The sequence below is a fragment of the Novosphingobium sp. BF6 genome (assembly GCF_058273105.1).
In genome coordinates this window covers 1040343-1155036 of the sequence record NZ_CM177776.1, presented here as the reverse complement: position 1 = coordinate 1155036, position 114694 = coordinate 1040343, and the positions used below count along the sequence as shown (strand labels likewise).

Annotated in this window: 96 protein-coding genes and 1 pseudogene (2 of these 97 only partly in view); 47 read left to right on the top strand and 50 right to left on the bottom strand. The window is 63.6% G+C overall.

Going from position 1 to position 114694, the window contains the following annotated elements:
• The 3 genes from AC4D6D_RS20480 to AC4D6D_RS20470 form a co-directional block, all read left to right on the top strand.
• Positions 1-272 carry the 3' end of an MFS transporter gene (locus AC4D6D_RS20480; RefSeq protein WP_491327373.1) on the top strand. Its footprint begins 1141 nt before the window's first position, so the window shows 272 of its 1413 coding nt (coding positions 1142-1413); its start codon lies beyond the left edge, outside the window; the stop codon is at positions 270-272.
• A gap of 43 nt (positions 273-315) precedes the next feature.
• Positions 316-1080: a nuclear transport factor 2 family protein gene (locus AC4D6D_RS20475; RefSeq protein ID WP_491327372.1), complete on the top strand. Its 765-nt coding sequence runs from the start codon at positions 316-318 to the stop codon at positions 1078-1080.
• 188 nt (positions 1081-1268) lie between these two features.
• A complete protein-coding gene (locus tag AC4D6D_RS20470) occupies positions 1269-2894 on the top strand; it encodes an MFS transporter (RefSeq protein WP_491327371.1) in 1626 nt (541 codons plus the stop codon).
• A 77-nt stretch (positions 2895-2971) separates the two neighbouring features.
• Here the strand turns inward: AC4D6D_RS20470 and AC4D6D_RS20465 are convergent, their stop codons facing one another.
• Entirely contained in the window at positions 2972-4441 is a 1470-nt protein-coding gene (locus AC4D6D_RS20465) for a lignostilbene-alpha,beta-dioxygenase (RefSeq protein WP_491327370.1), read from the bottom strand.
• Positions 4442-4546: 105 nt separating this feature from the next.
• Between AC4D6D_RS20465 and AC4D6D_RS20460 the strand changes: the two genes are divergently transcribed.
• Positions 4547-5014, top strand: coding sequence for a MarR family winged helix-turn-helix transcriptional regulator (locus AC4D6D_RS20460; RefSeq protein ID WP_491327369.1), 468 nt, complete (start codon positions 4547-4549; stop codon positions 5012-5014).
• A gap of 45 nt (positions 5015-5059) precedes the next feature.
• Here the strand turns inward: AC4D6D_RS20460 and AC4D6D_RS20455 are convergent, their stop codons facing one another.
• From AC4D6D_RS20455 to AC4D6D_RS20430, 6 genes are all read right to left on the bottom strand, one after another.
• On the bottom strand, positions 5060-6367 hold the full coding sequence (locus tag AC4D6D_RS20455) for an MFS transporter (RefSeq protein WP_491327368.1): 1308 nt from the start codon (positions 6365-6367) through the stop codon (positions 5060-5062).
• A 60-nt stretch (positions 6368-6427) separates the two neighbouring features.
• Positions 6428-7153: a nuclear transport factor 2 family protein gene (locus tag AC4D6D_RS20450; protein WP_491327367.1), complete on the bottom strand. Its 726-nt coding sequence runs from the start codon at positions 7151-7153 to the stop codon at positions 6428-6430.
• 70 nt (positions 7154-7223) lie between these two features.
• Positions 7224-8660, bottom strand: a complete 1437-nt coding sequence (locus AC4D6D_RS20445; protein ID WP_491327366.1) for an aldehyde dehydrogenase family protein — start codon at positions 8658-8660, stop codon at positions 7224-7226.
• A gap of 39 nt (positions 8661-8699) precedes the next feature.
• Complete coding sequence (locus tag AC4D6D_RS20440) at positions 8700-9521, bottom strand: glutathione S-transferase family protein (RefSeq protein ID WP_491327365.1); 822 nt, start codon at positions 9519-9521, stop codon at positions 8700-8702.
• Positions 9522-9535: 14 nt separating this feature from the next.
• On the bottom strand, positions 9536-10357 hold the full coding sequence (locus tag AC4D6D_RS20435; RefSeq protein WP_491327364.1) for a beta-etherase: 822 nt from the start codon (positions 10355-10357) through the stop codon (positions 9536-9538).
• A gap of 14 nt (positions 10358-10371) precedes the next feature.
• Complete coding sequence (locus tag AC4D6D_RS20430; RefSeq protein WP_491327363.1) at positions 10372-11124, bottom strand: glutathione S-transferase family protein; 753 nt, start codon at positions 11122-11124, stop codon at positions 10372-10374.
• Positions 11125-11356: 232 nt separating this feature from the next.
• On the opposite strand from AC4D6D_RS20430, the gene AC4D6D_RS20425 reads away from it, so the two are divergent.
• From AC4D6D_RS20425 to AC4D6D_RS20410, 4 genes are read left to right on the top strand one after another with little or no spacing between them, the layout of a single operon-like run.
• The gene (locus AC4D6D_RS20425) at positions 11357-12037 is read left to right on the top strand and encodes a glutathione S-transferase family protein (protein ID WP_491327362.1); all 681 of its coding nucleotides are present in this window, start codon (positions 11357-11359) and stop codon (positions 12035-12037) included.
• 3 nt (positions 12038-12040) lie between these two features.
• Complete coding sequence (locus tag AC4D6D_RS20420) at positions 12041-12463, top strand: acyl-CoA thioesterase (protein ID WP_491327361.1); 423 nt, start codon at positions 12041-12043, stop codon at positions 12461-12463.
• Between the two features lie 54 nt (positions 12464-12517).
• Complete coding sequence (locus AC4D6D_RS20415) at positions 12518-13387, top strand: CmcJ/NvfI family oxidoreductase (RefSeq protein ID WP_491327360.1); 870 nt, start codon at positions 12518-12520, stop codon at positions 13385-13387.
• On the top strand, positions 13384-14808 hold the full coding sequence (locus AC4D6D_RS20410; RefSeq protein WP_491327359.1) for an MFS transporter: 1425 nt from the start codon (positions 13384-13386) through the stop codon (positions 14806-14808). The genes AC4D6D_RS20415 and AC4D6D_RS20410 overlap by 4 nt, the downstream gene beginning before the upstream one ends.
• On the opposite strand, the gene AC4D6D_RS20405 is transcribed toward AC4D6D_RS20410, so the two are convergent.
• On the bottom strand, positions 14768-15565 hold the full coding sequence (locus AC4D6D_RS20405) for a helix-turn-helix transcriptional regulator (RefSeq protein WP_491327358.1): 798 nt from the start codon (positions 15563-15565) through the stop codon (positions 14768-14770). The two genes, AC4D6D_RS20410 and AC4D6D_RS20405, sit on opposite strands and share 41 nt — an antisense overlap.
• Positions 15566-15754: 189 nt before the next feature.
• Here AC4D6D_RS20405 and AC4D6D_RS20400 point away from each other — a divergent pair, with 189 nt between their 5' ends.
• Genes AC4D6D_RS20400 through AC4D6D_RS20390 form a run of 3 tightly spaced genes read left to right on the top strand, consistent with a single transcriptional unit; the run spans position 15755 to position 18001 of the window.
• On the top strand, positions 15755-16642 hold the full coding sequence (locus tag AC4D6D_RS20400; RefSeq protein ID WP_491327357.1) for a beta-keto acid cleavage family enzyme: 888 nt from the start codon (positions 15755-15757) through the stop codon (positions 16640-16642).
• 34 nt (positions 16643-16676) lie between these two features.
• Positions 16677-17567: an SDR family NAD(P)-dependent oxidoreductase gene (locus tag AC4D6D_RS20395; RefSeq protein WP_491327356.1), complete on the top strand. Its 891-nt coding sequence runs from the start codon at positions 16677-16679 to the stop codon at positions 17565-17567.
• Positions 17564-18001 (top strand): VOC family protein, encoded by a 438-nt coding sequence (locus AC4D6D_RS20390; protein ID WP_491327355.1) that lies wholly within the window; start codon positions 17564-17566, stop codon positions 17999-18001. The genes AC4D6D_RS20395 and AC4D6D_RS20390 overlap by 4 nt, the downstream gene beginning before the upstream one ends.
• Before the next feature lie 42 nt (positions 18002-18043).
• Here the strand turns inward: AC4D6D_RS20390 and AC4D6D_RS20385 are convergent, their stop codons facing one another.
• The 6 genes from AC4D6D_RS20385 to AC4D6D_RS20360 form a co-directional block, all read right to left on the bottom strand.
• A complete protein-coding gene (locus AC4D6D_RS20385; RefSeq protein WP_491327354.1) occupies positions 18044-18790 on the bottom strand; it encodes an SDR family NAD(P)-dependent oxidoreductase in 747 nt (248 codons plus the stop codon).
• Positions 18791-18801: 11 nt separating this feature from the next.
• The gene (locus tag AC4D6D_RS20380) at positions 18802-19674 is read right to left on the bottom strand and encodes an amidohydrolase family protein (RefSeq protein WP_491327353.1); all 873 of its coding nucleotides are present in this window, start codon (positions 19672-19674) and stop codon (positions 18802-18804) included.
• Complete coding sequence (locus AC4D6D_RS20375; protein WP_491328782.1) at positions 19671-21818, bottom strand: PQQ-dependent dehydrogenase, methanol/ethanol family; 2148 nt, start codon at positions 21816-21818, stop codon at positions 19671-19673. Before AC4D6D_RS20375 ends, AC4D6D_RS20380 begins: the two co-directional genes overlap by 4 nt.
• An 80-nt stretch (positions 21819-21898) precedes the next feature.
• Positions 21899-22681: a glutathione S-transferase family protein gene (locus AC4D6D_RS20370; RefSeq protein WP_491327352.1), complete on the bottom strand. Its 783-nt coding sequence runs from the start codon at positions 22679-22681 to the stop codon at positions 21899-21901.
• Entirely contained in the window at positions 22681-23448 is a 768-nt protein-coding gene (locus tag AC4D6D_RS20365) for a glutathione S-transferase family protein (protein WP_491327351.1), read from the bottom strand. Before AC4D6D_RS20365 ends, AC4D6D_RS20370 begins: the two co-directional genes overlap by 1 nt.
• A gap of 76 nt (positions 23449-23524) precedes the next feature.
• Positions 23525-25912 carry a TonB-dependent receptor gene (locus tag AC4D6D_RS20360; RefSeq protein WP_491327350.1) on the bottom strand — a complete coding sequence of 796 codons (2388 nt, stop codon included), beginning with the start codon at positions 25910-25912 and terminating at the stop codon, positions 23525-23527.
• An 80-nt stretch (positions 25913-25992) separates the two neighbouring features.
• On the opposite strand from AC4D6D_RS20360, the gene AC4D6D_RS20355 reads away from it, so the two are divergent.
• From AC4D6D_RS20355 to AC4D6D_RS20340, 4 genes are all read left to right on the top strand, one after another.
• Positions 25993-26940 (top strand): CmcJ/NvfI family oxidoreductase, encoded by a 948-nt coding sequence (locus AC4D6D_RS20355; RefSeq protein WP_491327349.1) that lies wholly within the window; start codon positions 25993-25995, stop codon positions 26938-26940.
• A gap of 271 nt (positions 26941-27211) precedes the next feature.
• Positions 27212-28339, top strand: a complete 1128-nt coding sequence (locus tag AC4D6D_RS20350; RefSeq protein WP_491327348.1) for a cobalamin-independent methionine synthase II family protein — start codon at positions 27212-27214, stop codon at positions 28337-28339.
• A complete protein-coding gene (locus AC4D6D_RS20345; RefSeq protein ID WP_491327347.1) occupies positions 28336-28737 on the top strand; it encodes a nuclear transport factor 2 family protein in 402 nt (133 codons plus the stop codon). Before AC4D6D_RS20350 ends, AC4D6D_RS20345 begins: the two co-directional genes overlap by 4 nt.
• Before the next feature lie 73 nt (positions 28738-28810).
• Positions 28811-29512: an IclR family transcriptional regulator gene (locus tag AC4D6D_RS20340; protein ID WP_491327346.1), complete on the top strand. Its 702-nt coding sequence runs from the start codon at positions 28811-28813 to the stop codon at positions 29510-29512.
• A 157-nt stretch (positions 29513-29669) separates the two neighbouring features.
• On the opposite strand, the gene AC4D6D_RS20335 is transcribed toward AC4D6D_RS20340, so the two are convergent.
• Entirely contained in the window at positions 29670-30404 is a 735-nt protein-coding gene (locus tag AC4D6D_RS20335; RefSeq protein WP_491327345.1) for an alpha/beta fold hydrolase, read from the bottom strand.
• A gap of 298 nt (positions 30405-30702) precedes the next feature.
• Between AC4D6D_RS20335 and ligA the strand changes: the two genes are divergently transcribed.
• From ligA to fdhA, 9 genes are all read left to right on the top strand, one after another.
• A complete protein-coding gene (gene ligA / locus AC4D6D_RS20330; RefSeq protein WP_491327344.1) occupies positions 30703-31113 on the top strand; it encodes a protocatechuate 4,5-dioxygenase subunit alpha in 411 nt (136 codons plus the stop codon).
• Positions 31113-31307, top strand: a complete 195-nt coding sequence (locus tag AC4D6D_RS20325; RefSeq protein ID WP_491327343.1) for a DODA-type extradiol aromatic ring-opening family dioxygenase — start codon at positions 31113-31115, stop codon at positions 31305-31307. Before ligA ends, AC4D6D_RS20325 begins: the two co-directional genes overlap by 1 nt.
• A gap of 304 nt (positions 31308-31611) precedes the next feature.
• Complete coding sequence (locus AC4D6D_RS20320) at positions 31612-34023, top strand: TonB-dependent receptor (protein WP_491327342.1); 2412 nt, start codon at positions 31612-31614, stop codon at positions 34021-34023.
• 68 nt (positions 34024-34091) lie between these two features.
• Complete coding sequence (locus AC4D6D_RS20315; protein WP_491327341.1) at positions 34092-34613, top strand: DUF3237 domain-containing protein; 522 nt, start codon at positions 34092-34094, stop codon at positions 34611-34613.
• A gap of 45 nt (positions 34614-34658) precedes the next feature.
• Positions 34659-35048: a nuclear transport factor 2 family protein gene (locus tag AC4D6D_RS20310; protein ID WP_491327340.1), complete on the top strand. Its 390-nt coding sequence runs from the start codon at positions 34659-34661 to the stop codon at positions 35046-35048.
• 14 nt (positions 35049-35062) lie between these two features.
• Positions 35063-35812: an SDR family oxidoreductase gene (locus AC4D6D_RS20305; RefSeq protein WP_491327339.1), complete on the top strand. Its 750-nt coding sequence runs from the start codon at positions 35063-35065 to the stop codon at positions 35810-35812.
• 51 nt (positions 35813-35863) lie between these two features.
• Positions 35864-36262 (top strand): nuclear transport factor 2 family protein, encoded by a 399-nt coding sequence (locus AC4D6D_RS20300; RefSeq protein ID WP_491327338.1) that lies wholly within the window; start codon positions 35864-35866, stop codon positions 36260-36262.
• A 56-nt stretch (positions 36263-36318) separates the two neighbouring features.
• On the top strand, positions 36319-38439 hold the full coding sequence (locus AC4D6D_RS20295; protein ID WP_491327337.1) for an acetate--CoA ligase family protein: 2121 nt from the start codon (positions 36319-36321) through the stop codon (positions 38437-38439).
• A gap of 155 nt (positions 38440-38594) precedes the next feature.
• Entirely contained in the window at positions 38595-39779 is a 1185-nt protein-coding gene (fdhA, locus tag AC4D6D_RS20290; protein ID WP_491327336.1) for a formaldehyde dehydrogenase, glutathione-independent, read from the top strand.
• Between the two features lie 161 nt (positions 39780-39940).
• On the opposite strand, the gene AC4D6D_RS20285 is transcribed toward fdhA, so the two are convergent.
• The 3 genes from AC4D6D_RS20285 to AC4D6D_RS20275 form a co-directional block, all read right to left on the bottom strand.
• Positions 39941-40201, bottom strand: coding sequence for a hypothetical protein (locus AC4D6D_RS20285; RefSeq protein WP_491327335.1), 261 nt, complete (start codon positions 40199-40201; stop codon positions 39941-39943).
• Positions 40202-40363: 162 nt separating this feature from the next.
• Complete coding sequence (locus AC4D6D_RS20280) at positions 40364-41197, bottom strand: p-hydroxycinnamoyl CoA hydratase/lyase (protein WP_491327334.1); 834 nt, start codon at positions 41195-41197, stop codon at positions 40364-40366.
• A gap of 90 nt (positions 41198-41287) precedes the next feature.
• Entirely contained in the window at positions 41288-42706 is a 1419-nt protein-coding gene (locus tag AC4D6D_RS20275) for an aldehyde dehydrogenase family protein (protein ID WP_491327333.1), read from the bottom strand.
• Positions 42707-42850: 144 nt separating this feature from the next.
• Here AC4D6D_RS20275 and AC4D6D_RS20270 point away from each other — a divergent pair, with 144 nt between their 5' ends.
• A complete protein-coding gene (locus tag AC4D6D_RS20270; protein ID WP_491327332.1) occupies positions 42851-43294 on the top strand; it encodes a MarR family winged helix-turn-helix transcriptional regulator in 444 nt (147 codons plus the stop codon).
• 117 nt (positions 43295-43411) lie between these two features.
• Here the strand turns inward: AC4D6D_RS20270 and AC4D6D_RS20265 are convergent, their stop codons facing one another.
• Positions 43412-44668 carry an IS701 family transposase gene (locus tag AC4D6D_RS20265; protein WP_491327331.1) on the bottom strand — a complete coding sequence of 419 codons (1257 nt, stop codon included), beginning with the start codon at positions 44666-44668 and terminating at the stop codon, positions 43412-43414.
• A 594-nt stretch (positions 44669-45262) separates the two neighbouring features.
• On the opposite strand from AC4D6D_RS20265, the gene AC4D6D_RS20260 reads away from it, so the two are divergent.
• On the top strand, positions 45263-46174 hold the full coding sequence (locus AC4D6D_RS20260; RefSeq protein WP_491327330.1) for an NAD(P)H-binding protein: 912 nt from the start codon (positions 45263-45265) through the stop codon (positions 46172-46174).
• Between the two features lie 152 nt (positions 46175-46326).
• Here AC4D6D_RS20260 and AC4D6D_RS20255 read toward each other — a convergent pair.
• Positions 46327-46422 (bottom strand): annotated as a pseudogene (locus AC4D6D_RS20255) (IS5/IS1182 family transposase); the annotation flags it as partial.
• Between the two features lie 277 nt (positions 46423-46699).
• Here AC4D6D_RS20255 and AC4D6D_RS20250 point away from each other — a divergent pair.
• Together AC4D6D_RS20250 and AC4D6D_RS20245 are read left to right on the top strand one after the other, a co-directional pair.
• A complete protein-coding gene (locus tag AC4D6D_RS20250) occupies positions 46700-47260 on the top strand; it encodes a TetR/AcrR family transcriptional regulator (RefSeq protein ID WP_491327329.1) in 561 nt (186 codons plus the stop codon).
• 190 nt (positions 47261-47450) lie between these two features.
• Positions 47451-48395, top strand: coding sequence for an alpha/beta hydrolase (locus AC4D6D_RS20245; RefSeq protein ID WP_491327328.1), 945 nt, complete (start codon positions 47451-47453; stop codon positions 48393-48395).
• 127 nt (positions 48396-48522) lie between these two features.
• Here AC4D6D_RS20245 and AC4D6D_RS20240 read toward each other — a convergent pair whose 3' ends face one another.
• Positions 48523-51327: a DUF5695 domain-containing protein gene (locus AC4D6D_RS20240; RefSeq protein ID WP_491327327.1), complete on the bottom strand. Its 2805-nt coding sequence runs from the start codon at positions 51325-51327 to the stop codon at positions 48523-48525.
• A gap of 221 nt (positions 51328-51548) precedes the next feature.
• Between AC4D6D_RS20240 and AC4D6D_RS20235 the strand changes: the two genes are divergently transcribed.
• Both AC4D6D_RS20235 and AC4D6D_RS20230 read left to right on the top strand, forming a co-directional pair.
• Positions 51549-54482, top strand: a complete 2934-nt coding sequence (locus AC4D6D_RS20235; protein ID WP_491327326.1) for a TonB-dependent receptor plug domain-containing protein — start codon at positions 51549-51551, stop codon at positions 54480-54482.
• A 62-nt stretch (positions 54483-54544) separates the two neighbouring features.
• Complete coding sequence (locus AC4D6D_RS20230) at positions 54545-55456, top strand: glycoside hydrolase (RefSeq protein ID WP_491327325.1); 912 nt, start codon at positions 54545-54547, stop codon at positions 55454-55456.
• Positions 55457-55789: 333 nt separating this feature from the next.
• On the opposite strand, the gene AC4D6D_RS20225 is transcribed toward AC4D6D_RS20230, so the two are convergent.
• The 3 genes from AC4D6D_RS20225 to AC4D6D_RS20215 all read right to left on the bottom strand — a co-directional run bounded on the left by AC4D6D_RS20225 (position 55790) and on the right by AC4D6D_RS20215 (position 58161).
• Entirely contained in the window at positions 55790-56524 is a 735-nt protein-coding gene (locus tag AC4D6D_RS20225; protein WP_491327324.1) for an SDR family oxidoreductase, read from the bottom strand.
• Positions 56525-56561: 37 nt separating this feature from the next.
• Positions 56562-57533 carry a quinone oxidoreductase family protein gene (locus AC4D6D_RS20220; RefSeq protein ID WP_491327323.1) on the bottom strand — a complete coding sequence of 324 codons (972 nt, stop codon included), beginning with the start codon at positions 57531-57533 and terminating at the stop codon, positions 56562-56564.
• Positions 57534-57594: 61 nt separating this feature from the next.
• Positions 57595-58161, bottom strand: a complete 567-nt coding sequence (locus AC4D6D_RS20215; RefSeq protein WP_491327322.1) for a TetR/AcrR family transcriptional regulator — start codon at positions 58159-58161, stop codon at positions 57595-57597.
• A gap of 361 nt (positions 58162-58522) precedes the next feature.
• On the opposite strand from AC4D6D_RS20215, the gene AC4D6D_RS20210 reads away from it, so the two are divergent.
• Positions 58523-61165 carry a TonB-dependent receptor plug domain-containing protein gene (locus tag AC4D6D_RS20210; RefSeq protein ID WP_491327321.1) on the top strand — a complete coding sequence of 881 codons (2643 nt, stop codon included), beginning with the start codon at positions 58523-58525 and terminating at the stop codon, positions 61163-61165.
• Positions 61166-61305: 140 nt separating this feature from the next.
• Here AC4D6D_RS20210 and AC4D6D_RS20205 read toward each other — a convergent pair whose 3' ends face one another.
• The 5 genes from AC4D6D_RS20205 to AC4D6D_RS20185 form a co-directional block, all read right to left on the bottom strand.
• On the bottom strand, positions 61306-62955 hold the full coding sequence (locus tag AC4D6D_RS20205) for an N-acyl-D-amino-acid deacylase family protein (RefSeq protein ID WP_491327320.1): 1650 nt from the start codon (positions 62953-62955) through the stop codon (positions 61306-61308).
• 11 nt (positions 62956-62966) lie between these two features.
• Positions 62967-64043 carry an alpha/beta fold hydrolase gene (locus AC4D6D_RS20200; RefSeq protein ID WP_491327319.1) on the bottom strand — a complete coding sequence of 359 codons (1077 nt, stop codon included), beginning with the start codon at positions 64041-64043 and terminating at the stop codon, positions 62967-62969.
• A gap of 23 nt (positions 64044-64066) precedes the next feature.
• The gene (locus AC4D6D_RS20195; protein WP_491328781.1) at positions 64067-65107 is read right to left on the bottom strand and encodes an N-acetyltransferase DgcN family protein; all 1041 of its coding nucleotides are present in this window, start codon (positions 65105-65107) and stop codon (positions 64067-64069) included.
• Positions 65108-65260: 153 nt separating this feature from the next.
• Entirely contained in the window at positions 65261-67216 is a 1956-nt protein-coding gene (locus tag AC4D6D_RS20190; RefSeq protein WP_491327318.1) for a serine hydrolase domain-containing protein, read from the bottom strand.
• Positions 67217-67358: 142 nt separating this feature from the next.
• A complete protein-coding gene (locus AC4D6D_RS20185) occupies positions 67359-68051 on the bottom strand; it encodes a helix-turn-helix domain-containing protein (RefSeq protein ID WP_491327317.1) in 693 nt (230 codons plus the stop codon).
• Between the two features lie 185 nt (positions 68052-68236).
• Between AC4D6D_RS20185 and AC4D6D_RS20180 the strand changes: the two genes are divergently transcribed.
• Entirely contained in the window at positions 68237-68899 is a 663-nt protein-coding gene (locus AC4D6D_RS20180) for a helix-turn-helix domain-containing protein (protein ID WP_491327316.1), read from the top strand.
• Positions 68900-68905: 6 nt separating this feature from the next.
• Here AC4D6D_RS20180 and AC4D6D_RS20175 read toward each other — a convergent pair whose 3' ends face one another.
• The 8 genes from AC4D6D_RS20175 to AC4D6D_RS20140 form a co-directional block, all read right to left on the bottom strand.
• A complete protein-coding gene (locus tag AC4D6D_RS20175; protein WP_491327315.1) occupies positions 68906-70465 on the bottom strand; it encodes a serine hydrolase in 1560 nt (519 codons plus the stop codon).
• Positions 70462-71619: a YkvI family membrane protein gene (locus AC4D6D_RS20170; protein WP_491327314.1), complete on the bottom strand. Its 1158-nt coding sequence runs from the start codon at positions 71617-71619 to the stop codon at positions 70462-70464. Before AC4D6D_RS20170 ends, AC4D6D_RS20175 begins: the two co-directional genes overlap by 4 nt.
• Positions 71616-72629, bottom strand: a complete 1014-nt coding sequence (locus AC4D6D_RS20165; protein ID WP_491327313.1) for a dipeptide epimerase — start codon at positions 72627-72629, stop codon at positions 71616-71618. The genes AC4D6D_RS20170 and AC4D6D_RS20165 overlap by 4 nt, the downstream gene beginning before the upstream one ends.
• A 57-nt stretch (positions 72630-72686) precedes the next feature.
• Positions 72687-74636 carry a serine hydrolase domain-containing protein gene (locus tag AC4D6D_RS20160; RefSeq protein WP_491327312.1) on the bottom strand — a complete coding sequence of 650 codons (1950 nt, stop codon included), beginning with the start codon at positions 74634-74636 and terminating at the stop codon, positions 72687-72689.
• A gap of 117 nt (positions 74637-74753) precedes the next feature.
• Positions 74754-77189 (bottom strand): M20/M25/M40 family metallo-hydrolase, encoded by a 2436-nt coding sequence (locus AC4D6D_RS20155; RefSeq protein ID WP_491328780.1) that lies wholly within the window; start codon positions 77187-77189, stop codon positions 74754-74756.
• Between the two features lie 103 nt (positions 77190-77292).
• Positions 77293-78675 carry a dihydrolipoamide acetyltransferase family protein gene (locus AC4D6D_RS20150; RefSeq protein ID WP_491327311.1) on the bottom strand — a complete coding sequence of 461 codons (1383 nt, stop codon included), beginning with the start codon at positions 78673-78675 and terminating at the stop codon, positions 77293-77295.
• A complete protein-coding gene (locus tag AC4D6D_RS20145; RefSeq protein ID WP_491327310.1) occupies positions 78675-79691 on the bottom strand; it encodes an alpha-ketoacid dehydrogenase subunit beta in 1017 nt (338 codons plus the stop codon). Before AC4D6D_RS20145 ends, AC4D6D_RS20150 begins: the two co-directional genes overlap by 1 nt.
• Before the next feature lie 3 nt (positions 79692-79694).
• Positions 79695-80924, bottom strand: a complete 1230-nt coding sequence (locus AC4D6D_RS20140; RefSeq protein ID WP_491327309.1) for a thiamine pyrophosphate-dependent enzyme — start codon at positions 80922-80924, stop codon at positions 79695-79697.
• Positions 80925-81088: 164 nt separating this feature from the next.
• Here AC4D6D_RS20140 and AC4D6D_RS20135 point away from each other — a divergent pair, with 164 nt between their 5' ends.
• The 6 genes from AC4D6D_RS20135 to msrQ all read left to right on the top strand — a co-directional run bounded on the left by AC4D6D_RS20135 (position 81089) and on the right by msrQ (position 87288).
• The gene (locus tag AC4D6D_RS20135; RefSeq protein WP_491327308.1) at positions 81089-81541 is read left to right on the top strand and encodes an Lrp/AsnC family transcriptional regulator; all 453 of its coding nucleotides are present in this window, start codon (positions 81089-81091) and stop codon (positions 81539-81541) included.
• A gap of 244 nt (positions 81542-81785) precedes the next feature.
• A complete protein-coding gene (locus AC4D6D_RS20130; RefSeq protein WP_491327307.1) occupies positions 81786-82781 on the top strand; it encodes a dipeptide epimerase in 996 nt (331 codons plus the stop codon).
• A gap of 28 nt (positions 82782-82809) precedes the next feature.
• On the top strand, positions 82810-84102 hold the full coding sequence (locus tag AC4D6D_RS20125; RefSeq protein ID WP_491327306.1) for a peptide MFS transporter: 1293 nt from the start codon (positions 82810-82812) through the stop codon (positions 84100-84102).
• Between the two features lie 219 nt (positions 84103-84321).
• Positions 84322-85584: a chloride channel protein gene (locus AC4D6D_RS20120; RefSeq protein ID WP_491327305.1), complete on the top strand. Its 1263-nt coding sequence runs from the start codon at positions 84322-84324 to the stop codon at positions 85582-85584.
• Between the two features lie 145 nt (positions 85585-85729).
• Complete coding sequence (gene msrP, locus AC4D6D_RS20115) at positions 85730-86659, top strand: protein-methionine-sulfoxide reductase catalytic subunit MsrP (RefSeq protein WP_491327304.1); 930 nt, start codon at positions 85730-85732, stop codon at positions 86657-86659.
• Positions 86660-86691: 32 nt separating this feature from the next.
• Positions 86692-87288, top strand: a complete 597-nt coding sequence (gene msrQ, locus AC4D6D_RS20110) for a protein-methionine-sulfoxide reductase heme-binding subunit MsrQ (RefSeq protein ID WP_491327303.1) — start codon at positions 86692-86694, stop codon at positions 87286-87288.
• Positions 87289-87475: 187 nt separating this feature from the next.
• Here msrQ and AC4D6D_RS20105 read toward each other — a convergent pair whose 3' ends face one another.
• The 3 genes from AC4D6D_RS20105 to AC4D6D_RS20095 form a co-directional block, all read right to left on the bottom strand.
• Entirely contained in the window at positions 87476-89596 is a 2121-nt protein-coding gene (locus AC4D6D_RS20105) for a phosphocholine-specific phospholipase C (RefSeq protein ID WP_491327302.1), read from the bottom strand.
• 80 nt (positions 89597-89676) lie between these two features.
• The gene (gene phoA, locus AC4D6D_RS20100) at positions 89677-91092 is read right to left on the bottom strand and encodes an alkaline phosphatase (protein ID WP_491327301.1); all 1416 of its coding nucleotides are present in this window, start codon (positions 91090-91092) and stop codon (positions 89677-89679) included.
• Positions 91093-91177: 85 nt separating this feature from the next.
• On the bottom strand, positions 91178-93907 hold the full coding sequence (locus tag AC4D6D_RS20095; RefSeq protein ID WP_491327300.1) for a TonB-dependent receptor: 2730 nt from the start codon (positions 93905-93907) through the stop codon (positions 91178-91180).
• A gap of 299 nt (positions 93908-94206) precedes the next feature.
• On the opposite strand from AC4D6D_RS20095, the gene AC4D6D_RS20090 reads away from it, so the two are divergent.
• From AC4D6D_RS20090 to AC4D6D_RS20075, 4 genes are all read left to right on the top strand, one after another.
• Positions 94207-94803 (top strand): RNA polymerase sigma factor, encoded by a 597-nt coding sequence (locus AC4D6D_RS20090; RefSeq protein ID WP_491327299.1) that lies wholly within the window; start codon positions 94207-94209, stop codon positions 94801-94803.
• The gene (locus AC4D6D_RS20085) at positions 94800-95771 is read left to right on the top strand and encodes a FecR family protein (protein ID WP_491327298.1); all 972 of its coding nucleotides are present in this window, start codon (positions 94800-94802) and stop codon (positions 95769-95771) included. The genes AC4D6D_RS20090 and AC4D6D_RS20085 overlap by 4 nt, the downstream gene beginning before the upstream one ends.
• 29 nt (positions 95772-95800) lie before the next feature.
• Positions 95801-98815: a TonB-dependent receptor gene (locus tag AC4D6D_RS20080; protein WP_491327297.1), complete on the top strand. Its 3015-nt coding sequence runs from the start codon at positions 95801-95803 to the stop codon at positions 98813-98815.
• 121 nt (positions 98816-98936) lie between these two features.
• Entirely contained in the window at positions 98937-99968 is a 1032-nt protein-coding gene (locus AC4D6D_RS20075; protein ID WP_491327296.1) for a hypothetical protein, read from the top strand.
• On the opposite strand, the gene AC4D6D_RS20070 is transcribed toward AC4D6D_RS20075, so the two are convergent.
• From AC4D6D_RS20070 to AC4D6D_RS20060, 3 genes are all read right to left on the bottom strand, one after another.
• Positions 99959-101251: a hypothetical protein gene (locus AC4D6D_RS20070; protein WP_491327295.1), complete on the bottom strand. Its 1293-nt coding sequence runs from the start codon at positions 101249-101251 to the stop codon at positions 99959-99961. The two genes, AC4D6D_RS20075 and AC4D6D_RS20070, sit on opposite strands and share 10 nt — an antisense overlap.
• 100 nt (positions 101252-101351) lie before the next feature.
• The gene (gene ribB / locus AC4D6D_RS20065; RefSeq protein ID WP_491327294.1) at positions 101352-102488 is read right to left on the bottom strand and encodes a 3,4-dihydroxy-2-butanone-4-phosphate synthase; all 1137 of its coding nucleotides are present in this window, start codon (positions 102486-102488) and stop codon (positions 101352-101354) included.
• Positions 102489-102511: 23 nt separating this feature from the next.
• On the bottom strand, positions 102512-103909 hold the full coding sequence (locus AC4D6D_RS20060; RefSeq protein WP_491327293.1) for a purine-cytosine permease family protein: 1398 nt from the start codon (positions 103907-103909) through the stop codon (positions 102512-102514).
• 123 nt (positions 103910-104032) lie between these two features.
• On the opposite strand from AC4D6D_RS20060, the gene AC4D6D_RS20055 reads away from it, so the two are divergent.
• Genes AC4D6D_RS20055 through AC4D6D_RS20045 form a run of 3 tightly spaced genes read left to right on the top strand, consistent with a single transcriptional unit; the run spans position 104033 to position 105765 of the window.
• Entirely contained in the window at positions 104033-105070 is a 1038-nt protein-coding gene (locus AC4D6D_RS20055) for an LLM class flavin-dependent oxidoreductase (protein WP_491327292.1), read from the top strand.
• A gap of 6 nt (positions 105071-105076) precedes the next feature.
• Entirely contained in the window at positions 105077-105370 is a 294-nt protein-coding gene (locus AC4D6D_RS20050) for a DUF1330 domain-containing protein (protein ID WP_491327291.1), read from the top strand.
• Positions 105370-105765 carry a carboxymuconolactone decarboxylase family protein gene (locus tag AC4D6D_RS20045; protein ID WP_491327290.1) on the top strand — a complete coding sequence of 132 codons (396 nt, stop codon included), beginning with the start codon at positions 105370-105372 and terminating at the stop codon, positions 105763-105765. Before AC4D6D_RS20050 ends, AC4D6D_RS20045 begins: the two co-directional genes overlap by 1 nt.
• Positions 105766-105856: 91 nt before the next feature.
• On the opposite strand, the gene AC4D6D_RS20040 is transcribed toward AC4D6D_RS20045, so the two are convergent.
• The 5 genes from AC4D6D_RS20040 to AC4D6D_RS20020 are packed head-to-tail and all read right to left on the bottom strand — an operon-like array spanning position 105857 to position 110724.
• The gene (locus tag AC4D6D_RS20040) at positions 105857-107296 is read right to left on the bottom strand and encodes an NAD-dependent succinate-semialdehyde dehydrogenase (RefSeq protein ID WP_491327289.1); all 1440 of its coding nucleotides are present in this window, start codon (positions 107294-107296) and stop codon (positions 105857-105859) included.
• Positions 107293-107814, bottom strand: a complete 522-nt coding sequence (locus tag AC4D6D_RS20035; RefSeq protein ID WP_491327288.1) for a flavin reductase family protein — start codon at positions 107812-107814, stop codon at positions 107293-107295. Before AC4D6D_RS20035 ends, AC4D6D_RS20040 begins: the two co-directional genes overlap by 4 nt.
• Positions 107815-107828: 14 nt before the next feature.
• Positions 107829-109307 (bottom strand): aldehyde dehydrogenase, encoded by a 1479-nt coding sequence (locus tag AC4D6D_RS20030; RefSeq protein ID WP_491327287.1) that lies wholly within the window; start codon positions 109305-109307, stop codon positions 107829-107831.
• Positions 109304-110122, bottom strand: coding sequence for an alpha/beta fold hydrolase (locus AC4D6D_RS20025; RefSeq protein WP_491327286.1), 819 nt, complete (start codon positions 110120-110122; stop codon positions 109304-109306). Before AC4D6D_RS20025 ends, AC4D6D_RS20030 begins: the two co-directional genes overlap by 4 nt.
• 2 nt (positions 110123-110124) lie before the next feature.
• The gene (locus AC4D6D_RS20020) at positions 110125-110724 is read right to left on the bottom strand and encodes an amino acid synthesis family protein (protein WP_491327285.1); all 600 of its coding nucleotides are present in this window, start codon (positions 110722-110724) and stop codon (positions 110125-110127) included.
• A gap of 57 nt (positions 110725-110781) precedes the next feature.
• On the opposite strand from AC4D6D_RS20020, the gene AC4D6D_RS20015 reads away from it, so the two are divergent.
• Together AC4D6D_RS20015 and AC4D6D_RS20010 are read left to right on the top strand one after the other, a co-directional pair.
• Positions 110782-111492, top strand: a complete 711-nt coding sequence (locus AC4D6D_RS20015; RefSeq protein WP_491327284.1) for a GntR family transcriptional regulator — start codon at positions 110782-110784, stop codon at positions 111490-111492.
• A gap of 468 nt (positions 111493-111960) precedes the next feature.
• Positions 111961-114141, top strand: a complete 2181-nt coding sequence (locus AC4D6D_RS20010) for a methyl-accepting chemotaxis protein (protein WP_491327283.1) — start codon at positions 111961-111963, stop codon at positions 114139-114141.
• A 75-nt stretch (positions 114142-114216) separates the two neighbouring features.
• On the opposite strand, the gene AC4D6D_RS20005 is transcribed toward AC4D6D_RS20010, so the two are convergent.
• Both AC4D6D_RS20005 and AC4D6D_RS20000 read right to left on the bottom strand, forming a co-directional pair.
• A complete protein-coding gene (locus AC4D6D_RS20005) occupies positions 114217-114399 on the bottom strand; it encodes a hypothetical protein (RefSeq protein ID WP_491327282.1) in 183 nt (60 codons plus the stop codon).
• A gap of 79 nt (positions 114400-114478) precedes the next feature.
• Positions 114479-114694: the 3' portion of a winged helix-turn-helix transcriptional regulator gene (locus tag AC4D6D_RS20000; protein ID WP_491327281.1), read on the bottom strand. Its footprint extends 90 nt past the window's final position; only the last 216 of its 306 coding nucleotides appear in the window; the start codon falls outside the window, past its right edge; its stop codon occupies positions 114479-114481.

The following is a 114694-nucleotide window of genomic DNA, read 5'->3' as shown; positions in this document are numbered from 1 at the left end:
TGCCGCAGAACGCCGCGATCCAGCGGGTCGCGCCCCATGCCATGCGCGGGCAGGTGACGGCGATCTACCTGTTCATGTTCACGTTCTTCGGCGCCATGGGCAGCTTCGTTATCGGCCTGGTCGCGCAATATGTCGTGGTCGACCCGGCGAAGCTCTGGCTGGCGCTGGAGATTACCGCTGCGGTCCTGCTGCCGCTGGCGACGCTCTGCATCTACCGCGCCATCCGCCCCTATCGCGAAGAGATCGAGCGGCTCGAAGCGCTTGGCATGTAACCGCCCCGAATGCACGACCAACGTAAACCAGGAGAGAACCGAAATGGCTGAAACAGACCGGATTGCCGCGCTCGAAGCGCAAGTGGCGGACCTCGCGCGCCGGCTCACCGTGCGCGAGGATGAACTGGACGTGCGCAAGCTCCAGCACCTCTACGGCTACCTGATCGACAAGTGCATGTACAACGAGGTGATCGACCTCTTCACCGACGACGGCGAAGTGCGCTTCTTCGGCGGCCTGTGGAAGGGCAAGGAAGGCGTGCGCCGGCTCTATGTCGAACGCTTCCAGAAGCGCTTCACCCACGGCAACAACGGCCCGATCGACGGCTTCCTGCTCGACCATCCGCAGTTGCAGGACATCGTCACCATCGAGGCCGACGGCGTAACCGCCCATGCCCGCGCCCGCTCGATGATGCAGGCGGGCCGCCACCGCGACTATACCGATCCCTCCAACCCGCTCACCGCCCAGGCGCGCCAGTGGTGGGAAGGCGGCATTTACGAGAACACCTACAAGAAGGTGGACGGCGTCTGGCGCATCCATGTGCTCAACTACTTCCCGCACTGGCACGCCGATTTCGACAAGGGCTGGGCTTTCACCGAAGCCGAATACGTGCCTTTCCCCAAGACGCTCCATCCCGAAGATCCCAGCGGTCCCGATGCCCTGATCGAGGATCACTGGCTCTGGCCGACGCACAAGCTGCTGCCGTTCCACCTGCCGCACCCCGTCACCGGCAAGGCCATGGTGGCGGAACGCTGGCAGGGCGACATCGACCGCGAGAATGCGCGCAAGGCCGCCGTTCCCGCCGAGTAAGGACGCGCGCCGCGTGTCTGCCGGTCCCAACCGGGGTTCGCTCCCCGGCGGGACCGGCTTCCCCTTCTCCATTCCAGGTGAGGCATGATCCAGCACCCCGCGCTTTCCATGATTATCGACGGCGAACGCCTGTCCGGCGGTGAGCGCCGCCCCCACGCCATGCTCACCCCCGAACACTGGTTCGGCCTGTGAAGGCGGACGTCAGGCACCCGGTGCTATCGGCACCGGCCCGCCACGTCGCACGCGGCGGATGGTATGCGCTGGCCCTGATCGCGCTGACCAATGCCATGAGCCTGCTGGACCGGCAGATTCTCGCGATTCTGGCCCCTGCGATCAAGCAGGACCTCGCCATCGGCGATGCCGAGATGGGGCTGCTGTTCGGCACCGTCTTCGCCCTGTTCTACGCGCTGTTCTCGCTGCCGGTCGGGCGGCTTGCGGACGGCTGGCTGCGCGGAAGGCTGCTCTCGCTCAGCATTCTGTTCTGGTCCGCCGCGACCGCGATGGCCGGAATGACATCGAGCTTCGCCATGCTCGCCACGTCCCGTCTCTGCGTCGGCATCGGCGAGGCCGCGACGCAGCCCGCCGGAACCTCGCTGATCTACGACTACTGGCCGCGCCATCGCCGCGGCTTCGTTATGGCGGTCATGGCCTCGGCCATCGCGCTGGGCCTCGGCGGATCGCTGGTGCTGGGCGGCCTCGCGGCCCAGATGTGGAGCGACGCCTTCGCCCCCGGCACTGCACCGTTCGGTCTCAAGGGCTGGCAGTTCGCCTTCCTCGTCGCCGCCGCACCGGGCTTCGTGCTCTCGATCTTCCTCTGGCGGCTACGCGAACCGGAGCGCGGCACGATGGACGGCATCGCTACCCCGCCCGACCCGCACCCGTTCCGCGCCAGCCTCTCGCTGCTCGGCGCGGTGACGCCGGGCGCGCATTGGGCTGCGATGGCCCTGCGCCGGACGAGCGGGCGCAGCTTGGCACTTAATCTGGGCGCGCTGGCCGCCATTGCCGCCCTGATGACGCTTCTCGCCCGCGTCGGAATGCGCCATTCGCCACGCCCGCCGCTCGGCTTCGGCGCTTTCACGATCGACCCACACGTCCTGCAATGGCTGGTGATCGGCGTCGGCCTGCTGGTGGTGGTCAACCTGCTGCAAGGCGTGAAAGCGCGCGACGGGCAGGCTTTCCGCGTCATCGCCGGATCGCCCACGCTGATCATGGCCATTGCCGTCGGCACGCTGCAATCGACGATCAACTACGGGATGATGGCCTTCAATCCCAGCTTCCTGATCCGCACCTACCACCTCTCGCTGGCTGACACCGCCTTGCAGTTCGGCCTGCTCTCCGCCGCGACCGGCATCGTCGGTCCGCTGCTCTGGGGGCCGCTGTCCGACCGCCTGCACTTGCGCTTTCCCAGCGGCGGCCGCGCGGGGATCGCGCTGCTGTCGATGGGCCTGTCGCCGCTGCTGTCGTTCTGGGTCTACTGGGCGCCCTCCCCCGGCGACTTCTACGCCCGCTTCGTGGTATACAGCCTGTTGCTGACCGGCTGGATGCCGCCGCTCTATGCGATCCTCTACGATCAGGTCCTGCCGCGCATGCGGGGGCTGACCGCCAGCCTTTACCTGCTGGTCATGACCATCCTCGGCATGGGCGTGGGACCCTACGTCGTCGGCCTGATCTCCGATGCGACCGGAGACTTACGCACCGCGATGCTGAGCATCAACGTCGTGGCCCTGCCGATCGTGGTGCTGCTGCTGCTCATTTCCCGCCGGGTCGCTCGCGACGAGGCCGGTCTCACGATCCGCGCCGGCATCGCGGACTGAATTTCGCGATCCCGCCCGGCTTCCGGCCGGAACAGGGGAGAAGCCGATCGCTCCGGCATCGGCTTCTCCTCTTTTCTTCAGGCGGCGAGTCCGATCGCACCCGCGTCGGCCCAATTGCCATGAAGCCCGAAACGCAGCCGGATCGGCACGTGGATCGTCGCGATCGGCCCTTTCTCGATATCGAGCGCCTCGAAGATCAGCAGGTCGCTGCAATGGTCTTCCAGCCGGTTGCAGACCTGCAGGATCCAGCCGTCTCCTTCCGGCGCGTCGGGCGCGCGGGGCACGAAGCACGGCTCCTGCAAGCTGGAGACCGGCCCGCACCACCAGTGCTGCTCGCGCCCGGTCTCCAGGTCCTTGAGGAACAGGCAGTTCATCAGCAAGCCGCCCGCGCTGCCGCCGCGCAGCTCGACGGGGCGGCGCATGTCCATCTCCAGCATCCAGCCATAGCGCGTCTTGCGCCCCGTAAAGCGATCGTCGATGCGCGGGAATTCGGCGGCGGTATCGGACAGGCGGGTGACGGCATCAAAAGCTTCCCCATTGGCGGCCATGTCCACCGTCCAGTCGGTCAGGTAGCTCATCGCCTCCATGCCGTTGAACGGCGCTCCGTGGACGTCAGGGAAGAACGGGAACATGTTGTTCTTCGCCTCGGCGGTGAGGAAGTGGACTTTCGATCCCTCCTGCCACGCATTGAGGACATGGCTGGCAAAGCAGTTGTCGCGGCGGAACCAGCGGATTTCCTCGCCCGTCACCCCTTCCCGGCGCGGCAATATGCCGAGATAGACCGGCAGGCCGGTATCGAAGCCGAAATGCGGCATGCCCTGCTCCAGCCGCTCCCAGCTGCCGATCGAAGGCACGATATGGATCGCGAGGTAGTCCTCGGTGATCGCGAAGTCATGCATCATGCAATAGTAGGGCGCCTTGAACCACACCTCGCGCAGCAGTTCGCCCGCCGGGCTCACTTCGTAATAGGCAACGTCGTCGGTGCAGAGGCCCGAGGCGGCGTAGCCGATCGCCACCATATTGCCGGTTGCGGGGTCGACCTTGGGATGCGCGGTGAAGGTCTGCCCGCGCATGGCGCCGCCGAAGGTCTCGAAACCGATCGTCTCCATGGTCGCCGGGTCCATCAGCAGGGCCGGACTGTCCTCCTTCATCGCCCAGAGCTTGCCCGCATAGATCCAGGCGTTGGTATTGGCAGTGGAGCGGAAGCGGCCCGCTACGACCGGATCGTCGGTAAGCGGATTGCGATAGGCGCCGAACAGCGCCTCGCCCGCCTCATGCTCCAGCTTCCACTTATCGGTATGCGCCCAGCGCTGGCGCAAGTCGCACCGGCCGTCATGGATGTGGAACCGGGTGATCATGCCGTCGCCATTGAAAGCGATATCGTCGCCGAGCCGCGGCGGGAACTGCGGGTCCGGCTGAACGCGGAAGAACGCGCCGTCCAGTTCGGGCGGGATCGCTCCTTCATGCGCAAGATCGGCGATATCCGTCTCGATCCGCGACGGGGTGTTGAACCCGGTGAAACTCGGGGTTTGCGGAAAATGGGCCATGACCTCTCCAGTCGCTTATCGTTGTAGCAATATTGTATGCTATACTAACATTTATTTTCCAAGCCATCGCTTGACGATTCCCGCAAACCCTCGCAACAGGGTAAAATGAAAGACCCCGAAACATTCGCTGGACTGACAGCCGGTCGTACGCTAGATCACGTCCTCGACTTGCATCTGCGACTGGCCCAAAGCGCCACGCAGCGCCGTTTTTCGGAGATTTTCAGCGATCTCGGCATCACCCAGACGCAGCTTACCGCGATGCTGCTGATCGCCGAGAACCCCGGCACCTCGCAGGCCGACATCGGCCGTACGCTCCAGATGGACCGCGCCACGGTGATGGGCATCATCAATCGTCTGGAAGGGCGCAGCCTTATCGTCCGCGGTCAGTCCACCGAGGACCGCCGCCGCCAGACGCTGGAGATCACCGAACAGGGCGTCGCCATGCTCTCCGCTGCGCATGAACGCAGCGGCGAACTCGGCCAATGGCTGCGCGAACGGTTTTCCGATGCCGAGTTCCACATGCTCGCCGCCCTGCTGAAGCGCATTCACGAGGTCGATATCGGCGGGCTTTGACGTTCTCGCCAGCAAGGCGGGAATACCCTCCAGTCGCTGGGCGCCTCAGCCGCGCGCGCGCAGCTTCAGAAAGAACAGGGCGAACGCGGCGAGCAACGAACCGCTGGCGATCAGTGCCGAAACCATGGCCAGCGGCAGGCCCGCCTCGAACAGCATGCCCGCCACGATGGGTGAAAGCGCCGCCCCGCCGCGCCCCACGCCGATCGCGAAGCCCGTGCCGGTCGCCCGCACATGGGTCGGAAAGGCGCGGGCAAAGATCGTGTAGAGCCCCGAAACCGCGCTATTGGTGAAGAGGCCTGATAAGAAAGCCAGCGCCGATAGCCCGAACAGCGTGGTCGCCCCGAAGACGCCGAACAGGGCGATCATGATCCACGAACCCATCAGGGCGGTCACCGTCGTGCCTTGCAGCGGCAGGCGCTGGACGATGAAGCCGAACGCCCCGCCCCCGATAGCGCCGCCGAGGTTCGCCCAAACGAGAACTCCGGCCGCTTCCGGCGGCGGAAAGCCGATATCGACTACGATCTTCGGCACCCATTTCAGGATGAAATAGAAACTGACGATATGCGCGAAGTAGGCGAAAGTAACGAGCAGCGTCGTCGCCAGCAGACCAGGCCGCAGGATATCCACCAGCGACGTGCCCGCCTCTTCGCGGGTCGGAGGCGGCAGGTCTGCAACGGGCGGATGGCCGCAGTGCGCGAGCAGCCGGTTGACCCGTTCGAGCGTGTCCGTCCTGCGCCGCACCAGCAGGAACGGCACCGGCTCCGGCACGAAAAACCACACGAGCGGAAGGAAGGCCGCCGTCGCCAGGCAGCCGAACCAGAAGATCGCGTGCCAGTCGAACAAGGTCAGCAGCCAGGCGGAGACAAGTCCGCCCGTCACAGCGCCCAGCGGATAGCCGATCACCATGATCGCCAGCGCCACGTTGCGATAGCGCGCATTGGCGAACTCCGCCGTCACCGCATTGATCGCGGCCAGCATGCCGCCGATCCCAAGCCCGGTAAGCACGCGCCAGCACGATAGCGTCAGCACGTCCTGCGCCTGCGTCGCCATGGCCATGCCAAGCACCATGATACAGAGGCAACCGAGGATCGTATGACGGCGCCCGATCCGGTCCGCGACGCCGCCCAGGACGACCGAGCCGATGGCCATGCCGATCAGTTCCATCGACAGGACCACCCCCAGAGCCACCCGGTCGATCCCCCAGTCGGCGGCAATGCCGGGGGAAGCGAAACTGATCGAGAGCACGTCGAACCCGTCGAGCGCATTAAGTCCGACCATGATCGCCACGGCCGCGACTTGCGCCTTCGACATGGGTGAGCGCTCGATGATCTCGCGCGGATCTGCTGTCGGCACGCTTCCCCCCCTCTTTTGCGATTGTCCGGCCGCAGCGCACGCTTCGGCCGCTTGCGCCGTTCAGACTGCTTCCTGCCCCGCCAGCACGTTGCCAAACCGCGGATGCGCGAAATGCATCGGCACGTCATGACGATAGGGCCAGGTCGGCCGGTGGACGCTGCACGGCAGCAGGCGGTCGGGACCGATCGGATCTTCGGGGAAAGTCTGCGTGGCGGGCTGGAGATGCGAGGTGGTGTGCGCCCAGCCGTCCTCGTAATTGCCCTGCCACTGCATCATGTAATCAAGCCGCTTGATCTTCCAGACACCGTTCTCGCGCACATAGTCGTTCTCATAGATCCCCGCCTCCATGAATTGCTGCGGCATGACCTCCTCGCGCGTGTCCTGGAAATCGTCGTGCCAGCCGCCGAACAGCATGCCGCGAAAACGGCCTTTCGCGGTCTGCCGGTCGGGCGCGACGGTAATCACGTCCTGCATCTGGAAGTGATCGAGCAGAAGCCCGTTGACCGGCCCCGGCCTGCCGCCGGTGAAGCGCTGCTGAATCCAGTCCCCGTAGAGCCGCCGGACACCGGCTTGCCCCACGTATTCGCCGGAAAGGAAGACGACGACGCCGTCCTCGGCGAAAAGCTCGGCCACCTGATCGGGCAGGTTGAAGTCGATGTAATAGCCGTAGGCCCAGTGCAGACGCCGGATCGCGTTCACATCCTCCAGTTCCCCGACGCGGTGTTCCAGCGCATCGAGACGCCGCTCGACATCCACAGGCAACGCATTTGAACCGCGTTCTGGCATCGCGCCCTCTCCTCGTTTTTCCCCCGGCAGCCTTACACCCGCCGGGGGACGTGCCTCCATTATGCCGCGCTCATGCCTCTACCGGCTGGTACTGGCCGATCACCGACTTCACCTCGAGGAATTCCTCGATGCCGAACTTGCCGAACTCGCGGCCGTTGCCGGACTGCTTGTAGCCCCCGAACGGCATGTCGAAGGCAAGGCCGCCCGCATTCACGAAGACCGCGCCTGCGCGCAGCTTGCCCACCAGCTTGCCCGCCCGCGCCGGATCGCCCGCGATATAGGCACCGAGGCCATAAGGGGTGTCATTGGCAATGCGCACGGCCTCGGCTTCATCCTCGTAAGGCATGATGACCAGGACCGGCCCGAAGATCTCCTCCTGCGCAATCGCCATGTCCGGCGTGACATCGGCGAACACGGTCGGCTTGACGTAATAGCCCTTGTCCAGACCGTCGGGCCGTCCGAGCCCTCCCGTCACCAGCCTCGCGCCTTCGTCGATGCCCTTCTGGATCAGGCCCTGGATCTTCTCGTACTGCGCCTTGTTCACGACCGGGCCGATGTGCGGCCCTTCGCTGAGCGGATCGCCCACCGGCTTGGCCGCGAACATCTCGCCCACCTTCTCCGCCGCCGCGTCATGCTGCGAGCGATGGACGAGCATGCGCGTCGGCGCGACGCAGCTCTGGCCGGAATTGAGCAGCACCCCGCCCACGCCGCCCGGCAGCGCCACATCGAGCGGCGTGCCTTCGAGGATGATGTTCGGCGACTTGCCGCCCAGTTCCTGCGACACGCGCTTCACGGTATCGGCGGCGTTCTTTGCCACCATGATCCCGGCGCGGGTCGATCCGGTGAAGCTGATCATGTCGATGTCCGGATGACGCGCGAGCGCGGTGCCCACTTCGGCGCCGTCCCCCTGCACAAGGTTGAACACCCCCGCCGGCACGCCCGCCGCCGCCATCACTTCGGCGAAGATCGCGGCAGAAGTGGGCGCTTCCTCGCTGGGCTTCAGGATCATCGTGCATCCGGCGGCAAGGCAGGGGCCGACCTTGGCGACGATCTGGTTCATCGGCCAGTTCCACGGCGTGATCAGTGCCACGACACCGATCGACTCACGCACAACGGTATTGTCGCCGATCTTCTCGGAGAATTCGAACTGCGAAAGCGCGGCCAGCGCCTGCCCGAGATGGCCCAGACCCGATCCCACCTGCGCGGTGGAGGCGGTGGAAATCGGGCAGCCCATTTCGGTGGCGATGGCCTCGGCAATGTCGGGAATGCGGGCCTTGTAGGCCTCGATCACGCGCTCGATCAGCGCGATGCGCTCCTGCCGCGTGGTCTGCGAGAAAGTCTCGAACGCCCGGCGCGCGGCTTCCACGGCAAGGTCCACGTCGGCGGCAGTGCCCAGCACGATCTCGCTGGCCTGCCCCTCGGTCGCCGGGTTGATGACCGAATGGCGGCGACCGCCGCGGCTGTCGATCCAGCGGCCGTCGATATAGTTCTGCGGATAGCTCTTCATGATCCTGCTCCCGTTGAGGGTTGTTCTCGTCGATAGTGGTCAGGCCGCGATGAGCCCGAGTTCGGCGTCGGTGGCCGGGCGTCCCCACTTGTCGCGCGGGGGCATCGGGCGCGTGTTCCAGGCAGGATCGAGCGTGAAGCTCGATACCGCGCGGCCTTCCGGCAGGCGCCCGTTTCCGCCGCCTTGCGCATAGTCGTAGTAAAGCGTCATCAGTTCGCGGTGGCCATGGTGACGCTGCACCACGGGATGCGAAAGGCAGGCCTCGCGCCAGCGCAGAACCCGCGTGAGGTGTTGCGGCACTTGGTAATCCTCGTAATATTCGAGGAACCATAACCGCTTGAACATCGGCGCGAAGGCGACTTCCGCCCAGCCGAAGCAATCGAACAGATAGTCCCCGTCCGGCGCGTAGTGCCGCAGGAAATCATCCAGCCGGGCATATTGCGCATCCACTTCGGCACGGTGCTCCTCGCGCTTCGCGGCATCGCGGTTGAGGATCATTCGGTAGCCCGCCCCGGTGAACTGTCCATCGGTGGCGCAGAGCATCGCCTCCACCGCATGCTCGAAGGGATCGGCCCGCGCCACCGGCACTTCGGGAAAACGATCCTCGAAGTAGCGCAGGATGACCATGCTTTCCTTCAGCGTTTCCCCGTTTTCCAGCTCCAGCGCCGGAAGCGAAGTGGTCCCCCGCGTCTTGGCCAGCAGCCAGTCCGGCCGGGCCAGCGAGATGTCGATCTCGTGGTCGGCCATGAGTCCGGACAACCCCTTGAGGTCGAGCAGCAGCTCGACCCGCTCGGAAAAGGGGCAGCCCGGTATATGGTACATCCGCAAGGCCCCGCCCGGCGGCTCGTCATGCCATGCCATTGCCTGTGCTCCGTTCAATCGGCGAGTTCGGGCTGCGGCGCGGTGCCGCGATTGACCGGCGCCACTTCGATTCCCGCCCCGTCGCGCTCGAACGGCACGGGATCGCCGGGCCGCAACTGAAGCCCGAACAGCGTATGCATGGCGGGATGACGGCCCAGCCCGCCGAAGAGGTCGAAGCCCCGGTCCAGCCAATCACGCAGCGGATCGTCCTCGGTCAGCGGAGGCGTGGTGGCGACCGACGCGGTCCAGAGAAACACGGCCAGCGCGGTGTAGTCCGCGAAGTTGGGCTTGTCCCCGCCCAGCCACGGCGTATCGCGTAGCAGCTTGCGGAACGGTTCGAGCGTGGGCGGCACCAGCGGCAGTCGGTCCTCGCGACCGGCCTGCACGTCCTCCAGCTTGCGCCCGCCGAGGAACATCGTCTCGCGCGAGTGCCGCACATAGGCGTGGTCCTGCGGCAGCGACAGGTCATGGTAATCGAGGATATAGCACGAGAACCACGGCCCGATCGCCGTCTTCCAGAGCCAGGCATCAAGAAACCTGGTCAGTTCCTTCATCGACGGCCCCTCGAACAGCATGGGCCGATCGGGATATTTCTCGTCGAGGTATTCGGCGATCTTCCAGCTGTCGAGCACCCATTCGCCGTCATCGACGATGACCGGCACGCGCTCGCTGCGCCCGCCGGTCCGCTCGGCAATGCCGGTGAAGCCGCCGGGCACGAGGTCCACGTCGAAGCCCTTGTGCGCCAGAGCATACTTGGTGCGCCACACGAAGGGACTGATCGTGCAGCCCGAGGCAAGTTGCAGATCGTAGAGGGTTACACGGTTGTCCTTGGCCATCGCCCTTCTCCCCCTCAGACCGTGACCTTGCGGCCGCGATCACCGAATTCGCTCTTCGAATTGGCGAACATCTTCCGGCAACCGGGGCGGTCGTTGATGCGATCGATCCAGTCGACCAGATGCGGCGTCGCCTCGCGGTTCACAATCTCCGCAAAACCGTTCTGCATGCCGTTGGCGATGGCGAAATTGCACACGTCCGCCAGAGTGAATTGCTCACCCACCAGCCAGATGCTTTCGGAAAGCCGCCTTTCGAGCCGGTCCACCGAGACGCGAATCTTGCGCATCTCTTCTTCCAGCACGTCCTTGGGGAAGCCCGCGCGGGCGGTGCGCCACTTGGTGCGCTGCTCGGGGATCGGGATGCGGGCGACCTTGGCTTCGAACTCCTCGTCGGAAAGCGCGCGGGCCATCGGGCCGATGCCCCGCTCCCAGCCGAGGGTCGAGACGCACCAGCAGAAGTATTCGTCCACCCACTTCGTCCAGACCCGCATCTCGGCGATCTCCACGGGATCGGTCGGGCGCAGCTTCAACGCATCGGGGAAGGCGTCTTCGAGGTATTCGCAGATCACCGTGGATTCGGTGATGATGTGCCCATCGTGATCGAGCGCCGGAACCTGGCCGCGCGGGTTGATCTTCTTGAACCAGTCCTCGTGGTGCTCGAAGCGCGTGGGATCGACGAAGCGGGGGGTGAACTCCAGCCCCTTCTCATAGAGCGCGAGCAGCGGCTTGAGCGAATTGGCCGCGGGGCCAAAGCTGTAGAGCGTCAACATGTATCAGCAGTCCCTCTCCGTTCGTCCTTGCGGATCTGGAATGCAGACTGCGTTGCGAAAGCGTGCGGGGGAAGCCCAGCATCAATACTATTAGAACCGCCAACTGGTTGAGCGGAAACCTGCCTATCACTGCCAGTGATACTGTTTGCTCTCTTCTGGTCGCGCGCGCCGGTCTCTGCTCTCTATCCTGTCCAAGGCGCGTCGAATCGCGCCGCGAACGTGGGAGAGACGCTTGCTCGAACTGCTGACTTCGGAAACGCCCAACGGCTGGAAGACCACGATCATGCTCGAAGAGCTGGGCGTGCCTTACAAGCTGCGCGCGATCTCGCTAACCAACCGCGAGCAGAAGGAGGACTGGTACGTCCGCCTCAACCCCAACGGCCGCATCCCGACTTTGATCGACCACGATGTCGAGACCGAAAACGGCGGCTTCGCGGTGTTCGAATCCGGCGCGATCCTGATCTATCTCGCCGAGAAGTTCGGCCGCTTCCTGCCCGCCGACGCGGCCGGACGCAGCCGGGTGATCCAGTGGGTCATGTGGCAGATGTCCGGCCTGGGCCCGATGATGGGACAGGCCACGGTGTTCAACCGCTACTTCGAAGAGAAATTGCCCACGGTGATCGACCGCTACACGCGCGAAAGCCGCCGCCTGTTCGAAGTGATGGACGCGCGGCTGGCGCAGAGCGAATATCTCGCAGGCGACTATTCGATCGCCGATATCGCGTGCTTCCCCTGGGTGCGCGGGCATGACTGGGCCTGTATCGACATGGCGGGCCTGCCGCATCTCCAGCGCTGGTTCGACACGGTCGGCGCCCGCCCCGCCGTGCAGCGCGGCCTCTTGCTGCCCGAGCCTCCTTCCGCCGCCGAAATGGCCGAGAAGACGACCCGGCAGGGCAAGAACATCCTGGCCTGAGCGATGACCGCCTTCCTCACGCGGGAGCACCGCATCGAATGGGGCCAGTGCGACCCGGCCGGGATCGTCTTCGCCCCCCGCTTCATGGACATGTTCGCGGAAAGCACGATCCTGCTGTTCGAAGCCGCAGGACTGCCCCGAAAGCGCGACATGCTCGCGCAACTGGGCGTCGCCGGCTTTCCGCTGGTGGACCTGTCCGCACGCTTCGGTTTTCCGGCGAGCTATGGCGACGTGGTGACGATTGAGGCCGACGCGCCGGAATTCGGCGGCAGCAGCTTCACGATCGCCCACCGCATCCGCCTGGGCGAGCGGACCTGCGTGGAGGGCACCGAAAAGCGGGTCTGGACCGTAGCCGCACCGGACCGGCCCGGAGGCCTCCGATCCGCACGCGTGCCCGACGACGTGAGAAACCGCTTCCTGCGCTGAAAACCTGCCTGTCCGCACCGGCGCAAAGCCGGGCGGCATCTTTGGGGAGAGAGCATGACCGATGCAGCAATGCGGAGCCGCCCCGGCGCGCAAATCGAAACCACGATCGAATACCTTTTGCCCACCTCGCGCATCAATCGCCGTTTCTGGGCGCCAGGCAAGGAGTTCAATACCGGCGTCTACCAGCCCTATCCGGTGACGATCCGCAATGCCCGACTGGCCGAGCGACCGTTCACGCTCGACGAACACGGTTTCTGCATCTCCCGCCATGAAAGCCGCGTGCAGGACTTCGCCGATCCGCAGCAACTTGCCGACTATCCGCAGGAAGTGTCGGATGTCGCCAAGGCACTGACCGGCTGCGACTACGTGTTCTGCATGAGCGGGCAGCTCCGCTCTCCGATCATTGCGGGCGAAGGCTACCAGCCGCCCGCCGCCGAAGCCCATGTCGATTTCAACTCGCGTTCGGCCCGCAAGATTGCCGCCGCGCTTTATGGAAAGGGGCGCCCGGACGGTCCCGGCTATGACCGCTTCATCGCTTTCAGCCTCTGGCGCACGTTCTCGCCGCCACCGCAGGACTGGCCGCTGGCGCTCTGCGAGGGACCGTCCGTCGGCGAGGAAGACAGCGTTGCCAACGTCAAGGTCGACGTCGATGAGATCCCGGAAGGCGAGGCGCTCTACGCCCCGATCGAGGGCGAGGAGGACATGGTCGCCGCCACCATCTTCCGGCATAGCCCCGGCCATCGCTGGTGGTATTTCCCGGACATGACTCGGGACGAGGTGATCTTCATCAAATTCCACGACAGCGATCACGACCGTGCCTGGCGCGCGCCCCACACCGCCTTCCCCGACACCAGCCGTCCGGATGCACATGTCCGCGAAAGCTACGAATTCCGCGCCATCGCCTATTTCGAAAAACCGCGATGACCGAAGTTCCGGCCGAAACCTCGGCCGATCCGCGCGCGGTGGCGATAATGGTCGCCTTCGTGATGTTCCTGTCGATCCTGGAAGCGACGGTGATCGCCACCGCCCTGCCCGACATGGCGCGCGACTTCGGCGTCGCGCCGAGCGGGATGGGCATCGGCATCACCGCTTACCTGCTGGTCTCGACTGCCTTCCTGCCGCTCAGTAGCTGGGCCGCCCAGCGGCTCGGCCCGCGCCGGGTGCTGACGGGTTCGGTGCTCGGCTTCGGCCTTGCCTCGCTGCTCTGTTCGCTGAGCACGGGTCTTGCCTTCTTCGTCGCCGCCCGCGCGCTTCAGGCATTGTGTTCCAGCCTGATGACCCCGGTGGGCAACCTCGTGCTGCTGCGGGTGACGCCCAAGCACCGGCTCGTCGAGATGCTGGCGATCAGTACCACGCCGGCCCTGATCGCCCCGGTCATCGGTCCGCCGCTGGGCGGCCTGCTGACCGAGACGTTCGGCTGGCAATCGATCTTTCTCATCAACCTGCCGCTGACACTGCTCGGCGCCCTGCTGACACGCAAGCTGATCCCGCATATCGCGCCCCAGCCGGCGCCGTTCGACCCGCTTGGCTTCGCCCTGATCGCTGGCGCCCTTGCCTTGCTGATCTACGGCTTCGACCGCCTCGGCGCACATCCCGGCGCCCCGGCTTTGCCCGCCGCGCTGATCGCCAGCGGCGGCCTGGTTTCTTTCATGGCCTTGCGCTTCTTGCGCGCCCGGCCCGACGGACTGGTGCCGCTGACGGCCTTGCGCCACACGACCTTCCGCTCGATCGCTTTCGGCGCGGGCATGGTGATGCGGGTGCCCCACATGGGCCAGGCGCTGGTCCTGCCGCTCTATTTCCAGCTCGCCTTCGGACTGTCTCCGGGAGTCGCGGGGCTCCTGCTGCTCGCCAACAATATCGGCGACCTGGCGCTGAAGCCGGTGGTCGGCCGGGTGATCCGGGCGACCGGCTTTCGCCTGGCCTTGTCCCTCGGCACCGCCATGATGATGGGCTCGCTCGCCGCGCTGGCCGCGCTGGACGCCGATGCCCCGCTCTGGATCATGGCCGCGGGGATGGTGGTGGCCGGCATGGCGCGGTCGGTGCCCTTTACCGGCATGGTCTCGCTGGCCTTCGCGGACGTCGCGCAAGAGGAACTGCCCGGCGCCATCGTGCTCAACAGCATCGGCAATGCGCTCTCCGCCGCCGCCGGAATCTCGCTGGGCGCGCTGTTCCTGAACCTGCCCCTCGCCGCCTTTCTGCCTGGTGCGGAGGCGCCCTATCGCCTCGCGCTGCTGGCACTGGCCCTGCTCGGGCTCTGCGCCGTTCCGCTCTTCGCCCGCTTTCCCGCCGCCGTCGGCGCGCGCATTACTGCCCGGCCGGTTCGAGAGGGCGAAGTTCCGGCCTGAGCGCCCGCAGCCGCTCCAGCAGCATCGCATCGCGCTCCTCGTTCGGGGCGAAGACGATCAGGCGCTGGCTCGGCACTTCCTCGATCGCGTAGGAGGTATGGCGAAACCAGATCTCGCCGATCTCGGGGAAGAAGCTGGAATTGATCCCCTCGAAGTGCGAGCGAATCTCGCTGCGCGCCCAGCTTTCGCGGAACAGCGCCGAGTGCTCGGTGAGTTCGGCGATGATCTCGTCGAAAATCTCCGGCTGCGCGGTCTGGCTGTAGTCCCACTTGAAGCGCGCGGTAAGGCGCTGGCCCATTTCGCGGAAGAACTCGGGATCGCCCTGATAACGTTCGTTGAGCATGAGAATCTTGAACAGGTTCCGTTCGCTGCGCTCCATTGCTGCGTAATCGCGAAAAGCGACCGAGACGAGGCGATTCCAGCCCACCACCGTCCAGTCCTCGACGATCACCAGCGCCGGGATCGAGAGACTGTCCAGCAAGTGCCGGGTGCCGGGTCGGATGTCTTCGTCCAGGCGCGAGACCAGCGGTGGCGGACGGTGCTGGGCCAATGCGAAGAGATACTCCCGCTCGGTGCCCGAAAGCCGCAAGGTGCGCCCCAGCCGCTCGATCATGGGGGCGGAAAGCTGGATTTCGCGGCCCTGCTCGAACCAGGTGTACCAGGTGACGCTCATCCCGGCGAGCGCGGCCACTTCTTCGCGCCGCAGCCCCTTGGCGCGGCGGCGTTCGCCGCTGGGCAAGCCTACCTCGCTGGGCATCAGCCGCCCGCGCGCCGATTTCAGAAAAAGCGAAAGCTCCTCACGATGCGACATCGCTGCTCCATCTCCCTCCGGTCACGCCCTGAACCAGTTACCTGACGTGATAGGATATATGCTGGCCTGTTCCGACCACTTCGAATTTGCGATCTCGCCCATATCCAGAAAAGACACAAGTCGAGGAGAGCTAGATTGGCGCAGAAAGTCTACATTACTTGCGCGGTGACGGGCAGTTCGCCGATGCCCAGCCATCCCAACTTCCCCTTCCGCCCCGATCACGTCGCCAACGAGGCACTGGCGGCAGCGGCAGCAGGCGCATCGATCATTCACGTTCATGTCCGCGACGGCAAGACCGGCGCACCGTCGCAGGCGCTGGAAGACTACCGCGAGGTCGTCGGCCTGATTCGCGAGAAGAACCGCGAAGTGATCCTCAATGTCACCACCGGGCCGGGCTGCACCTGGATGCAGAGCGACGAGGACCCTTCCCTCTGCAGCGAGGGCACGCTGATGTTCACCGCCGAACGTCGGCTGGAGCACATCCTCGACCTCAAGCCCGACATGTGCACGCTGGACATCTGCACCATGCAGCTCTGGGGCGGGGTCGCCATCAACCTCGATCCGATGATCACCCGCATGGGCCACATGATCCAGGACGCCGGCGTCATGCCCGAGATCGAGTGCTTCGAGGCCGGCGACTTCGTCTTCGCGGACGACCTGATGGCCAAAGGCGCCATTCCGAAGAACGCACCGTTCTCGTTCGTGCTCGGTACCAAGTACGGCCTGCCCGCCACGCCCGAGGCCATGATCTATTCGGCCAACCAGATTCCGCGCGGCGCGGCCTTCACCGGCTTCGGGGTGAGCCGTCATTCCTATCCCATGGCCGCCCAATCGGTCCTGCTCGGCGGTCATGTCCGCGTCGGGTTCGAGGACACGATCTTCCTGCGCAAGGGCGTGATGGCGCCCGACAACGCCGCGCACGTCAACTGGGCGGTGGAACTGATCGAGCGCATGGGCGGCGAAGTATCCAGCGCCGGCGAAACCCGCGACCTGCTGGGACTGGAGAACCACGCCTACGCCTAAACAAGAGCAAAAAAGCAATCGAGGGAGAGACAAGATGACAGAAGTGGCAGGACGCACGGCATTCATCACCGGCGGCGGCTCGGGCGTCGCGCTCGGGCAGGCCAAAGTCTTCGCGAAGGCAGGCTGCAAGGTCGCCATCGCCGACATCCGGCAGGACCATCTCGACGAGGCCATGGCCTTCTTCGCCGGCACCGGCGCGCAAGTCATGCCCATCCACCTCGACATCACCGACCGCGAGGCCTACCGCCGCGCCGCCGACGCGGTCGAGGACCGCCTCGGCCCGGTGGAACTGCTGTTCAACACCGCCGGCGTCTCGCACTTCGGCGCCATCCAGGACGCCACTTACGACGACTGGGACTGGCAGATCGACGTCAACTTGCGCGGCGTCATCAACGGTGTGCGCACCTTCCTGCCGCGTATGATCGCGCGTGGAAACGGCGGGCATATCGTCAATACCGCCTCGATGTCGGCATTCGTGGCGCTCAAGGGCACAGGCATCTACTGCACCACCAAGATGGCGGTGCGCGGGCTGACCGAAACGCTGGCGCTCGATCTCGAAGGGACCGGGATCGGCGTCTCGCTGCTCTGCCCCGGCGCGGTGAACACCAATATCCACGAGGCCCTGCTCACCCGCCCGGCGCACCTTTCCGACACCGGCTACTACCAGGCCGGGCCGGAGATGTTCGGCCACCTGAAGCAAGTGATCGAAGTGGGCATGGAGCCGGAAACGCTGGCCGCCCATGTGCTGGACGGCGTGCGCGAGAACCGCCTCTACATTCTGCCCTACGCCGAATTCCGCGGCACGCTGGAAGACATCCACGCGCGCGTCATGGCCTCTCTGGCCCGGCCCGAGGACGATCCCGAGTACGACCGGCGCGTGGCGCACGGCGTGCCCGGCGGCGAAAAGCAGGAGGAAGCGGCATGAACAGCCCCTTCATGGCCTTCGACACGCGGGTCCGCGCCCGCGTCGTCGCGCTCGACCACTACAACGTGGTGGTCGCCGATCTCGATCGCAGCGAGGCGTTCTACCGCGAAGTGCTCTCGCTGGAGAGCTATGCCCCGCCACCGCCGCTCACCCGCCAGACTGCGCGCTGGATCTACGACAACGACGAGCGGCCGATCCTGCACCTCAACAGCCGCGACGCACCCCGCGCCATGGACCGCGACATGCACGCCGGGCCGACCGGCGCGCTCCACCATATCGCCCTGCGATGCGAGGGTTTCGAGGAGATCCGCGACCGGATCGAGGATCGCGGACTGCGCTACGAGAGCAATGTGATCCATTCGATAGGGCTGCGGCAGATCTTCGTGCACGACCCGGACGGGGTGCTGCTGGAACTGAACTTCTTCGACGATTGAGCCGGGAAACGATCGTCGTCCCGGCCCCATCCGGGGCGACGATCAGACCCTCAGCGTTCCCAGTATGCCGCCGTCCACCGCGATGCTCTGCCCGGTGACGTGCGAGGCTGCGTCCGAAAGCAGGAACGCCGCCACCGCCGCCAGTTCTTCCGCGCTGCCGGTGCGCCCCTGAGGAACCTTTCCGGCCAGTGCTTTCAGAGCGTCCCCGGGCAATGCGGAGAACATCTCCGTCTCGATGAACCCCGGAATCACGCAGTTGCAGCGCACCCCGAACGGCGCCGCCTCCAGCGCGACCGCGCGCGCCAGCCCCAGAACCGCGTGCTTGGATGCCACATAGGCCACGTTATTCGCCATGCCCCGCTCGCTGGCGAGACTGCCCGTCACCAGGATCGCCCCGCGCCGCCGTGCTTTCATCGCGGGAAGAACATGTGCCGCGGCCCGAAACGGTGCGGTCACGTTCACCGCCATGACATGCTCGAATTCGCTCGGCGCATAGTCCTCGGCCGGCGCGAAAGTTCCGCCGGTTCCGGCATTGAGGAACAGCCCGTCGATCGGCCCTCCTCCCTCGACCGCCGCATCGAGCGCCGCGGTCAACCCAGACCCATCGGCCACGTCCACCGCATGCCAGCGCGCGCCGTCTCCGAGACGCGCCGCAAGTTCCGCCAGCCGGTCCGCCCGCCGCGCCAGCAAAGTGACGCGCCCACCCAAGGCCGCGACATGTTCGGCGGTCGCCCGGCCGATGCCGCTGGAAGCACCGGTAATGACGAGGTGGCGATCGGTGAAGTCCATTCCCCTGCCCCTCATGCCAGACCCAGGACCCTGGCGGCATTCTGCTTCATGATCCCGGGCATGACTTCGTCCTTGAAACCGATGCCGCGCGCCGCCTCGATCCACTTGTCGGGGCGGATCAGCGGAAAGTCGGATCCGAACAGCATCTTGTCGGCCAACTGGCCATTGGCATAGCGCACGATCTGCTGCGGGAAATAGCGCGGGCTCCAGCCGGAAAGGTCGATGAAGACGTTCTCCTTGTGGAGTGCCATCGACAGGCTCTCGTCCACCCAGGGCCAACTCGGATGGGCCAGGATGATCTTCATGTCGGGAAAATCGACCGCCACGTCGTCCACCAGCATCGGCCGCCCGTACTTGAGCCTGAGCCCGCCGCCGCCGCGCATCCCGGTGCCCATGCCCGAGTGGCCGGTGTGGAAGATCGCAGGCAGCCCGTGCCCGGCGATCACCTCGTAGATCGGATAGCCCACGCGATCGGCCGGATGGCAATCCTGCACGATGTGGTGGAACTTGAATCCGCGCACCCCGTGGTTCTCGATCAGGTCGCGCGCCTCGCGCCCGCCCAGCCGACCCTTGCGCGGGTCTATCGAGGCAAAGGGGATGCAGATGTCCGCGTTCGCGGCGGCAAATTCCGCCACTTCGTAATTCGACACCCGCTTCGCCCCCAACCCGCTCTCGGCATCGACCGTGAAGAGGCAGAAGGCGATGTTCTGGGCGCGATAGATCTCGGCGATCTCGGGCATCTTCGGCCGTTCGCGCGGAGCCTTGAAGTAGGCCGAAGCCGCATCGAAGAACTGCGCCATGACCGGGTCTTCGGGATCATGGCACGAGACTTCGGCATGAACGTGAACGTCGATTCCCGCCAGCGCGGCGACGTCGATCGTCACTTGCCACCCGCCTTGCCGCCCTTTTCGAGCACCTTGTCCTCATTGGCCCGGTGAATGACGTATTGGCGGACGGCCTCGATCTCCTCGGGGGACATCACGTCGGACCAGCCAACCATGCCGTTGCTCTTGAGCGCCCCGTCGTGGACGACCGTCTGGAACGCCGCCTTGTCCCCGACGATGGCCGAGCGGCGCAAGTCGGGCAGCAGGCCGCCGCCGACCGCCGCATCGCCATGACAGGTGCCGCAATAGCGGCCATAGCGATAGGATCCGGTCGAGACTTGCTCCGGCGTGCCGGTGAAGGCGGGCGGATCGAGCGGCAGTTCCTCCAGCTTCGGCGCGGGCGGCAGCTTGGCGGTGCCGCCCAGCTTGAAGACCAGCAGGCGGCTGATATTGTGCACCGGCCCGCCGGACTGCGAGATGACTCCGCCCGGCGCCAGTGCCCAGATGCCGCCCCAGCCGGCCACTACCGCGACATACTGGGTGCCGCCGATCCTGTACGTCACGGGCGGCGCCACCACGCCGGTCTGCACCGGCCAGGACCACAGCTTGGCGCCGGTGTCTGTGGCATAGGCGGCCATCTCGCTCTTCATGTTGCCCTGGAACACCAGGCCGCCGCCGGTCGCCAGCAGACCGCCATTGTTGCCGCTGGGGAAAGTGACGCGCCAGCGTTCCTTCTGCGCCACCGGGTCCCAGGCGATGAGCACGCCCTTGGTGGCCTTCGCCGCCGCCTCGCGGATTTTCGCATCGGCGGGCATCGAGGCGGCCGACATGTCCACGCCGGTATTGAAGCCCTTGGCCGCATGCTTCCAGTTCTTGTCGGGAAAGTAGGGGAAAGCGGCGATCTGCGCGGGGATGAAGACCAGCTTCTCCTTCGGGTCCCAGGCCATCGGTTGCCACGAATGCGCCCCGCCCGCGCCGGGCGAACCGACCCACGGCTTACCGGTCTTGTAGTAACGCGCCTCGGGGTTCTCGATCGGCCGTCCGGTCTTGGGGTCGAGGCCGCTCGCCCAGTTCACCGGCACGAAGTTCTTGCCCGAGATGAACTCGCCGGTCTTGCGGTCGATCACGTAGAAGAAGCCGTTCTTGGGCGCCTGCATCAACACCTTGCGCACTTTGCCGCCGATCTGGAGATCAGCCAGCATAATGTGCTGGGTGGCCGTGAAGTCCCAGGTCTCGCCCGGCGTCGTCTGGAAATGCCAGACATATTCGCCGGTCTTGGGCCGGATCGCCACGATCGAGGACAGGTAGAGATTATCGCCCTTCCCGTCCGAACGAATGCCATGGTTCCACGGGCTGCCGTTGCCGACGCCGATGTAGAGCAGGTCCAGTTCGGGATCGTAGGCCATGGCATCCCAAACCGTGCCGCCGCCGCCCTGCTTCCAATATTCTCCGTGCCAGGTTTTCTCGGCATCCTTGAGGTACTTCTCGGTATTGTTGCCCGGCTCGTCGGGCACCGTGTAGAAGCGCCAGAGTTGCTTGCCGGTCTCAGCGTCGTAAGCCGTGATATAGCCGCGCACGCCCATCTCGGCACCGCCGTTGCCGATGATGACCTTGCCATCCACCACGCGCGGCGCGCCGGTGATGGTATAGGGCTTCGACTGGTCGACCGTGACTTTGGTCCAGGCCGGCTTGCCGGTCTCGCGGTCGAGCGCGATCAGCCGTCCGTCGAACGTGCCGAGATAGAGCTTGCCCCCCCAGGCGCCGAGCCCGCGATTGATGACGTCGCAGCAGCCCTTCACCCCGCTTTCGCCGGGCACTTCGGGATCATAGGCCCAGAGTTCCTTGCCGGTCGCGGCGTCATAGGCGCGCACCTTGGACCAAGCGGTGGTGATATAGATCTTTCCATCGATGACGAGCGGCGTCGATTCCTGTCCGCGCGCGGTGTCGAGATCGGAGAACCAGGCGAGGCCCAGATCCTTCACGTTCTGCCGGTTGATGTCGGAGAGCGGGGAAAAGCGCTGTTCGTCATAAGTGCGCCCATAGGAAAGCCACTCGCTGTCCGGCCCCTTGACGATCAGCGCGCCGGTAACCCCATCGGTCGCGATATCGGCGGCAGCGGCCGAGCCGTCCGTCCCCCCGCCGCCGCAGCCCGCCAGCATCAGACATGCCCCCGCCGACACCGCGAGCCAGACCTTCGAACGCATCGCAACCATTCTTTCTCTTCCCGTTCCCGGCCTCGTATCGGACCGGCTTGTGCTTGTTCGAGATGTGCCGGGCGGCCGTCTCACCCCCAGCGATTGATCTCCGGTCCCGGCGCCCAGAACGCCGCCGCTTCACCGTCCGCTTCGGCCAGTGCCCCGGCAACGCTCGGGCGTGCCCCGACACGAGCCAGCCACGCGGCGGTCAGCGGCTTGTCCGCAAACGCCTCGGGCACGACCCGCTCCATTCCGGCGAGCCAGGCATATGTCTCGAAATCGGCAATCGTCAGGTCGCCCATCAGCCATTCGCGGCCGTCCGCCAGCTTGCCCTCGCAGCGCTCCACCGCCTGCGAAACCTTGGCGCGGCTGTCCTCCACTTGTGCAGGGTCGGCTGCGCCGTCACGCAGCACCTCCCACCGCGCGCGCAGATCCGCGCTGACGATCCGGTCCGTCATCGCGGAAAACGCATCGTCCGGCATGGCGGCCAACCTCTCGCGCGAGACGGCGAGATTGCCGAGCAGCGCTGCCGCCGGAGACAGGCGCTCGGTGATCTGGCGGCACCACATCATCATTTCCCAGTGCGCATGGGGATTGCGCGGCTGGAGCGAGGGCCGATCCGACAGCTCGTCGAAGAACTGCGCAAGGAACACGGACTCGGTCATCGCCTCGCCGTCGATCACGAGTACCGGGCCTTCCCCCTCGATCCCCATGTCCCGCGCGAGCGGTTCGGTCACGCCGGGCAGTGCATGGCGCTCCCCGGCCAGCAGGTCGATCCGGCGCCGCTCCACCGCCACGCCGGATTCCGCGAGAGCCGCGAGCACCGCCAGCGAAGGGCCATTGGGTTCACCGTGATAGAGCACCATCGCCATCAGATCCGCTCCTGTTCGAGAATGGCAACCCGTTTGACCATGTCGGTACGCCCCAGCGCCCAGCACTGCTTCACAGCCGGACGCGCATAGACCGCGCGCAGCCAGCGCAGCAGGTTCGGCGTCTTCTCGTCATTGGAGAGCGCCGGCTGCGACAGCGGGATCGCATAGGCGAGGTTGAATCCGTTGATGTCGGCCAAGCTGTAGCTGTCGCTGGCCAGCCATTCGCGCTTGCCGAGTTCCGCCTCCAGCAGCTCGATGCCGCGTGCGACGCGGCGCTGGCTTTCCGCCATCTCCGCTTCGGAAAAAGTGCCGTGGATCGCCTTGCGCCACGAAACCCGCCGTTCCGGCAGGGGAATACGCGCGATCGCCGCCTCCAGTTCGGCAGGATCGCGCTGGCGGACCATCGGCCCGACGAAGACGCTCCAGCCGATCATCGAGAAGCTCGGCGCCAGCCACTGGTCCATGAACTTCATCCACCAGCGCACCCGCCAGCGGTCCCGCGCACTGTCCGGCATCAGCGCCGGGCCGGGGAATTCCTCATCGACGTATTCCATGATCGCCGTGCTTTCCACCAGCACCCGCGCGCCATGCGTCATAGCCGGGATCGTGCCTTGCGGATTGATCGCGAGATATTCCGGCCGATGCTGGTCGAATTGCAGCATGTCGATGTAGTGGCTGTCGAAAGCGACACCCTTCTCCATCAAGGCCAGCATGGGCTTGCCCGAATTGGCATTGGGCTCCCAGTGGTAAAGTGTCACGCCTGCCATTCGGTCCATCTCCCTTGCACCGTTTTTCTTGCAGCCAGACCAGCGGAGCCGGAACACCGGCCCCGCAGCCCGCCCGTCAGAACTTCTTCTGGACGCTGACGGCCCATTCGCGCGGACGGCCGACGTTCGAGTATGTCGTGCCCGCGCTTGCATAGAGCGCGGCGAAGCGGATCGGCAGATAGTAATACTTGTCGAACAGGTTCTGGACCTCGAACGAGATCGACAGGTCTTCATCCGCATTGCGCCAGGTCAAGCGCGCATTCGCGATCACCCGCGAAGGGTTGAAGTCCAGCGTATTGGTGCCCGGCAGGCGGCCCAGGCTCTGCTTGCCGGTATAGGCAAGGTCGAAGCGCGGGGTGATCGAGCCGCTCTTGTCGAGATCGGCGCGATACTGGATGCCGAAGCTGCCGCGCCAGTTCGGGGTGGTAATCGGATCGCCGATGCGGATCGAATTGCCGACTTGCGGGCCGATGCGCTTCCATTCGCCGTCGATCCAGCTCAGAGAGGCATCGATATCCAGTCCGTCGATCGGATTGGCGCCCAGTTCCAGTTCGGCGCCATACATCTTGCCGTCCCCCGCATTGCCGATGGCGGCGCAAGGAAAAGGATCGGTGCCCGGCGCAAACCCGTCGAGGATCGCGCAGTCCGCCAGGGGAAGCTGGATTTTCTTGTAGTCGTTGTAGAAGGCGGCCAGGTTCAGGCGCAGTCGTCGTCCCAGCAGATCGTTTTTCAAGCCGATCTCGTAGGCGGTGAGCGTTTCGGGATCGAACGTGCCGTTGACGGCCTGGGCCTGGGTAAAGGGACGCGCGGTCACGCCGCCGCCCTTGAAGCCGGTGCTGACTGTGGCATAGGCAAGGGTCTGCGGGCTGAACCGATAGTCCACCGAGATGCGGTAGTCCACGCGGTCGCCGTCGTAGTTCGCCACCGTGCCGTCGAGCGCGCCGACGCCGAAGATATCGGTCAGCGTGCCGCCGTTCCAGGCCTTGCGCACGAACGTGTAGTCCTTGTGCTCCTTGGTGTAGCGAATGCCGCCGGTGATATTGAGATCCGGCGTGGGATGCAGGATCGCCGTGCCGAATACCGCCTTGCTGTCGGCGCGGATCGGGTCGTCACCCTGGAACTGGAGGAACAGTGCCGGGTTGCCGTGGCCGATATAGCGGATGTCCTGGCGGGTGAAGTAGACCGACTTCTGGTCGCTGTAGTAACCGCCCACGGTCAGGTCCGCAAAATCGCCGATCTTTGCGTTCAGGCGAAGTTCCTGACTGAAGAAGCGGAAAGTCAGGTCATTGAAACCGCCGCCGCCGATGTTCGGGTTCGGCGTATAGTCATCGTCGGTGCCGTACATCTGGCGATATTCACGGTAGGCTGTGATCGACTTGACGTTGAGATCGTCGTTGAGGTCGATGGACATGTCGCTCGACACGCCCCAACCAGTGAACTTGACAGTATTGGGCATGGTATAGGCCTGCGCCGCCTGCCCGCCCGCCGGCAGATACCAGCTTGCATAAGTGCAGAACCGGCCGCAGACGAAGTCCACGCCATCGGTCTTGGTCGTGTTGTTCTGCGTCACTACACCCGCCGCTGCCGTGCGCTTTTCGTAAGTGTAGTCGCCGGTAACGGTCCAGTCGAAGCTGTCGCTGGGATTGAAGCGCAGCGAACCGCGCAGGCCGCCGTAGTTCCGCTCTCCCAGCTTGTCGACCACGCAGTTGTCGGGCGTGGAAGGATTGCCCGCAATGCCCAGCGCATTGCCGGGATTGGCACAGCCATAGTCGATCTGGTCGACGTAACCGTCCTGGTGCTTGTAGACGCCGGCGACGCGCGCGAAGAGCGTGTCGGTCAGGCCGAAGTTCATGCTGCCGCGCAAGTCGACACGCTGGCGCGCGCCGTAGACGACATCAATCTTGCCGGAATCGTCCGCAGTCGGCCGGGCCGAGAACATCTTGATGGCACCGCCAATCGAGTTGCGTCCCGTCAGCGTTCCCTGCGGACCACGCAGCACTTCCACGCGCTCGAGATCGAGCAGGTCCATGATGTTGCCGGTGAGCGTAGCGTAATAGACATCGTCCACATACATGCCCACGCCGGGTTCGTAGGCGGGGTTGAAGTCGTACTGGCCGATGCCGCGCACGTAGACGGCCATGGAGGAACCGAAGGCGCCGCCCATTTCGGTGAGCTGCACGTTCGGTGCCTGCGCGGCGATCTGCGAAATGTCGGTCTGGTTGCGCGCTTCGAGCAGAGCGGCATCGACCGCTGTGATCGACAGCGGCGTGTCCTGAAGCCTCTGTGCGCGGAACTGTGCGGTAACGATGATCTCCGCCATCGACGGCGATGCAGCCTCGTCGGCCTGGGGCGCAGCCGAGCCCTGCTCCTGCGCGAAAACCGGGGTAGCGGCCAGTGCAGCACCGCATGAAACCGAAAGAAGAAGCGCGCGCTTCAAGCGAGCCGTCTTGGTGATATGCATCATGGTCCCTCTCCCGAACCGGCGCCGGCACGTTGTTCGAACCTGGCGCTTCCGTCCGCCGTTTGCGGCGACAGTTTGTTTGTATGGCATACAATATTGAGAAGGCAAGAGGGTTGTGCTCTCTGGACTCGAAATTGCCGCCTCGGTTCGGATCAGGCGGCAACGGCAAGGCCCCGACGACACCGGAAGAGATGCATATCGAATTGTCCATCAACCATCTAAAAGACGGAAACTATGGAATGGATGCAGAAATTGCCTATGTTGCGCGAGCCCGCAAGAGAATGGTCTATCGCGCCAACGACTCGTCAAGCGACACGATCGTGCTCGCCCCCGAAATCATGCAAATCCACGACATGCGGCGCGAAAATCCCGATCTGAATTCGGTAGGGTTCCAAATCGTTTCCCATGTGAGTTCGGTAACCGATTTCGGCTCCGACGCGCAGGTCAAGGAGCGTTATCCGGACGAAATTTCCGAACTGCTGGCCGCGCTGTCCGGGGCGGATCGGGTGGTGGTGACGGGGACGGGTGTGCGTCGATTCGCCGAACGTTCGAATTTGTCCGGAAGGCTGGACAATTCTCGACCGGCGCGCTTTGCGCATGTCGACGTATCAGGCCGCACCGCAGGCGAATTCTCCCAACGATCGCTTCCCGAGGGCTCGCCCACCCCGCGCCGGGCAGTACATTACAATGTCTGGCGCGCCACGTCGGGGGCTCCACAGGACGTACCGCTAGCGTTGTGCGACGCGCGCACGGTTGCCCCCGCCGATCTGCTTCCCGCAGACGCCATCTTTGATCGTGACGGGATCGATGTCTGGTCGTTCGAGGGACTGGTGCTTGCCCATGCACCCGGGCATCGCTGGGGCTGGTTCAGCGACATGACGCCTGACGAAGTCGTCGTGTTCAAGACCCATGACAGCGACCCCACCCGCACCTGTTGCGTGCCGCACGTCGCCTTTGACAATCCGCTGGCTCCGCGCGACACCATCCCCCGCGCATCGATCGAAATGCGAGCGATCGCCTATTGGTTTTGATAGCTTCTCGCATCCGGATAGCTGTCGACATCCGCCCCCCTACAGGTCGCATCCGTGCGGAGAGATCGACAATCCACACTCATCCGATGAAGATAATGAAGCGCTATTTTTGCCGCGCTTCCGCCATTGCTTTGCCCTGTGAAGGAACCGTTCCCTGAGTAATGGAAAGGCGGAATGAACGTCGCAGCTCAAATCAGATATTTTCATATATGTGAATATATACACATCCATGGAATAATGGCAGGATCCGACAAGGGATAGGAGACCTTGAATGACAATCGCCACCACCCATGTCGGAAGCCTGCCCCGAGGAGAGGCACTTACGCCGCTTTTGCTCGCGCGCGACAAAGGCGATCACTTCGACGCCGATGAATTCGATCAGACCGTGCAAGCTGCTGTAGAGGATGCCGTTCGCCAGCAAATAGCAAATGGCGTAACGATCGTAAGCGATGGCGAACTCGGCAAAGTCGGGTACTCCACTTACATGATCGAGCGCCTGGAGGGATTTGGGGGCCATATCGAACGTCGGCCCGCGGCAGACCTTGCAGAACACCCCGATCTCGCTCGCAAGCTGTCGGCAATCATGGGAAGCCAGGAGTTTACACGGGCGTCTTGCATCGGCCCCGTGAAGCTACGCACGCTCGATCCGGTTCATGAGGATATTCGCAGATTTCGCAACGCGATGGACAACTGCGGCACCAATATCCGCGGCTTCCTCAACGCCGCGTCACCTGGCCTCATCACGGCGTTTCAGATCAACCGCCATTACCCATCTCACGAAGCCTATCTTGCCGATCTGGTTGACGCGATGCGCCCCGAATACGAAGCAATCGTAGCCGCAGGATTCGATCTACAACTCGATTGCCCCGATCTCGCGATGTCACGTCACACGGGATATCAGGATCAGGACGAGGCAACGTTCCTGCATACCGCTTCTGCAAATGTCGAAGCGCTGAATGCAGCCACAGCGAATATCCCGCCGGAACGGATGCGGATGCATGTATGCTGGGGCAACTATGAAGGGCCTCATGATCACGACATCGCCCTCGACAAGGTTATCGACATCGTGATTAGGGCACGTCCCTCGACCTTGCTGTTCGAGGCTGCGAACCCGCGTCACGAACACGAATGGACGGTCTGGCGGGACGCCCGGCTGCCTGATACGAAAGTTCTTGCCCCCGGGCTGATCGACACGTGCTCGAACTATGTCGAACACCCCGAACTGATTGCTCAGCGGATCGAACGCTTCGCAGCATTCGTTGGCAAAGACCGTGTGGTTGCCAGCACCGACTGTGGGTTCGGAACGTTCGCCGGCTACGGAAAAATTGATCCTGGAGTAACGTGGAAAAAACTGAAAGCCCTGCGCGAGGGCGCGGACATCGCGGAGTCGCGTCTGTGAGCGGGGAACTGCCGGAAGAGCTTGTCCGCGCCATAGAGCACGACTGCGCCCGATTGATCGCCCGCTATGCAAACCGGAACGACGCGGCAGACTGGGATGCCGTTGCAGCGCTCTATGCTCCGCACGGTCGGATGGCCCGCCCAACGGCGCCCGATGACTGGATTTCGGGGCGCGAAGCAATCCTTGCCGCTTTCCGCTCCCGCCCCGCGCGTAAAACGCGCCATGTGTGTTCGAATGTCGAGATCACTGTAGTTGACGCAAACACCGCCCTGGGCGAGAGCGCCATGTTACTCTTCACCGGCGAAGGCGCGCCCAAGGTGGGCTCGTTTCTCGACAGATTTGTGTGCACTGAGGAAGGCTGGCGTTTTTCGGAAAGACGCGGACTGCTAACGTTCTGACAAATCTATGACCACTTCAGCATCATCATCATCCGGAACGGCTGGCGGAAGCACAACTCCCGTCAAATCGGCCATGCGCACACTCGATATCATAGAGTATGTCGCGGCTCACCCGTCCGGGGTGATCGCCCAGGATATCGCACACAGGCTGAGCATCCCGATAAGCAGCCTGTCCTATCTTCTGTCCACTCTGGTCGAACGCGACTACCTTGTCCGCGCCGGCCGCCTCTACCAGCCTGGCCCGAGTCTCGACCGGCTCTGCGGTGCGCCGCAACGGCTCTCATTGATAGACAGGGTCCGCCCCCTCGTCCGGATGCTTCGCGTTCAATCGAACGAAACCGCATCGTACTTCGTTCAGAGGGATTGGGAAATCGAAGCGCTCATCACCGAGACGGCCGAACATGCGCTGCGATATTCGATGGGGGTGGGGACGCGCTCGCCCCTGCATTGTCTTGCATCGGGCAAGGCAATGCTGGCCTCGCTTGGACCAGCCGCACTGGATCGATATTTCGTAGAAGCACCGCGCGAACGCTATACGGAAAGCACCATCGTCGACGAGGCCCTGCTTCGCCGGGAACTCGACCAGACGCGCGAAAGCGGCATCGCCATCACCCGCGAAGAGTACACTCCAGGGATCTGCGGAATAGGGAAAGTCCTGCTACTTGATGGTGAGGTGGTCGGTTCGCTGTCCATCGCCATTCCCACTGTCCGCTATGACTCAAACGTCGAATCCAGCGCACGCGCATTGCTTGAAATGGCAACTTTCGTTTCGTGAATCGGTTGGCGGAGTTTTCGAGACAACGCTCGGTCACCTGGCCCAGATTTGATCAAAACGAATCCCAAGCCACGTGAAGAGGCAAAACGGAACGGGGGCGCTGGACTGCCGAGGCACCCTCACGGGGCAGAACTCGGAAAGCCCTCCGATCGGCTGTTCAAGAATTCACGACCCAACTCTGCGCGAACCAATTGCGCAAAACCTCGTTGAATTGTTCAGGTTTTTCGGTCGGCGCCATATGCCCGGCACCAGATACCACGTGAAGCTCTGCGTGGCGAATGGCTTCGGCAATCTCACGATGTTGCTCTACCGGAGACCATTTGTCGAGTTCGCCGACAATTACCGAAACCGGACATTCTATCTTCGCCAACAAAGACACGACTTCCGGACGATCAAGCAAAGCCTCGACTTGTGCTTCGAAAACAGCTTGTCCTGCTCCCATGCACATTTTCCGAAGTTGACCGTACAAGTCCGGGTCCGCCCTGCACTCATGACCGATCATCCCTGGCAGCCAGGCGTCTACCAATGCGCCAAACCCTTTGATCCGACCCAGGTCTCTCAGCGCATACCGTTTCTCGCGCTCTCCCGGACGAACTGGATGGATCCCGGTATCAGCCAGCGCAAGGCGCGTTATCCGGTGAGGAGCCTTGCGAAATACCTCAAGTGCGACACGTGCCCCCATCGAATGCCCCAACAACGCGCACCGTCGGGGAAGTCGGCGCAAGGCGTAATCCGCCATATCGGCGATCGTGTCGGCACCGCCATAAAACCCATCGATCGCCATGCTGCCCGGAAATGCAGCGAGTTGCCGGTCGAACATGAGATGATCGCAAAGTAATCCCGGCAATATCGCTAGGACAGCCTCCTCATTGGCACCTGTTTTCATATCCATGAATTTTCGCCTATACGAATTCATCTAACGACGCTAGAGACAATCGCGACACGCGAGTTTCAGAACCGATCACGTGCATCCGGGTTCTGCCTTGGCACCAACTCTGTCAGTCAGGGCTGGAATTGAGGATCGAGATCAAGACTGACACGCTGAAGGTCGGCCGTTTCGGGTGCACGGGAATTGGGTCACGAATGGCTTGAATGGCCCCGGGTCGACAAAGCGCAAGTCACCTTCGAGCGACCATCGGTGCCCCGGCTGCAACCAATATCGCGAACTATCTTCCTGAGGTTTTGAAGAGATGGCAACTACCGAGCAGATTTCGACCTATCTGAGCGAACTGGAAGACATTCCCGGCACTCGCGTGTTCACGGCTGCACGGGCACGGCGTGGATATCACCTCAATCAATGCGCGATGAGCTTGATGAAGCCCGAAAACCGGTTACGCTTCAAAGCCGACCCGACATCGTATCTGGAAGAATGGCAACTCAGCGATGCCCAGAAAGAAGGCATTCTGGCGCGCGACTATAACAGCCTGATCGACCTTGGCGGGAACATCTACTTCCTCGCCAAGCTCATTGCCGCCGACGGACTGAGTTTCGTGGAGGGCATAAGCACCATGACCGATATGACCCTCGAGCAGTATCAGACGATGATGCTTGCCGGCGGGCGCTCTCCCGAAGGGAACCGGTCGATCAGGGAGAAACGCTGATGGCCAAGATCACTGCCGGAATCGGTTGCAGCCATATTCCCGTGCCCGGGTTTGCCCACGATGACGGACGTACTGAAGAACCCAGTATCAAAGCCGCCTTCGACGGGTTCGATTGGAGCCGGAACCGGATGCGTGGAGAGACGAAACCCAATGTCGTCATCGTGGCCTACAACAACCACGCATCGGCATTTTGACAGGAAGATCACTCCCATATTTGCAATCGGATGTGCGAAACAATTCGATCACGCTGACGAAGGATTCGGCCCTCTCTCAGTTCCGCGCTTGCCATAGCGGGTAACTGGGCCAACGTTGTTAGACATGAAATCGGCGAGATGGTCCATGGGCCCCCAGCTTCACCGTAATCTCTCAAAAGTGTAACAATTTCTGCAAATTAGAGACACAGGTCGCATTATTGTTGACCAAGGATACAATGGAGTTATGATGCCCTCTAACAACGTTCGTCAAACGGACGAAAATATCGGGAGGGAGAGACTTTGGATGAAACGTTTCCAGACACGTTTTGTCGCGACGACTTCAGCGCTGGCACTGACCGCTGCGTTTGCAGGCTCGGCATTTGCACAAGAGGCCGGCGCGCAGCAAGCAACAGCGGCAACCGCCAGTTCATCATCCGACGACAGTGCCACGAGCGTGAACGAAATAATCGTGACCGCACAGTTCCGCGCCCAGTCCCTGCAGGATACGCCGCTCGCAATCACCGCTGCCTCAGGCGCACAGCTTGAGGCACGCGGCCAGAACAACATCATTGACATTGGGTCGACCACGCCCAGCGTCAATCTGTCGTCGGCCACTGCCATCCAAGCCAACTCGGTCACGGCGTTCATTCGCGGCGTCGGTCAGGACGACGCGAATTTCGCACTCGAACCCGGCGTCGGCATCTACATCGACGACGTGTATTACGGCACGACTTTCGGCGCTTCCCTCGACCTGGTCGATCTCGATCGCGTCGAAGTTCTGCGTGGTCCGCAGGGTACGCTTGCAGGCAAGAACTCGCTCGGCGGTGCAATCAAGCTCTACGCGCGAAAGCCCGACGATGTCTTTAGCGGCTTCGTTCAGGGCGGCTACGGCCGCTTCAACAAGTATGAACTGCGCGGCAGCATGAACTTGCCGCTAGCCGAGGGACTTTCGACCCGCATTTCCGCCGCTTATCGCAAGGACGACGGTTACTTCAAGGAACTGGATTACGGCTGCGCCAATCCGGACCAGGGCATCGCCGCTACCGGGCGGGCAAACAAAGGCTGTGTGCTTAACCGTGCGGGCGGCGCAGACATCCTGACCGTCAGGGGGGCTCTACGCTACGCACCGACCGCCTCACGTATCGAAATCAATCTTGTCGGCGATTACACGCGCGACAGATCCCAGCCCGTGGCGACGAAGAACAGCTATGCCAACAACCCTGGTATTCGCAGCTACGACGCAAGCGATCCCCTGCGCGGCATTCCCTTCGACTCGCGCTTTCTGACCCCGTCGGGCAGCTATTCCAGCTACGCCGACTATGGCGCGTCCGGAAATTTCACCACCATTTTCGGGACCCCGTATCAGCAGGCCCCCGGTTACTTCCCCGACAAGCGGCAAAACTCGGTCGATGGCTGGGGTGTTTCCGGCACCATCGACTACGAACTGACCGACAATCTCGCGCTCAAGTCGATCACGGCCTATCGCCACGCCGACGGGACCAGCGTCATCGACGTGGACGGCTCACCGTTGACGATCCTCAAGCAGCGCCTGCACAACCGGCATGAGCAATTCACCCAGGAACTGCGCCTGTCCGGCAAAGTGGATGATCTCGTCGACTACACGATCGGCGGCTTTTACTACAAAGCCAATGATTTGATGGACTACTATGTCAATATCCCGATTTTCCTCTTCGACTTCCTGACGGACGATCACGTCAGCAACAAGAGTTACGCCGGCTTTGCCCATGTCGAAGTCCATGCCACCGACAAGTTCAACATCATCGGCGGCCTGCGTTACACCAAGGATGAGAAGACTTACGAGTTTGCCCGTCGAAACGCAGACGGATCGATGATCTCCGGCATCCCGCTCACTCCCAACTTCACGGTGGCCTCGCTCGATGGCCTTGTCGGAAGCTTCAAGGGGCACCGCTGGGATTACCGCGTCGGCCTCAATTACGCGTGGAATGACCGGATCATGACCTACGTGCAGGTCGCAACCGGCTACAAGGGCGGCGGCGTCAACCCGCGTCCGTTCGTGGCGGACCAGCTCACGTCTTTCGATCCGGAAACGCTCACGACTTACGAAGGTGGATTCAAGGCGTCATTCCTTCACAACAGCGTCGTTTTAAACGGGTCTGTGTTCTATAACGATTACAAGAAGATCCAGCGCACGGTCTTCGTCTGCCCCGAGAGCGCAAGCACCACTTGCGGAATGCCGGTGAACGCCGGCAGCGGCCACAGCTACGGCAGCGAGCTAGAAATGTTCGTCCGACCGGCCGATGGCTGGCAGATCAACGGCGCACTCAGCCTGATGAATTTCAAGTACGATACGATCAACCCGCTGACCGGCATTACCCTCGATATGGAGGCGCCGTTCGTCAACAAGATCCAGGCGTCACTTGGGGTTCAGTACGAAGCGGACCTCGGATCGGCCGGCACGCTCACCCCGCGCTTTGACGTCGCCTATCAGTCGGAGTTCTATTATCAGGCGGTCAACAACCCGGCCTTCAACCTGGTTCCTGCCCGGGCCCTGGCGAATACACGCCTTACCTACAAAAATTCCGACAGAACGTGGGAGATCAGCCTCAGCGTGAGCAACTTGTTCGACAAGTATTACGCCGCGGCACGCCAGGAAAACATCGTGAACTTCGGGCATTCCCAGGAAATCATCGGGCGTCCGCGTGAATGGTTCGTCAGCGTAAAGCGCAGTTTCTGATCCATCTGCGCAAGAACCGGCCCCGGCGATCATCGCCAGGTCCTCTCCTCAGCTGGAGCATAAAGTCGATGTCATCGCTGTTTAGCCCTTTCGAAGGTACATCGGAACGCAACACGCCGCGGTTCGAATTCGCTTTCGAAATTCATCTCGATTTCGCAAAGTTTGAAAACATCCCGGATATGCCGAGCGGCTTCGGCCGCGGGTTTGTCTATCTGGATGGCGGTACCATTACCGGCCCCCGACTGAACGGAAGGGTAATTCCGGGAAGCGGCGGGGATTGGGCCTCCTTCCGGCCCGATGAGGTCCTGGCAACCGACGCTCGCTACATGCTCGAAGCGGAGGACGGCACGAAGATACTGCTCCACAACAGGGGTTATCTGTGGGGACGAGAAGCAGATACGCTCAAGCGCATGCAGGACTGGATGTTCCGCGACGGACCTGAAGTGCCGTTCGAGGATTTCTACCTGCGCTGCTCGCCGATGTTCGAGACACCGAAGGGACCACACGAATGGATGATGCGCCACATCTTCATCGGAATCGGTCAGCGCCAACGCCACGGCAATACGATCAGATACTACGCGCTTCTCTGATGGCGCGTAAGGCCAGCCGCCAAGCCTTCATCAAGGAACAACACGATGCCCCGGACACCTGCTGAAGAAAAAAATCTGCAACTTGTCCTCGACATGTTTGCCAATGTGCTTGAACCCCTCGATTCTTCGGCCGCGGACCGCTATATTTCATGCGACTATATCCAGCACAATCAGTCGGTGAAGCCAGGCCGCGAGGCTTTTAAAGATTTTCTTGACTGGGCACGTGACGAAAACCCCAATTCCACGCACGATATCAAACGCGCTTTCGTCGATGGTGACCATGTTGTCGTACATTATCATGTGCGCCGGTGGGAGGGCGACACCGGGTGGGCAGTTTGCGACATCTTCCGCGTCGCAGATGGGCTCGTCGTTGAGCACTGGGATGTTCTTCAAAACGTCGAACCCGGTGGTCCCAATCCCAATTCCCCCTTTTAGGAAGGGCAGGCAAGATGCGTTTCAAGGACAAGGTAGTCCTCATCATTGGCGGCAATAGCGGCATCGGCTTGGCCTCTGCGCGGGAATTTGCGCAAGAGGGCGCCAAGGTTGTGATCACGGGTCGGTCGCAGCGAACTATCGATGACGCGGTCGCCTCGATTCCTGGCTCTGTCGGATATCAGGGAGATATCGCAAACGTGACCGCGATGTCTCCGATCGTTGAGGCAATTGCAGCAACTCATGGGCGGATAGACGTGTTGTTCGTCAACGCCGGAGTAGGCGCTTTTGCGCCTGTCCGCGAAATTACCCCGGAGCTTTGGGACGAAATCCACAACGTCAACCTACGTGGATGCTTTTTTGCGGTTCAAGCCTGCCTGCCATTGATGGGACGAGGCTCCTCGATCGTTCTTACAAGTTCCGTCGGCTCGTCCGCACCGGTGCCCGGCAACGCTGTCTATGCCGCTTCAAAGGCCGGTTTGCGCGCGTTTGCGAGAATTCTCGCCAAGGAACTGGTGATCGATGGCATCCGGGTCAATGTCGTGAGCCCAGGTCCCATCGAGACACCGCTGATCAGCCGCAACGTCGGCATGGGCGAAGCGGAAGTCGACGCCCTGCGGCGGGCCATGATCGCAGCAGTGCCTATGGGAAGAATGGGCGACCCTCGCGAAGTGGCGCGAACCGTCCTTTTCCTCGCATCCGATGACGCCAGCTTCGTGACATCGGCAGATGTCTGCGTCGACGGCGGCGCACTCGATTTGAACTGACACGCAGGTCACCAAACTACTCAATTTCCGGCACCGCAAGTGAGAACCGAGATGGATCGCACAGAATATCAAAAGTACGCAGAGGCGTTCAATGCGCGTAACTACGACGCCGTTTACGATTATTACGCGGACGACGTGGAGATCGCGTTCTTTGGCGTCAATCTGGGCAGCCGCGATGAATTCAAGCGCTTCTACAATCTGCTTCACGAGCATATGATCGAAACGCTCACGATCAGCAAGTTTGCCAGCAGCCCGGAGCTCGTCGCGCTCGAAGGAACGATCCGCGTCGAGGCGACCAAGACCCTACCCGCCAGCACGCTTGAAGCGGCTGGCCTGCCAATCACCTTCGCGATCGAGGCTGGCCAGGTGCTCGAGATGCAGCAATACATCCACTATCATCTGAACGAAGCCGGCAAGATCACTTCGGTCGGCTGCACGCTCGCATCGTAACGCCCGGTATCGTGGGACGCGACACGCAGCCCGCACCACCTTTGCTTGGATGGATCATGCTCGACGCAACTACCGATACGCGGCGCCGTCACATCGCCCGATTGCTCACGCCTCGCTCGATCGCACTGATAGGCGCCTCGGACAAGCCCGGCTCGCTCGGCAATTCCGTGATCGCCAACCTCGACCGGGAGGGTTTTGCCGGCGACCTCTTCCTCGTCAATCCCAAACGAGAGCGCATAGGGCGGCGGCTGTGCGTACCAGACATTGCCTCGCTCCCCAGAGACATCGATGTGGCGATTCTGGCCATTCCCCAGACCGCCGTTCTCGATACGATCGCGCAGTTGGGCGAAAAGGGTGTGGCAAGCGCCGTGATCTATGCTGCCGGATTTGCCGAAGGCGGCGAAGAAGGCTTGCGCCAGCAATCCGAGATTGCCCGCATCGCCCGGGAAACGGGAATGGTGATTGAGGGCCCGAACTGCCTGGGTCTGGTCAATTTCTGCGACGACATCCCGCTTACCTTCATCGAACTCCCGCCAGCGACAGCGACGGGTTCGGACCGCGTAGGAATTGTCTCGCAGTCAGGCGCAATGGCCGCGGTTGTCGCGACCAATCTGATCGCACGAAGCGTCCCCCTGTCCTACTACATTTCAACCGGCAACGAGGCAGAATGCGGCGTCGAGGATTTTGTCGATTATCTGGTCGATGACCCCGAGACGCGGGTCATTGCAATGATGGTAGAGCACTTCCGCAATCCCGGAGCGTTTCTCCAGGTCGCCCGGCGGGCCCAGGAAGCCGGAAAGCCCATAATTCTTTTGCACCCCGGCAAGAGCGAAGCCGGCCGCGAAAGTGCGGCCACGCACACGGGCGCAATGGTCGGCGACTACGACACGATGCGCGTGCTGGTCGAGCAAGCAGGCGTGGTGCTTGTCGACGGCCTCGAAGAGCTGACCGATGTCACCGAGATTTCCGTTCGCTGCCCCGTCGCGCCTGGTGCGCGCATCGCCGTGGTTACCGAATCCGGGGCGCTGAAGGCACTGACCCTAGACCTTGCCGAAGCGCTCGAAGTCAATTTGCCGAAGATGGGCGACAATGACAGCCCTGCTCTTCGCGCCGCGCTTCCCCCGTTCGTTCCGGTGTCGAACCCAATGGACATCACCGCGCAAGGTCTTGTCGATCCCGACATCTACGGAAGAACCATATCCGCGTTGGCTCTCGATGAGCGGATCGATGTCATCGTACTCGCCATCATCCAGACAGATTGTCATACGGCCAGCATCAAATTCAACGCCATCGAGCAGGCCCTGCGGTCTCTCGGCACGAACAAGCCAGTGGTGATTGCCGGCGTTGACGAGGGCGGCCGTGTCAATAAGGGGGATATCGACGCACTTCGCGAATTGGGAGCATCCTACTTCCCGACGCCCGAACGCGTCATTCGAGCATTGGGCCGGCTGGGGCAGCGAAGCGACGCACCGCAATTCGATGACGTGCTCCAGCCCCTCAGGATAGCGAACCTCCCTGCCGGATCCATAATTCCCGAGTACCGATCCAAAGACGCACTCGGTACATTCGGCATAGCGTTCTCTCCCTGCGCAATGGCAACAGACTTGGCCGAAGCCAAGGATGTCGCGGAAAGGCTCGGATATCCGGTGGTGATCAAGGCGCAGTCTGCCGATCTTGCGCACAAAACCGAAGCAGGCGGCGTTATTCTCAATATCCGGGATGAGGCTGAGCTTACGACGGCCTGGAACCGGCTGCTGGCCAATGTTACCGATCACCGCCCGGATCTCGTGCTGGATGGCGTTCTGGTCGAGAATATGGCCGAATGGGGGGTGGAAATGATCGTCGGTGCTCGCATCGATGACCATTGGGGGCCTGTCGTGATGGTCGGATTTGGCGGTGTAACCGCCGAACTTCTGCGCGACGTCGTGCTTTTGCCGGCCGACTTGCCTGGCACAGAGATACGGAAACGCATTCTCCAACTGCGGATGGGCGCGCAATTGACCGGATTTCGAGGCGCGGCGCCATGCGACATCGATGCGCTTGTGCGCCTCGTCCAGACGCTCGGTCAGATCCTGCGCGGTTCCGACGAAATCCGGGAAGTCGATCTCAATCCCGTGCTCGTCTATCCCGAAGGACGGGGTGTCATCGCGTTGGATGCATTGATCTTGACGCAGTGAGGGATGCGTCGAGTACCGACCCGGGTGGAAAGGCGACCCCCTGCCGGGTGCGGTGTCGAGGCAGGTCACGAACTCCGTGACCTGCCTCATGGCAATCAAGCGGTCGTCAAAGCGCCTGTCGACAGCACGGGCAGGCGCCGTTGCAGGAGAGTGTCATGAGCACCAATCGAGGCGTCGTCTACATCGAACCCGGCAAAGTCGAAGTTCAGAACATTGCCGATCCGACCTTTTCGGCACCGGACGGGCGTAAAATCGAACATGCAGTGATCCTGAAGGTCATTTCGACCAATATCTGCGGTTCGGACCAGCACATGGTGAGAGGCCGCACCACGGCGCCTGCCGGTTTGGTCCTCGGCCATGAAATCACCGGCGAAGTCATCGAGAAAGGCGCCGACGTCGAAATGCTGGATATCGGCGATATCGTCTCGGTTCCCTTCAACGTGGCTTGCGGCCGCTGCCGCACATGCAAATCCCAGGACACCGGCGTTTGCCTTACCGTCAACCCAAGCCGTGCGGGTGGCGCGTACGGATACGTCGACATGGGTGGATGGATAGGTGGCCAGGCCCGCTACGTAATGGTGCCCTATGCCGACTTCAACCTGCTGAAACTGCCCGATCGCGACCGCGCAATAGCCAAGATCCGTGACATCACCATGCTTTCGGACATTCTGCCGACCGGTTTCCACGGTGCGGTGAAAGCCGGCGTTGGTGTCGGCTCGGTTGTCTATATTGCCGGTGCCGGCCCGGTCGGGCTTGCGGCCGCAGCTTCGGCCCGCATTCTTGGTGCAGCGGTCGTAATGATCGGGGACTTCAATCCGCACCGTCTCGCCCATGCGAAGCGTGTCGGCTTCGAGCCCGTCGACCTATCGCAGAGCGACAGGCTGGGTGACCTGATTGCCGAAATCGTCGGCACCAACGAAGTCGATGCCGCCATCGATGCCGTTGGCTTCGAAGCGAGAGGCCACAGTGGTGGTGAACAACCGGCAGTCGTCCTCAACCAGATGATGGAGATCACGCGTGCGGCGGGCAACATCGGCATCCCTGGCCTTTACGTCACCGAAGACCCGGGCGCCGTCGACAATGCCGCAAAGGAAGGCAGCCTGTCGCTTCGTTTCGGCCTGGGCTGGGCCAAGGCGCTGTCATTCCACACCGGGCAAACGCCAGTGCTGCGTTACAATCGGCAATTGATGCAGGCCATACTATACGACCGCTTGCCGATCGCCGATATCGTCAATGCAACGGTCATTTCCCTGGAAGACGCAGCCAGCGGCTACCAGACCTTTGATGCCGGTGCGGCCGAGAAGTTCGTGCTCGATCCTCACGGCCTGATCGCAGCCTGACCAAAATTCGCCTTGGTGGCCGCCGCCAACGACGTTGGCGGCGGCCACCAAGGACCGAACCGATTTCAAATTGATGGAAGGTGCAAGCGCGGGACAATCGCTGCTCGACAGCTACAAAGAATTCAGGGCTCGACGCGAAGCAAGTAGCTTGCAGACGCCGCTCAGCTCTGCCTCGCGCGCTTTCCGCCGTACCGGTGCCCGCAGAATTCGGTGAGGGCGCGCAGATCTCTCGATGCTTCCTCGGCCGCCACTACGGCGCAGTTCATATGCCCATCGCTTGCCTCAGCTCGGGCATCGATCGATCGGCAGAGATATTCCAGGTCCGCGCGGGTCAGCACGTTCTTCTCACGCAAATAGCAGATGAGTGTCTGAAGGATGATGACAGCCTTATCGCCCGATGAGGCTTCGCCGATCGTGGCCATTGACTTCTCCCCTGTCTTCGATTGGCGGCTCACGCGAGGGCTGCTTTCCTCAAAATCGCCGCCCTGTTTCGCTCACGCTGCGCGGTATTGCGTCCTGTTCGAGGTGGCGATCGCCAGGCTGCGCGCAAGGACAGGCAATAACCTCCCCCCACGCGCCAAGGATCAATCGGCCTTCACCTTGCCAAGGTCATAGGAACCAAGGCCCGGCTTGTAGCTCTTCTCATCGATGAACTGCCGGATGCCTTCCTTCCGGCCTTCGGACTTGTCGTGGAAGTTCGCCGCTTCCTGCATCCGCACAAGATAATCTTCCGCCTCGTCGTATGTCATGGTCGATACCCGGCGCACGGCATCTTTCGCAAACTTCAATGCAACCGGATTTTTCTTGAGCAGAAGCTGGGCGATGGCCCGGGTGCGCTCTTCGAGTTGCGCGGCCGGTACGCTTTCATTGACAAGCCGCATGTCGGCCGCCTGAATGCCGTCGATAAGCTCGCCGGTCAGTGTCAGCCACATTGCGTCCCGCATCGGCAGCAGGTCGACCACGACCTTGGTTACGCCGCCGCCGGGAAGAATGCCCCAGTTGATTTCAGACAGGCCAAACTGGGCTTCGTCGGCGCAAATCGCAAGATCGCACGCAAAAAGTGGGCCGAATCCGCCGCCGAAGCACCACCCGTTGACCATTGCGATCGTCGGCTTCTGGAACCAACGTAGCCGGCGGAACCAGCCATAGCTTTCACGCTGGGATTTGCGTACGCCCCGCAGACCCTGGGCTTCGGTTTCGCGGAAGTATTCCTTGAGATCCATGCCGGCAGACCATGCCGACCCCTTCCCACCCAGGACCAGTACGCTCACGTCGTCCCGAAACTCAAGCTCATCGAGGACATCCATCATGCGCCGATTGAGCCCTGGGCTCATCGCATTGCGCTTCTCCGGACGCGAGAAATAGACCCACGCGATCCCTTCCTCGACTTTGTACGTGACCAGATCGATCTCACTCATCTTCAGCTCTCCCAAAATAGTTTTAGTGACGCGACATCCGCCTGGATCGGGATCGTCGACGCCGTACACCCGCGCTCTAATCGACAAGGTTCAGAGCTCTTCCAATTCGACGGCGTTGATGATGTGGGCCTGCGTGTATTCATGAAGGCCCGCCTGCCCCAGTTCCGCACCGAGGCCGGATCGCTTGGCCCCCCTGAACGGCAGCGTCGGGTCGATCGCGAGATGCTGGTTGACCCAGACAGTGCCCGCCTCGATGCGCCGGGCGACATCCATCGCCCGCTCAAGGTCCCTTCCCCAAACCGTACCGGCCAGCCCGTACTCCGAGTCGTTCGCCCGGCGCACGACATCGTCGACTTCGCTGAACTTGAGAATCGGCAGAACGGGGCCGAATTGTTCCTCCCGAACCAGCGGAGCATCGTCATCGAGACCCGCAACGATGGTCGGCGGAATGAAGAAGCCAGGCCTGTCCGGCAGTTCGCCGCCCGCAAGGAAAGTGCCTCCTTCCCTGGCCGATTCGATCAGCGACTTCACCTTGTCGTACTGCATGCGGTTCTGGACAGGGCCGATCGTCGTACCCTGCTTGGTGCCGTCATCGACGACCGCAGCCTCCGCAAGTCGGGCGATCTCCTGGCAGAACTCGTCGTAGATGGATTCGTGGACGTAGGCGCGCTTGATAGCCACGCATATCTGACCGGAATTCGCCATCGCGCCCTGGTAGACCTTTTGGGCCGCCACTGCCGGAGCCATGTCGCCAAGAACGATCGCGGCATCGTTTCCGCCCAGTTCAAGCGTGACCCGCTTCACCCCCGTAGCCGCAGAGGCCATGACTTTCTTGCCGGTCATGGTCGAACCGGTAAAGGCAACTTTCGCAACGTCCGGGTGGGACGTGAGAGCAGGACCAAGCTCGTTCTCATCGCAAACGACGTTGAACACGCCGGCCGGCAGGATTTCTTTCGTGAGTTCGGCAAGTAGCAGCGTGGTCAACGGCGTCGTAGGCGCCGGCTTTGCGACCATGCAGTTACCAGAGACGAGGCAAGGCCCGAGCTTGTTGGCGAGCAGGATGAGCGGGAAATTCCAGGGTGTGATCGACGCCACCACTCCCAAAGGTGTGCGATGTTCGATCACTCGGTTGCCTGCGACTTCCCTGACCACTTTCTCGGGTGCCCGCATGGCAGCGAAGGCGCGCAGCACGAAGCTGGCCCCCATCACCTCGTACGCGGCCTGGTCAAGGGGTTTGCCCTGTTCCGCCGTGAGCAACCGCGCCAGTTCATCCTTGTTGGCGACGATCGCGTCGGCCATCTTCTCGATAAGTGCGCCGCGTACATCATAACCAAGTGCCGACCAGCTCGGAAATGCCACCTTTGCGGCACGGATCGCACTATCGAGTTGTACGGCGTCAGCCTTCGGGCACTTTGCGACAACCTGCTCGGTCGCCGGATTGATAACGTCGAATGTCGATGCCCCCGCAACCAGCGCACCACCGATCAGCAACTTGAAGTCCGCTTTCATATCATCCTCCACATTATCTGCCACCGCGTCCGATTTCGGCTGTCCGGCTTGGCTCAGTTGACGCGCGGCGCGAGCCGCCGCATCGTATCCCTAAGAGACAATATATGTATGCTGAGGATACATAACTTGCAAGATGGAGATTCTATGACCACCGGGGGCACCGAACTTGAACAATCGCTTGGCTTTCAGCTGAAGCTTCTGCAGGTCGAGGCTGACACCCGGGCACGCCAAGCGCTGTCTGCTTTCGACATCACGCCCGCACGCGTTTCAGCGCTGATGATGATCAGATCGAATCCCGGATGCACTCAGACAGCGCTCGGGGAGGCCTTGTCGGTCAATCGTGCCAGCGCAATGAAGATAGTGAATTATCTGGAGGGTCGCGGGTTCGTCGAGCGACAGGCAAGCGCCGACCCTCGGGCAAATGCCCTGCAGCTCACGGATACGGGTCGCGAAGAACTCGATGCGATGACAAAGGCACTTTACGAGTGCGATCAGGAGACATTAGCCCGTCTATCCGCATCGGAGGCGGACCTACTCTTGCAGCTCATCCATAAGCTCAGGAGTGCCGACGCGCATTTGCAGAAATGATGCCAGCTGTTTGCCGGCAACCAGCCCTAGCACTACTTTGGCAGAAGTTTGCTGGAATGCCTGATGAGGTTGCATCCGCAGTGAGGGCATTGCTCCGGCGGTGAGCGAGACAGGCGGTCAAGGATGGCCTGGCGCACTGCCGGCAAGGTGGGTTGGGGAGGCGGGCCAAGGACTCTTTTTTTTCCGCCCCGCCTGAGCGAGCCTTCGAGACTGCAGAAAGGCGTAGGCCATCATCGACATCAAGGCATGGCGGTGAAGTCCAGTCCAGGATCGTCCTTCGAAGTGATCCAACCCCAATTCTTCCTTGAGTTGCTGATGCGCTTGTTCGCAGATCCAGCGCGCTTTGATCGCGCCTGCGAGAGCCTTGATCGGAGTGTCGCGGGGCAGATTGGAGAGATAGTATTTTCGCTCGCCATTCGAGCGATGCTCACCCACCAGCCAGGCTTCCTCACCTGGCATGTGCTGGGCCCCGGCAGAGCCGATCCGCTGAGGCGCACCATCGGCAATGCGCACGCGCATGGCCGCAAAGCGGGCCGTCAGTCGTCCCTTGGTTCCCTTGCGCCAACTGACCTGCCACCACTTCGCAGTTTCGAGCATCGCGTGCGCGGCCATGGATTTGACGTCCGGCACATGCCGTACCCGAGGGCGACCGCGGCCTGCGACCGGGAAGATCAGTTGCACGTTGGTCGGATAGACCTTCTGGTGCCTGGGGATGCCGACAGCCCAGCAGAGGCCGCGTGTACTCAGCGCCTGCCGGAACGGAGCCGACAGCCCATAACCGGCATCAGCCAGCACACAGCCGAAGCGCACGCCGGCAGCGATGATGCGATCGATCTCCTCGATCGCGATCTCGGGCTTGGTGCGATATTCCTGCAAAGGAGCAGGCACGCCCGACTTGTCCATGCGAGCGGTATCGCTTGTCCAGCTTTCCGGCAGGAACAGTCGCAAGCTCAGCATGAGCGGAACTTCGCTCGAAGCCAGCGTCACCGACACCAGCGTCTGACAGTTGGCATTCTTCCCGAGCGCCGTGGCATACTGCGGCGCGACGCCAACCGAGGCCTTGCCCTTCTTTGGCAAGGCAGTGTCGTCGATGATCAGCCAGGCTCTATCGCCACCAACCAATTCATCCGCCTGGCTCCACAAGGTCGCTTCCAACGGGGCGCTGTCCCACAGACCGGCCCCGATGAAATGATGAAGCCGGTCATAAGGGATCGCATAAGAGCGGGCTGCCATGGGCTGGATGCTTTTGCGATCACCGGGTCCGATCAGACCAGCAATATAGGCTGGGCACATTCGACGCCGCGTCTTGTTCCCCAAGGCTTCCAGATAAGGCGCCAGCCAACGCTCAAGATCCGCCTGCCAGTCTTCGTCCATCGCCAGCCTCCGTCAAAGCTGGCTCCCCATGAATCACGCAATCAGCGACATGGGAATCCCAAAAATCATACTTCTGCCAAAGTAGTGCTAATCTCGATCGTCACATCTGTTCTGGTTCGCGACCCCGCGGACTGAGGCAGCGCAGTCGATACGAGTCCGCTCCTCCCGCTTGCCTACCGCGCCATTCCCATTGAATGTTGCCAGACACGAGTCTAACACTGTAAGAGATAAAGAGGACCACCTACGGCGGTGAAGCGATTGGGGGAGTTGTATGTATCCTCGTGAAATGGACTCCCAAGGCCATCGCTACCTGGGCTGCGCTCCCACGATCGCCGCATGCATGCTGGCATTGCAAACTGGGGCGGAGCGACATTCGGTATAACTCGCATCCCGATGGCCGATCCGCATGGTCTGTGCGGGCATGATCGTGGCGACCCGCACTGCAATCGGCACGTTCGGGTTGTCTATCCTCACCCGCGGATCTGCGCTCGCCGCTTTGGCGCCGGCACGCCACCAACAACGAAACGCGAATATCGGTAAAACCTAAATCTGCCTAATCTAAATTCCGAAAATATATAAATGGGATAGGTGCAAATGAAGACGATTATTACAGGGGCCTCCGGGCAATACGGGAGCCTCGCCGTTCGCAAGCTTCTCGACGTGATGCCTGCGGAGGATCTCATACTGATCACCCGGTCACCCACTAAACTGCAACACCTTGCCGATCTTGGTGCCCTCGTCCGGTTTGGGGACTTTGACGATCCCGGCTCCCTGTTGCCCGCTTTTCAAGGCGGAGAGAAGATGTTGCTTATCAGCGGGACCAGGGTTGGGGCCAGGGTCGTCCAGCATAAGGCCGCGATCGATGCCGCAGCCTCTGCGGGCGTGCGCCACATCTCCTATACGAGCGTCGTAGGAATTTCTCCCGAAAACCCGGCCAAAGTCGTCGCTGACCATTTGCCCACAGAACAGATGATGAAGGCGAGCGGCATGGACTGGACGATTCTTCGCGACCAACACTATACCGACGCCATGGTGCTCAATATGGGGCCAAACTTCATCCAGAGCGGCATCTGGCTCTCCAGCACAGCGGGTGGCAAGGAAGCGCCGGTTTGGCGCGAGGACTGCGTTAATTGCGCAGTCGCAGTGCTGACCGGCGAGGGGCACGAAAAGAAAACCTATAATATCACTGGCCCTGAGTTGCTCGACTTCCACGAATTTGCAGGCCTGTTGTCGCGGCTGACTGGGCACAAGGTCGATTATGTAGAAACCGACGATGCTGGAATGTACGCAATGTTCGACGCCATGGGCATCCCACGGGAACCGGTCGATGATCAGTCGGTCAAGGGCATCACATGGAACAGCGATGATATGGTGACTTTCGAACAATCGATCCGCGAAGGCTTCTTCAACGTTATTTCCGATGACGTTGAAAAACTTACCGGAAAGAAGCCGCGAAGCGTCCGGCAAATGATCGAAGAGAACCTGAAGATTTTGGCTCCTGCCTGACCAATCATGCCAAGACTCCAAGCGACATCGGCACTAGGGCCGTTGATCTGTCGCATTTGCCAGGTCATTGGGTGATGCGACCCGATTAGAAAATGCTCTGGAGGCTGTTATGGACCCGTTGCGATGGCGGCGGCTTGGTTCATCCTGACGCATGCGAAGGATCGCTCTAAAAGCCAGCGTCGCGGCAGGAGAACGAAGCCTTCCTTTACTTCGGGAAGCTTGATGACCTCGAACGCGATGCCGTGGACCGCCCGGCCGCCGATGAGCGCCGCGCTGGGTTCGGCAGATCGCCCGCTGCCAACCCGGCGCTGCGTCTGCCGATACACCGCCAAGGTTCTCCTTGAATTCATTCGGTCTCACCAGTCCATAACAGCTTCCAGGAACAGCGATCGGACCGCGCGCCAGAACTGGCACAGATTTCGCTCATGCAGCCACCACTGCAAAGCGGCGACTTTGCGCCCATCGCAGCGGAGAAATCGCCCGAGAGAGGTGGACAAATTGAGATAAATTGCGGAATGCGACTGGATGGAAGATACCAAACTTGACAAGCAGCAGATCATCGACACGGCTCTCGAGATTATGCGCCAAGATGGCATCGACGGCTTGACCATGCGCAAACTCGGTGCACGGCTCAATGTCCGGGCTCCGACGCTGTATTGGTACTTTCCCGATCGCGCGACGATTATTCGCACTGTCATCAAGATGCTTCTGGTCGAGACAATCGAATCCGTAGCGCACGCCGCCACGTGGCAGGAATGGTTCCAACAATTCGGGGAAGCGCTCTGGCGGACGAATAGCGAAACGCCGTTCGTGACAATGTTGCTTCAGTCTGCGGAATTTAACAACGACGAAATTTTCGACCTTGCCATCGAATTAATCGACAAGAACCTCGAGCGGTTTGGCCTGGAGCGCACAATGTACATGCGCATTCATTCCGACATTCAGGCATTGGTGCTAGGATGGGCTGTGTTCCTTCAGGCAGGTGTGACCGGGCGCCTCCAAACGATCATCGATGTCGACAGTTCAGTGCGCGAAGGTATTCGCGGCATTATCCAGATTTGGTCCATCCGCTCTGGAACGATGTAAGGTGAGCCTGTTTTGAGGCCCACCTCCTCAACCTGGCCTACCGGCGGTACGTCAAGCCATCCTTGATCGCCTGACTTGCACTCCGTCCGGGCATTGCACTCACTGTGGTTGCAGTCTCACCAGACCTCCCTACACATTCTTGCCCAAGTAATGATAAGCTCGATATTGTTAAGATCGGGGATCAGCGTTGTTGAAGCATTTCGTTTCCATCGGCCTTTGCGCCAACCTGTTTGCCGCCTGCACCGATGCGTCCACGGGACAGGCCCGAGCGGAAGAGAGACCCGACGTAGCAGTCCAACGCGGGGATGGATTGCCCTACGAGGTCTCCGACAGCGAAGTGTGGGACGTACCCGCCCCCGCATCTCAGCGAGGCTATCAGGTCTTCGTGGCCCTGCCGCCATCCTATCGCACGCAGCCTGAGCGGCGATATCCGGTCATCTACGTGACGGACGCCGATTACGCGTTCCCACTGCTCAAGCAGATCGGGCGCCGTCTCAATGTCGAGGGACCGATCATCGAAGAGTTCATCCTCGTCGGGCTATCCTATGCAAAGGGAGAAGGCGGAATGGAAAGCCGCCGCCGTGATTATACGCCGACGGCAAATGGCCCTACCGGATCCCCGAAGGGCGCGGTTCACGGTCAGGCAAGGGCCTATCAAACCTATCTTCGTGACCAGGTGCTGCCTTTCATAGCTCAACGCTACCGGACGGACGAGAAACAGCGCATCTTTCTGGGCCATTCATACGGCTCGCTGCTCGGCATGCAGATCCTGCTGAGTGAACCCGCCCTGTTCGACGGCTACGTTCTGGGAAGCCCCTCGTTCTGGTATGATGATCACTATATGGTGAAACAGGCACGCGCCTACGCGACCAGCCATGACGACTTGCCCGCGCGGGTCTACATGTACATCGGCGAATACGAAGAGACGAGGCCGGGCGATGCGCGCTTTTCCAAATCCGCCAACATGGTGACCGATACCAGGGACATGGATCAGATTCTTCGATCGCGCGGATATCCTTCCCTGCGTTTGCAGACGGAAGTACTCAATGACGAAGATCACGTCAGCGTCGCGCCGCGCGGCTTCACCCACGGTCTGAAGTACCTGCTGCCGGTCACTGTCGGGGGACGCCGGTAGGATAGCGGCCGGTCGGCTACAAGGATTGCAAGTGTTAGCGCCGAGGCTCTGGGATAGGGCGACTTTGCCGGACGGCTCCTGATCGACTACTGGCGGACCGCACATATAGCGAAATCATCTGCGCAGCTTAGCCGGCTCGAGCCCTAAAGCGGGTCCTCAGAGTGCCTTCTTCCACGTCGATGGCGTATACCCCGGCGATCGGGGGCCGATCTGATCCTGCAACCTTCCAACGCAACGCGTTCCTATCTGCAATGCGTAACCTTAAAGTGCGGGCCGGGCCGGCGGCGTGGTCGATCTCGAACTCACAGCGGTCCAGCCGCGCACTGACGCGGATGGGCATGTCAGATGCGAACCGACCATCGTCCAGCACCTCGATATCGAGGGAACGCTCTTTGAGTCGTGCGTGAAAGCGTCGCCGCACACCATCGCGTGGATGTATCAGCAGCCGGTTTTCGCGCTCTTCCAGAACACCGGAAAGAGCGATGCGGCCGAAAAGCTCGTCGTCGACCAGCGTCGTTGCAGCTGCCCGCAGAGCTCCGCAGAAGCCGAGGTCGATCTCGCAGGAATAGTACCATGACCCATGCCGATGGGGCTGGTCCAGCCATGTCTCGCCAAGTGCGGCAGGTTCGAAACCGCCACCCGCGCCGCCGTCGTTGGCCTTGCCGGGGTACCAGTAGCCATAACCGCTTTTCGGCGTGCCGCTGTTTAACAGCGCCCAGCTGCTTAACGCCGACGCATGGCCGAGCCGGAGCAGCGGGCGGTAATCCGGGGTATCGTTCAGCGCATGATCGAGGATGGCCCAGCCGCCCATCTGCGCCATATAGCTAAGAGTATAGGCATCGCCAGCCTGTGCGCGATAATCGCTGCCGAGCGTGTAGTACGAGGGTTGCAGCCAACCGCGGCAGAACAGATTGGCTTCCATCTGACGCTTGGCAAAAGCGCGCGCACGTTCGGGCGGAAAGCGTTCAGGTCGGTCCAGCGCATAGCGGGCAATCGCCTGCGTCGATTCGAAACCCGTGGAATCGAAAGTGTATTCCGAGGCGAACAAATCGTCGACCTCGTTGATGAAATGAGCGACTTTGTGCTCCCAGTGCCCGGCCAGATCGCCTGCCTGAGCCATACGGCCTTCGCGGCGCAGCGCCTCGATCACGTCGGGAATGACCAGTTCGTTGTAGAAGCCGGTGGAATCGGCCTCCCAGCCGATGATTTCCTTCGGGATAACGAACATGGCCCGCGCAGTGCCGAAGGCGCGTTCGAGATAGTCGGCTGCCGTCAGGCGTGTGCGGAAGCCGTGCCGGTCTCGCGCGATACGATAGAGTGCGAAGTACATCAGCACGATGTGCGGGTAATCGTAGGGCCGCCAGAAGTGCTTGCGGCCCTTGTCGCCCGGATCGGCACTGTCGCGGTTCCGCTTCCAGTCTGGAATGCCGTAGAGCGCGTAAGGCCATTGCTCTTCGGTCGTGCGCTGGAGCCCGCCCCAGACGAAGTGCTCGACATAGTCGTCCAGCGCGTCGATCTCGGCCTGCACCGGATATTCGGCGTTTTTGGCGGCCAGGAAGGCGGGCTTGGAGAGGCCCGGATCGTCGCAGGTCACTTCGTAGATCCGCCAGCCCTTGATCCGGTCGTAGTTGTCCGGGCCGAGCAGGGTTTCGCTCTCCATGTTCCATTCGGCCAGCAGGCCATCGTACCACTTGGCGGGATCGCGGTGACGGTGTGCGGCGATGAAAGCCCCGCGCTTGGCGATCATCGTTTCAACCGGTTCGGTCACGAAGAATTCCAGCGTGGTCCGCCCTCCGTCCACCTGATGCAGCGTGACGTGGTTTTCGCCGAGGCGGGCGAAGCGCAGGCGGAAGAGCTTCCGCCCGGCCCGTTCTCCAAGCGGCGTCCATTCGGTTTGCGCGGGGTGTTCGGGTTCCAGCCGGACGACCGGGACACTGGAACCCAACGAAAGCGTCACCTCCAGATCGGTAGGCACGGTCATGCCCGGCACGACTTCGACGTCGATCAGCCCATGCTCGGCGATGGTCCGGCGCATCGCGGCGTAGCCGTCCACGAGCAGGAAACGCACGCCTCTCCGGACTGTCTCCCCCGGCGCGAGCATGAGGCTGGTCGCGGGCAGGCGCCAGCGCGAGCCTGCCCCCTGCACGGCCGCCACTTCTGCGGCGGCGTGGAAAAAGATCCGGTAAATGTCTGGCGAATTCTTGGGTGCGTCCCAGTACTCAAGCGCTGCGCCCTTTTCCGGGAGCATGGCAAGCCAAGGGGTACGACTGTCCTTGCGCTGCCAGAAAATGTGCGAACTGCGCCCCGAAATGAAGCTGTGTTTGAGGAGAGCATCGGGATCGTCCTTTGCCGCGTGAATCATGTTGATCGGCAGCGGAAGGGCAAGATCGCCGAACTCGATCGGCACGGCCGTCTCGTTGGAAAGCGTCAGGGTCAGGTACAGGCCTTCGGCTTCAAGGGCGAGACCGCTCGTGACCGAGATGCCGGAAGCAAGGAGATAGCGCGTCTCCAACCCGTTCTCGGTCTGCCTGACATGCTCGGGTTCTTGCATGCGCGTTTCGAAATGCTGCCACGGTCCATCTGCGATGCGGTAGGTTCCGGAGGCGTTCCCAAGACCGGCGCCTGCATGAAGGAAGTCTCCCGGCACCTCCGTAGAGGCAGCGGACAGGCTTGTTGCGCGGCCACCGTCGAAGCCCAGTTTGAAAGGCTTTCCGCGACCGGCGAGTACGGAACTGACCTTTCGCGGCACGGACGCAGGCGGGGCCGCGGCCAGCGCCGTCGCCTCCAACGCGGGTAGGCATACGCCCGCCAGCCCCGCGCGGATCAGTCCGCGGCGGTCGAGCAGGCCTTGCGCCGCCGAGCGACGCTGGCGGTGAGGGATACGGCGGCTTTCGAGCGATCGGTCGAGTGCATCATTGTCAGCGCGGTCCAAGGCTCATCTCCGTCAGAATGACGTATGTATATCGTATAATATACTCAAGGCAACGACGATGATCTTGGGCGATTCCGGCAGTTGTGCGCCTCTCCTGCTGTCAGCGCCTTGCGCAAGGCCGGATCATCGGCGTGACCGGTGCGCCTTGACAAATTTGTATTAAAAATATCGTATACGACTCATCCGTAATGAATTGTTGCGGATCAGGGAGCGATAACCACATGAACAACCATCGATCTTCCGCAGCCGGGCTGCGGACGCTGCTCATGCTCAGCTGTCTTGGCCTTTCGACAGGCGTCCATGCGCAGACGATCTCGGTTAGCGGCGACGATGCCGCGACCGAGCGCCCCGCCAATGACATCGTCGTCACGGGATCGCGCATCCGGCGCGCCGCTGCCGACAGCCCTTCGCCGATCGCCGTGGTCGATGCCGACCAGATCAAGGCGACCGGCACGCAAAACATCGCCGATGTCGTCAACCAGCTTCCGGCGCTGGCGGTCACCCAGACCAACCAGACCAGCAACCTTGCGGGCAATGCCGGCGTCAACGCGCTCGACTTGCGCGGCATGGGCACGCAGCGCACGCTGGTGCTGGTCGATGGACGCCGCCAGGTCGCGGCGATCCCCGGCACCTCGGCGGTCGATCTCAGCAACATTCCTTCCAGCCTTGTCCAGCGCGTGGAAGTGATCACCGGCGGCGCCTCGGCGCTCTACGGCGCGGATGCCGTCGCGGGCGTCGCCAACTTCATCCTCAAGAAGGACTTCCAGGGGATCGAGGCGAACACCCGCTACAACGCCTCGACGCGTGGCGACATGGACACTTACGGGTTCGACCTGCTCGCGGGCACGAACTTTGCCGAGGGGCGCGGCAACGTCACGGTCTACGGCTTCTACGAGAACACGCCCGGCACCGTGAGCGGTTCCGATAGGCCCTGGACGGCGGACGGCTATCCGATCTACGCCCGCACCAGCAGTTCCAGCCCCTATTTCATCCAGGACCACGTCCGCAACATCAACACGGCCGATGCCGCGCAAGTGGTGTTGGGTGGCAGGCTCTATTCGGTCAACCGCGATAGCGGCACCTTGCGTGATCCGATCCTGGGCCCCGGCGGGCTCGTCAATGTCGTGCCGGTCAATCTCGGCACGTCCACCGACCCGCTCGGTACGTTGCTGACGGACGGGGGCGAATACAACGGCCGCTACGACGGCTGGTATCTTTCGGTTCCCTCCGAGCGCTTCAACACCCGTGCCTCGGCGAGCTTCGAGGTCAGCGACGCGCTGAAACTCTTCGCCAATGCCACTTTCGCGCACAATACCTCGAAGGCAGGCTTCCTCCAGATGACCGCGTTCGGCACTGACGTGGTCCCTGCCGACAGTCCCTACATCACCGACGAGATGCGTGCGGCCAATGGCGGCGCGGTGCCTGCAGGCGGCGTGCAGTTCGCGCGGCGCTTTATGGAACTGCCCGCCCCGCGCACCGAATACGACCGCAAGCTGTTCCAGGCCGTGGCGGGGGCGGAAGGCGATTTCACGCTGTTCGCCCAGCCCTGGAACTATTCGGCCTACTACTCCTACGGCAAAACCACCCAGCGCGTGCGCGACGTAATTTCGACCGCCTATGACCGCTGGTACATGGGCATCGACAGCACGACAGGCTCCAACGGCGAGGCCGTCTGCCGCAGCACGCTCGACGATCCCGGCAACGGCTGCGTGGCGATCAACCCGCTGGTCACGCTGACCCCGGAGATGATCGACTACATCACCTATACCTCGCACTGGTCGAAATCCACGCTGACCCAGCAGGTCCTTTCAGGCTACGTTTCCGGCGGCCTGTTCGACCTGCCGGGCGGCGCGGTGCAGGTCGTGCTCGGCGGCGAATACCGCAAGGAGCGCAACGACATCGGCGCAATCCCCGAGTACGACCCGGACAGCCCGCTCTACGATCCGACGATCGGCACCATGCAAGGCACCTTGGTGGGCAAGTATTCGGTCAAGGAAGTCTACGGCGAAGTCCATGTGCCGATCCTGAAGAACACCCCGTTCTTCGACACGCTCTCGATCGACGGCGCCCTGCGCCTGTCGGACTACAGCACCGCCGGATCGACCACGACCTGGAAGCTGGGCGGCGAATGGGCGCCGATCCCCGACATTCGCTTCCGCGCCACTTACGGCCAGGCCGTCCGCGCGCCCAACATCGGCGAACTCTATACGGCGGACAGCATTTCGGGTCTCTGGATCACCGATCCCTGCAACGCGTACAACCTCGCCAACCGCGCGACCCGCACCCAGTACACGGCCGCCAACTGCGCAGCAATCAACCCCGCCGATACGGTCAGCTACTGGCTCTACCGCGACATTATTTCGAGCGGCAATCTCGACCTTAAGCCGGAGACCGCCAAGACCCTGACGCTCGGCGCCGTGGTCCAGCCACGTTTCGTGCCGGGCCTGTCGTTGACGGTAGACTACTACAACATCGACTTGCGCAATGCGATCGACGCCTTCGGCGCCCAGATGCTGATCGACAAGTGCGTCGACCAGTCCAGCCTCGACAATATCTTCTGCCCGCTCATCCAGCGCGATGCCAACGGCAATCTTGAATCCGTGATGACGCAGAAGCTGAACCTGTCGCAGTACCTGACGCGGGGCATCGACTTCGGGCTGGGCTACAGCCTGCCGCTGTCCCGACTGGGGCTTTCCGACGATGCGGGCAAGCTGTCGATCGACGCCAACTACACCCGCCTGCTCAAGCGTCGCTATACGCTCGATCCCACCGATCCCAACTCGATCACCGAATATGCCGGTATCTTCGGATCGCCCAAGTGGAAGGGCGTCGTGCGCACGAGCTATTCGCGCGAGGGCATGGGCGTGACCTGGAGCCTGCGTCACTTCTCGCCGATGAAGGCCGCCACCACGATCACGCCGGACAAGTACGGCAAGGTCTGGACGCCTAACGTGTTCTACAACGACTTCTCGGCCTTCGTCGCGCTGACCGACAATATCGAGCTGTCGGGCGGCCTCAACAATGCCTTCGACCGCAAGCCTCCGCGCATACCGGGTGCCGAGGCCGGCGGCGCGAACTTCGAACTGAGCTACCAGTCGGGCGTCTATGACGTGATCGGGCGCACGTTCTTCCTGAGCCTGCGCTTCCACCGCTGATATCGATCGGCCCGGTTCCGCCTCGCCGGATCCGGGCCGATTCTCGAAACCGGAGAACATCGATGATTTCGTCCCGCCTGGCCCTTGCACTGCCGCTCCTCGTCGCGGCCTGCACGCATGCGCAAGGGGAGGATGCGCGCACGGCGAATGCCGTGATCGTAAGCTACGAAAGCTGGTCGATCAGCGCGCCACCGGCCGCGCTAGGTCTCGATCCTTTCTACGCCAAATATGCCGATGCGGACGGCATTCCGGTGGTTTCGTCCGCGAAAGTCCCGGACAGCGCCTTGCTGGTCGCCCGGGATATCGTGCTGGCCGAGACCGCAGAGCGTCCCGACATTCGGCGTGAACTCGTCCGCAGCGGCGCGCGGGTCGGTGTCATGGCGATCGACGAAGGGACGATGGATCTTCCAGAACAGCGGGACTGGAAGAAACCGGCGGCGGACGATCCGCGCCTGACGCCTTGCGAACGCGCTGGCTACGGCAAGATTGCCGCCATGACAGACGCCGAATACTGGAACAGCCGGGCACGGGGGATGGGCGGTCTCTATACCACAGGCGCGGCCGAGAACCTGCTGGGCGTGCCGGACACGCGCTATTACGGTGAGAACATTCTCGTACATGAGTTCTCCCATAACATCCTCTCGGCGATCGAAAGGGCGGATCCCGCGCTCTATGCGCGCGTCGAGGCGGCATATCGACATGCCATCGAGCAGGGCTTGTGGAAGGGCGACTATGCTTCCGTGACAGTGCAGGAATACTGGGCCGAGGGCACGCAGTTCTGGTTCAATTCGAACAAGGCGTTCCGAGGTGCAGAAATCACGGTTCTCTCGGACAAGGACCTGCTGGCGTACGATCCGATGCTCTTCGCCGCGCTCGCGGAAGTTTACTCCCCAACTCACCGGATCGCTGCTGACGCCTTTCATGACCACCCCGCCCGCCTGGACTTGCCCCAGCGGCGGACGACTGGCTGCTGAGGCGTCCAGCATGGCATCCATGAAATCTGGGGCGGGGGGCGAAGGCGCGCCGACGGCTATGTAGGTTTTTCGAAAGAAAATTCCCGCTTTCTGCCAGGCAGGCCTGCGTAGACGCCGCTCGCTTCAGCCTGAGAGCGTCAACCTGTAGTTGCTAGAGCATGATCCGCTCAGACGGAACCGGATCATGCTTCAGTGTTCCCTTGCTTGGGATTTGAAACAGCCCTTCGCGGGGCGCCCGATGCTTGACAGCTTACCGGGGGACGGCGTGCGGCCGGGCCTGATGCCCGGCCCACCTTCCTTTCACGTTAATAGGAAGCACCGGAGGAGCGGCGACTACAATGTAAAGCCGCCATCGATAGTGAGACTTGCCCCGGTCATATAGCGCGCCTCTTCGCGGGCCAGATAAGACACCAGCCCGGCGATTTCCTCCGGCTTTGCCACCCGCTTCAACGGGCTCATCTGGGACAGCATGTCGATGGAGCCCGCGTTGATGTCGGTGTCAGTAGGGCCCGGCTGGATGTTGTTGACCGTGATCCGGCGTGGCGCCAGATCCAGCGCCACGCCCTTGACCATGGCGGCAACCGCCCCCTTCGTCATCTGGTACACGCTCGATCCGGCAAAACCGGTGCGGATCGCGACATTGCTGCCGATCGTCACGACGCGCCCCCCATCGACGATGTGCGGCGCCGCCGCCTGGATCGAGAGATAGACGCCGCGGACGTTCACGGCGAGCATGCTGTCCAGCTCATCGAGCGTGACGGCCTCGATCGTGTTGATGCGAAACAGCCCGGCATTGACGAGGACGAGGTCGATCTTTCCGAAACGATCGACGAACTGCGCAACGGCGGAGGCGATAGCGGCGGCATCTGCGCTATCGGCGCGGATGGCGAGGGCTTCGCCCCCTTGCCCGGCGATAGCCTCCACCAATGCGGCGGCCGGCTTTTCGCTATTGGCGTATGTGAAACCGACGGCATAGCCGTCCTGCGCCAATCGCTCGACCGCCGCGGCACCGATGCCGCGCGATCCTCCAAAGATGAGGGCGGTTTTGGAAGGTGATCCGATATTCATGACAGGGTCCTTTTCTTGAGAGCGATGAGTGGGCGGATCAGGGGATCAGCAGTAGCTTGCCGGTGGTTGCGCGGCTTTCCATGTCACGGTGCGCCTGAGTGGCATCCGCCAGGGGATAGATGCCGCCGATCCGGACCTTGAGATCGCCGCTCACGACCCAATCAAACAGGCGCCCGGCATGCTCTCGAAGCAGTTCGGGGCTATGGATGTGATCGGAGAAAACCGCGTAACCGAGCTTGATGCTGCGCGGCAGGCTCATGATATCGAGCGGGCCGGGACCGCCCAGGACCGGGCCGTACCAGCAGAGCGTACCGCTGCGGCGCAAAGAATCGATCGACCCCTGAAATGTCGTCGGGCCGGATCCGTCATAGACCACATGCACGCCTTCGCCGTCGGTCAGAGCCAGAACTTGCGAAGCGAAATCGCCTTGGGTGTCGACGATGACATGATCCGCGCCCGCTTCCCTCGCGATCGCCACCTTGTCGGCGCTCGACACGCGGCCGATGACTTTCCCTCCGCGCAGCTTGATGATCTGGGTCAGCAGCAGCCCGAGTCCTCCTGCCGCCGCATGGACAAGGGCGACTTCACCTGCTTGCACGGCGTGGAAATCGGTGGCGAAATGGCTGGCCGTAAGCCCCTGCATCATGATCGCGGCTGCGGTTCTGTCATCCACGTCGTCAGGGATTTCCACGAGCGCCGCTGCCGGCAGTACGATCTTCCCTGCATAGCTACCCGGCGCGTAGACCCAGGCGACACGCTGGCCGACTGCCATGGCAACGCCCGGTCCGACCGCGACGATCCGCCCCGCGCCTTCCACGCCCAGAATCTTGGGATTGGGCATCTCCGTCCAGGCCATGCCCTGACGGACGCCGATATCCATGAAATTGACACCGGCAGCGGCGATCCGGACCACGACTTCGCCGGGTCCGGGCACCGATGGCGGCTCCGGAACATCCACCAGTTCGAGAACATCCGCGCCCCCCGTTCCGGTCATCACGACTGCTTGCATATCAGCTTCCTTTATTGAACAATCATTCCAAAATAGGACAAATAAAAAGGCGTCCCTGCGTCTATCGCAGCGCGCGCAAGGCCAGATCGCCCAGCGCCCGCAAGTCTTCGTCACCCGCGCCGGCACGCGCCGCGATCCGCAAACCCGAAAAGCTCATGACGATGAACGAGGCTATGGTATCCGGCGCGACATCCGGCGCAACATCACCCTCCGCCTGTGCCCGCGCTATGGTATCGGTCAGGACGGCCCTCATGGCGCGGTCGGCGGCGTCGCGGATGGCGACCAGTTCCGGGCGGCTGCGGCCGAACTCGCAAATCGAGCCGACCCCGAGACAGGCATCCCGCGCATTGGCCACCACCCGATCCACCATCGTCTCAATCCCGTCGAGAGCACGCGGCTTGCTTCGCAGCATGGCGATATGCTCGCCTGTTTCCTCGGCGGCATATCGGCGCAGCGCCAGCTGGTAGAGCTGCCATTTGTCGCCGAACGTGTTGTAGAGACTCTGCCGCCCGATACCCATCGCCTCGACCAGCATGCCGGCCGAAGTACCTTCGAAGCCATGTTCACGGAAAACCGCCATGGCTGCGCCCAGCGCTTGGTCCTGATCAAATTCCCTCGGTCTTGCCATGACGTGCTAGATACGCATTGTGGAACGATCAGTCAAGTATCATCGCATGAATGCAGACATATGCCGATGCCAGCCGTTCCTCGGTTCCCGGGAATGGGAGATGAGAGGCCTGCGCCCGTTCACTCCGGGACGTAGATGAGATTTCCGTCGGGCAAACGCGGTATTTTCTGATTTGGAAATTTTTCTCCATATAGATTGATTTTATCCCCGCAGTCTGCTTCCATTCAGTCGCAGCCTCGCGATCCAACCCGGACGCAATAAAAATAAGAGCTGTAACGTATTGAATTACGTAAATCAGGGGGTGTTTATGAACGTCTCTACCAAGATATGGCTTGCCAGTACGGCCGTTTCCGTTCTGACAATGCTGAGTCCGGCTCAGGCCCACACGGCGGACGACAACGCCGGAGAACCCGCTAACGGCGGGGAAATCCTCGTGACCGCCTCGCGCATCCAGCGCTCGGGCTTCGACGCGCCGACGCCGACCACGGTGATCGGCGGTGCCGATCTCCTGCTGGGCAACCGTCCCAGCATCGCGCAAGTGTTGAATGACGCACCGCAGTTCCGCGCCACCTCGACGCCGGCGACGACCGTGGGCGGCACAAACAGCGGCCTCTCCACGGCGGACTTGCGCGGACTGGGAGCAGTGCGCACGCTGACCTTGCTGAACGGGCACCGCTTCCAGGGTAGCAGCGACCTCAACACGATCCCGCAGAACCTCGTCAAGCGCGTGGACGTCGTGACGGGCGGCGCTTCGGCGGCCTGGGGTTCGGGCGCCGTCGCAGGTGTGGTGAACATCATCCTCGACGACGACATGACCGGCGTGCGCGGCGGTATCCAGACCGGCATTTCCAGCCGTGGAGACGCCGCGCGCTATGGCGCCGACCTGGCCTGGGGCACCCGGTTCGCGGACGGGCGCGGCCATTTCATGATCTCCGGCGACTACCTGCACGAACGCGGCATCCTCGACCGCAAGAGCCGCCCCAATCTCGAAGCGGGCGTGTTCCAGCGGGCCGATGGGCAACTCGAACTGGTCAGGGATCCAAACTTCACCCTGTTCAACCGGGGTGGTTCGATCCTCAGTGCCACCGGCGTCCCTTACGGACTGATCTTCAACCCGAACGGCACCGTCGGGCCGCTTCCGCTCGGCAGCGCGACCGCCGGACAGTACACTGTCGGCGGGAACGGGCAGAACATCTACGATTACGTCGCCGTCAGCGCACCGTACAAGCGCGGCAACGTCTTTGCGCGCGTGGACTACGAACTGACCGACAACCTGAAGATCTGGGCCAACGGCAGTTTCAACCGCACGACCTCGAACTACGGGATGTTCCCGGAGACACCCGCAGCCGTGATCCGGCCGGACAATGCCTTCCTGACGCAGACAGCGCGCAACCAGCTTGCGGCAGCCGGGATCACCGGTCCCTTCCTGCTCGGCCGTATGCTCGACGATGTCGGCAGCGACAGGATGATAAAGCTTCGCGCCAGCAGACGCCTGCTGGAAGGCGCGATCGGCCTCGAAGGCTCGTTCGGCGAGGGCTGGACCTACAACGCCTATTACGATCACGGCGAAGTCCGGTTGAACCAGCGGCTCGACAATCAGCGGATCACCTCCCGCTTCAACAATGCCGTCGATGCCGTTCTCGTGAACGGCGTCGCCACCTGCCGCATCAATGCCGACGCATCGACGGCCAACGACGATCCGGCCTGCGCGCCGATCAACCTGCTGGGCAACGGCAATATTTCGGACGAAGCGGCAGCCTATGCCTTCGGCGGAGCGCAGCTGATCGCCACGCTCAAGCTGGACGCGGCAGGCGCCAGCGTGCAGGGCCAGCCCTTCTCGACCTGGGCCGGCGCGGTGGATCTGGCTTTCGGCACCGATGTCCGCTGGGAAAAGCAGGTGACCAACTACGTCGATCCCCTGTCGCTTTCCAAGTCACTGGCGACGCTCAACTCCTCGGCCACGAACGGGCAATTCAACGTCAAGGAGGCGTTCGTCGAGGTCAACGTGCCGTTGCTCGACCTGCCCGATGCGGCCAAGCTGGAAGTCAACGGCGCCGCCCGCTATTCCGACTACAGTACCAGCGGGGGAATCTGGTCGTGGAAGACCGGCGGAACCCTGCGACTGGTCAACGACCTGCTGCTGCGCGCCGTCTATTCGCGTGACATCCGCTCGCCGAGCATCACCGAATATTACCTCAGCCGTTCGACCAATATCGGCAATCTCCAGGACCCGTTCCGCAGAGCGCCCCAGACCAATGTCGTGGTCTACGGCGGCGGCAATCCCGATCTCACGCCGGAAATCTCCCACACTCTGACCCTGGGCGGTTCCTATTCTCCGCATGCGGTTCCCGGACTGCGTCTGTCGGTCGACTACTACAGCATCAAGATCGATAACGTGATCACCACGATCACCGCGCAGGATACCCTGAACCAGTGCTACGCCGCCACACCGAGTGATCCGACCTGCGGCGGCGTCATCGCCCGCGCCGCCAACGGCACGATCGAATCGATAACCAATGCCTACCGAAATCTGGCGGAATACCGCACGCGCGGCCTCGATATCGAGGCGTCCTATCGCATGGCTGTCGGTTCCGGCAGCCTGACGTTCCGCGCGCTGGCAAACCATGTCTTCGACCTCAAGATCAACGGCACCGACGTTTCCGGGATCGTCGGCGGAGACACCGCCTTCTCCACGCCGAAATGGCGGATGACCGGCACGGTCGCCTACGACAGCGAGAAGATCGGGGGGAATGTCCGCCTGCGTTATGTCGACGGCGGTATCTTCAGCCGTCAGCGGGGTGCCAACGGCCAGCCGATCCTCAACAACCACATCGACAGCCGTCTCTACACCGACCTCGGCGTGCAGTTCAAAACGGGATCGTTCACGCTGTTCGGCAACGTCAACAACCTGTTCGACGTGGACCCGCCGCTTACCCCCTTCGTCACCCCCCATTACGACGTCATCGGCCGTTACTTCTCGGGCGGCATCAAGCTGAACTTCTGAGAACCTCTCCAGAAGAAACCGTGGAGGTTCCCGTGAAAACGGGAACCTCCTTTTTTATTGGCCACGGAAAAGCAATCGGCCCCGGAACGGAGGTCCGGGGCCGATCGGGCAGAACGAAATGCCGGTTCAGTCCGGCATCGTCATGTGCCGGCACTGCAGCCGTGGCGCAGGACGGTCCCGGCCCTGGCGCCGGTGTGACGGCCACTCTCGATCGTGACGACGCCGTTGACGACGACGGTCTCGATACCGGTCGGAGCGGCAGTCGGCTTGTCCCAGCTTGCCACATCGTCGAGCGTGGCCGGATCGAGGATGACGAGATCGGCGCGCATCCCGTCGCGGATCAGGCCGCGATCGCTCAGGCCCATGCGCTGGGCGGGCCAGCCGGTCATCTTGCGCACCGCCTCTTCCAGCGAGATCACCGGGCGGCGCTTGGAATACTCGGCGATGACGCGCGGAAATGTGCCGTAGGCGCGCGGATGGGGCAGACCCAGCGCATCGAGTTCGCCGAATTTTTCGGAAGCCGCCGCATCGCTGCCGATGCTCACCCAGGGCTGGCGCAGCGCCGTCTCGATATCGCCCTCGTTCATCATGAAATAGAGCGCGACCGATCGGTTGGGCAGGCCTTCCAGCAGGATGTCCCAAGCCACGTCCGCCGGATCGCGCTTCAGCGTAGCGCCGATCTTTTCGAGGCTCTGCCCGTGATAGGGAGCGTACTTCTTGCTGAAACCATTGGCGAGGATGACATTGCCGAAGCCGCCCGAGGCCTGAACGAGGTTGGACCAGCCGGGCATCGAACCGGCCGCCACTTCCTTCTTCATCCGCTCGCGCACCTTGGGATCGCGAAGCCGGGCGATGCCTTTCTCGACGCCGTCGGCCCAGACCCAGCTCGGCGCGATGATCTCCAGCCCGGTGCCTCCGGCCGTATAGGGATAGAGGTCCGCCGCCACGTCCACGCCGCGCGCACGGGCCGCGTTCACCGAGGCGATGGCTTCCGGCATGAGCTTGCCCCAACCGGGCGCAAAAGCGGCCTTGAGGTGGAATATCTCGACCTTGGCGCCCGATTTTTCGCCGATCTCGATCGCCTCGTTGACCGCCTTCACCAGATCGGCGCTCTCATCACGCATGTGAGTAGCGTAGAAGCCGCCGCACTGCGCGGAAACCTTTGACATGGTTATCAGGTCTTGCGTCGAGGCGAAGCTGCTCGGCGGATAGATCAGCGCGCTCGTCACGCCGAAGACACCGGCCTCCATCGCCTTGCGGACTTCGTCCTTCATGACCTCCATCTGAGCGGCGGTCGGCGTGCCGGCGCCATCGCCCATCGCCTTCTGCCGCGCCTGGGTGGTCGAGTAATACGTACCGAAGTTGACCGCGATGCCCTGCTTCTCGAGCTGGCCAAAATAGGCGGCAATCTGCGAAGCCTCGACCGGAGTGCCGCCCTCGCCCGCGATCACGGTGGTGACCCCCATCCGCAGCTTGTTCTCCGCCGCGCCGTTCTTGAGCAGGACGCCGCCGGACTGGTCCATCATGTCGATGAAGCCGGGCGTCACGTAACGGTCCCGGGCGTCGATTTCCTTCACGCCATGGCCGCCGATCCGGCCGACCCGCACCACACGCCCGTCCTTCACCGCCACGTCGGCGCGCACCCAGGGATTGCCTGCGCCGTCGAGCACCCGGCCGCCGCGAATGACGATATCGTATTCGGGTACTGGCTGAGGTGCCGGTTGCGACGCGGGCGCATTCCCGGCCAGCAGCAGCGCCATCGCGCTGCACATCAGAACGTGCTTGAACATGGTAACTCCCTTTACTGACGCGCCGTTTTCCCGGCGCTTTCTGCGCGAACGGCATCGACGACCTCATCGACCGCCGCGATCACGACATCGGGTCGGTCGATCTGGATGTAGTGGCCGGAATCCGGCACGAGCTGCTGGCGGCCCTGCGTGGACATCGTCGCCATTTCGGTCTGGAGATCTTTCCAGATCGCCTTCATGCGCGCGCCGTCCTGCGGCGTCAGGCCCAGCATCTTGAGCTGCTTCGGCGTATAGGGCGCCATGGCCGTGAGCACGACCAGCGGGCGGCCTCCGAAGCTGTGCACGGCACGCGCCTGATCGAGCGTCCGGTCGAAGCCTTCCAGTTCCGCGCGCATGCCCTGAACCGAACTGCTCATGTAAGCCGAGATCTTCGCGCTGGCGTCCTTGGGCATGTTCGGCATGTCGCCGCTCACCAGCAGGCGGATGGCCCCGGTCCAGGCGAGCGCGGTGGCGATCCGCATGGGACCGGCCATCTGTCCCGGATCGACATTGCCCTTCACCCCTTGCGCCAGGCGCCTGACCTGATCTGGGTGCGAGGCGTCGACCATCACGAGACCGGCAACCTGCTGGCCGTAACGGGCCGTATAGACGCGCGTATAGGGGCCGCCGACCGAATGGCCTGCCAGCACCAGCGGACCGTTGATACCCGCCGCCGCGAGCGCGGCGTGAAGATCGTCGGCAACGGCGGCGGCATCCTGGGGGGCGGACTTGGGATCGCTCCACATGATCCCGGCGCGATCGTAGGCGCAAGTGCGGGTATGACGAGCGAGCGTGTCATGAACACGAACCCAGTCGACCGACCCGCCGGAACCAAGCCCGGATTCGAGGATCACGGTCGGCGATCCCGAGCCCCGGCAATCGAGATGAATGCGCCGATCGCCGATATCGACCATCGTCCCGCGCGGTGGATAGAGCCGCGCGGCCCGATAGCGCCCCCAGGCCTCATAGGCAGCACCGGCAATCAGGAGAAGCAGGACCAGTGCCAGCAGGCCGAGCAGAATCCGCAGGCTCCACTTGCGCAGACGCTGCCATTTTCCGGGTTTCTCAGCCACGCCGGATACTGTCATCATGCCTTCTCCCCAAACTCGCCTGCCTAGGCGAGGCAGCTTTCGACCAGCCGGTCGAATGCTTCGCCGCCGCGGATCGGATCCGCCACCGGCAGGCCCAGCCTCCGGCTCTCCTCCGCCATCAGCGCCAGAGCCTCCTGCTCGCCGAGATGCGCGGTATTGAACGAGACACCGGCGCAGCGGATATCCGGATTGGTCCGCGAGCCGATGCGGATGTTGAGGTCGATCACCTCTTCCACGCTGGGCAGATCGTAACCGGGCGTGCCGAGCATCCCGGTGCGTCCGGGATGATGGCAGACGACGATGCGGTCCGGCTGACTGCCATGAAGCAAGCCCAGCGACACGGCGGCATAGGCCGGATGGAACAGCGAGCCCTGCCCCTCGATCACGTCCCAATGTTCGGGCGCGGCATCGGGGCTGAGCATTTCGGCGGCGCCTGCCTCGAAATCGGATACGACCGCATCCATCGGAATGCCGCCCCCGGCGATCATGATCCCGGTCTGGCCGGTTGCGCGAAAGTCGTTGTCGATCCCCCGCGCGGTGAAGGCGCGGGCGAGCGCCAGCGCGGTGTATTTCTTGCCCAGCGCGCAGTCGGTGCCAACGGTCAGCAGGCGCTTGCCGCTGCGCTTGCGCCCGGTGCCGACCTTGATCCCCTTCGGGGGGTGACGCACATCGATCAGGCGGCGACCAAGCCGCTCGGCGGCCTCGGCCAGGGCAGGAACTTCCGCCAGTCGCATATGGAGACCGCTGACGATGTCCAATCCGGCCTCAAGCGCCTCCACCAAGGCGGGGACCCAGCTTTCGGGCAACACGCCGCCGCTGTTGGCGACGCCTATCAGCAGGGACCGCGCGCCCGCCCGGCGCGCCTCGGCGGGGTTCAACGCCGGAAGGCCGGTGCTGACCTTCGCACTCGGCAAGGCAAACTCACCGGTGCAGATGTCCGGCGCCCAGTCGCGCAGGCCATAGGCGGTTTTCGCGAAGCCCGGCTCCACCGTATCGCCAAGGAACAGCAGATAGGGCTGGGGCAATTCCGTCGAGCGGGCCGTGCGGTCGGAAGCGTCGGTCATGAGTTGAAGGGCCACCTGTCTCACCTGTCTGGGGCTGAGGACACGAAGAGGAAGCGCGCTGCGACTCCTCTCGTATGCCCTGAACCGTTGATGTGGCTTTATAATATTTTTCCAATCAGAGAATAGCAATCCTATTTTGAAAATTTAACGCGGTCAGAAATCGAACCCAACGCCGATCAGATGGAAGCCCTTCGCCATCCACAGGATCACCAGCACGCTGAGCGTCAGCAGCAGGGACCAGCCCTTCTCGAACCGCCGCCCTTTCGCTTTCCAGACAAGCACGGCATTCCAGACGGCAAGGCCCAGCGCGGCCAACAGGACCAGCGGCGTCCCGACTTGCAGCGCGCCGAGCGCCCAATCCAGTTCACCGTTCATTGAGGAAAAATCGCCCAGCAAGGCGCTGGCGAAGCGGAACCAGCAGGCCAGCACGACCAGCACCAGCCCCGCGAAGGCCCGGCTCAGGCGGTAGGCGCGCCAGGGTTGGATGCCGCGCAACGGCACGACGCCGTAGTAGCGGCGGACCAGCGCAACCACCGGCCAGGACAGCACGGTAAGAAGCAGCACACACAGGCTCGCCACTATCGCCGGATTGAGCCAGGCGACCGAAAGATACCAGGGCGCCGGTTCGAACAGCATGTAGGGCGCGGAGGAATCGAGGCCGAAGCGAACGACCTTGCCGTTCTCGACTTGTGCGGCAAGCCGCATCTTGCCGTCGCTTTCCCGCCAGACGAAAGGCGCGATCTCCACCCACTTGCGGTCCTCTCCGCCGATGCCCGGCGCGGCCTTCACCCGCAGCCCGCCCTGCGCATCCGTATCCACCCTGATCTGGCCGTTCAGCTCAAGCGCCTTCAGGAAGCTCGTCTCCGAGCGGCGGGTCTTGTTGTAGGTGCCCACCATCATGCGGACATGACGGGCCGCCGTGGCAGCATCGACGCGGCCGTCCTTCTGGACATGGGGATAGTAGCGATCGGCAAAGGCATCGAAGAGGTGGCTACGGATCGGACCCGACACCTTTTCGGTGCCCGCCGCGTTCATCGACATGTAGATGCCGACCCTTTCCTTCGGCAAAAGCCAGAGCTGGCTGTGGAAGGTGAGCGTATCCCCTGCGTGGGACAGCGCCCGGCGACCGTTGATATTCTGCTCGTAGAAGCCCAGCGCCATGCCGTTGAGCGGCGGGATCGCCTTGAGAATGCTGTCGTGCATCAGCCGCGCGGTTTCCGGCTTGAGCAGCGCCCCACCGTTTTCCAGATGCGCGATCATGAAGCGGCCCATGTCGGTCCCGGTCGCGCTCAGCCCTCCCGCCGGCCAGAAGCTGTTCAGTTCCAGCCGCGACGGCGCGCCCGATCCGCGATTGTACCCGGAGGCGACCTGCGACCGGAGATTGGGCGGCAGGTTCTGGCTGAAACTCGCCATGGTCATGCCTGCCGGTGCGAAGATATGACGGTTCGCATAAGTCTCGAAGGGCTCGCCGGAAACGCGCTGCACGATATAGGCGGCCAGCGTGGTGCCGTAGTTCGAATAGGCGGGCGTCGTGCCGGGCGCGAAAATCCGCGTCGGCACCCAGCGCTTCAGCGCCACGTCGAGCGGGGGAATGTCCTTGAGATCGTAGCTGTTGAGCCCGCGCTGGACTTCCTCGAAGCCGGAGCGATGCGTCATCAGGTTGCGCATCGTGACGGGCTTTCCGAAAGCCTCGGGAATCCGGAAGTCGAGGTAGCCGTTGATATCCTTGTCGAGATCGATCTTGCCCTGTTCGACCATCTGCATGACGGCGGTCCAGGTAATCAGCTTCGAGATCGAGGCCTGCCGGAACAGCGTCCGGCCGGGATCGACGGGTCGGCGGTGGGCCACGTCGGCATAGCCGAAGCCGCGCTGCGTCAGGATTTTGCCGTCCTTGACCACAACAACCACCGCACCGGCGGCATCGCCGCGCTGAAGGGCATAGGGCATGTAGCCGTCCAGCCACGCATCGACATCCGCCTTGTCCAGGACATGTGCCTGCGCAGCGGCGGAGCGATCCGCGGGTTTCGCGGTTTCCGCCACCGGCTGCGCCGCTATCGGGCCTGCCAGTGCCAGCAATGCCATGCCGATCCAGCCGCGTAATCCGCGCATCTCTATCCCCCCGTCTCGTTCGGCCCGTTCAGAACCGGAAAGTGAATTTTCCGTTATGGAAAATTTTTCCGATCCGACAGTAGACGGGTATATTTGTCAATAGGCTCGCGGCTGCCGATGTGCTCCCGACAGTTTCGGACGATCAATCCTCGGCAGCGGGGCCGATGGGGCGCAAGTTCGACTTGAGATCCGCATCCGTGGCGGAGCACACGGAAAGAATGCGGCAAGGCCCCTTCCCCACTGCGACATAGGCATGGCCCATGGAAGCGTCGAAATAGACCGAATCGCCCGTATTCAGCAGCGAGGGCGCATAGATGTCCGTGTGGAATTCGCACTGGCCTTCGATCACGAAGGCATATTCCTCACCCGGATGCCGCATCAGATCGTCGAAGTCCTCGATCGCCCGCGCTTCGATCTCGATGATCATCGGGTTCAATTGCTTGTTGAGCAGATCGGCGGAAGGATAAGTGTAGTTATACGTCGCGGTCTGGATCGACGGCCCCTCCCCGGCGGGCGTAATCGTGCGGCGCCCGATCGGCGTGGGGGAGCGGACCGGCTTCGAAGCCGGGGCCGGAGTGGAGGCCGCGTTCGAGAACAACTGGGCGATATCGATGCCGAGTCCCCGGCTGAGCTTCATCAGCTTTTCATAGCTGAGCGACATCTTGCCGGTTTCGACTTTGGACAATGTGGAAACCGGCAGTCCGGTCTTCTCGCTCGCCTGAGCCAGGGTCATGCCATTCGCGGAACGGAACTCCCGCAGGAAAGATCCCGGATTGGTGTCGCCCGAATTCTTGGCGTCCGAATTCTTGCCAATGGTTTTCTGCGCGCTCTTCATCCGGTTCCGGCACCTTGCGATCACTTTTTTCCGATTAGCACGAGGTTTGCTGCGGTGCAAAGCGCCCGAGCCGCCTTGGGCCCGCGCATTGCGCAGTTCGGCGCGGCGATGCTAAGGAAGCGACGTATTTTTCCGAACAGGACGCAAATGTCCGTTCGTGCAGGGCAGCATACAGGAGCAATCGGATGGCAGGCGGGCGACAGACCCTTGGCGCAGTGATCACCGGCCTGCGTACCCGCAACGGCTGGACGCTCAAGGAAATGAGCGAGCGCTGCGGCATACCCGTGTCCACCCTCTCAAAAGTGGAACATGATCGCCTTTCGCTGACCTATGACAAGCTGTTGCAAGTCAGCGAACGGCTGAACATCGGCATCGCCGACCTTTTCGCCGAAGAGGAAAACACGGCGCCGGCGACGGTCATGGGCCGCCGCAGCATCGGTTCGATCGACAAGGCCGTACGCGTCGATACGGACAACTACGAGTACTACTATCTCTGCACCGAATTGCGGCACAAGCGCATGGTGCCGGTGATCAGCCGCATCCACGCGGAATCGCTGGAACAGTTCGGTGAACTCGTCCGCCATTCGGGCGAGGAATTCATCTACGTCGTCGACGGTGAAATCGTCGTCCACACCGAGTTCTACGACCCGATCCAGCTCAAGGCGGGCGAGTCTATCTATATCGATTCCGGCATGGGCCACGCTTACGTCTGCGCGCCCGGCTTCAAGGAGACGACGATCGTCAGCGTCATGTCCAGCGCGGAGGAGGATCTCTCCTCGCTGATCCATGAAGCCGGGCAACAGATTACGAAAAAGACCGTGAAGAAACGCGCGCCCCGGAAGGCCTGACCTGCTTCAGGGTGTCACGGGCGTGAACAGCAGATCCCGATAGTCGTAGCTGAAATCGGCGATGGGCGAGGCTGGCTTCATCGTCACGCGCTCCACTCTGCCTTCCGCATCCAGGCCGAACGTCACGTAGGCAGGCTCGATCGTCCGATCCCCGAAGCGGGTGAGGAAGCTGTCGTACTGGAAATGCTCCAGCTTTCCACTCATGCGCGGGGTGGAGCGGAAATCGATCGTCAGCCCCTTCCCGTCCTGCGCCACGACGATGTCGCCGTACCAGGGGTCGCGATAGGTCCCGGCATAGCGCGCGAGCGCCAGCGATGGCCCCGATCCGGCAGGGCTCGCCGCTCCGGCCTTGAAGGCGGCGAGACCGTCGGAAATCTTCTTCGCCTTGGCGGCACGGAACCGGGCAGGCCAGTCCTGCGCCGGCTGGCCGAGATAGTGGTCGAGCAACTCGTACATCAGACCCTGGATCAGTTCGCCGTCCTCGCTGTTGATCTGGATCGAAAAGCCGACGTCCTGTTCGGGCATCAGCACCACCACGGTCTGGAAACCGAAGACGGAGCCGCCGTGCTGGATGATCTTCGCGCCGCGATAGTCCTGCACGATCCAGCCGAGCGCATAGCTCTGGAATTGCGGCTCGCTCGCCGCCAGTTCGGCAGGCCTGGCGTCGATCGGCATCAGCGTTTCAGGACGCCACATTTCGCGCGCCTGCTCCGGGGAGAAGAGTTCGCGACCGTCCGGCAACTTGCCCTGCCCCAGTTGCACGGCGAGCCACTTGCCCATGTCCACCGGACTGACCGCCAGCCCGCCCGCCGGGGCCGCATTGCGGGCAAGCCCGTCGCGCTCGTCCAGCATTTCCTGACGCCCCGCCCCGCGCAGACCGCCGTCCATGCGCGCATGGGGCTGGGCGCGGTCGGCGCTGGCGAAGCGGTCAGGCTCGTCACTGACCGAATCCGCCATGCCTGCGGGCTTGAAGATATGGTTCTTCACATAGGCTTCCCAGGTCTGCCCGGTCACGTCCTGGATCAGTTGGCCCGCCACCATGTAGAGCACGTTGTCGTAGGCATAGCCGCTGCGGAAACTGGTCGCGGGCTTGATATAGCGCAGGCGCCGGACCGCTTCGGCGCGGGAAAGATTGCTGCGCGGCACGAAGAGCAGATCGCCCGCGCCCAGCCCCAGTCCGGAACGGTGGACCAGCAGGTCGCGGATCGTCATCTCGCGCGTGACCCATGAATCCCACATCTGGAAGCCGGGCAAATGGTCGATGACCTTGTCGTCCCAGGCGATCTTGCCCTGATCCACGAGGGTCGCGAGCGCGGCGACGGTCACCGCCTTGCCGGTCGATCCCGTAGGAAAGATCGTATGCGGCGTCACCGGATCGGCCGAACCCAGCCGTTTCACGCCGTAGCCCTTTGCCAGGACGGTCTGCCCCTGTTCGACGATGGCGATGCCCAGTCCGGGCACGCCGACCTCCTGCCGCAAGGCCTCCACGCGCGCATCGAAGTCAGGCGGTGGCGCCGCGTGAGCGGCGGCGGGGGCAAGCGCGAGAGCGATCAGCAGGGGTTTCATGCAATCTCCGGTTGGGATGTCGCCCGTATATGCCGCCGATGACGGGCCAGTCGGAACAGGCCGAGGGTCAGAAGCGGCAAGACGTAGACGGCGAGGAAGACATAGGCGATCGCCCGGTAGCCCGTGGCAATGAGCGCAACGAGACCGACGCGGTCGGCCACCAGCATGCAGCCGGTCAGGATCACGAGAGCGATGGCAAGGCGCGCCGCATGCCCCAGCGCCGCACCGCGCCGGACATGCCAGGCCTTGGCGATCCGCTCGTTGACGGCATGGACGGCGCCGGTCCCGCTTTCGAGCAGGGCAGCGAAGATCATGATCTGGAACAGCAGATGGAAGGCCGGGCTGCCCAACTTGCCGAGCAGAAAGTCCGAGGGCAGCACTTCGTGCGCGATGCCGGGGTAGAAGGCGATCATGCAGACGAAGAATATCACTGCCGGGGCCATCGCCAGCGGGCCTGCCACCAGTCCGGCCACCACTGCATCGCGGTCGGACGTCATATGGCGCAGCACCGGCAGGATCACGACGGCGCCGATGATGTTGTAGCCGGCGTAAGTCACCCCGCCCAGCACCCAGCCGCCCGCTGCCTCGGAGGCTGGAGCCGGATGCAGGAAACCGTCCCATATGCGGTCACCGAAGGTCGTCAGCGCCAGTACCAGGAACAGGGCATAGACGCCGTAGAGCAGTAACGAGACCCATTTGAAGAGCTGTTCCACCGAGGCATTCCCGAAAGTCGCGAAGAAGCCGATACCCGCCATCAGGGCAAGGGTGCCCGAGATGGCGGGCAGGCCCAGCGTCGCCTCCGCAATCGCACCGGCGGCGGCGCCGAAAACAGCCAGGATCAGGATGATGAAGAGCAGATAGGCGACCTCGAAGATGACCCAGCCCCGCCCGAGCAGCGCCTCGAAGAAGCTGCGGTAGTCCGCGGCGCCGACGGTGCGGGCAAAAAGGAAAGTGCACGCGGCCACGACGCTCCAGATCAGCATGGCCAGCACCATCCCGGCCAAGCCGCCCCAGGCACCGCCCGGCAGGAAGAACTCCGCCAGTTCGCGCCCGGTGGCATAGCCGCCGCCGATGATGACCGCCTTCAGGGCAAAGCCGGGCAGCAGGAAGCGCTGGAACCGGCTCGCCGGCCTTTCCGTGCCGAGGCCGCTCATGCCGGCGCCAGGCTTTCGCGCCCCCAGATCCGTTCGTCGCACCAGGCGGTGCCGTCCTCGTAGCGGATCGCCGGATCGCGGTCGTTCGCCAGGAATATCGGGCCGTCGAGATCGCAGATGTCGCAGACCTGCCCCAACAGGAAGCTCGGCGCCATACTGAGCGTGGAGCCGCCCATGTTGCCCACCATCACGCCAAGCCCGGCGGCGCGGGCGGCGCGGGCGATCATCAGGCCTTCCGTCAGCCCGCCGCACTTGTCGAGCTTGATGTTGACGACATCGAAGCGGCCGACGAGTGCAGGCACATCGTCCAGCGTCAGCGCGCTCTCGTCCGCAGCCAGCGGAATCGGCGACGTATAGCCGTCGAGATCGGCCTCCCGTCCCCGCGCCAGGGGCTGCTCGATCAGCGACACTTTGGCCGCGATCATCGCCTCGACCAGCGCGTCGAGTTCGCCGACGACAAAGCCCTGGTTGGCATCGACGCCCAGCCAGACATCCGGCCGCGCCGCGCGAATGGCGGCGACCCGCGCGATATCGAGATCGAGGTCGCCGGTCAGCTTGACCTTGATCGCCTTGACCGGACCGAAGGCAGTCGCCTTCCGCGCCATGACCGCAGGATCGTCCGCGCCCAGCGTGAATGTGGTAATGACAGGCCGGGGCTGCTCCAGTCCCGCCAATGCCCAGACCGGCTTGCCGGTGCGCTTGGCGTCGAGTTCCCAGAGCGCCGCATCGACGGCATTGCGCGCGCCGCCGGGCGGCAGGATCTTGCGCAGATCCGCACGGCTCGGTCCCGCCTCGATGGCACTGCGCGCACGTTCGAGATCGGCGAGCATCTGCGGCTGGCGGTCGTCCAGATAATAGACGCCGTCGCCCTCGCCTCGTCCGCTATGGACACCGTCGGACAGGGTCACGACCACGCAGTCCAGTTTGTCGAAGACATAGCCCGAAATGCGGAACGGGTTCCTGTATTCCAGGCGCTCGGCCGTCACGCCGAAAGTCAGCGAAGTGGTCATGTCGGAAACTCCAGAAAAGAAGTGTGCAGACCAGGCCTCGCCCGGTCGGCACACGCGTCACCAATTGGCGCCGAAGCTGATGAGGCGGAACGCCAACGCGACCCACAGCATGATCCCGGCCGCAAGCACGATAAGCCCGCTCCACAGCTTGCTCAGCCAGCCGCCGCCACGCGTCCAGGCCGCGCGGGCATTCCAGAGGGCAAGGCCGAGGAAACCGAAGAACAGCAGCAGCCCGGCAATCTGGTTGAACCAGATCAGCGCTCCGGAGGTCTTGACGCCGCCTGCCCGGCTGGCGACGAAAGCCCAACTGCCGAGCAGCAGCGGCACGCCCCAGGCACAGGCGCGCAAGGTGCGGTGGACGGCAAGGTCCCGGCCCGTCCGGTCCAGCTTCACCCCGTACCGGCGACGAACCAGGGCGCCGACCGGCCAGCCCAGCGCGAAGAGCACGATGACCGCCAGCGCCGCAATCGTCGCGGGCTTCAGCCAGGCCGTGTCCTTGTACCAGGCCACGCGGTCCCAGACCATGAACGGCGCGATCGGATCGTAGAAGACGCGCACGGCCCTGCCGTTCTCCACTTTCGCGGCGAAGCGGACACCGTCCTCGCGGGACTGCCAGACGAACGGCGCCACCTCGATCCATTTGCGCGGTGCGCTGCCGATGGTCCGGATATTGGCCACCGCCAGCTTGCCGTCCTTATCGGTGCCGACCCGCATCTGCGTCAGGAAACCCATCATGGCCGCCCAGTTCTCCATGGGCTCGCGGCTGTTGGCATATGTCCCGGCGACCAGCGCTGCGTGTTCGCGCGCGGTCGGCAGGTCCGCCGGGGGAGACCAGGCGGGCGCCGGGAAATAACGATCCGCGAACTGCTTCAACATCGCATCCCGGATCGGGCTGACGGCCTTCTCCTTCCCGCGGCTGTTCATGGAAATGTAGAAGCCGACGTTCTTGCTCGGAAAAAGAACGAGGTTGGAATGGAACAGCTTGGTGTCGCCCGCGTGGGCAATGGCGCTGAGGCCGTTGATCTTCTGCTCGTAGAATCCGAGCATCATGCGGTTGAAGCCGGGAAACGGCTCGTTGGCGGGCGAATGCATGCGCTTTGCCGTCTCGGGCCGAAGCAGCGGGCCGCCATTGTCAAGATGGGCGATCATGAACTTCGCCATGTCCGCGCCGCTGATCGAGGAACTTCCCGCCGGGGCGACGGACACGATCTCGAACGGCTCGGACGCACGCGATCCCAGATCGTAGCCCTTGGCCATGTCTTCGCGCAGTGACGCAGGCAGCGGCTGGCGGAACGTCGCATGCCGCATGTCCAGCCGCTGGAAGATATTGCGCTCCACATAGTCGTCGAACGACAGGCCGCTGACGCGCTGGACGATGTAACCGGCCAAGGCCGTCGCATAATTGGAATAGGCCGGGGTCGATCCCGGCGCAAAGACGCGGTGCGGTGTCCAGCGCTTCACTGCGGACTCCAGCGTGGGCACGTCATCGCGACGGACGATCAGGTCTCTCCCCGCTTCCTCGAAGCCCGCCGTATGCGTCATGATATTGCGCAAGGTGACGGGCTTGCCGTCGAAAGGCGGGATTGTGAAATCGAGATAGCGGTTGATGTCGGCATCGAGGTCCAGCTTGCCCGCCTCGACCTGCTGCATGACCGCGGTCCAGGTGTAGAGTTTCGAGACCGAGCCAGGCCGGAACAGGGTCTTCTCCGGATCGACGGGCTTGCGGGCGGCAACGTCGGCATAGCCGAACCCGCGCTGCGTCAGCACTTTGCCATCCTTGACGATGACCACTACGGCCCCGGCGATGTCGCCCCGGCCCAACGCGTAAGGCATGAAACCATCGAGCCAGGCATCGGCATCCTGCCGGGTCAGTTCATGCCCTGCCCGGACCTCCCGGTTCTGGACCGCAGCCGGAGCGCGAGAAGGCTGCTGCGGCGTCTGGCCCGCCTGCGTTGCGCTGCCCGCAAGCGCCAGCGCAGCCACGGCCAAACATCTCATCCATCGCATGACGCTGCTTCCTTCCCTGGACTTGCAGACCGATCTCGCTCCCATGGGAGGGTCGGCACCGTTTTTATCCTGATTAGGATGTATTTATCTGATTCAGAAAATTGTCAATGGCAATGCTCACCAGGCCAGCGAGGATCGCGCCACGATCATGCTGCTGTGCGAGCGGCGGTAGGGAATGGCATTTGCTGGCAGGGCCAAGGCTTGGCTTCCTTCCGGCCAGCCGTCCCGGACTTCAACCAGAGCGACTTCGACACGGCCGCTCGAACCGCCCGACATGGTCAGGCGAACCGATTCCGTGCCGCTCGCGTGGAAGGCGACCGGCGACCATTCTCCGGCTTTCAGGGTTCCGGAAACCGGCAGGTCCATAAGCCGGAGACCGGTCAGATCCACGCTTGGCCGGAGGTAGATCCGCATGAGGCGACCGCCGTTGCGGTTGGCCGCGACCAGCTCGATGCGGCGCGCCGTTCCGCTTCCGGTCAGGCCCAGCTTCAGCTCCGGCCGGGCGAAACGGACTGGCCTTGCCGCAGCGACCCATTGCCCGTCCCTGGCGAAGGGGACGATCGGTTGGAGCCTCGGCACTCCGCCATCCTGCGTAAGGACACGGCGAACCCAACCCGCGCGATCGAGCTTGCCGCCGACCCATTGGGCGCGGCCCCTGTCGATGTCATCGAGATGAAAGACCTCGACCATATCGGGCGTCTCTGCCGTGGGTGCACGCGCCTTGATCGTGACGCCGATGCAGAGAGCAATGCCGAGGACGACGCAAAGCGCCCCGGCTCGCGACAAATGGCCTGCCGACCAAAAGAGAGGCATCAATGCCAGCAACGTCACCAGAATGAAGGGCGCGATCACTGCGGGCAGGCTCGCGCCGATCATGAGGAAGAAATCATGGCCCGACCGCGCCATCAACCCGGCGACCAGAACAGCGGGCAGCACCGCGAGCACCTGTCTTGACGGCCGCATGATCCGCTCCGGTGCCAGCAGCACGAAGGCCAGCGAGGGAAGCAAAAGCAGCAGGGGCCAGACCAGGACATGGGCTCCGTGCGGAAGGAAGACCTGCAAGGCCAGCGCCATCAGGCCAAGCATCGCGGCGGCCCCGGCGAACCATCCGCCAAGTCGCGCCGGTCGCCTCATTCCCGCGAATGCCAGAAGCATCGCCGTTACCGAAAGGCCGAAGGGAACCCAGTTCGACTTGCCGAGCAGGGACGCCAGCAGGCCGGCCAGGCAAAGTCCCGCCATGGCGAGCCATGGCCGCCCCGTGACTGCGGCATGGAGAAGCAGCAGGCCGGTCCCGAACCCCAGGAAAACGGCGGCCGCGAGTAGCCAGCCGAACTGCCCGATCAGCGCATAGGGCGAAGCTGCCTCACCCACGGCAAGGACGATGACGCGCATGGCCAGCATCAGCGCGGTCACGATCCCGACCTGCAAGACCAGCAATCCGCCCGCCCCTGCCAAAGTCTCGCGCCACCCGATCGTACGGCGCCTGAAAGCGATCGTCAGGATCGCCCCAATGCCGCCTACCGCGACAAGCGCCAGCACCCAGCCCAGCCAGATCGGATAGGTTACCAGATGAAGGCCGAAGAGGTCGGCGAAGACCTTGTCCTTTTGCGGCTGTTCCAGCGTTTCGGCCTGGGCGAGCGCGCGTACGACGGGCAGAACCTGGTCTCCCATGTGCTGGAGACTGCCCGCGTTGAGCCGCTCCGGTGTCGACAGCATCGTGTGATAGGCCATCTGGTGGCCGAGGAAGGCGAAGTTCATTCCCGGCAGGCCCTTGTCGAGCGCCGCCGTCAGGTCGGTATCGTTCGGCATCCGCTTGTAGACCGTCACCAGCAGCGAATCCGCCGCTGGTGAAGGAACCGCGCGCCGGTAGAGATCGATCAGTCCGGCATTTCCGGGGCTGGTCTGGAACATCAAGGCCCGGCCGCTATCCCCGCGCGCTTCCAGATTGACCACCACGCCGATCGAATTGCGCAAGGGATCGGATGCGAAAAAGGCGGTCGAGCCCAGGAGGCCCGCCTCTTCGCCATCGGTAAACAGGAAGATCACCGTGCGGCGCTGCGGCCCGGACGCCTTGAGCGCGCGGGCCACTTCCAGCGCCACGGCCACGCCCGAGGTATCATCGCCCGCCCCCGGAGAAAGTGCGGCGGTGTCGTAATGTGCCATCAGCAGGACAGCCGGCAGGGCCGGATCGGAACCCTTCAGTTCTCCCACCAGGTTGCGCATGCGCCCGGCAATCAAGGCATCGCCCAGATAGCGTCGCGCCGAAATGGCGACTTCGGAGCGAACCTGCGGATCGAGTCCCAAGGCCGTCATGCGTTCGGTCAGATAGCGACGGGTCTCCTCGATTTCCGCCGATCCCGTCGTATGGGGACGCACCGCGATCGACCGCACGTCGCGCATGGCCCGGTCGGCGGAGAACTGGGTTGCACGCGTATCCACGGGCTGCGAGGACGGCAGCCGGTTCGCCAGCCCTCCCAATGCAGCCCCCACAGCGATCACGAGGGCAACCAGCAACCACCGCATGGCTGGGCTGGAAGACGAGACGGGACCCATCACCGGCATATCTCCAATATGAGAATTTTTTCGTTATGGTTATTTGTTCTCATATTTTGAAAATATTGCAACCGGCCAATGCGCTCCGAACCGGCGTGTTCGATTACCCTGCGAGAATGAGCGCGGGAGCCTCGATCAGCGTCTTGAGGTCCTGCGCGAAGCTGGCGGCGTCCCAGCCGTCCACCACGCGGTGGTCGCAGGACATCGAGATATTCATGATCTTGCGCTTCTCGATGCGTTCGGTGCCGTCCGCGCCCTTCACGAACATCGGCCGCTCAACGATGCGGTTCGGACCGATGATCGCCACTTCGGGACGGTTGATGACCGGCGTCGTCGCCACCCCGCCCATCGGCCCGAGCGAGGTAACGGTGATCGTCGAACCCGAAAGCTCGGACGACTTGGCCGAGCCGTCCCGCGCCGCCTGCGCCAGACGGCCGATCTCGGTGGCGAGTTGCCAGAGATTGCGGTCCTGGGCATCGCGGATCACCGGGACCATCAGCCCCGCCGGGGTCTGCGCCGCCATGCCCAGATGCACCGAGCCGTAGCGCGTCACCACGCCCGCCTCGTCGTCGTAATGCGCGTTGAGCATCGGGTACCTGGGCAGCAGCTTACAGATCGCGGTGATGAGGAACGGCAGCATCGTCAGCTTGGGACGCCCGTCCACATTGGCCCCCCTCCCCGCATTGAGCTGCGCGCGGGTTTCCTCCAGCGCCGTCACGTCGAATTCCTCGACATAGGCGAAGTGCGGGATCTGGCGCTTGGATGCGGCCATGTTCTCGGCGATGCGGCGGCGCAGGCCGATCACGCGGACCTGCTCGTCCTGGCCCTTGCGTCCCGCGGGCTGGAAACCGCCCGCGGCATTGTAGGACAGGAAGGCATCGAGATCGGAATGACGCAGGCGGCCGTCCTCGGCCGGGCGCACTTCGCCAAGGTCGATACCGAGATCGGCGGCGCGCTTGCGCACGGCCGGGCTGGCCATGACTTTTGCGTGGGGGGCTGAGGGTTTTGGCGTGGGCGTGGGTGCGCGGGCTTCGACAGGCTCAGCCTGAGCGGGGGTGGAGGAATGTGCGGAGGTTGTAGTGGTGCCGGATTTCACAACATCCGCTCGTGCTGAGCCTGTCGAAGCACCGGCCACCGCGCTTTCCACACGCGCCACATCCCCGGCGTCGGGCGTTTCCGCCTCGATCCGTTGCTCGATGACTTCAGCCCTCGGCGCCGGCCCGCGATCGACTTCGTTCCCCGCGCCTTCAACCTCGATCACCGCCAGCGGCGAGCCGATGGCGATGACATCTCCTTCGGCACCCGCCACTTCGACGACCACGCCCGAAACCGGGCTTTCCATCTCGACCGTGGCCTTGTCGGTCATCATGTCGGCCAGACGGCCGTCCTCTTCGACCCTGTCCCCGATCTTGACGTGCCAGGCGACGATCTCGGCCTCGGCGATACCTTCGCCGATGTCCGGCAGGCGGAATGTGAAACGACCCATCACTTGTTCTCCATCACGCGGCGCAAGGCCGCGCCGATCCGGGCCGGACCCGGAAAGTAATCCCATTCGAAGGCATGGGGATAAGGCGTATCCCATCCGGCGACCCGCTCCACCGGCGCTTCGAGATGATAGAAGCAGCGCTCCTGCACCAGCGAGGACAGTTCGCCGCCGAACCCGCCGAACCGCGAGGCCTCATGGACGACGACGCAGCGCCCGGTCTTTCTCACCGAGCGGACGATCGCGTCGATATCGAGCGGGACGATGGAGCGCAGGTCGACGACTTCGGCATCGATGCCCGTGTCCTCCACCGCCGCCAGCGCGACGTGCACCATGGTGCCGTAGGCCAGGATCGTCGCGTCCTCGCCCTCGCGCGCGATCCGGGCTTCGCCCAGCGGCACGCGGTAGTGGCCCACCGGAACCTCGGCATCGGCATGCCCGGCCCATGTCGCCAGTTCCCGCTCGTGGCGCCCATCGAAAGGACCGTTGTAGAGGCGCTTGGGCTCCAGGAAGATCACCGGATCGTCGCATTCGATGGCTGCTATCAGCAGGCCCTTGGCATCGTAGGGCGTCGACGGGATCACCGTCTTGAGCCCCGTGACATGGGCGAAGATCGCCTCCGGGCTCTGGCTATGGGTCTGACCGCCGAAGATGCCGCCGCCGTAAGGAGAGCGCACCGTGATCGGCGCCCAGAATTCCCCTCCGGAGCGATAGCGCAGGCGCGCCGCTTCGGACACGAGCTGGTCGTAGGCCGGAAGGATGTAGTCCGCGAACTGGATCTCCGGCACCGGCCGAAGCCCCTGCGCGCCCATGCCGATGGCGGCGGCAATGATCCCGCCTTCCGAGATCGGCGTATCGAAACAGCGCTTCGCGCCGTGATGCGCCTGAAGGCCGTCCGTCGCCCGGAATACGCCGCCGAAATAGCCGACGTCCTCACCGAACACGAGCACATCCGGATCGCGCGAAAGCATGACGTCCAGCGCATCGTTGATCGCGCGGATCATGTTGAGTTCGGCCATCGCTCAGGCCCCCGCTTCGTGCCGCTGTTCGATCAGGCGCCAATCCGGTTCCGCGAACACGCCTTCGAACATCTCCGCCAGCGGCGGCTTGGACCTGCCGAGCGTGCCGACAGCCTCGCCCGCCCGCACGGCCGCGCGCACTTCGGAATCGAGTTCGGCAAGCAAGGCCTCGTGCAGCCCGGCATCCCATTCGCCGAGGCGGACAAGATGCTGGCGAAGCCTTTCGACCGGATCGCCGAGCGGCCAGCTTTCTCCTTCCTCCCGCGGCCGATAGCGGGTGGGATCATCGCTGGTGGAGTGCCCGGCCACCCGATACGTGAAGAACTCTATCAGCGTTGCGCCCTTGTTGGCGCGGGCGCGCTCGGCGGCCCACTGCGTGGCGGCAGCCACTGCCAGGAAGTCGTTCCCGTCGACGCGCAGCCCCGGCAGGCCGTAGCCGATGGCCCGACCGGCAAAAGTCGTGTTCTCGGTTCCCGCAAGGCCGGCAAAGCTCGAAATCGCCCATTGGTTGTTGGTCACTGCGAAGATGACCGGCGCGCGGTAGACGGCCGCGAATGTCAGGGCTTCGTGGAAATCGCCTTCCGCCGTGGTGCCCTCGCCGGAATAGGCCAGCGCGATGCCGTCCTGCCCGCGATAGGCCGATGCCATCGCCCAGCCCACCGCATGGCCGAGCCGGGTGCCGAGATTGCCAGAGAGCGAATAGAACCCATAGTCGCGCGCCGAAAACAGGATCGGCAACTGCCGTCCACGCAGGGGATCGTCCGCGTTGGAGAAGATCTGGTTGACCATGTCCACGAGCGGATAGCCCCGCGCATGGAGCCAGCCCATCACCCGGTAGGTGGGAAAGCACATGTCGCCGGACTCGAGCACCAGAGCCTGCGCCGCCGGAATGGCCTCCTCGCCGGTTGACTTCATGTAGAAGCTGGTCTTGCCTTGCCGGTGGGCACGGAACAGCCGGTCGTCGAAGGCGCGGGTACGGAGCATGGCGCGCAATCCCCTGCGCATCAGGTCGGGCGAAAGTTCGGGCTTCCACGGCCCTACCGCCTGACCATCCTCGTCCAGCACGCGGATGAGTTCGAACGGCAGGTCGCGCATGTCCGCCGCATTGCCGAGTGGATCGGGGCGGCGAACGAGACCGGCTCCAGGAATGTCCAGATGATCGAAAGTGGCGGCATCCCCCGGCCGCGCGGACGGCTCCGGAATATGCAGATCGAGTGGTGGCCGGTTCGCCATGGTTACCCTTCCCCTTGGTCAGGCCTGGCAAGCTAAGGCGCGAACCTGGGAAAATCCTGTTCTAAATTTCTCATTTATGGCTATAAAACGAAAATCTTGTTCTAAAATCACTTCAATATATAGGATTTACTTCCAATCCGGTGCAGGCGATCAGGAATCGAAGAATGGACGATATCGACCGCAAGATATTGCGAAGCTTGCAGGACCATCCCGAAATGCCGCTCGCCGACCTTGCGCCGCTGGTAGGTCTTTCGCAGACGCCGTGCTGGCGACGCCTCAAGAAACTGGAGAGCCAGGGCACCATCCGGGGCCGCGCCGTGCTGCTCGATCCCGCCATGCTGGGGCTGACGGTCAACGTCTTCGCCTATATCAAGCTCAAGTCGCACGACGAGGCCACGCTGGAAGCGCTGGAAAGCGCGGTCGAGAAGCATTCGGAAATCATCGAATGTTTCTCGATGAGCGGCGACAGCGACTACCTCCTGCGGGTCATCGTCGCCAGCGTCGAGGCCTACGAACGCTTCCTGAAGCGCGAACTTCTGCATCTGCCCGGCGTCGGTTCGATCAACTCGAGCTTCGCCTTGAAGCGCGTCAAGGAAACGACCGTCCTGCCGATATGACGGGCATTCTGGAAAAATTTTCCAAAACAGTTGAAATTCTCTGATTGGAAAATATCATTCCCCGATCTGGTGCCGAGTCTCACCCGGGCAAAGGCCGGGAGATATCCGTCACCGCCGGAAGGAGAGGATGAGGCCGTATCGCCCCGCCCTCCTCCAAGGGGGAATGCTTGATGATTCAACGGCCTTATCGATCGGCGCCCGCCGCCCCGTCATCCCTGCTTTGTCAGGCGGGGAAGGCGATCTGATGTCGTCCCTCAAGCTCGGTGCCTCGATCGAGACGCTTCTTCTGGCCGAACCTTTCCGTATATCGGGCCGCGAGATCGACCGCGCGGAAGTGATGGTCGTCACGTTGGACGACGGCCGTCATCTGGCGCGCGGCGAGGCGAGCGGCGTCTATTACGTGGGCGACGATATTCCGCAGATGCTGGCCTGCCTGGAAGACGCCCGCAGCGAGATCGAAGCCCATCCCCCGCGCAATGTGCTGCGCGCGATCCTGCCGTCAGGCGGCGCGCGCAACGCCGTGGATGCCGCGCTCTGGGATCTGGAAGTGCGTCGATCCGGTCGCCCCGCGTGGGAACTGGCCGGACTTGCCGTTCCAGTTCCCCTGAAGACGACTTTCACCATAGGCGCCGACACGCCCTCGGAAATGGCCCTGCGTGCACGGCGTCATTCCCAGGCGCGCGCGATCAAGATCAAACTGACCGGCGATCTTGCTCTCGACATTGCACGGGTCAAGGCCATCCGCGAAGCCCGCCCCGAAGTCTGGCTTGGCGTCGATGCCAACCAGGGTTTCGCCATCGGCGATCTCGAAGCGCTGGCCGCCGCGATGGTCGAGGCCGGGGTCTCGCTGATCGAGCAGCCGCTGGCGCGAGGGAACGAGGCGGATCTGGATGGATTCAACTCCCCCATCCCGATCGCGGCCGACGAAAGCGCCCTCACGCCAAACGACCTGCCGAAACTGAAAGGCCGGTTCGACGTGGTCAATATCAAGCTGGACAAATGCGGGGGTCTTACCGAAGGCTTGGCCATGGCTGCCGCCGCGCGGGAGGCGGGGTTTGGCGTCATGGTCGGCTGCATGGTCGGCAGCAGCCTGGCCATGGCGCCCGCCTTCCTGCTCGGTCAGGTCTGCGATCTCGTGGATCTCGACGGACCGTTGTTTCTTAAGCAGGATCGCAAGCCGGGCGCTCTCTACGAAAACGGCATGATCCACTGCGACGAAACCCTTTGGGGCCATCCATGAACAGCTTCGGCGCGAACGGGTAAGAGACATGCACGGAAACCCCGCGAGCACGGCGCCTTCGCGTAACTTGTTCGGCCAGCCTCCGGGGTTGACCGTCCTGTTCCTCACCAACATGTGGGAGCAGTTCTCCTACTTCGGCATGCGGGCGCTGCTGGTCTATTACATGACCCGGCAACTCATGCTGGGGCAAGTGCAGGCCTCGTTCGTCTACGGAGCCTACACGGCCTGCGCCTATTTCACCCCGATCCTGGGCGGGATGATAGCGGATCGCTGGCTGGGCAAGCGCCGCGCGGTCATGCTCGGCGCCACGATCATGGCTGCCGGCCACTTCATGATGGCCTTCGAACCGCTGTTCTATGTCGCTCTCGCCACGATCGCGCTGGGCAACGGCCTGTTCCTGCCCAGCCTGCCGAGCCAGATCAACGACCTCTACGCGCCGGGCGACCCCCGACGCGGCTGGGCCTACAATGTCTATTACCTGGGCATCAACATCGGCGGCTTCCTGGCCCCGCTCATCTGCGGAACGCTGGGCGAGATCTACGGCTGGCACTACGGTTTCGGAGCGGCGGGTATCGGCATGTTCGTCGGCTTGCTGATCTATCTTTTCGGCCAGCGCCACCTGCCGCCCGAGCGCCTCTCTCTCCCCCGGACGCAAGGCGATGCACAGGTCAGCCCCGGCAACGAACGCCGCATCTGGGTGGTGCTCGCCGCCGTGGGTCTGTGCGTAACGGTGTTCCGGGGCGCCTATGAGCAAGTGGGCAATACCGTCGCGCTCTGGGCCGATAGCGGGATCGACCGCCAGTTCGGCAGCCTGACGATCCCGATGACCTGGTTCCAGGCGCTCAACCCCCTGCTGGTAATGATGCTGACGCCGCCACTGCTTTCCGTATGGCGCAAGCGCGCGGATGCGGGGCAGGAGGCCGCCCCGGCGCGGCGCATGACGCAAGGCGCGCTGATCGTGGCGCTGGCCTATGCGCTGCTGGCGATCGTCTCATGGCAGGCGGGCAACGATCGCGCCGACTGGCTCTGGCTCGTCGCCTTCTTCGTCCTGTTCACGACGGGCGAATTGTTCATCCTGCCCACTGGCCTCGGCCTTTTCGCGCGACTCGCCCCCCCGCGCCTCGGCGCGACGACAGTGGCTGCCTGGTATCTTGCGATCTTCGCGGGCAGTCTCAGCGCGGGTCTGGTCGGCATGCTGTGGAGCCGGATGGAGCCAGGCGCCTACTTCTCCCTGCTCTCCGCCATCGCCGTCGTCGCGGCCGTGCTTCTGTATCTTCTTGATCCCGCCGTCCGCCGCGTGGACCGGTCCTGGACTGTCTGACAACCTCATCGCGGCGGAAACGCGGTGCCGGTTTTCATTTCTCAGGCGCAGACCTGGTACGCAAGCTGTCGTTCTGCCGTTGCCGACGTGCGCGCTCGAACAGGTGGACAGGCCCCGTGATGGCCTGCAATAGAGCGAGGCGCCCCCACCTTTGCTACGCCCGTAGAGAGCTCCTTTACCGTGATCATACCGAATCGCCTGTTGCCACGACATATCCGCGTGGCGCTACGCCGGCACGGTCCGGAAGCGCTGGTCTGGCGGCGCCGGGTCGCGATCGTGGGAGGGGCCATTCTCGTCGGTCTCGTAGCGTTGGTGTTCGCAGAGATGGCAGACCGCGCAAACGCCTTGTTCCACCTCTTCGCGGACCGTTGGTGGTGGGCGCCGCTGATCGCGACGCCGGCGGGTTTTGCCATCATCGCCTGGCTTACCTTGCGCTTTGCCCCTCTGGCGAAAGGGTCCGGCATTCCGCAGGTCATGGCCGCGACCAAGAACCCGGAAGGATCGCTTGCGACATTGGTGTCCGCCCGCGCGGCAGTCGCGAAGTTCTTCCTGACGATCGGCGGTCTGCTGGTCGGCGCTTCGGTCGGGCGTGAAGGACCGACGGTTCAAATTGCCGCCGCCATCATGGGCCGCATGCACCGCGTGCTGCGCGTCCCGTTGCGGTCTTCGGTCTACATTGCAGGCGGCGCGGCGGGCGTTGCAGCCGCATTCAACACGCCGCTTGCCGGTGTCGCCTTCGCCATCGAGGAACTGGCGGCAGCGTATGAGCAGCGTATGACGCTGCTTGTCATGGCCGCCGTGCTGATTGCGGGCATGGTCAGCCTGGGGATCGCCGGCGACTACATCTATTTCGGCGCCATGCGGCAGACCCTTGGGTTCCAGCAGGCCCTTGTTGCCACGCCGGTTGCGGGAATTCTTGGCGGTATCGCCGGCGGAGCGTTTTCGCGCCTCATGCTTTCGGCGGGTACAACGTCAATACGGCCGATGGTCTGGCTTCGCGCCCACCCGATCCTGTTTGCGACGCTGTGCGGCGCGATGGTCGCCGTGCTCGGCGTCTCGACCGGGCTGACCTGGGGGACCGGCTACGATACCGCCCATGGCATCATCGCGGGCAATGCCGTACCGATCTGGTTCGGCGCCGCCAAGTTCGTCACGACTCTGGCGACAGCGGTTTCCGGCATTCCCGGTGGCATCTTTGCGCCGTCGCTTTCTATCGGCGCCGGCATCGGCGATCTGCTGCGCGGAGTTTTTCCCGGCTATCCCTCCGGAGCCATCGTGCTCCTTGGAATGGTCGCCTACTTTACGGGCGTCGTCCGGGCGCCTCTCACGGCCGTCATCATCATTTCGGAGACGACCGCAAGCCGGGGGCTTATGATGCCTCTCCTGGCCTCGGCGCTGATCGGCGATTTTGCGGCCCAATTTGTCTGCAAGGAAAAGCTCTACCACGGATTGTCGCAGCGCTTCCTGTCGAAAGCGGGGTAGCGGCGGCCGGTCCGGGTTTCGAAGGCTGCCCCATGGCAATGCACAGGCTTCAGGAAGCTGCCAAGCCTGTACGAACAAAGCGTCGATCATGTGCTGTTCATGCCCCCATGCTAGCATCGCTTGGGTTTCGGCAAAGGATCGTTCGATGCTGATTGTGAACGCACCTGACCTCAGCGACCGCGATGTCACTGACCATGGCCTCTACATTAGACGGCGGCAGTTTATTGCCGGTGTCGCGGGCCTCGGCCTCGCCGCATGCAGCGGAAGCAGCACGGCGTCAGCCGCGGCGCTCAAGTTCAGGCCCAACCGAATGCCCATCGACGAAGCCAGGACGCCGCTTGGCGATGTGACCGGCTACAACAACTTCTACGAGTTCGGGACCGGCAAGGAAGATCCGGCGAAATATGCGGGAATGATGCGTACCCGCCCCTGGACCATCGTGATCGACGGTCTTTGCGACCGGCCCGGTCGCTACGCCATCGACGATCTCATCAAACGCTTTCCGTTGGAAGAACGGATCTATCGCATGCGCTGCGTCGAGGCATGGTCGATGGTAATCCCATGGGTAGGATTTCCCCTCGCCAGCCTTATCAAGGCGGTTGGCCCCCAAAGCGGGGCGAAATTCGTCGCTTTCGAAACGCTGCGCGATCCGCGCCAGATGCCGGGGCAGAGAGGCTCCGTGATCCAGTGGCCCTATCGCGAAGGCTTGCGCCTAGACGAAGCGCTTCATCCGCTTACCTTGCTCGCGGTCGGGCTTTATGGCCAGACCCTGCCCAACCAGAACGGCGCGCCGATCCGGCTGGTGGTTCCCTGGAAGTACGGGTTCAAGGGGATCAAGTCGATCGTACGCATCCGTTTCACCGACCGGCGCCCGCAGACCAGTTGGCAGATGCTGGCCCCGCGCGAATACGGGTTCTATGCCAATGTGAATCCTGCCGTGGATCATCCGCGCTGGTCGCAAGCGAAAGAGCGCCGTATTGGCGAGTTCTTTCGCCGCAAGACCTTGCCTTTCAACGGCTATGGCGAGCAGGTGGCGGGTCTCTATCGCGGGCTCGACCCGCGCCAGCTTTACTGATGGGGCGGGAAAGGCGACCCATCCGCGCGCATGTGGAATCTGCACTTGTCTGGCTCCTGTGCGCGGCCCCGTTGCTGCTGATCCTGGCGTGGGGCTTCACCGGCGATCTTACCGCCAATCCGGTCGAGTTCGTGCTGCGCGACCTTGGGCTTTGGAGTCTGCGCTTCCTGTGCCTGACACTGGCGGTAACGCTGCTCGCCAAGTATGGCAGGATGCCGCGCCTGATGCGCTATCGGCGCCGTATCGGTCTATGGGCCTTCGCCTATGTCACCCTGCATCTTCTGACCTACGTGGTGATCGCCCACGAATTTGACTGGGCCGAAATCGCAACCGACATCGCCAAACGCCCCTACATCACCATCGGCATGGGTGCCTTTGCCTTATTGGTTCCCCTTGCCGTGACGTCAGCCAATGCAGTGCGGCGCAAGATGTCGCCGAGAGCTTGGCGAAGACTTCACCGCCTGGTCTACCTGATAGCGATCATGGGAGTGATCCATTATTTCCTGCTGGTGAAGGCCGATACCAGCAGCCCTCTGCTCTATGGGGGAATCGTGCTTGTCCTGTTGGCTGCGCGGATGCCGTCAGGGTCTCTTTTCAAAAGCGCGGTGAACCGTCCTGTTCAGCGATAGCCTGTCGAGAAATGAGGCACACCGCAGCTGGGAACCGAAATCGGCGGCGGAATGACCGGGATTGGTCCGTGTTGATGGGCGCGGCCTTAGCGTCACGGACATAGAGGTCGATTGCGCGCCTGTACGCGGCAACCGCCCTGCCTCGATCCACGCTCTTCGGCGTCTGGAGATCGACCTTTGGAAGCCGTCATCCCGGCGTCGCCGGGTTGGAAGATATTGCTCCGATGGCCGGGTCGGTGACAGGAAGCCAAGTCCCTTCGACCCGGCCCGCCAGTCTGCGTCTGAAATCGGGGTACGCTGGCTGGTATATCGCAAGATCATACCAACCGCCGGTGGCTTCAAGGCTCCAACGACACGAGCCGCCTTCGGCAGGCAACGCACATGGCTGGTGATGCTGGGCATATGCAAGAGGCTCGATCCGCCAGGCGCCGTTACCGGGTGCCACGGCGATGCGAAATGCACCCTCGGCGGCGCTCCAATCCAGCTTTTCAGTCTGATGGGCGGTTTCCCGAGTGCCGATGAATTCCCGATGGAACCCGGCGGGGCCACGGACCCACAGGTCATACCGGCCATCCTTTGCCGCCAGTGGCCATTCGCCCCTGAGCGTCTGCCCCGGCGTCACCGTGTATCGGCGGGGAATGGCGGCAAGATCGAGGCGATTATAGACGTGAAAAACCGCGCCCATGATTCCTTGTGTCGAGAAATCCAGGGCTATCGTGCTTTTCTCCAAGTCGATGGCGTCGCTGACTTCCAGAGCATAGCCGAGAGGGCGTGATCGGCGCAGACCGCTGGCCTGAACCGGGCGAACGCCGTTATCGGGTGCGGCTGGGTCGGGTTGGCCGACTATGGCCCGCGCCCGGTCGCGCATTTCGACGGTTGCCGGCAGTCCTGCCCGCTCGCGATTGGGATGCGCGAAGTCGAAAGCTCGGGTAAGGTCGCCGCAGATCGCGCGCCGCCAGGCGGAAATGTTGGGCTCCATCACCCCGAAACGCGTCTCGATGAAGCGCAGGATCGACGTGTGGTCGCACACTTCGGAATGGACCCATCCCCCCCGCGACCAGGGCGACAGGATGTAGGTCGGAACCCGGGGGCCGAGGCCATAGGGACGGCCGCGATAGACCTGCTCGTCGCCTGCGGCCCAGTCGCTTTCGATCCGGTGGTATTCGCCGTCGGTGGAGACGGTGCTGGCGCCTGCGAAACCACCCGGCAGAGCCGGATCGGGCGATGGCGGGGCCGGAGGCGGGACATGATCGAAGAAGCCGTCGTTTTCATCGAAAGTGACGAACAGAACCGTTCGCGCCCAGACTTCAGGATCGGCGGTCAGCGCATCGATGACCTGGCTGGTATAGGCCGCGCCCTGAGCCGGGCTCGATGGGCCGGGATGTTCCGAACCTTCCGCCGTGCCGACGATCCAGGAAACTTGCGGCAACCGGCCGCCCAGCACGTCCTCTCGCAGCTGGCCGAGGGTGCGGGTCGTCAGGGCCTTGTCGCGCAAGGCCGCGCGAGAGCCCGGGTCTCCGCGAAAGGCAGCGCGATATTGGGTGAAGTTGGCGAGCGGATTGTCGCCGAAGTTGTCGGCCATGTCCTGATAATGGCCCCAGATCACTCCGGCATCCTCAAGGCGCTCGGGATAGGTCTTCCACCAGAAACGAGGATGGGCGCTTTCCGGCTTGCCCAGGTCGTCGTCCACGTTGTCGATCGCCGGGCCGCCCGCCAGCGCGTAGGGATCGTTGGTGCCGGTCCAGAGGTAGAGCCGGTTGCTATTCGTCCCGGTCTGGATCGAGCAATGATAGGCATCGCAAAGCGTGAAGGCTTCGGCCATGGCCCATTGGAAGGGAATGTCTTCCTGTGTGTAGCAGGCCATGGAACGCTCGGTCTTCGCTTCCGGCCAATGGGCCATGCGCCCATGATCCCATGCTGCCTGCGCGTTCGGCCAATGATGCGGCGTGCCCTTCATCCGCATCAGGTCGAAATTCTCCCGCGTCGAAAGATGGAAGGGCCGGATTACGCGCGGATTGGCCGTGCTGCCGTCGCGCTGGTCCCACACGTTCATCGGCGAGCCGTCGGGCGCCGGTGGGACGGGAATGGGAAAACGATCCCCGAAGCCGCAAACGCCCGGCATCGTTCCGAAATAGTGATCGAAGCCCCGGTTCTCCTGCATCAGGATCACGATGTGCTGAACGTCTTCGATCGTGCCCGAGCGCCGCGCCGCCGGGATCGCCGCCGCGCGGGCCAGCGCTGCCGGCAGCCCGGCCAGAGCGGCGGCACCCAGGCCGCGATGGAGAAGCGAACGACGGTCGAGGGGCATCGGGGGATTCCTTGGGCGGTCTTTGCACGGCAGCGATAGTGGAAGGTCCGGCCATCGGCAGACGGCCGGACCTTGCGGACTTACGGCAGCTTCAGGGCATCGCGGATGATGTAGAACATGTCGGTCTGGTCCAGCAGGCCGGAGAAGTTCGCGGCGTGCGGACCGTAAGCGGCGACGCGAAGCTGGGTGCCGGTGTGGCCCTGCGAACCGCTTTCGGCCGTGCCGTAGCTGACGGTCATCACCCCGCCTTCGCGCGTGTTGAGCGCGGCGGTCAGGCCCGGTGCATGGCTGCCGTTGGCGATGATCTGGCTGCTATGGGCGTGGTCGGCCGTCACGATCACCAGCGTATGGCCGTCGGCTTTCGCGAAGGCCAGCGCCGCCTGCACGGCCTCGTCGAGATCGACGGTCTCACCGATCTGGCCACAGGGATTGGCGGCATGGTCTTCCTTGTCGATGGACGCGCCTTCAACTTGCAGGAAGAAGCCCCTGGGATTGCGGCCGAGCAGGTCGATCGCCTTGCGCGTCATGGTGGCCAGCGTCGGAATGTCGGCAGTGCGCGCCTCGTTGACCTCGCAGGTAATCGCCGGCTTTTCGAGATTACCGTGGAGGCTGGCCTTGGGGCCTTTCCAGCGCACCGGCATGTCGCCTTGCGAAAACAGGCCGAGCAGCGGCTGCTTCTGGTTCGCCGCCGCGACCTGTTCGAGTTCGGCGGCATTGCGGACCAGCCGGAAGCCGCGCGCCTGGGCTTGCGCGTTAAGCGTCTTGCCCTTCCACTTCCCGGCGCGGGCGATCTCGCCGAACGCCGCCGCACCGCCGCCGAGGGTGACATCGGGGCGCGTGTCGAGAAGCTGCTCCGCGATCGATCCCAGGCCGCCGTTCTCCAGCGCATTGGTCGGACAGGCGGCGCTGGTCGCGGTGGGGCCGAAGCACTTGCGCTGGGTCACATGCGCGACTTGTGCCGCCGGGGTGGCGTCCTCGATCTCGGCAGTGGAAACGTCGCCCGTCGCCAGGCCCGCCGCCTTGGCGCGCGCCAGCAGCGAGGCGTGGGGCTTCTCCGCGATGTCCACCCCGATGGCGCCGTTGTAGCTCTTCACGCCGGTGGACCAGGCCGTGGCGGAAGCGGCGGAATCGGTGACGTAGTTCGGCTTGCCGGTTTCCTTGTCGAGCGAATAGTGCGTGTACTGGCCGGTGAAGGGCAAAGCGTCGATACCCTTGAAGAAACCGCCTGCGCCTTCGGCATAGTTGCGGGCCAGGGTGATCTCGGAATCGCCCATGCCGTCGCCGATCAGCAGGATCACGTTGCGCACCTCGCCTTCGACGTTCAGGCGGCGATAGAGATCGGCCATGTCGCCGCGCAGGCGGCGCGCACCGCCCGGTTCGCGCGGATCGCCGGAAGCCACGCGGGCCAGGTCGTCAGGGGAGGCCGCGGTCTGGGCGATCGCCGGAACCGCGCCTGCAAAAGCAAGGAGCGCCGGGACGAGGAGACGGTATTTCATGATCGAACTCACACAGGAATAGACAGATATCGGGTCAGGGCGGAGCACGGCGCCGTTGGGGGACGCCGTGCTCCGTGTCACCGCCTTAGAAGGCGAATTTGACAGTCATGAGAGCAGTCGTGCCGGAATCGACGACGTCCGAGAGGGCCAGCGTGTCCCGCCCGATATGCGCCCAGTAGGTATAGGCGCCGAAGAGGTTCGCCACCGACAGGTCGGCGCGGATGCCGCCGCCGAAGTCGTATCCGGCATGGAGGTCCACCGTCTGGATCGGACGGATCCAGGTGTCGTCCCAGGTGCCGAGGCCGAGCGAATTGTAGCTCGACACGTATTCGCCGCTGTAGTGGTAGATCATGTCGATGCTGAACTTGCCCTGCTCCCAGAACAGCTGCGCATCGCCGAGGATCGCGGGCGCATTCTGGATACGCTTCTGCACGCCGTCGCCGATATTCACCTTGGTCCACTGGCGGGTCAGGCTGCCGCCGATACCGAAGCCGCCGAGCAGGCCCGGCGCCTCGGTGAACTTCTTGCGGAACTGCATTTCCAGACCGTAGACGTCGCCAGATCCGCCGTTCTGCGGCATGATGGTGATGACGTTGTTGTCCGGCAGCTCGTTGCCGTTCACATAGCCGCTGCCGTTGTCGTAGAGATAGTTGCGAAGGTGCTTGTAGTAGCCGCCGAGGCTCAGATAGCCGCTCGGCGTGATCTTCCACTCGGCCGAGAGGTCGACGTTGAGCGACTTGACCGGCTTCAGGTTGGGGTTGCCCATCGTGATCGTCGTGGTGGTATCGCCCACGCTGACTTGCGAGCCGCCCCCGAGCTGAACGAAGGCGGGGCGGGTATAGGACCACCAGACGGAGCCGCGATAGACGCTGTCCGAGGTGGGCCGGTAATTGACGAGCAGGCTGGGCAGCAGCTCGTTGTACCGGGTGTGGTTGGTCTCGAAGTTACCCGTCACCGGATTGCCGTCGGCATCGCTGCGGCGCACCCAGTAGGTGTTGTCGATCGAGGTATGCTCGAAGCGCAGGCCGGGGATCACTTCGAGATCGCCGCTCTGGATGTTCGCCATCACATAGCCCGCCGCGACCCGCTCGCTGCCGCGCTGGGTGTTGCAGTTCAGGTTGTCGGTATAGGACAGGTTGTCGCCGCAGCTGTCGAACGAGGCGGCGGTCTGGTACTTGAAGAAGTATTCCTGCAGCTTGTCGTGATCGACCTTCGGCACGCTCCAGCCGTAGACGCCCGGGAATACGGAATCGTACTTGCCGTTGACGATGCCGAGATCGGCCCAGGTCACCCCCGCCTTCCCCAGCAGGTTGGCGAAGTGGTCGTTGGTCCAGTCGCGGTTGGTGACCTTGCGGTTGGAGTCCGAGTACTTGCCGCCGAACTTGATCGACTGGAGCGCCGAACCCTCGAACTTGCGTTCCAGGTCGAGGCGGCCGCCCCATTTCGTCTGGCCGCTGGTCTGGTAGGTGTACTGACCCGCGCGGCGCGCGAGCAGGACGTCACCGGCGTTGTTCAACTGGTCGAGGATTTCCGGTGTGAACAGCGGTTGCGGCAGGTTGTCCTTGTAGCTCATCGACAGGCCGCCGAGCGGGCTGGTGGTACCGTGGTTGTACTTGTCGGACTGGTTGTTGCGGATCGAGGCCTCGATATGACCCGGACGGTCGTTGTGCCCTTCGCTGAAGAACACCTGCGGCGAGATCGTCCAGCTTCCGGCTTCCTTCACGCCGCCCAGCGACGCGGTTGCCAGCTTGGCGATCTCGGGGTTGGTCTCGTACCAGACGCGCGTGGAAATCTGGTCGACGCTGAGCGCGTAGCGACCGCTGCCGGGAACCAGTTCGCTGTAGGACTTGCTGGATGCGGCGTACTGACTGAAGGTCGAGTTCTGCTCGGTCTTGGCATAGGCGTAAGTGCCGCGCAGGTAGATCTGGGTGGTATCGTCCGGATTCCAGTCGAGCGAGGCATTGCCGCCCCAGCGGCGGGTATAGCCGTTCGAGACACCGATATTGACGCCGGTCTGGGTCACGTTCTTCTGCAGGTCGATGCCGGCATAGGGTGTGCCTTTGGCGTCGGAGGCCGCGAGGTAGCCCCAGCCGCCGTCGCTCTGCGCCGCCGCGGCGCCGGCCATCTCGCTGTTGGCAAAGTGGCGTTCGTCGAAGTAGCCGCTGGCATAGATGCCGAAATGGCCTTCCGAGCCGAAGCGCTTGGCAATCTCACCGGAGAAACCGCCGCCCAGGCCGCTGTCGTCGTAGTCGCGCGCGCGCGTCTCGACGCGGCCGGATGCGGTGACGGCAAGGTGGAAGTCCTGGCTGTAGTCGTAGGCGGTCGGCGTGCGGAAATCGACGGTGCCGCCGATCGCGTCGCCGTCCATGTCGGCGCTGGAGACCTTGTTCAGCACGATCGTGTTGAGGCCCGAAGGCGGCAGCAGGCTGAGCTTGACCTGACGGCTGTAAGGCATGCCCTGCGCCACGTTGACGCCGTTGATGAGATTGACGTTGTACTCGGCATTGAGACCGCGGATCGAGACGAACATGCCTTCGCCGCGCGACGCGCCGTCGATGCCGCCGAAGAACGACGAGCCGGTGTTCATCACGTTGACGCCCGGCATCAGGCCGAGCGCTTCGGCCACGTTGTGGACGGCGGTATGTTGCAGGTCTTCTTCCGAAAGCACCGAGATCGGCTTGCTGGAATTGAGCTGCACGTCGGCGGCCTGGCTGCGGCGGGCGACCACGACGAGTTCGCCGCCGTTGCTACCCGTATCGGCAACTCCCTGGCTGTCCTGCGCCGAAGCGGTGCCCGGCAGCGCTACGACAAGCATCGCGGAGCCCGCAAGCAGAATGGATTTCGCATTCAAAGAAAGCATGGTTTTCCTTCCCTGGCGAGGCGTGTTGCTTTCGCCCCCCACGCCAGCCGAGACGCAGCCATTTCGCGAAATCCCCTCCGAGGATTCTATTTTTTTAGCGTCACGAACCTGTCATCGAGATGAGGCTATGGGCGCGGTTTCATGCCTTCGCGCCAGGCAGGGAGCAGCTCCGGACTGGCGCCGCGACCCGTGGTCACAGAGGTGCAACCACCCGCATTTAAGGGCCGCCGAAAGTGTCTCTCGGAGTGTCGCGAATGAGCAAGCCCATCGGTGCCGGCGTGGAGCCGGACACTGAAGACGAGCGCAGGGGCGACCCGCGCAGGCGGGCCTCATCGGGTGTCGCAGGTCTATCGGGTGTCGTCGAAGTGCTGGAAGATCATCGCTCGACGCTGAGAAGCTATTTCCGCCGCCGCGTTCGGCCGGGCGAGGATGCCGAGGATTTCGTGCAGGACGTCTATCTGCGGGTCATCTCCGCAGGCCCGGATCCGCAAAAGATCGCAAGCTGGCGGGGATTTCTGCTCCGCGCTGCGTCTAACCTGCTGATAGACAGATACCGGCGGAGCGAAACGCGGATGGAAGGCAGCCATGTCGCCATCGAAAACGACTTGCAGGACGAAGGGACAGACGATCCCGAACGCATATTGATCGGGCGCGGCGAATTGCATGCCCTTTCGGAAGCGATGAAGATCCTGTCTCCCGCCGCGCGCGAGGCTTTCCTGCTGGTACGGGTCGAAGGGCTCAGCCACAAGGAGGCCGCCGCACGGCTGGGAATCGAGACCAAGGCCGTATCGCGCCATGTGGAACGCAGTCTTGCCCGGCTGGCGGCTATGCTCGCGGAGCCGATGTCATGAAATCCCCTGGCATGAAGTCCGCCGCCGACGATGCCGTGCTGGAGCAGGCGGCAAGCTGGTTGACCCGCGCCCGCGAAGGCATGGACGATGCCGATCGCGCCGCCTTCCTCGACTGGCTGCGCGAACGTCCCGAACATGCGGCCGCTGCCGATCTCGTCTCGCGGGCCTGGGATGCCGCGCCGGAGGCTGCCCGGCAGGGCGGTTTCAAGGCCTCGTCGTCCCCGGCTGCAGTCATCGCGCCGGTTCGCCGCAGGCCCGCGATGATGTCGCGACATGTCGTGCGCGGTGGGTTTGCATTGGGCGGCATCGCCGCCGCCGTGCTGGCATTCTGGATGGTGCAGCCCAGCCAGGCCGGTTTCGCGACCGGGCAGGACCGGCGCGAGGTGGCTCTCGCCGACGGCACCCGTGTCTGGCTTGCACCCCACAGCCGCATAGAAGCGCGGATCGGGCCGCTCGGGCGGCACGTGAAGCTGGCAAGCGGCGAGGCGGTTTTTGATGTCGTCCACCAATGGCGCGGCTTCACGGTCGATGCCCGCGATGTTTCCGTGGTCGACAAGGGCACCTTGTTCACGGTCCGCAACAGACCGGATCGCCCGGTCGCAGTCATCCTGGCCCGCGGTGCGCTGGAGGTCCGGCAAGGCGACGCGACGCTGGCCGAGCCTCGCCCCGGAGAGCGGGTGGAGATCGTCGCAGGGCAGGCGCGGGTCGACGAGATCGATGCGGAGGCCGCCATTGCCTGGCGCGAAGGCCGTCTGGTCTTCTCCGACTGCACGCTGGGAGAAGCCCTTTCCGCTTTCGCGGATCAGGGCGCGCCCCGCGTCACCCTCGACGATCCGGCGCTGGCGAAGCTCCATGTGAGCGGGGCCTACGCGGTGGCCGATCTCGAATCCTTCCTCTCCGGCCTGTCCTCCATCCATCCGCTGCGCTGGAAACGGATCGGCCGGGAGTACGAGATCGAGCCGCGATGATCTGAAAGCCCGGACGCAAGGCGCAAGACATGCTGCTCCGTCGAAACGCGACCTGGAGTCGGGGGCTGCTCTCCGGTCTTGCCCTGGCGGCAGTGCTGGCCTCGCCGCCGGCACTGGCGCAGCGACGCTTCGCGATCTCGCCGAGACAGCTCGACCGCGCCTTGATGGAACTGGCGCGCCAGAGCGGGCGCAATATCGTCTTCGCGCCGGAAAGCATTGCCGGGATGGTCTCCGGCGCCGTCAGTGCGGACGATTTCGATACGGCGCTGCGCCAGATGACGCGAAGCCTGTCGGTGCGGATCGGACGTCAGGGCGCGGGAGTATCGATCATCCGCAATCCCCGTGCCGCGGCATCGATCCGGCTGAAGGCGGTCCGCCCCCCTGCCCTCACCCCGGTCCCCCGCCCTGCGCGCGCGGGAGACACGATATTCGTGCAAGGCCTTCGCGGCATGCCGGTCGATCTCATCGGTTCCGCCGAACCTGCCCCGGCGGGCGACACTTTGCTCGGCGATCAGCCGCCCGCGACCGACCGCAACCTCGCCGAGGCCGTGGCGCGGATTCCCGGCGTGCTGACGCTGACCACCAATCTTCAGGGCGATCTTGGCGGCAACGACCGCGCGGCGCGCGCCGAGGGCCAGTTTGCCGCAATACGCGGGTTGGGCGGGGCCTACAGTCTTGCGACGATCGACGGCGTCGCGATGCCGCAGAGCCTGCCTTACGGGCGAGAGGTCCAGCTCGGCATGCTCCCCGCTTTCGGATTCGCGGCACTGGAACTGGTGAAGACACCGGGGCCGGAACGGGCGGGAGACGTCACCGGCGCCGTCATCGATATTCGTGCGCCTTCCGCTTTCGACGGTTCGCCGCAGGGGCTGAAGCTGGTTGCAGCCGGCGGGATCGACACCAATGCCCGCGCCTATCGCCAGAACGCCGCCAACGGACAACTGGGCCTGCGGTATGTCCGCCGCTTCGGCACGGGCGACCGGCTGGGGATCGCGCTTACCGCGCAAGCCGGTCGCCGCGCTTTCGCCAACAGTCAGCAGACATACCAGCAGGGCACGGTCGAATTTCGCATAGCGGATGCCGAGGGGCGTACCCCGGCCGGGATCGATCCGGCGCGAAACCTGCTGCCCACCAGCGTCAACGCCCAGTTCACGCGCGGCACCACGCACAGTGCGAGTGCGATGGCCGCATTCGACTATCAGCCTTCGTCCGACCTGCGCCTCTTCGCGCGGCTGACCTTTGCCGGAAGCCGGACGGAACAGGACATCTACCAATTGGGCTTCCAGAGCGGCAGCACTGCTGGCGACATTACCCGCACGCCGATCGGCAATGGTCTTTACGAGCAGGCCAGCACGAACGGTGCGATCCACTACTGGTATCAGACGAACCCCGAGCGCAGCACCATGCTGCTCGGCCAGACCGGCCTGAATGCGGCGCTGGGCCGGACCGACTTGCGCCTGCTCCTTCACGCCGGACGCGGGGTGACGCGCCGCCCCGATCATGTCGAGGTATCGTTCTGGGACCCGGTGTCCACCGGACTGGAGAACGGTGTCTCGATCGGCATGCAAGGCGGCTATCCGGTGCCGCTGCTTACCGCCGCCGATGCCCGTCTGGCGCAGGGTCTTTCGAGTTTCCCGGTTCGCCTCCAGGGCGAGGTCCGCAGCCAGCGCAGCAGCGACCACCGTTTCGGCGGCGAACTTTCGGCCGGCCGTCGCTCCGAAACCGGCGTCTTGCGGCTGGTCGAAACCGGCATTGTGGCGACCCGCTCCCGGCGCCTGGGTCAGGTGACCGATATCACCTACGGTAACGTCTTTGCTCCGGGCACGACGCTGGGCAGCAGCGGACTGGCGACAGGGGCCATCGCTGCGATCCTGCCGGGAACATACGATTTTGCGCTGCCGCTGATGGATCGCGAGCGTCTTCTCGCACATATCCGTTCGGCATCCGAGCCGGACCTCTCGCCCGACGAACGCAACGGCCAGAGCTTCGCGGTTTCCGAAACCGTGGCGGCGCTCTACGCGCGGGCGCGCATCGCGGCCGGGCCGTTCGTTCTGACGCCCGGACTGCGGGCCGAACAGGCCTGGATCGACGCCCGTTACTGGGTGGCCGGCAATGACGGCGTCGATACGGGCGATATCGATTATGGCTGGAACCGCAGCCGCGCTCATTTCGGCGCGCTGCTGCCGAGCATCGGCCTGCGCTGGAATCCGGACGCCCGGCGCGCCGTGCGGGCGACGCTCTGGACCAGCTATGTCAGGCCGTCTCCCAACCAGCTTGCCGGAAGCGCGACGGTGGAGAATTCCAATACCGGAGCGCTCGAGCTGATCCGCGGCAACCCCGATCTTCGCGCGGTGCGGGCGCTCAACTTCGACTGGTCGTTCGAATGGCGCGCGCCTGACGAAGCACGGTTCAGCGTGGCGCTCTTCGCCAAGCGGCTGGCGCATTACCTCTACGATGCCGGCGGTGACTACGCCAATGCGACGGATCGCAGCGAGACCGGCCTTGTCGTGATCGAGCCGACCAATGGCGGCACGGCGCAACTGGCCGGTATCGAGTTCAGCGGCAACCTGCCCCTGGGTCGACTGACCGGTGCTTTCGACGGCTGGCGGATTTCGGCACAGACGGCCTTGCTGCACGCCCGCGTCCGCCTGAAAAACCCCCGGCTCGATCCCGTGGAGCACATGCAGTATGCGCCCGAGCGCAATCTTTCGATCGAACTGGGCTATAGCGGAGGGGGCTGGTCCGGCACGCTGACCGGTCGGTGGACGGGGCGCTATCTCCAGCAATATGGATTGTTCGGGCAGTCCGAGTCCGGCAGCTCGACGCTCTACGGCTCGGCGCTCGATGTCTGGGTACAGCCTTCGAGCCAGTTCGATGTCAACCTCGCGCGCGATCTGGCCGCGATCGGCACGATCCGCTTTTTCGTCCGCAACCTGCTGGCTGCCGACGCCTATCGCAGCACTGTCGGGCGCCGCGCGGGGCCTGTGGGTCAGAGGATTGCAACCGGACGCGTGGTGGGCCTGCGGATCGACAGGAGTTTCTGAAATGCGTCATCTGCTCTTCCTTGCGGCTCTGCTGCTGCTGCCGGCGAATGCGAATGCGAATGCGAATGCGAATGCGAATGCGAATGCGAATGCGAATGCGCAAGTCTCGCCCGATGCCGCGATGGCGCAAGTGGCCGAACGCGCGCCCTTGTTCCAGCGGGCACGGCACAGGATCGTGAAGGCCATAGGCGGGCTGGAGCAAGCCGAAGCGAAGCGGCTGACGCGCGCGGCATTGCTCTCCGGGAGCGACTGCGTGCGCCATCGCATCGGCCTCGATCGCGAAGCGCAGCGGAAGATCGTCGGGATACTGGCAGCCCGTGGCTTCCTCGATGCCGAGCACCGGACGATGCCGGGAGTGGAAGACGCTCGGGAAGAACTGTTTCCGCCGCTGCCCGGCGACGGGAGCGCCTGCCCGCATCCCGGACTGTCGGTACTGGCGGCAGCGGGCGGCAACAGCGGCTCGCACCATAGCTGGCCGGGCGGGCTCGCCGAGCATATCGCCACCAATCTCGCGAGCGCAACCGCGCTCCTCCACGCCTATCGCGCGGAAGGCGCGCAGATCGACGGCGATAGCGTCGTGGGGGCCGTTCTCTGGCACGATTGGGCGAAGGCGCTCGTGCTGCGTTGGCAAACCGATGGCAATACCGCCCCCGAACTGCGCGTTGCTGGAACCGGTGCGCATCATATTCTCGGGCTCGCGGAAGCCATGCGCCGAGGGCTGCCTGCGCGCTGGATTGCTGCGCAGGCTTGTGCGCATGGTGCGCCGGAGGGCGAAGACCGGAGCAACGTTTCGAACTGGATCGAGGCTGCGGCCATCGTTGCGGGCGAAGATCCCGCGCGTTTTCCTGTCCGCGGATCGCCCGAATGCCTGATAAGCTATCTATCCGATCAGAACTGGGCATTCGGCGATGCTGCGATCGTCGCTGCGGAAGCCAGGCTCGCGGTAGCGGCACCCCAGGCGGGTTTCGATCCGGCGGACCGGCCCCGCTACAACCTGTGCTATCGCAACCCCATGCTGGCCTGCTTCGGCGCCGACGCAATTTTTGCCTCAGGTGAACGCTTCGCCCGCCCGATTGCCGCCCTGCCAATCATGGCGCCGCGTATCTCGCCATGCCTCGGTCAACGCTACGGGCCTGCGGCGGTTCAGAAGTAATACCCGAAGATCATCATGAAGGCAGCCTTCCACTTGTTGTCGCCACCCTGCGCCGCTCCGGAGATGAACTGTCCCGCGCCGACGTAAGGATCGTTGCGGCCAAGCAGGAACTCGGAATAGACCTTGATGCGGCCCTTGTCCTTGGCCGTCCACACAGCGCCCAGATCGAAACGCTCGCTGTCCTTGAAGCCGGCGGCGTCTTTCATGAAGCGGCCGTAGTTGGCATAGACGAGCAGGTCGAAGGGCAGCTTGCCGGTGTCGATGGTCCGGCCGATCTCGCCGAAGGCGTAAGTGCCTTTGGCGGTGATGTTGTAGCTGCCATCGAAGCCCCCCACCGTGATCATGTCATTACGGCCGGGGTTGCGGGGATCGATGTCCTGCCGCGCGACCAAAGCCTTGGCACTCCAGGGGCCGTGGCTGCCGGTCAGGCTGAAGGCGAAGAGATGCTTGCTGCCTTCCTCGCCGGTGTCGAAGTTGTAGATGCTCGAAACCCAACCCGAAGCGGTGGCCTTCAGCGTGGTGTTCGGCTGGTTGACCAAAGCGTACTGGACATTGCCGATCACCATTTTCCGCTCGTCGTTCTGCGAGCCGTTGGTGACATAGCTGTCGGCCCTGGCAATGTTCGTCGAATAGCGCGCCGCGTCGCGACTGATGCCCATCACGGCAGGCCCGCTGCCGGGGAAGAAACCCAGTTCGGCGCGCAAGTTGGAGGTCTGGCGCTTGTACTTGATGCCGAGGTTGTAGACTTCCTCCATGCCATAGACGAAGCCGAGGTCGTCGAGGATCGAGGAACCCCAGTAGCGGTCGTCGAACGGCACGGGCTGGACACCCACGGTCACGCTGTCTTCCTTGCTCAGCTTGGCACCGGCATAGGCGTACATCAGGAACTGGACTTCGCCGGGATAGCCTTCGTAGCCGCCGTTCTTGCCGTAGAGGAAGCTGGCGCCGTAGAAGCGGTACTGCGCGGCACCGAAGAATTTCTCGGAATCGTAGTCGGCGGTCAGCGCCAGGGTGTCGAAAGAGAGATGGTTGGAGGTCCGGCGCTGGCCCGCGCCGCCCACGTCGTTGAAGCGCAAGTCGTAGCGACCGCGCAAGGCCGCGCCGATGTTCAGCTTGGCCTTTGCGGGAGCTTCCGATTGCGTGACCGGCGGTGCATCGACGGAGGGAGCGGGTTCCGCCGCCGGAGCGGCGCAAGCCGCGGTCTCAGCGGAATTGGGCGTGCAATAGGGGATCGTCGCCGGCGCCGAAGCGGCCAGGATGACGGGAGCGATGACGGGGAGCATGACTCTTCCTTGGCGGCAAGGTGGCCGCATCGAGGATGACGGGAATGTCGAATATGCGTTTTAGGCGGAGCCTTGGCGGTCCGGACCGAATGACCCGGTTTTATTGACCCGGTCTTATCGGCCGTTCGCCTTCGATCGAGAGGCCGTAGCCCGCCAGCGCCACCGGGGTACGGTGCGTGTTGGTCAGCAGGACCATCTTCTCGATCCCGAGGTCCGTCAGGATCATCGCGCCGACGCCGTAGTCGCGCAGTTCGTCCATGTCCGCGGGCGAGAGCGTGCCTGCCTGTGCTTTCAGCGCCATCGTGAAGCGGTCGTTGCGCGCGCGGTTGATGGCGATCACCACGCCGCTGCCCTCCTCCGCGATCGTCTGCATGGCGCTTTCGAGGACGCCCGATCCGCCCGTTTCTCCGGCGAAGATATCGGTAAGCGTGGAGATGACGTGCATCCGCACGAGCGTCGGTTTCGCCGGGTCGATCCGGCCTTTCACGAGCGCGATCTGCTCGGTGTCGGTCGCGCGGTTGCGATAGGTGATGGCCTGCCACTCACCGCCCCAGCGGCTGTGGAAGACAGCCTGCGCGGTACGCTCGACCAGATTGTCGTGGCGGCGGCGATAGGCGATGAGGTCACGGATCGTGCCGACTTTCAGGCCGTGAAGCTGTGAAAAGGCCAGCAGGTCGCCGAGGCGGGCCATCGTGCCATCCTCGTTCATGATCTCGCAGATCACGCCCGAGGGATTGAGACCCGCCAGCCGTGCCACGTCGACCGCCGCCTCGGTATGGCCCGCGCGAACCAGCACGCCGCCTTCGCGGGCGATCAGCGGGAAGACGTGGCCGGGCGTGACGATTTCCTCGCGGCCCTTCGTTCCGTCGATGGCGACAGCGATTGTCCGCGCACGGTCCGCCGCCGAAATACCGGTGGTAACGCCGACCCGCGCCTCGATCGAGGTGGTGAAGGCCGTACCGTATTGCGTCCCGTTTCGAGGGCTCATCAAGCCGATGCCGAGCTGGCTGACCCGAGCCTCGGTCATCGCCAGACAGATCAGGCCCTTGCCGTAGCGCGCCATGAAGTTGATCTTCTCCGGCGTCGCCATCTGGGCCGGGATCACGAGGTCTCCCTCGTTCTCGCGGTCCTCGTCGTCGACGAGGATGAACATGCGGCCGCCTCGGGCTTCGTCGATGATTTCCTCTGCGCTTGAGAGGAAGCCTTTGATGTCGTGTTCGGGGGCTATCGTGGCCATGTCGCTCTCCCAGGTGTGCATGTTCATTCGGCCGGACAGGGGGGGGCGGCATCCGCGTACCGACCGGCACCGAGGGCCAGGTAGACGGCCGTCGTCACGATCGGGGCGATCAGCCAGCCGACATCGACACCGCCCATCGCCGCAGCAAGGGGACCGGTGTAGAGGCTGCTGGCCAGGAACGGCAGCTGGACCGCAATGCCCGCGAGGTAAGCGGCGGCGGCTTTCAGGTCGATCCGGCCGTATATGCCGCCGTCGGCCCGGAAGAACGAGTCGATGTCGTAGCGGCCCTTGCGGATGAAGTAGAAGTCCACAATGTTGATCGTCGCCCAGGGGGCAAGCACGACCATCAGGCCAATCACGAAGCCGATGAAGCGCGGCACGAAGTCGTCCGCCGACGTCGTTGCGATGACGAGGCAAACCGCCAACACGAGGGTCGAGAGCACGACCCGCGCCTTGCGACCCGGCTGCCACGAGGCGAAGAAGGTCTGCGCCATGGTGATGAGCGACAGCACCGCGCCGTAGATGTTGAGCGCATTGTGGCTGACGATATTGAAGACGAAGAGTGCCATCAGGACCGGCGCCAGCACGCCGGTCGCGCCGCTGACGATCGCCATCGGATCGGCGTTCGCGGGCGCTCCGGCCACGGCGACGGCGCCGAGGATGAACGAAGCGCCCGCGCCGAGAGCCGCCCCCGCGAAGCTGGCGAGGAACGGCGCGCGGATGCCGACACCGGGCGGCAGGTAGCGCGAGTAGTCGGAGGTGTAGCAGGCGTAGGAAATGTGCCAGACCGCCGCCAGCGAGAACATCGCCAGCCAGCCGATCATCGAACCCTGGCCCTGCGTCCAGAGCTGCGACGGCATGAGCGCCACGAGGTTCGCGAAGGCAAAGATCAGGCCCGCGCCCATGAACCACATGCCCACGCGGTTGAGCAGATGGATCACGTTGTAGCCAAGGATGCCGATACCGGCGGCGGCCAGCGCGCAGAGCACGGCGCCGACCGGCAGGCCGACGGCGGGCTGGAGCGCATGAACCGACTTGGCGGCCAGAACGATGTTGGAAATGAAGAACCCGACGTAGAGCAAGGTGGCGAAGCTCACCACCAGCAGCGCGCCGTAGCGGCCAAACTGCCCACGGCTCTGGATCATCTGCGCGAGGCCCATCTGCGGCCCCTGAGCCGAACAGGCGCCGAGCACCAGAGCGCCGACGAGATGCCCGAGGATGATCGCGGAAATGCCCCAGGTCAGCGGCAGGTGATAGACCTGCACGGCCATGGCGCCGGTCACCACCGGCAGCGGGGCGATGTTCGTCGTGAACCAGAGTGTGAAGAGATCGCGCACTTTGCCGTGCCGCTGTGCCAGCGGCACGAAGCCGATGCTGTTTTCCTCGATCACGCCGGCCGAGGTATCGCCCGCTTTAGCCATGCTTCAGTTATCCTCTTGCACCATCGTATTTGTGGTATACCATCGGACGGTATTCTTGCTTCGAGTGAGTCGCAAGAGAAATTTTAAGCCTCCCCCGGAGTGAGGCAGGGAAAAGGATGGACGATGAAGTTCTCGATCTTTCTGCACATGGAGCGCTACGACGCTTCGGTTTCGCACCCTAAGCTCTTCGAAGAATTGCTGGAATTGTGCGACATGGCGGAAGCCGGCGGCATGGACAAAGTCTGGATCGGCGAGCACCACGCGATGGAATATACCATCTCGCCGAACCCGATCCCGCTGCTGGCGGCAGTGGCAGGCCGAACGAAGCGAATCCGTTTGGGCGCGGGCACCTTCATCGCGCCGTTCTGGCATCCGATTCGCATGGCGGGCGAAGCCGCCCTGCTCGACGTGATCAGCAACGGCCGCGCCGAAGTGGGCCTGGCACGCGGCGCCTATCAGTTCGAGTTCGACCGTATGCTCAACGGTGAATCCGCCACTGACGGCGGCAAATACCTGCGCGAGATGGTCCCTCTGCTCCAGCCGCTGTGGGAAGGCGATGTCACCCATGACGGCGAGATCTGGAAGTTCCCCGCCTCCACCAGCGTGCCCAAGCCGGTCCAGGCCCGCCCGCCGCTGTGGATCGCCGCGCGCGACCCGGAATCGCACAAGTTCGCCGTCGCCAACGGCTGCAATGTGATGGCGACCCCACTTGCCAAGGGCGATGCCGAAGTGGCCGACCTGATGGACAAGTTCGAGAACGCCGTGGCCGCCGCGCCGCACATCACCGAACGCCCCAAGATCATGATCCTGCAACACGCCCACGTCCACAAGGGCGACGACGACTGGCAGGCAGCGGCGGAGGGCATCTCGTTCTTCTTCCGCTCGTTCGGCGCCTGGTTCGTCAACAAGGTGCCGCCGGTGAACGGTTTCCAGACCGCCGTGCCGCCTGTGAACCCGGAAAAGTTCCCCGAATACGTGCCCGAAACGCTCCGCAAGAACGTCATGATCGGCAAGCCGGACGAACTGATCGAGCGCCTCAAGGGCTACGAGGCACTGGGCGTCGACGAATACAGCATCTGGGTCGACAACAGCCTCTCGTTCGAGGAAAAGCGCGACTCCCTTCGCCTCTTCATCGACGAAGTGCTTCCGGCCTTCGCCTGATAGCGCATGGCCAAAGCCTATTGGATCGCCCGGGTCAATGTGACCGACCCGGAAGCCTATGCCGGATACATGGCGCTTGGACCCGCCACCCTGATTGCGGGCGGCGGGACCCTGCTGTCGCGGGGCGGTCGTTCGGTCGCGCTCGAAGGGCCGGAGCCGTTCGAGCGTACCGTCGTGATCGAGTTTTCCAGCATGGATGCGGCCCTCGCCTGCCATGCCTCGCCCGCATACAGTGCGGCGCGCGCGCAGCGGGAAGGCGCGGCCGAGGTGGAAATCCTGATCGTGGAAGGACTGGACTGATGACCGACAAGCCAAGGGACGAAAAGTTCGAGCAGGGCCTCGCCACTCGCCGCGCGGTGCTGGGCGATGCCTATGTCGACAAGGCACTGGACGGTGCCGACGACTTCAACTGGGCCATGCAGGAACTGACGACGAAGTACTGCTGGGACGAGATCTGGAACCGTCCGGGTCTCGACCGCCGCAGCCGTTCGATCCTCAACCTCGGCATGATCGCCGCGCTCAATCGCAGTCACGAGTTCAAGGCACACATTCGCGGCGCGTTGACCAATGGCCTGACGCGCGAGGAAATCCGCGAAGTGCTGCTTCAGATCGCCGTCTATGTGGGCATTCCGGCGGGCGTCGACAGCTTCCGCCTGGCGCGCGAGGTCTTCGCTGAAATCGACGCGCAAGGCTGACAGCCCCCCATTGCGAACGGAAAAAGGGCCGGCATCCATGTAGATGCCGGCCCTTTCTCTTGTGCGCCCCAAGGGTCCGTAACGTGAGCGGTTAAAGCCCGCCCATCATCACGTATTTCAATTCGAGATAGTCGGTGATGCCGTGGCGCGATCCTTCGCGGCCCATGCCGGAGGCCTTGATGCCGCCGAACGGCGCGACTTCGGTGGAGATCGCCGCCTCGTTCAACCCGACCATGCCGTACTCCAGCGCTCCGGCAACGCGCATGGCGCGGCCGATGTCGCGGGTATAGGCATAGGCGGCAAGGCCGAATTCGGTATCGTTGGCGAGGTGGATCGCCTCTTCCTCGGTCTCGAAACGGATCACTGCGGCCAGTGGCCCGAAGGTTTCCTCGGACGCCACCAGCGCATCGCGCGGAACATCCGCGATCAGCGTCGGCGGGAAGAACAGCCCGCCCTGCCGCTGGCCACCCGCCAGCAGACGACCGCCGCGCGCCAGGGCATCGGCGACATGCTGCTCGACCTTCTCGACCGCGCGCACGTTGATGAGCGGACCGATCGTCACGCCCGCTTCCGTGCCCCGGCCGACGACGAGCCCTTCGACCCGCTGCCGCAGCCGCTCGACGAAAGCATCGTGGATTCCATCCTGCACGAGGAAACGGTTCACGCAGACGCAAGTCTGCCCGGCGTTGCGGTACTTGCCGAGGAGCGCACCCTCGACCGCCGCATCGATATCGGCGTCATCGAAGACGAGAAACGGCGCGTTTCCGCCGAGTTCCAGGGAAAGGCGCTTCAAGGTCGGCGCCGATTGCTCGTAGAGCTTGCGGCCAACGCCGGTCGAGCCGGTGAAGGAAAGCTTGCGCACGACATCGCTGCTCATGAAGGCCTCGCCGATGGCGGCGGCCTCTCCGGTGATGACGCTGAGCAGCCCGGCGGGAAGGCCCGCCTCTTCGGCCAGAGCCGCCAGGGCAAGCGCGGTGAGCGGCGTTTCCGGCGCGGGCTTGACGATGATCGCGCAGCCCGCCGCCAGCGCCGGGGCCACCTTCCGCGTCACCATCGCCGCCGGGAAGTTCCACGGGGTGATCGCGGCAACGACGCCGACCGGCTCGTTCCAGACGAGAATGCGCTGGTTGGAGCGGGGTGCGGGGATCACCTCGCCCTCGATCCGCCGCGCTTCTTCCGCGAACCAGCGCACGAAGCTGGCGGCATAGAGCACTTCGCCCCGCGCTTCGGCGAGCGGCTTGCCCTGTTCCGCCGTCAGGATCGCGGCCAGTGCCTCCTGATGCTCAAGCAGGAGCGCATGCCAGCGCAGCAGCACATCGGCGCGGTCGCCTGCGGGACGGACACGCCATTCGGCCTGGGCCTTCTGTGAGGCCGCGATGGCGGTACGCGTCTCGGCGGCGGCGAGGTACGGCACTTGCGCAATGACTTCGCCCGTGGCCGGGTCCGTCACCGGCACCGTTTCGAGCGCCGCCGTCCAGACGCCGCCTACGAAGGCACTGTCGCGGAATGGGTGAAGATCGCGGATCGTCATGCCGATACCGCCTCCACTTCCGGGAGGGCATGATTGCTCATGCGGCCACGGTGATAGAGCAGGACGCCGCTCTCGCAGCGGTCGATGCGCAGGACTTCGCCGACGAGGATGGCATGGTCGCCGCCTTCGTATTCGCGCCAGAGACTGCATTCCAGCACGCAAGTCGCGCCCTTCAGCAGCGGATTGCCGAGATCGCTGAGCGTCCATTCCAGCGCCGCCACCTTGTCCGCGCCCTTCGAGGCGAAAGCCATGGCGATATCCTGCTGGTCGGCGGCGAGGATATGGATCGCGAAACGGCCGCCGCGCACAAGGTGGGGGTATGTGGCAGAGGTCAGCGCCGGGCACACGAGCACCAGCGGCGGGTCCAGCGAAAGCGAGGAGAAGGCGCTGGCGGTAAAGCCCACCAGTCCGCCCTGCTCGTCGAGGGCCGTCACCACCGTGACGCCGGACGGGAACTCGGCCATCGCCTTCCGGAACTCTGCCTGAAACTCGGGCGGATCGATCGTGTTCGTGGTCATCGTGTTCTCTCCTCTCACCGCATCACGAAAGGATCGCCCATCGGTTGTTCCGACAGGTTGACCCAGACGGTCTTCAGTTCGGTGTAGTCGAGCACGGCATGGATGCCGCCCTCGCGCCCGTAACCGCTCGCGCCGAACCCGCCGATCGGCGCCATGGCCGAGACCGCACGGTAAGTGTTCACCCAGACGATCCCGGCATGGACATCGCGCGCGAAACGGTGGGCGCGACCGATGTCGCGGGTCCAGATACCCGTCGCGAGCGCATATTCGGTGCCGTTCGCCAGGGCGAGCGCCTCGGCGTCGTCGGAAAAGCGCATGATCGCGGCGACCGGACCGAACACTTCGTTCTGCACGACGTCGAGCTGATCGGAGGTGCAGGCGAGCAGGGTCGGCTCGTAATACCAGCCCTCTTGCGCGGCATGGCGTTTGCCGCCTGCCAGCACTTCGGCGCCTTCCTCACGGGCGCGAGCGACCATGCTCTCGACAATGCCGAGCTGCTGCTCGGTCGCCATCGGCCCCATGTCGGAGTTCGGATCGAGCGGGTCGCCGATGCGGATGCGAGCCATGCGTTCGGTCAGGGCCGCCACGAAGCGATCGTAGATGCCGTCCTGCACCAGCAAGCGCGAACCGGCGACGCAGCTCTGGCCGGAAGCGGCGTAGATTCCAGCGACAGCGCCGTTCACCGCGCTTTCGAGATCGGCGTCGTCGAAAACGATGTTCGCTGACTTGCCGCCCAGTTCCAGCGACAGCTTGGCGAAGTTTTCGGCACTGGCCTTAATGACGTGGCGGGCGGTGGACGGACCGCCGGTAAAGGCAATGCGGCGCACCAGCGGGTGCCGGGTCAGTGCCGCACCCGCGCTGGGTCCAAGGCCGGTCACGACATTGACCACGCCTGCCGGGAATCCGGCTTCCTCGACAAGCGCGGCAAAGCGCAGGATGCTGGCCGAGGCATGTTCGGAGGGCTTTATGACCAGCGTATTCCCTGCTGCCAATGCAGGCGCGAGCTTGATCGCGGTCAGGTAGAGCGGGCTGTTCCAGGGAATGATCGCGGCCACGACGCCCAGCGGCTCGGGCACGGTGAAGGCGAACATGTCCGCCTTGTCGATCGGCAGCGTGCTGCCTTCGAGCTTGTCGGCCAGACCGGCACTGTAGTGGAAGAACTCGGGCAGATAGGCGAGCTGGCCGCGCGTTTCGCGGATCAGCTTGCCGTTGTCCTGCGTTTCCAGTTCGGCGAGTTCGCCAGCGTGCTGGGCGATCAGGTCGCCCAGGCGGCGCAGCAGCTTGCCGCGCGCCGAGGCGGTCAGTCCGCGCCAGGTCGGGCTGCGGAATGCCGCGTCGGCGGCGCGCACGGCGCGGTCGGCATCCGCCTCGTCGGCATCGGGCAGGACCGACCAGACTTCGCCCGTAGCGGGATAGCGCGATTCATAGGTCCGCCCGGATGCCGCGTCGATCCACGCGCCGTCCACCAGCATCTGGAATTTACGTAGGGTCATGAAGCCTCTCCGGCAGTTATCTGTGCCTGGGTTATCGTATCGAGGTAGCCCAGCAGCAGGGCATTGGTTTGTTCCGGCATTTCCACAGGCATCATATGGCGTGCATCGGCAATCACATGCGCCGTGGCGCCCGGAATGCGGGCGGCCAGTTCGCGGGTCATCTCCGGCGTGGAGCCGACATCGAACTCTCCCGTGGCGACCAGGGTGGGCACGGCGATCTCACCCAATCGGTCTGCACCGAAGTTGTCCTGACTGGCGAAAAGGCCATAGGACGTCAGATAGCCGTGATGGTCGTTAGCCGCCATATGAGCGCGCAGATCGGCGATATAGCCGGGCTCGGCCGCGCGGAATTCCGGGGTGAACCAGCGTTCGATCGCGGCATCGGAATTGGCGGCGGGACCGGCCTGCCGCACTTCGTCCACACGGCCCAGGATCGTGGCGCGCACCGCCTCGGAGCGGTTGAACACGCCGTTGAGCAGGATAAGTCCCGACAGACGGTCCGGAAAACGCAAGGCAAAGGCCCGTGCGACCAGCGCCCCCATCGAGAAGCCGATCAGGATCGCCCTGTCGATGCCCAGACGGTCCATCAGCACGGCAATCTGGTCGGCATAGTCGTCCAGCCCCGCATCGGCGGCAGGAGCCGCACTTCCGCCGTGGCCGAGCATGTCCAGCGTAATGACGCGGTAGCGGTGTTCCAGCGCGGCTTTCTGCGCGCGCCACATGGCCTGCGAAAGGCCGACGCCGTGGATCAGGATAACGGGCGGATTGTTGCCGCCCGTGTCCTCATATGCGGTAGGGAAAGTGTCCGCGCCCACGGTCAGCCCTGCTGCGCGGCCTTCTCCGCGGCAATGGCTTCCAGATCGAGGTAGCGATTGCCGATACGCGGGTGCACGCGGCCGCCATCGGCGGCGCCGAGCACGATGACGATCTCGTCGTCGAGCGGAGCGTCGGAAATGGCGAACTCGGCAGTTATGTAGTGGGAGCGCTGGCCTTCGTCGTCCTTGTGCATCATCGGCACCTGGATCGAGGTATTCTGCCCGCCGCGCTTGTTGGTGAAGCTGAGGTACGACTTGGCGTTAACCGCCTCGCGGAAGTGGTTGCCGAAGCGCAGCGTGTGGATCAGCGCCGAGGCATGCTCGATCTCACCCGCGCCGCCCACGACGGCTGCCTTGCCGTACGCTTCGATCCTGTCCGCGCCGCCGATCGCGGCCGTCAGCTTCTCGACGATGAGCGCCCCGAGGTCGGAGGCATATTCACGGATCTCGGGCTGGAGGTCTTCCACGAAACCGCGACCAGCCCAGGGGTTCTTCACGACGGCGGCCACGAGAACGGTCGTCACCGGGCGTTCGGCATCCTTGCCGCCTTCGATCCGGACTTCCTCGACATAGGACACAAGCTTGCGAATCTTCAGAGCCATCGCGGCAACCTCCTTGGAATGTTGTATGGTGGTATACCAGAAGACTGGACACATGCAATGGTTCTTGTCATGAGGGCTGCAAGAGCGACGAAACCCTTGGGGAGAATGAGTTTGGAACGGATCGAAGCGCGGCCACAGACCTTGAGGCTCATCGCGCTGGATCGTGTCCGGGATGCGATCATGCAGGGGCAGATCGCACCGGGGGAAAGGCTCGTTGAGCGCACTCTGGGCGAACGGCTCGGGGTAAGCCGATCGGTAATCCGCGAAGTCATCCGCAACCTCGAATCCGAAGGTCTGGTGGAGAGCACACCCTCCGGCCCGCGCCTCTCCACGATTTCTCCGGAGCAGGCCCAGCAAATCTACGAAATACGTATGCAGCTCGAATCTTCGGCTGCGGCGGCCTGCGCACAGCGGTCTTCTCCGGAAACCGTGGCCGATCTGCGCCAGGCGTTGAACGCGATCGAAGCCGCGCATCGCGACAAGAATGCCATCGCCGCGCTCAAAGCCTCGACCCATTTCTATGAAGTCATCTTCACGACCGGCGGGCACGAGATCGCCTGGGAAATCGTCCAGCGTCTCAACAGCCGTATCAGCCAGATGCGCGCCATGACCCTGTCGGTGGTCGGACGCCAGGCGGCGGGCCTCAAGCGGCTCTCCAAGATCGTCGACGCCATCGCCGGGCGCAATGCGGAAGCGGCGGCCAAAGCCTGTCGCGAGCATGTGCATGAGGCGTCCCTGATCGCCATCGAAATGCTGAAGGGCAAGTAAACCCGTCAGGCAGAACCCGAAGACGCGGGAATTTCCGCCGTTTCGCTCTGCTCCATCAAACAAAAAAGGCCCGTCTCAAGGACGGGCCGGGATAGGTTTTGGGAGAGGATGCCTGAAAGGCACGGGCGATATGGCCCCATGATCGCGAGGCTGCAATTGCAGCGTTTGCAACCAGAATTGCCTTTTTGAGACGTGATCGGATGCATCTGTCACAACTGACAGCCGGACGATCGCGACCGTCTGTTGGTCGGCAATCCATAAAATCGAAAACTTTCGAGCCGGATCAATACCATGTCAGGTCCGATCGATGGCATACCATCCTATAATAAGACTGCCTTTTGTCCAAAGCGGGACTTCCATGCAGTTTCTCCCTTTTGCCGGGTTTGTCTCGGCCCCTACCCTTGCGCCTGTATTGGCGCCTGCCGTCGCCCGCTCTGCGGCTTTCCATGAGATTCCTGGAGCTGGAAAATGAAAGACGTGTTCAACCGCATGCATATCGCGGGCAAGCTGATGACCGTCGCCGGACTGGCGATCGCGGTTCTGCTGTTGCTCGGCTTCACCGCTGTCGTCTTTGAAACGGGTTCGGAGGTCGGCAAGCTGTCCGATCAGTCGGCGATCGCCCAGGCCGATGCCGAGGGCAACCAGGTCAAGATGGATATCGCCACGTTCGAGGCGACCGCGCGCACGCTGGGCTCCACCATGAGCAACCTGCACGCCAGCGGCGCGCGGGATCGCGGCACGGCGACGAACGTGCTCAAGACCGACTTGCTCAAGTCCAAGGTGGCCCTCGGCGCCTGGACCATGATCGCACCGAACCGGTGGGACGGCACGGATGCGGGCAAGGGCGGTCAGCCGGGCACCAGCAAGGATGGCAATTTCCGTCCCTACTGGGTCAAGAACAACGGCACTGTTGCGCAGATTCCCAACAACGAGGCGGAGGGTTACAACAAGCCATTCTTCCGCAAGTCTTTCGAAAGCGGCGACGGCGCGATCATGGACCCCTACCTGTTCGACGCGGGCGGGCGAACCGTGCTGATGACCTCGATCACCCAGCCGGTCCGTTCAGGTGACGGCGTAATCGGTGTGGCGGGTCTCGACATGGAACTGGGCAGCCTTTCCGAGCGCCTGTCGAAGCTGAAGCCGTTCGGCACCGGCCATGTCATGCTGCTGTCGTCTTCGGCCATGTGGGTGGCCAATCCCGATCCCGCCCAGCTCGGCAAGACCTACGACGATCCCGGTCTCGACGACGTGAAGGCGGCGCTGGCCAGCGGCGAAACCCGCGTGCTGTCCGACATCGAGGTGGACGGCGTCCCGACCCGCCGCGTGATCCGCCCCATCACCCTGCAAGGCCTCAACGCCACCTGGGCGCTCGTGCTCGACGTGCCCGAGGCGACCATCGCCGCGCCCGCCCGCAGCATGGCCTGGCAACTGGTGATCGGCGGCCTGGTCATCGTCGCCGCCGTTCTTGCCAGCCTGTTCTACGCCGCTGGCGGCATCATCGGTCGCCCCATGACCAAGCTGAGCGGCGCCGTCGATCGCCTCGCCAAGGGCGAGAACTGCGCGATTCCCGAACTCGATCGTCAGGACGAGATCGGCACGATGGCCCGCGCCGCCGACGTGTTCCGCCAGGCCGCCGCCGACCGCGCCGAAGCCGACCACCGTGCCGCCGAGGAGCAGAAGGTCGTCACCACGGCCATCGGCGACGGCCTCGACGCACTGCGCCAGGGCGACCTCACCCGCGAGATCGCCGTGACCTTCCCGGCCGGTTATGCCGCGCTCAAGGACAACTTCAACGCCGCGCTGGGCGAACTGCGCCGCATGATCGGCGCCGTTGCCAGCAGCGCGGGCGGCATCCAGACCGGCTCGGCGGAAATCGCCCAGGCCTCCGAGGACCTCGCCCGCCGCACCGAGGCCAATGCCGCCAGCCTCGAAGAAACCTCCGCCGCGCTCGTCCAGATCGACCAGCGCCTGAAAGCTTCGGCCACGGCCTCCTCGCAGACGGTGCGCCGCGCCGATGAAGCGCTCTCGACCGTCTCGGGCGGGCGCGCGGTTGCCGGAGAGGCCGTTGCGGCGATGGACCGCGTCAGCCTCAGCGCCAAGGGCATCGACTCGGTGATCGAGGGCGTCGACAAGATCGCCTTCCAGACCCGCGTGCTTGCGATGAACGCCGCCGTCGAGGCGGGCCGGGCCGGGGATGCCGGTCGCGGCTTCGCAGTCGTCGCCGATCTCGTCTCGGCGCTGGCCATGCGCTCGGAGGAAGAAGCCAAGCGGGCCCGCGAGCAGCTCACCGCGACCCAGGCCGACATCGGCACGGCGGTCGATGCGGTCCAGCGCGTCGATGGCGCCTTCGAGAACATCTCGGGCGACATGACCGAAGTGCACACGCTGCTCGGCCAGATGGCCGAGGACAACCAGGCCCAGTCCACCGCGATCACCCAGATCAGCGTGGCGGTCTCGACGATGGACCACTCGACCCAGCAGAACGCGGCGATGGTGGAGGAAACCTCCGCCGCCGCCCGCAACCTGACGACCGAGGCCGCCTCGCTCAACGATCAGGCCGCGCGCTTCGATACCGGCGGGCAGAGGCAGACCTTCTCGCAAGGTAAGGCTTACCTTTCGGTCATGTCCAACACAGCCGCCGAAAACTAAGGCCGCTTATGGACCGAACGAGCAACTGAATTTCATCGGGGCCGGTCGGAGTTGTTCGAGCACCAACTCCGACCGCTATGACCTGGCGGCTTCCAGCAGCGGACGGACAAAACTCTCGGCCTTCGCGCCGTTGGCCCTCGAGCAACCGCAACTCCCTTCTTCCATTGCGGACACGCTCGGCATGGAAAAGAGGCCGGTCGGAATTCGAGATGCCAAATCGATCCTGTAATGGCCGGGTTCGGGAACGGTGATCAGCATCGCTGACGACAGCAATGCGGGCGGCGGCAGTCGGGCAGGTTCTGGATAAACCCTCAAAGCTCGGCCATGCTCGCCGACATTAAGCGCTATCTAAACATCTTCCCGCCTGCGACCGAACAGGTCCATGTTGGCATCCCCCCCAGTCCTTCAGCGCGATGATGATTAGCGTGAGTGAGTGGCCGCGCTCGGACAGGCTGTATTCGACCCGCGGCGGCACTTGCGGAAAGACCTCACGCTCGATCAGACCGTCGGCCTCCAGTTCCCGCAACTGGTTGGTGAGCATGCGCCGCGTCAC

What these genes read in the sequence shown, in the direction of transcription:
- AC4D6D_RS20035 (WP_491327288.1), bottom strand. Translation starts at nt 107,814, where the DNA reads ATGACCACGAACACGATCGATCCGCCCGAGTTTCAGGCAGAGTTCCGG.
- AC4D6D_RS20185 (WP_491327317.1), bottom strand. Translation starts at nt 68,051, where the DNA reads ATGAAGAGCGCGCAGAAAACCATTGGCAAGAATTCGGACGCCAAGAAT.
- ribB (WP_491327294.1), bottom strand. Translation starts at nt 102,488, where the DNA reads ATGGCCACGATAGCCCCCGAACACGACATCAAAGGCTTCCTCTCAAGC.
- AC4D6D_RS20140 (WP_491327309.1), bottom strand. Translation starts at nt 80,924, where the DNA reads ATGGCGAACCGGCCACCACTCGATCTGCATATTCCGGAGCCGTCCGCG.
- AC4D6D_RS20180 (WP_491327316.1), top strand. Translation starts at nt 68,237, where the DNA reads ATGGCAGGCGGGCGACAGACCCTTGGCGCAGTGATCACCGGCCTGCGT.
- AC4D6D_RS20440 (WP_491327365.1), bottom strand. Translation starts at nt 9,521, where the DNA reads ATGGCATGGCATGACGAGCCGCCGGGCGGGGCCTTGCGGATGTACCAT.
- AC4D6D_RS20385 (WP_491327354.1), bottom strand. Translation starts at nt 18,790, where the DNA reads ATGGACTTCACCGATCGCCACCTCGTCATTACCGGTGCTTCCAGCGGC.
- AC4D6D_RS20135 (WP_491327308.1), top strand. Translation starts at nt 81,089, where the DNA reads ATGGACGATATCGACCGCAAGATATTGCGAAGCTTGCAGGACCATCCC.
- AC4D6D_RS20315 (WP_491327341.1), top strand. Translation starts at nt 34,092, where the DNA reads ATGTCATCGCTGTTTAGCCCTTTCGAAGGTACATCGGAACGCAACACG.
- AC4D6D_RS20355 (WP_491327349.1), top strand. Translation starts at nt 25,993, where the DNA reads ATGGCATACAATATTGAGAAGGCAAGAGGGTTGTGCTCTCTGGACTCG.
- AC4D6D_RS20155 (WP_491328780.1), bottom strand. Translation starts at nt 77,189, where the DNA reads ATGGGTCCCGTCTCGTCTTCCAGCCCAGCCATGCGGTGGTTGCTGGTT.
- AC4D6D_RS20145 (WP_491327310.1), bottom strand. Translation starts at nt 79,691, where the DNA reads ATGGCCGAACTCAACATGATCCGCGCGATCAACGATGCGCTGGACGTC.
- AC4D6D_RS20170 (WP_491327314.1), bottom strand. Translation starts at nt 71,619, where the DNA reads ATGAGCGGCCTCGGCACGGAAAGGCCGGCGAGCCGGTTCCAGCGCTTC.
- AC4D6D_RS20075 (WP_491327296.1), top strand. Translation starts at nt 98,937, where the DNA reads ATGGCGCAAGTGGCCGAACGCGCGCCCTTGTTCCAGCGGGCACGGCAC.
- phoA (WP_491327301.1), bottom strand. Translation starts at nt 91,092, where the DNA reads ATGAAATACCGTCTCCTCGTCCCGGCGCTCCTTGCTTTTGCAGGCGCG.
- AC4D6D_RS20195 (WP_491328781.1), bottom strand. Translation starts at nt 65,107, where the DNA reads ATGACCGACGCTTCCGACCGCACGGCCCGCTCGACGGAATTGCCCCAG.
- AC4D6D_RS20275 (WP_491327333.1), bottom strand. Translation starts at nt 42,706, where the DNA reads ATGAAAGCGGACTTCAAGTTGCTGATCGGTGGTGCGCTGGTTGCGGGG.
- AC4D6D_RS20335 (WP_491327345.1), bottom strand. Translation starts at nt 30,404, where the DNA reads ATGGATATGAAAACAGGTGCCAATGAGGAGGCTGTCCTAGCGATATTG.
- AC4D6D_RS20475 (WP_491327372.1), top strand. Translation starts at nt 316, where the DNA reads ATGGCTGAAACAGACCGGATTGCCGCGCTCGAAGCGCAAGTGGCGGAC.
- AC4D6D_RS20310 (WP_491327340.1), top strand. Translation starts at nt 34,659, where the DNA reads ATGCCCCGGACACCTGCTGAAGAAAAAAATCTGCAACTTGTCCTCGAC.
- AC4D6D_RS20370 (WP_491327352.1), bottom strand. Translation starts at nt 22,681, where the DNA reads ATGGCGATGGTGCTCTATCACGGTGAACCCAATGGCCCTTCGCTGGCG.
- AC4D6D_RS20160 (WP_491327312.1), bottom strand. Translation starts at nt 74,636, where the DNA reads ATGCGATGGATGAGATGTTTGGCCGTGGCTGCGCTGGCGCTTGCGGGC.
- AC4D6D_RS20210 (WP_491327321.1), top strand. Translation starts at nt 58,523, where the DNA reads ATGCTGAGTCCGGCTCAGGCCCACACGGCGGACGACAACGCCGGAGAA.
- AC4D6D_RS20365 (WP_491327351.1), bottom strand. Translation starts at nt 23,448, where the DNA reads ATGGCAGGCGTGACACTTTACCACTGGGAGCCCAATGCCAATTCGGGC.
- ligA (WP_491327344.1), top strand. Translation starts at nt 30,703, where the DNA reads ATGGCAACTACCGAGCAGATTTCGACCTATCTGAGCGAACTGGAAGAC.
- AC4D6D_RS20465 (WP_491327370.1), bottom strand. Translation starts at nt 4,441, where the DNA reads ATGGCCCATTTTCCGCAAACCCCGAGTTTCACCGGGTTCAACACCCCG.
- AC4D6D_RS20390 (WP_491327355.1), top strand. Translation starts at nt 17,564, where the DNA reads ATGAACAGCCCCTTCATGGCCTTCGACACGCGGGTCCGCGCCCGCGTC.
- AC4D6D_RS20085 (WP_491327298.1), top strand. Translation starts at nt 94,800, where the DNA reads ATGAAATCCCCTGGCATGAAGTCCGCCGCCGACGATGCCGTGCTGGAG.
- AC4D6D_RS20395 (WP_491327356.1), top strand. Translation starts at nt 16,677, where the DNA reads ATGACAGAAGTGGCAGGACGCACGGCATTCATCACCGGCGGCGGCTCG.
- AC4D6D_RS20260 (WP_491327330.1), top strand. Translation starts at nt 45,263, where the DNA reads ATGAAGACGATTATTACAGGGGCCTCCGGGCAATACGGGAGCCTCGCC.
- AC4D6D_RS20285 (WP_491327335.1), bottom strand. Translation starts at nt 40,201, where the DNA reads ATGGCCACGATCGGCGAAGCCTCATCGGGCGATAAGGCTGTCATCATC.
- AC4D6D_RS20405 (WP_491327358.1), bottom strand. Translation starts at nt 15,565, where the DNA reads ATGCCCAGCGAGGTAGGCTTGCCCAGCGGCGAACGCCGCCGCGCCAAG.
- AC4D6D_RS20010 (WP_491327283.1), top strand. Translation starts at nt 111,961, where the DNA reads ATGAAAGACGTGTTCAACCGCATGCATATCGCGGGCAAGCTGATGACC.
- AC4D6D_RS20105 (WP_491327302.1), bottom strand. Translation starts at nt 89,596, where the DNA reads ATGCCCCTCGACCGTCGTTCGCTTCTCCATCGCGGCCTGGGTGCCGCC.
- AC4D6D_RS20215 (WP_491327322.1), bottom strand. Translation starts at nt 58,161, where the DNA reads ATGGCAAGACCGAGGGAATTTGATCAGGACCAAGCGCTGGGCGCAGCC.
- AC4D6D_RS20300 (WP_491327338.1), top strand. Translation starts at nt 35,864, where the DNA reads ATGGATCGCACAGAATATCAAAAGTACGCAGAGGCGTTCAATGCGCGT.
- AC4D6D_RS20165 (WP_491327313.1), bottom strand. Translation starts at nt 72,629, where the DNA reads ATGACCACTTCGCTGACTTTCGGCGTGACGGCCGAGCGCCTGGAATAC.
- AC4D6D_RS20270 (WP_491327332.1), top strand. Translation starts at nt 42,851, where the DNA reads ATGACCACCGGGGGCACCGAACTTGAACAATCGCTTGGCTTTCAGCTG.
- AC4D6D_RS20070 (WP_491327295.1), bottom strand. Translation starts at nt 101,251, where the DNA reads ATGCTCCCCGTCATCGCTCCCGTCATCCTGGCCGCTTCGGCGCCGGCG.
- AC4D6D_RS20060 (WP_491327293.1), bottom strand. Translation starts at nt 103,909, where the DNA reads ATGGCTAAAGCGGGCGATACCTCGGCCGGCGTGATCGAGGAAAACAGC.
- AC4D6D_RS20410 (WP_491327359.1), top strand. Translation starts at nt 13,384, where the DNA reads ATGACCGAAGTTCCGGCCGAAACCTCGGCCGATCCGCGCGCGGTGGCG.
- AC4D6D_RS20295 (WP_491327337.1), top strand. Translation starts at nt 36,319, where the DNA reads ATGCTCGACGCAACTACCGATACGCGGCGCCGTCACATCGCCCGATTG.
- AC4D6D_RS20420 (WP_491327361.1), top strand. Translation starts at nt 12,041, where the DNA reads ATGACCGCCTTCCTCACGCGGGAGCACCGCATCGAATGGGGCCAGTGC.
- AC4D6D_RS20435 (WP_491327364.1), bottom strand. Translation starts at nt 10,357, where the DNA reads ATGGCCAAGGACAACCGTGTAACCCTCTACGATCTGCAACTTGCCTCG.
- AC4D6D_RS20150 (WP_491327311.1), bottom strand. Translation starts at nt 78,675, where the DNA reads ATGGGTCGTTTCACATTCCGCCTGCCGGACATCGGCGAAGGTATCGCC.
- AC4D6D_RS20205 (WP_491327320.1), bottom strand. Translation starts at nt 62,955, where the DNA reads ATGTTCAAGCACGTTCTGATGTGCAGCGCGATGGCGCTGCTGCTGGCC.
- AC4D6D_RS20095 (WP_491327300.1), bottom strand. Translation starts at nt 93,907, where the DNA reads ATGCTTGTCGTAGCGCTGCCGGGCACCGCTTCGGCGCAGGACAGCCAG.
- AC4D6D_RS20125 (WP_491327306.1), top strand. Translation starts at nt 82,810, where the DNA reads ATGCACGGAAACCCCGCGAGCACGGCGCCTTCGCGTAACTTGTTCGGC.
- AC4D6D_RS20230 (WP_491327325.1), top strand. Translation starts at nt 54,545, where the DNA reads ATGATTTCGTCCCGCCTGGCCCTTGCACTGCCGCTCCTCGTCGCGGCC.
- AC4D6D_RS20350 (WP_491327348.1), top strand. Translation starts at nt 27,212, where the DNA reads ATGACAATCGCCACCACCCATGTCGGAAGCCTGCCCCGAGGAGAGGCA.
- AC4D6D_RS20030 (WP_491327287.1), bottom strand. Translation starts at nt 109,307, where the DNA reads ATGACCCTACGTAAATTCCAGATGCTGGTGGACGGCGCGTGGATCGAC.
- AC4D6D_RS20005 (WP_491327282.1), bottom strand. Translation starts at nt 114,399, where the DNA reads ATGCTGATCACCGTTCCCGAACCCGGCCATTACAGGATCGATTTGGCA.
- AC4D6D_RS20050 (WP_491327291.1), top strand. Translation starts at nt 105,077, where the DNA reads ATGGCCAAAGCCTATTGGATCGCCCGGGTCAATGTGACCGACCCGGAA.
- AC4D6D_RS20430 (WP_491327363.1), bottom strand. Translation starts at nt 11,124, where the DNA reads ATGTTGACGCTCTACAGCTTTGGCCCCGCGGCCAATTCGCTCAAGCCG.
- AC4D6D_RS20415 (WP_491327360.1), top strand. Translation starts at nt 12,518, where the DNA reads ATGACCGATGCAGCAATGCGGAGCCGCCCCGGCGCGCAAATCGAAACC.
- AC4D6D_RS20340 (WP_491327346.1), top strand. Translation starts at nt 28,811, where the DNA reads ATGCGCACACTCGATATCATAGAGTATGTCGCGGCTCACCCGTCCGGG.
- AC4D6D_RS20250 (WP_491327329.1), top strand. Translation starts at nt 46,700, where the DNA reads ATGGAAGATACCAAACTTGACAAGCAGCAGATCATCGACACGGCTCTC.
- AC4D6D_RS20305 (WP_491327339.1), top strand. Translation starts at nt 35,063, where the DNA reads ATGCGTTTCAAGGACAAGGTAGTCCTCATCATTGGCGGCAATAGCGGC.
- AC4D6D_RS20175 (WP_491327315.1), bottom strand. Translation starts at nt 70,465, where the DNA reads ATGAAACCCCTGCTGATCGCTCTCGCGCTTGCCCCCGCCGCCGCTCAC.
- AC4D6D_RS20055 (WP_491327292.1), top strand. Translation starts at nt 104,033, where the DNA reads ATGAAGTTCTCGATCTTTCTGCACATGGAGCGCTACGACGCTTCGGTT.
- AC4D6D_RS20090 (WP_491327299.1), top strand. Translation starts at nt 94,207, where the DNA reads ATGAGCAAGCCCATCGGTGCCGGCGTGGAGCCGGACACTGAAGACGAG.
- AC4D6D_RS20220 (WP_491327323.1), bottom strand. Translation starts at nt 57,533, where the DNA reads ATGCAAGCAGTCGTGATGACCGGAACGGGGGGCGCGGATGTTCTCGAA.
- AC4D6D_RS20325 (WP_491327343.1), top strand. Translation starts at nt 31,113, where the DNA reads ATGGCCAAGATCACTGCCGGAATCGGTTGCAGCCATATTCCCGTGCCC.
- AC4D6D_RS20015 (WP_491327284.1), top strand. Translation starts at nt 110,782, where the DNA reads ATGGTTCTTGTCATGAGGGCTGCAAGAGCGACGAAACCCTTGGGGAGA.
- AC4D6D_RS20190 (WP_491327318.1), bottom strand. Translation starts at nt 67,216, where the DNA reads ATGCGCGGATTACGCGGCTGGATCGGCATGGCATTGCTGGCACTGGCA.
- AC4D6D_RS20020 (WP_491327285.1), bottom strand. Translation starts at nt 110,724, where the DNA reads ATGGCTCTGAAGATTCGCAAGCTTGTGTCCTATGTCGAGGAAGTCCGG.
- AC4D6D_RS20080 (WP_491327297.1), top strand. Translation starts at nt 95,801, where the DNA reads ATGCTGCTCCGTCGAAACGCGACCTGGAGTCGGGGGCTGCTCTCCGGT.
- AC4D6D_RS20450 (WP_491327367.1), bottom strand. Translation starts at nt 7,153, where the DNA reads ATGCCAGAACGCGGTTCAAATGCGTTGCCTGTGGATGTCGAGCGGCGT.
- fdhA (WP_491327336.1), top strand. Translation starts at nt 38,595, where the DNA reads ATGAGCACCAATCGAGGCGTCGTCTACATCGAACCCGGCAAAGTCGAA.
- AC4D6D_RS20040 (WP_491327289.1), bottom strand. Translation starts at nt 107,296, where the DNA reads ATGACGATCCGCGATCTTCACCCATTCCGCGACAGTGCCTTCGTAGGC.
- AC4D6D_RS20460 (WP_491327369.1), top strand. Translation starts at nt 4,547, where the DNA reads ATGAAAGACCCCGAAACATTCGCTGGACTGACAGCCGGTCGTACGCTA.
- AC4D6D_RS20225 (WP_491327324.1), bottom strand. Translation starts at nt 56,524, where the DNA reads ATGAATATCGGATCACCTTCCAAAACCGCCCTCATCTTTGGAGGATCG.
- AC4D6D_RS20130 (WP_491327307.1), top strand. Translation starts at nt 81,786, where the DNA reads ATGTCGTCCCTCAAGCTCGGTGCCTCGATCGAGACGCTTCTTCTGGCC.
- AC4D6D_RS20320 (WP_491327342.1), top strand. Translation starts at nt 31,612, where the DNA reads ATGAAACGTTTCCAGACACGTTTTGTCGCGACGACTTCAGCGCTGGCA.
- msrP (WP_491327304.1), top strand. Translation starts at nt 85,730, where the DNA reads ATGCTGATTGTGAACGCACCTGACCTCAGCGACCGCGATGTCACTGAC.
- AC4D6D_RS20445 (WP_491327366.1), bottom strand. Translation starts at nt 8,660, where the DNA reads ATGAAGAGCTATCCGCAGAACTATATCGACGGCCGCTGGATCGACAGC.
- AC4D6D_RS20375 (WP_491328782.1), bottom strand. Translation starts at nt 21,818, where the DNA reads ATGCGTTCGAAGGTCTGGCTCGCGGTGTCGGCGGGGGCATGTCTGATG.
- AC4D6D_RS20280 (WP_491327334.1), bottom strand. Translation starts at nt 41,197, where the DNA reads ATGAGTGAGATCGATCTGGTCACGTACAAAGTCGAGGAAGGGATCGCG.
- AC4D6D_RS20265 (WP_491327331.1), bottom strand. Translation starts at nt 44,668, where the DNA reads ATGGACGAAGACTGGCAGGCGGATCTTGAGCGTTGGCTGGCGCCTTAT.
- AC4D6D_RS20360 (WP_491327350.1), bottom strand. Translation starts at nt 25,912, where the DNA reads ATGATGCATATCACCAAGACGGCTCGCTTGAAGCGCGCGCTTCTTCTT.
- AC4D6D_RS20200 (WP_491327319.1), bottom strand. Translation starts at nt 64,043, where the DNA reads ATGATGACAGTATCCGGCGTGGCTGAGAAACCCGGAAAATGGCAGCGT.
- AC4D6D_RS20045 (WP_491327290.1), top strand. Translation starts at nt 105,370, where the DNA reads ATGACCGACAAGCCAAGGGACGAAAAGTTCGAGCAGGGCCTCGCCACT.
- AC4D6D_RS20235 (WP_491327326.1), top strand. Translation starts at nt 51,549, where the DNA reads ATGAACAACCATCGATCTTCCGCAGCCGGGCTGCGGACGCTGCTCATG.